The organism is Bacillus paralicheniformis (genome assembly GCF_001042485.2).
Lineage (GTDB): Bacteria > Bacillota > Bacilli > Bacillales > Bacillaceae > Bacillus > Bacillus paralicheniformis.
On sequence record NZ_LBMN02000035.1, the window covers coordinates 288226 to 403568 of the forward strand.

107 protein-coding genes and 6 pseudogenes (2 of these 113 only partly in view) are annotated in these 115343 nt (G+C 43.8%); 46 read left to right on the top strand and 67 right to left on the bottom strand.

Going from position 1 to position 115343, the window contains the following annotated elements:
• From ACH97_RS18290 to ACH97_RS18320, 8 genes are all read left to right on the top strand, one after another.
• Positions 1-94, top strand: partial view of a ring-cleaving dioxygenase gene (locus ACH97_RS18290; protein ID WP_020451584.1) — the 3' end only. Its footprint begins 845 nt before the window's first position; the window shows 94 of its 939 coding nt (coding positions 846-939); the start codon falls outside the window, past its left edge; its stop codon occupies positions 92-94.
• Positions 95-115: 21 nt separating this feature from the next.
• The gene (locus tag ACH97_RS18295; RefSeq protein ID WP_020451585.1) at positions 116-724 is read left to right on the top strand and encodes a flavin reductase family protein; all 609 of its coding nucleotides are present in this window, start codon (positions 116-118) and stop codon (positions 722-724) included.
• Positions 725-925: 201 nt separating this feature from the next.
• On the top strand, positions 926-1540 hold the full coding sequence (gene wrbA, locus ACH97_RS18300; RefSeq protein WP_020451586.1) for an NAD(P)H:quinone oxidoreductase: 615 nt from the start codon (positions 926-928) through the stop codon (positions 1538-1540).
• A 310-nt stretch (positions 1541-1850) separates the two neighbouring features.
• Positions 1851-1991, top strand: a complete 141-nt coding sequence (locus ACH97_RS23850; protein ID WP_023857597.1) for a hypothetical protein — start codon at positions 1851-1853, stop codon at positions 1989-1991.
• Positions 1984-2817 (top strand): prohibitin family protein, encoded by an 834-nt coding sequence (locus tag ACH97_RS18305; protein WP_020451587.1) that lies wholly within the window; start codon positions 1984-1986, stop codon positions 2815-2817. The genes ACH97_RS23850 and ACH97_RS18305 overlap by 8 nt, the downstream gene beginning before the upstream one ends.
• An 88-nt stretch (positions 2818-2905) precedes the next feature.
• The gene (locus ACH97_RS18310; RefSeq protein ID WP_041817207.1) at positions 2906-3667 is read left to right on the top strand and encodes a hypothetical protein; all 762 of its coding nucleotides are present in this window, start codon (positions 2906-2908) and stop codon (positions 3665-3667) included.
• A 59-nt stretch (positions 3668-3726) separates the two neighbouring features.
• Entirely contained in the window at positions 3727-4566 is an 840-nt protein-coding gene (locus tag ACH97_RS18315) for a thymidylate synthase (RefSeq protein WP_026579651.1), read from the top strand.
• Positions 4567-4859: 293 nt separating this feature from the next.
• The gene (locus tag ACH97_RS18320; protein ID WP_020451590.1) at positions 4860-5288 is read left to right on the top strand and encodes a NucA/NucB deoxyribonuclease domain-containing protein; all 429 of its coding nucleotides are present in this window, start codon (positions 4860-4862) and stop codon (positions 5286-5288) included.
• A 198-nt stretch (positions 5289-5486) separates the two neighbouring features.
• On the opposite strand, the gene lexA is transcribed toward ACH97_RS18320, so the two are convergent.
• Positions 5487-6110 carry a transcriptional repressor LexA gene (gene lexA / locus ACH97_RS18325; RefSeq protein ID WP_020451591.1) on the bottom strand — a complete coding sequence of 208 codons (624 nt, stop codon included), beginning with the start codon at positions 6108-6110 and terminating at the stop codon, positions 5487-5489.
• Between the two features lie 151 nt (positions 6111-6261).
• Between lexA and yneA the strand changes: the two genes are divergently transcribed.
• The 6 genes from yneA (at position 6262) to ACH97_RS18355 (ending at position 10600) form a co-directional block, all read left to right on the top strand.
• On the top strand, positions 6262-6573 hold the full coding sequence (yneA, locus tag ACH97_RS18330) for a cell division suppressor protein YneA (protein ID WP_020451592.1): 312 nt from the start codon (positions 6262-6264) through the stop codon (positions 6571-6573).
• Positions 6574-6591: 18 nt separating this feature from the next.
• Positions 6592-7239, top strand: coding sequence for a YneB family resolvase-like protein (locus tag ACH97_RS18335; protein ID WP_020451593.1), 648 nt, complete (start codon positions 6592-6594; stop codon positions 7237-7239).
• A gap of 65 nt (positions 7240-7304) precedes the next feature.
• Positions 7305-7538 carry a DUF896 domain-containing protein gene (locus tag ACH97_RS18340; protein ID WP_020451594.1) on the top strand — a complete coding sequence of 78 codons (234 nt, stop codon included), beginning with the start codon at positions 7305-7307 and terminating at the stop codon, positions 7536-7538.
• A 163-nt stretch (positions 7539-7701) separates the two neighbouring features.
• Complete coding sequence (gene tkt, locus ACH97_RS18345) at positions 7702-9705, top strand: transketolase (protein WP_048350288.1); 2004 nt, start codon at positions 7702-7704, stop codon at positions 9703-9705.
• Between the two features lie 154 nt (positions 9706-9859).
• Positions 9860-10297, top strand: a complete 438-nt coding sequence (gene sirA / locus ACH97_RS18350; RefSeq protein ID WP_020451596.1) for a sporulation inhibitor of replication protein SirA — start codon at positions 9860-9862, stop codon at positions 10295-10297.
• Between the two features lie 84 nt (positions 10298-10381).
• Positions 10382-10600, top strand: a complete 219-nt coding sequence (locus tag ACH97_RS18355) for a YneF family protein (RefSeq protein ID WP_003182236.1) — start codon at positions 10382-10384, stop codon at positions 10598-10600.
• An 80-nt stretch (positions 10601-10680) separates the two neighbouring features.
• On the opposite strand, the gene ACH97_RS18360 is transcribed toward ACH97_RS18355, so the two are convergent.
• Positions 10681-10842, bottom strand: a complete 162-nt coding sequence (locus ACH97_RS18360; protein WP_020451597.1) for an aspartyl-phosphate phosphatase Spo0E family protein — start codon at positions 10840-10842, stop codon at positions 10681-10683.
• Between the two features lie 242 nt (positions 10843-11084).
• Here ACH97_RS18360 and ACH97_RS18365 point away from each other — a divergent pair, with 242 nt between their 5' ends.
• From ACH97_RS18365 to ACH97_RS18375, 3 genes are all read left to right on the top strand, one after another.
• Positions 11085-11792 (top strand): cytochrome c biogenesis protein CcdA, encoded by a 708-nt coding sequence (locus ACH97_RS18365; protein WP_020451598.1) that lies wholly within the window; start codon positions 11085-11087, stop codon positions 11790-11792.
• Between the two features lie 83 nt (positions 11793-11875).
• Complete coding sequence (locus tag ACH97_RS18370; RefSeq protein ID WP_020451599.1) at positions 11876-12247, top strand: response regulator; 372 nt, start codon at positions 11876-11878, stop codon at positions 12245-12247.
• Positions 12248-12320: 73 nt separating this feature from the next.
• A complete protein-coding gene (locus ACH97_RS18375) occupies positions 12321-12815 on the top strand; it encodes a CcdC family protein (protein ID WP_020451600.1) in 495 nt (164 codons plus the stop codon).
• Positions 12816-12850: 35 nt separating this feature from the next.
• On the opposite strand, the gene ACH97_RS18380 is transcribed toward ACH97_RS18375, so the two are convergent.
• The 4 genes from ACH97_RS18380 to sspO form a co-directional block, all read right to left on the bottom strand.
• Entirely contained in the window at positions 12851-13279 is a 429-nt protein-coding gene (locus tag ACH97_RS18380; RefSeq protein WP_020451601.1) for a DUF2621 family protein, read from the bottom strand.
• A gap of 206 nt (positions 13280-13485) precedes the next feature.
• Positions 13486-13893, bottom strand: a complete 408-nt coding sequence (locus ACH97_RS18385; RefSeq protein ID WP_020451602.1) for an Hsp20/alpha crystallin family protein — start codon at positions 13891-13893, stop codon at positions 13486-13488.
• A gap of 135 nt (positions 13894-14028) precedes the next feature.
• Entirely contained in the window at positions 14029-14175 is a 147-nt protein-coding gene (locus tag ACH97_RS18390; RefSeq protein ID WP_003182250.1) for a small acid-soluble spore protein P, read from the bottom strand.
• Positions 14176-14216: 41 nt separating this feature from the next.
• Positions 14217-14363 (bottom strand): small acid-soluble spore protein O, encoded by a 147-nt coding sequence (sspO, locus tag ACH97_RS18395; RefSeq protein ID WP_020451603.1) that lies wholly within the window; start codon positions 14361-14363, stop codon positions 14217-14219.
• Positions 14364-14597: 234 nt separating this feature from the next.
• On the opposite strand from sspO, the gene acnA reads away from it, so the two are divergent.
• The 7 genes from acnA to ACH97_RS18425 all read left to right on the top strand — a co-directional run bounded on the left by acnA (position 14598) and on the right by ACH97_RS18425 (position 19394).
• The gene (gene acnA, locus ACH97_RS18400) at positions 14598-17324 is read left to right on the top strand and encodes an aconitate hydratase AcnA (protein ID WP_020451604.1); all 2727 of its coding nucleotides are present in this window, start codon (positions 14598-14600) and stop codon (positions 17322-17324) included.
• Between the two features lie 69 nt (positions 17325-17393).
• Positions 17394-17900, top strand: coding sequence for a redoxin domain-containing protein (locus ACH97_RS18405; protein ID WP_020451605.1), 507 nt, complete (start codon positions 17394-17396; stop codon positions 17898-17900).
• A 71-nt stretch (positions 17901-17971) separates the two neighbouring features.
• On the top strand, positions 17972-18097 hold the full coding sequence (locus tag ACH97_RS23155; RefSeq protein WP_023857590.1) for an FbpB family small basic protein: 126 nt from the start codon (positions 17972-17974) through the stop codon (positions 18095-18097).
• 68 nt (positions 18098-18165) lie between these two features.
• Complete coding sequence (locus ACH97_RS18410; RefSeq protein ID WP_003182261.1) at positions 18166-18309, top strand: acid-soluble spore protein N; 144 nt, start codon at positions 18166-18168, stop codon at positions 18307-18309.
• A 25-nt stretch (positions 18310-18334) separates the two neighbouring features.
• Positions 18335-18571 (top strand): small acid-soluble spore protein Tlp, encoded by a 237-nt coding sequence (gene tlp / locus ACH97_RS18415; protein WP_023857589.1) that lies wholly within the window; start codon positions 18335-18337, stop codon positions 18569-18571.
• 104 nt (positions 18572-18675) lie between these two features.
• On the top strand, positions 18676-19092 hold the full coding sequence (locus ACH97_RS18420) for a YbgC/FadM family acyl-CoA thioesterase (RefSeq protein ID WP_020451607.1): 417 nt from the start codon (positions 18676-18678) through the stop codon (positions 19090-19092).
• The gene (locus ACH97_RS18425; protein WP_020451608.1) at positions 19092-19394 is read left to right on the top strand and encodes a hypothetical protein; all 303 of its coding nucleotides are present in this window, start codon (positions 19092-19094) and stop codon (positions 19392-19394) included. The genes ACH97_RS18420 and ACH97_RS18425 overlap by 1 nt, the downstream gene beginning before the upstream one ends.
• A 224-nt stretch (positions 19395-19618) precedes the next feature.
• Here the strand turns inward: ACH97_RS18425 and ACH97_RS18430 are convergent, their stop codons facing one another.
• From ACH97_RS18430 to plsY, 4 genes are all read right to left on the bottom strand, one after another.
• Positions 19619-19981: a YxeA family protein gene (locus ACH97_RS18430; RefSeq protein WP_020451609.1), complete on the bottom strand. Its 363-nt coding sequence runs from the start codon at positions 19979-19981 to the stop codon at positions 19619-19621.
• Positions 19982-20407: 426 nt separating this feature from the next.
• Positions 20408-21439 carry a YdcF family protein gene (locus tag ACH97_RS18435; protein ID WP_020451610.1) on the bottom strand — a complete coding sequence of 344 codons (1032 nt, stop codon included), beginning with the start codon at positions 21437-21439 and terminating at the stop codon, positions 20408-20410.
• Between the two features lie 267 nt (positions 21440-21706).
• Positions 21707-21994, bottom strand: coding sequence for a HesB/YadR/YfhF family protein (locus tag ACH97_RS18440; protein ID WP_020451611.1), 288 nt, complete (start codon positions 21992-21994; stop codon positions 21707-21709).
• 102 nt (positions 21995-22096) lie between these two features.
• Positions 22097-22690 (bottom strand): glycerol-3-phosphate 1-O-acyltransferase PlsY, encoded by a 594-nt coding sequence (gene plsY / locus ACH97_RS18445; RefSeq protein WP_023857586.1) that lies wholly within the window; start codon positions 22688-22690, stop codon positions 22097-22099.
• Positions 22691-22868: 178 nt separating this feature from the next.
• Here plsY and ACH97_RS18450 point away from each other — a divergent pair, with 178 nt between their 5' ends.
• The 3 genes from ACH97_RS18450 to parC all read left to right on the top strand — a co-directional run bounded on the left by ACH97_RS18450 (position 22869) and on the right by parC (position 28001).
• Complete coding sequence (locus tag ACH97_RS18450; RefSeq protein ID WP_020451613.1) at positions 22869-23282, top strand: CoA-binding protein; 414 nt, start codon at positions 22869-22871, stop codon at positions 23280-23282.
• Between the two features lie 323 nt (positions 23283-23605).
• Entirely contained in the window at positions 23606-25573 is a 1968-nt protein-coding gene (gene parE / locus ACH97_RS18455; RefSeq protein WP_020451614.1) for a DNA topoisomerase IV subunit B, read from the top strand.
• 4 nt (positions 25574-25577) lie between these two features.
• Complete coding sequence (parC, locus tag ACH97_RS18460) at positions 25578-28001, top strand: DNA topoisomerase IV subunit A (RefSeq protein ID WP_020451615.1); 2424 nt, start codon at positions 25578-25580, stop codon at positions 27999-28001.
• Between the two features lie 313 nt (positions 28002-28314).
• Here parC and ACH97_RS18465 read toward each other — a convergent pair whose 3' ends face one another.
• Positions 28315-29406: a GntR family transcriptional regulator gene (locus ACH97_RS18465; protein WP_020451616.1), complete on the bottom strand. Its 1092-nt coding sequence runs from the start codon at positions 29404-29406 to the stop codon at positions 28315-28317.
• A gap of 351 nt (positions 29407-29757) precedes the next feature.
• Here ACH97_RS18465 and ACH97_RS18470 point away from each other — a divergent pair, with 351 nt between their 5' ends.
• The 4 genes from ACH97_RS18470 to ACH97_RS18485 all read left to right on the top strand — a co-directional run bounded on the left by ACH97_RS18470 (position 29758) and on the right by ACH97_RS18485 (position 35241).
• A complete protein-coding gene (locus tag ACH97_RS18470; protein ID WP_020451617.1) occupies positions 29758-31365 on the top strand; it encodes a xylulokinase in 1608 nt (535 codons plus the stop codon).
• A 24-nt stretch (positions 31366-31389) separates the two neighbouring features.
• Positions 31390-32085 (top strand): L-ribulose-5-phosphate 4-epimerase, encoded by a 696-nt coding sequence (locus ACH97_RS18475; RefSeq protein WP_020451618.1) that lies wholly within the window; start codon positions 31390-31392, stop codon positions 32083-32085.
• A gap of 43 nt (positions 32086-32128) precedes the next feature.
• Positions 32129-33553, top strand: coding sequence for an L-arabinose isomerase (gene araA / locus ACH97_RS18480; protein ID WP_020451619.1), 1425 nt, complete (start codon positions 32129-32131; stop codon positions 33551-33553).
• A 281-nt stretch (positions 33554-33834) separates the two neighbouring features.
• A complete protein-coding gene (locus ACH97_RS18485; protein WP_020451620.1) occupies positions 33835-35241 on the top strand; it encodes a sugar porter family MFS transporter in 1407 nt (468 codons plus the stop codon).
• Positions 35242-35467: 226 nt separating this feature from the next.
• Here the strand turns inward: ACH97_RS18485 and ACH97_RS18490 are convergent, their stop codons facing one another.
• The 3 genes from ACH97_RS18490 to ACH97_RS18495 all read right to left on the bottom strand — a co-directional run bounded on the left by ACH97_RS18490 (position 35468) and on the right by ACH97_RS18495 (position 37059).
• Positions 35468-36250: a (S)-acetoin forming diacetyl reductase gene (locus tag ACH97_RS18490; protein ID WP_020451621.1), complete on the bottom strand. Its 783-nt coding sequence runs from the start codon at positions 36248-36250 to the stop codon at positions 35468-35470.
• Positions 36251-36559: 309 nt separating this feature from the next.
• Positions 36560-36685 (bottom strand): hypothetical protein, encoded by a 126-nt coding sequence (locus ACH97_RS24285; RefSeq protein ID WP_020451622.1) that lies wholly within the window; start codon positions 36683-36685, stop codon positions 36560-36562.
• Positions 36686-36714: 29 nt separating this feature from the next.
• On the bottom strand, positions 36715-37059 hold the full coding sequence (locus ACH97_RS18495) for a hypothetical protein (protein WP_020451623.1): 345 nt from the start codon (positions 37057-37059) through the stop codon (positions 36715-36717).
• 327 nt (positions 37060-37386) lie between these two features.
• Here ACH97_RS18495 and ACH97_RS18500 point away from each other — a divergent pair, with 327 nt between their 5' ends.
• Positions 37387-38799, top strand: coding sequence for an alanine/glycine:cation symporter family protein (locus ACH97_RS18500; protein ID WP_020451625.1), 1413 nt, complete (start codon positions 37387-37389; stop codon positions 38797-38799).
• A gap of 45 nt (positions 38800-38844) precedes the next feature.
• Here ACH97_RS18500 and ACH97_RS18505 read toward each other — a convergent pair whose 3' ends face one another.
• From ACH97_RS18505 to ACH97_RS18545, 9 genes are all read right to left on the bottom strand, one after another.
• Positions 38845-39189 (bottom strand): hypothetical protein, encoded by a 345-nt coding sequence (locus tag ACH97_RS18505; protein ID WP_020451626.1) that lies wholly within the window; start codon positions 39187-39189, stop codon positions 38845-38847.
• A gap of 112 nt (positions 39190-39301) precedes the next feature.
• Positions 39302-39988, bottom strand: a complete 687-nt coding sequence (gene narI / locus ACH97_RS18510) for a respiratory nitrate reductase subunit gamma (protein WP_020451627.1) — start codon at positions 39986-39988, stop codon at positions 39302-39304.
• On the bottom strand, positions 39985-40527 hold the full coding sequence (gene narJ / locus ACH97_RS18515) for a nitrate reductase molybdenum cofactor assembly chaperone (protein ID WP_020451628.1): 543 nt from the start codon (positions 40525-40527) through the stop codon (positions 39985-39987). Before narJ ends, narI begins: the two co-directional genes overlap by 4 nt.
• A 17-nt stretch (positions 40528-40544) precedes the next feature.
• Positions 40545-42014, bottom strand: coding sequence for a nitrate reductase subunit beta (gene narH, locus ACH97_RS18520; RefSeq protein WP_020451629.1), 1470 nt, complete (start codon positions 42012-42014; stop codon positions 40545-40547).
• Positions 42004-45690 carry a nitrate reductase subunit alpha gene (locus ACH97_RS18525; RefSeq protein WP_020451630.1) on the bottom strand — a complete coding sequence of 1229 codons (3687 nt, stop codon included), beginning with the start codon at positions 45688-45690 and terminating at the stop codon, positions 42004-42006. The genes narH and ACH97_RS18525 overlap by 11 nt, the downstream gene beginning before the upstream one ends.
• A 173-nt stretch (positions 45691-45863) precedes the next feature.
• Positions 45864-47105 carry a DUF438 domain-containing protein gene (locus ACH97_RS18530; protein WP_020451631.1) on the bottom strand — a complete coding sequence of 414 codons (1242 nt, stop codon included), beginning with the start codon at positions 47103-47105 and terminating at the stop codon, positions 45864-45866.
• On the bottom strand, positions 47102-47326 hold the full coding sequence (locus ACH97_RS18535; protein ID WP_229030011.1) for a DUF1858 domain-containing protein: 225 nt from the start codon (positions 47324-47326) through the stop codon (positions 47102-47104). Before ACH97_RS18535 ends, ACH97_RS18530 begins: the two co-directional genes overlap by 4 nt.
• Before the next feature lie 106 nt (positions 47327-47432).
• Complete coding sequence (locus ACH97_RS18540; protein WP_020451633.1) at positions 47433-48536, bottom strand: TIGR04053 family radical SAM/SPASM domain-containing protein; 1104 nt, start codon at positions 48534-48536, stop codon at positions 47433-47435.
• 112 nt (positions 48537-48648) lie between these two features.
• Entirely contained in the window at positions 48649-49116 is a 468-nt protein-coding gene (locus ACH97_RS18545) for a cyclic nucleotide-binding domain-containing protein (protein ID WP_020451634.1), read from the bottom strand.
• A 149-nt stretch (positions 49117-49265) separates the two neighbouring features.
• On the opposite strand from ACH97_RS18545, the gene ACH97_RS18550 reads away from it, so the two are divergent.
• The gene (locus tag ACH97_RS18550) at positions 49266-49988 is read left to right on the top strand and encodes a YwiC-like family protein (protein WP_020451635.1); all 723 of its coding nucleotides are present in this window, start codon (positions 49266-49268) and stop codon (positions 49986-49988) included.
• 45 nt (positions 49989-50033) lie between these two features.
• On the opposite strand, the gene ACH97_RS18555 is transcribed toward ACH97_RS18550, so the two are convergent.
• A complete protein-coding gene (locus ACH97_RS18555) occupies positions 50034-50747 on the bottom strand; it encodes a Crp/Fnr family transcriptional regulator (protein WP_020451636.1) in 714 nt (237 codons plus the stop codon).
• 146 nt (positions 50748-50893) lie between these two features.
• Positions 50894-52078: a nitrate/nitrite transporter gene (locus ACH97_RS18560; protein ID WP_020451637.1), complete on the bottom strand. Its 1185-nt coding sequence runs from the start codon at positions 52076-52078 to the stop codon at positions 50894-50896.
• A gap of 220 nt (positions 52079-52298) precedes the next feature.
• Between ACH97_RS18560 and ACH97_RS18565 the strand changes: the two genes are divergently transcribed.
• The 3 genes and pseudogenes from ACH97_RS18565 (at position 52299) to ACH97_RS18575 (ending at position 55759) form a co-directional block, all read left to right on the top strand.
• Entirely contained in the window at positions 52299-52538 is a 240-nt protein-coding gene (locus tag ACH97_RS18565; RefSeq protein WP_020451638.1) for a DUF2164 domain-containing protein, read from the top strand.
• A gap of 43 nt (positions 52539-52581) precedes the next feature.
• On the top strand, positions 52582-53256 hold the full coding sequence (locus ACH97_RS18570; RefSeq protein WP_020451639.1) for a Crp/Fnr family transcriptional regulator: 675 nt from the start codon (positions 52582-52584) through the stop codon (positions 53254-53256).
• A gap of 148 nt (positions 53257-53404) precedes the next feature.
• Positions 53405-55759 (top strand): annotated as a pseudogene (locus tag ACH97_RS18575) (nitric-oxide reductase large subunit).
• A 44-nt stretch (positions 55760-55803) separates the two neighbouring features.
• Here ACH97_RS18575 and ric read toward each other — a convergent pair.
• The gene (ric, locus tag ACH97_RS18580; protein WP_020451641.1) at positions 55804-56517 is read right to left on the bottom strand and encodes an iron-sulfur cluster repair di-iron protein; all 714 of its coding nucleotides are present in this window, start codon (positions 56515-56517) and stop codon (positions 55804-55806) included.
• A gap of 165 nt (positions 56518-56682) precedes the next feature.
• Between ric and ACH97_RS18585 the strand changes: the two genes are divergently transcribed.
• From ACH97_RS18585 to ACH97_RS18600, 4 genes and pseudogenes are all read left to right on the top strand, one after another.
• Positions 56683-57054, top strand: a complete 372-nt coding sequence (locus tag ACH97_RS18585) for a DUF1360 domain-containing protein (protein ID WP_020451642.1) — start codon at positions 56683-56685, stop codon at positions 57052-57054.
• A 425-nt stretch (positions 57055-57479) separates the two neighbouring features.
• Complete coding sequence (locus ACH97_RS18590) at positions 57480-59027, top strand: cellulase family glycosylhydrolase (RefSeq protein ID WP_041817446.1); 1548 nt, start codon at positions 57480-57482, stop codon at positions 59025-59027.
• 98 nt (positions 59028-59125) lie between these two features.
• Positions 59126-59383, top strand: a complete 258-nt coding sequence (locus tag ACH97_RS18595) for a YnfE family protein (RefSeq protein ID WP_020451644.1) — start codon at positions 59126-59128, stop codon at positions 59381-59383.
• Between the two features lie 26 nt (positions 59384-59409).
• Positions 59410-59921, top strand: a pseudogene (locus ACH97_RS18600) (GNAT family N-acetyltransferase).
• A gap of 601 nt (positions 59922-60522) precedes the next feature.
• Here ACH97_RS18600 and ACH97_RS18605 read toward each other — a convergent pair.
• The 8 genes from ACH97_RS18605 to azlC all read right to left on the bottom strand — a co-directional run bounded on the left by ACH97_RS18605 (position 60523) and on the right by azlC (position 68713).
• Entirely contained in the window at positions 60523-61659 is a 1137-nt protein-coding gene (locus tag ACH97_RS18605) for an alpha/beta hydrolase (protein WP_023857560.1), read from the bottom strand.
• Between the two features lie 357 nt (positions 61660-62016).
• The gene (locus ACH97_RS18610) at positions 62017-62574 is read right to left on the bottom strand and encodes a TetR/AcrR family transcriptional regulator (RefSeq protein ID WP_023857559.1); all 558 of its coding nucleotides are present in this window, start codon (positions 62572-62574) and stop codon (positions 62017-62019) included.
• A gap of 21 nt (positions 62575-62595) precedes the next feature.
• Positions 62596-63774 (bottom strand): MFS transporter, encoded by a 1179-nt coding sequence (locus tag ACH97_RS18615; RefSeq protein WP_023857558.1) that lies wholly within the window; start codon positions 63772-63774, stop codon positions 62596-62598.
• Between the two features lie 278 nt (positions 63775-64052).
• Positions 64053-65459: a right-handed parallel beta-helix repeat-containing protein gene (locus ACH97_RS18620; RefSeq protein WP_023857557.1), complete on the bottom strand. Its 1407-nt coding sequence runs from the start codon at positions 65457-65459 to the stop codon at positions 64053-64055.
• A gap of 137 nt (positions 65460-65596) precedes the next feature.
• A complete protein-coding gene (gene brnQ, locus ACH97_RS18625; RefSeq protein WP_023857556.1) occupies positions 65597-66913 on the bottom strand; it encodes a branched-chain amino acid transport system II carrier protein in 1317 nt (438 codons plus the stop codon).
• 223 nt (positions 66914-67136) lie between these two features.
• The gene (locus ACH97_RS18630; RefSeq protein WP_230459171.1) at positions 67137-67595 is read right to left on the bottom strand and encodes a PaaI family thioesterase; all 459 of its coding nucleotides are present in this window, start codon (positions 67593-67595) and stop codon (positions 67137-67139) included.
• Positions 67596-67622: 27 nt separating this feature from the next.
• Positions 67623-67958: a branched-chain amino acid transporter permease gene (locus ACH97_RS18635; RefSeq protein WP_023857554.1), complete on the bottom strand. Its 336-nt coding sequence runs from the start codon at positions 67956-67958 to the stop codon at positions 67623-67625.
• Positions 67955-68713, bottom strand: coding sequence for an azaleucine resistance protein AzlC (azlC, locus tag ACH97_RS18640; protein ID WP_043054325.1), 759 nt, complete (start codon positions 68711-68713; stop codon positions 67955-67957). Before azlC ends, ACH97_RS18635 begins: the two co-directional genes overlap by 4 nt.
• Positions 68714-68904: 191 nt before the next feature.
• Between azlC and ACH97_RS18645 the strand changes: the two genes are divergently transcribed.
• Positions 68905-70293, top strand: coding sequence for an aminotransferase-like domain-containing protein (locus tag ACH97_RS18645; protein WP_023857552.1), 1389 nt, complete (start codon positions 68905-68907; stop codon positions 70291-70293).
• A 239-nt stretch (positions 70294-70532) separates the two neighbouring features.
• Here the strand turns inward: ACH97_RS18645 and ACH97_RS18650 are convergent.
• From ACH97_RS18650 to ACH97_RS18665, 4 genes and pseudogenes are all read right to left on the bottom strand, one after another.
• Positions 70533-71372 (bottom strand): annotated as a pseudogene (locus ACH97_RS18650) (NAD(P)-dependent alcohol dehydrogenase).
• A gap of 213 nt (positions 71373-71585) precedes the next feature.
• Entirely contained in the window at positions 71586-72686 is a 1101-nt protein-coding gene (locus ACH97_RS18655) for an MBL fold metallo-hydrolase (RefSeq protein ID WP_031305195.1), read from the bottom strand.
• Between the two features lie 210 nt (positions 72687-72896).
• Positions 72897-74163 (bottom strand): annotated as a pseudogene (locus tag ACH97_RS18660) (ATP-grasp domain-containing protein).
• Between the two features lie 14 nt (positions 74164-74177).
• Entirely contained in the window at positions 74178-75422 is a 1245-nt protein-coding gene (locus ACH97_RS18665) for an MFS transporter (protein ID WP_023857547.1), read from the bottom strand.
• 362 nt (positions 75423-75784) lie between these two features.
• Between ACH97_RS18665 and ACH97_RS24535 the strand changes: the two are divergent.
• Positions 75785-76000 (top strand): annotated as a pseudogene (locus tag ACH97_RS24535) (Tn3 family transposase); the annotation flags it as partial.
• 101 nt (positions 76001-76101) lie between these two features.
• Here ACH97_RS24535 and ACH97_RS18670 read toward each other — a convergent pair.
• The 7 genes from ACH97_RS18670 to ACH97_RS18700 form a co-directional block, all read right to left on the bottom strand.
• Positions 76102-77163 (bottom strand): enoyl-CoA hydratase/isomerase family protein, encoded by a 1062-nt coding sequence (locus ACH97_RS18670; protein WP_023857546.1) that lies wholly within the window; start codon positions 77161-77163, stop codon positions 76102-76104.
• A 15-nt stretch (positions 77164-77178) separates the two neighbouring features.
• Positions 77179-77964 (bottom strand): enoyl-CoA hydratase-related protein, encoded by a 786-nt coding sequence (locus ACH97_RS18675; RefSeq protein WP_023857545.1) that lies wholly within the window; start codon positions 77962-77964, stop codon positions 77179-77181.
• Positions 77965-78044: 80 nt separating this feature from the next.
• Positions 78045-79499, bottom strand: coding sequence for a CoA-acylating methylmalonate-semialdehyde dehydrogenase (locus tag ACH97_RS18680; RefSeq protein ID WP_048350223.1), 1455 nt, complete (start codon positions 79497-79499; stop codon positions 78045-78047).
• An 18-nt stretch (positions 79500-79517) separates the two neighbouring features.
• Entirely contained in the window at positions 79518-80405 is an 888-nt protein-coding gene (locus tag ACH97_RS18685; RefSeq protein ID WP_023857543.1) for an NAD(P)-dependent oxidoreductase, read from the bottom strand.
• 15 nt (positions 80406-80420) lie between these two features.
• Positions 80421-82136 carry an acyl-CoA dehydrogenase family protein gene (locus ACH97_RS18690; RefSeq protein WP_023857542.1) on the bottom strand — a complete coding sequence of 572 codons (1716 nt, stop codon included), beginning with the start codon at positions 82134-82136 and terminating at the stop codon, positions 80421-80423.
• Positions 82137-82596: 460 nt separating this feature from the next.
• A complete protein-coding gene (gene manA, locus ACH97_RS18695; protein ID WP_023857541.1) occupies positions 82597-83553 on the bottom strand; it encodes a mannose-6-phosphate isomerase, class I in 957 nt (318 codons plus the stop codon).
• An 18-nt stretch (positions 83554-83571) separates the two neighbouring features.
• Complete coding sequence (locus ACH97_RS18700) at positions 83572-85515, bottom strand: PTS fructose transporter subunit IIABC (RefSeq protein ID WP_023857540.1); 1944 nt, start codon at positions 85513-85515, stop codon at positions 83572-83574.
• Between the two features lie 253 nt (positions 85516-85768).
• On the opposite strand from ACH97_RS18700, the pseudogene ACH97_RS23520 reads away from it, so the two are divergent.
• Positions 85769-85897 (top strand): annotated as a pseudogene (locus tag ACH97_RS23520) (tyrosine-type recombinase/integrase); the annotation flags it as partial.
• Between the two features lie 176 nt (positions 85898-86073).
• Positions 86074-86388: a YfzA family protein gene (locus ACH97_RS18705; protein ID WP_039072747.1), complete on the top strand. Its 315-nt coding sequence runs from the start codon at positions 86074-86076 to the stop codon at positions 86386-86388.
• A gap of 189 nt (positions 86389-86577) precedes the next feature.
• On the opposite strand, the gene ACH97_RS23525 is transcribed toward ACH97_RS18705, so the two are convergent.
• The 11 genes from ACH97_RS23525 to ACH97_RS18755 all read right to left on the bottom strand — a co-directional run bounded on the left by ACH97_RS23525 (position 86578) and on the right by ACH97_RS18755 (position 99463).
• Positions 86578-86754 carry a hypothetical protein gene (locus ACH97_RS23525; protein ID WP_039072748.1) on the bottom strand — a complete coding sequence of 59 codons (177 nt, stop codon included), beginning with the start codon at positions 86752-86754 and terminating at the stop codon, positions 86578-86580.
• Positions 86755-87522: 768 nt separating this feature from the next.
• Positions 87523-89466, bottom strand: coding sequence for a mannose transport/utilization transcriptional regulator ManR (manR, locus tag ACH97_RS18710; RefSeq protein WP_039072749.1), 1944 nt, complete (start codon positions 89464-89466; stop codon positions 87523-87525).
• Between the two features lie 272 nt (positions 89467-89738).
• Complete coding sequence (locus ACH97_RS18715) at positions 89739-90395, bottom strand: ABC-2 transporter permease (RefSeq protein WP_023857535.1); 657 nt, start codon at positions 90393-90395, stop codon at positions 89739-89741.
• Positions 90379-91257 (bottom strand): ABC transporter ATP-binding protein, encoded by an 879-nt coding sequence (locus tag ACH97_RS18720; protein ID WP_035338678.1) that lies wholly within the window; start codon positions 91255-91257, stop codon positions 90379-90381. Before ACH97_RS18720 ends, ACH97_RS18715 begins: the two co-directional genes overlap by 17 nt.
• A gap of 2 nt (positions 91258-91259) precedes the next feature.
• Positions 91260-91634 carry a GntR family transcriptional regulator gene (locus tag ACH97_RS18725; protein WP_020451666.1) on the bottom strand — a complete coding sequence of 125 codons (375 nt, stop codon included), beginning with the start codon at positions 91632-91634 and terminating at the stop codon, positions 91260-91262.
• A gap of 288 nt (positions 91635-91922) precedes the next feature.
• Positions 91923-92795, bottom strand: a complete 873-nt coding sequence (locus ACH97_RS18730) for an SDR family oxidoreductase (RefSeq protein ID WP_373926113.1) — start codon at positions 92793-92795, stop codon at positions 91923-91925.
• Positions 92796-92811: 16 nt separating this feature from the next.
• The gene (uxuA, locus tag ACH97_RS18735; RefSeq protein ID WP_035338683.1) at positions 92812-93882 is read right to left on the bottom strand and encodes a mannonate dehydratase; all 1071 of its coding nucleotides are present in this window, start codon (positions 93880-93882) and stop codon (positions 92812-92814) included.
• Positions 93883-94126: 244 nt separating this feature from the next.
• The gene (locus ACH97_RS18740) at positions 94127-96535 is read right to left on the bottom strand and encodes a glycoside hydrolase family 31 protein (RefSeq protein WP_048350225.1); all 2409 of its coding nucleotides are present in this window, start codon (positions 96533-96535) and stop codon (positions 94127-94129) included.
• Positions 96536-96554: 19 nt separating this feature from the next.
• Positions 96555-97850: a TRAP transporter large permease gene (locus tag ACH97_RS18745; RefSeq protein WP_048350226.1), complete on the bottom strand. Its 1296-nt coding sequence runs from the start codon at positions 97848-97850 to the stop codon at positions 96555-96557.
• A gap of 38 nt (positions 97851-97888) precedes the next feature.
• Positions 97889-98404 carry a TRAP transporter small permease gene (locus tag ACH97_RS18750; RefSeq protein WP_023857529.1) on the bottom strand — a complete coding sequence of 172 codons (516 nt, stop codon included), beginning with the start codon at positions 98402-98404 and terminating at the stop codon, positions 97889-97891.
• Positions 98405-98458: 54 nt separating this feature from the next.
• Positions 98459-99463, bottom strand: coding sequence for a TRAP transporter substrate-binding protein (locus ACH97_RS18755; RefSeq protein ID WP_025810020.1), 1005 nt, complete (start codon positions 99461-99463; stop codon positions 98459-98461).
• A gap of 466 nt (positions 99464-99929) precedes the next feature.
• Here ACH97_RS18755 and ACH97_RS18760 point away from each other — a divergent pair, with 466 nt between their 5' ends.
• Positions 99930-100940, top strand: coding sequence for a LacI family DNA-binding transcriptional regulator (locus tag ACH97_RS18760; RefSeq protein WP_050820881.1), 1011 nt, complete (start codon positions 99930-99932; stop codon positions 100938-100940).
• A 255-nt stretch (positions 100941-101195) separates the two neighbouring features.
• On the opposite strand, the gene arsC is transcribed toward ACH97_RS18760, so the two are convergent.
• From arsC to ACH97_RS18780, 4 genes are all read right to left on the bottom strand, one after another.
• On the bottom strand, positions 101196-101615 hold the full coding sequence (gene arsC / locus ACH97_RS18765) for an arsenate reductase (thioredoxin) (protein ID WP_020451674.1): 420 nt from the start codon (positions 101613-101615) through the stop codon (positions 101196-101198).
• Positions 101616-101637: 22 nt separating this feature from the next.
• Entirely contained in the window at positions 101638-102933 is a 1296-nt protein-coding gene (locus ACH97_RS18770; protein ID WP_041817211.1) for an arsenical efflux pump membrane protein ArsB, read from the bottom strand.
• A 122-nt stretch (positions 102934-103055) separates the two neighbouring features.
• Positions 103056-103403: an ArsR/SmtB family transcription factor gene (locus ACH97_RS18775; RefSeq protein ID WP_020451676.1), complete on the bottom strand. Its 348-nt coding sequence runs from the start codon at positions 103401-103403 to the stop codon at positions 103056-103058.
• Between the two features lie 207 nt (positions 103404-103610).
• Positions 103611-104204 (bottom strand): YdeI/OmpD-associated family protein, encoded by a 594-nt coding sequence (locus tag ACH97_RS18780; RefSeq protein ID WP_020451677.1) that lies wholly within the window; start codon positions 104202-104204, stop codon positions 103611-103613.
• A gap of 123 nt (positions 104205-104327) precedes the next feature.
• Between ACH97_RS18780 and ACH97_RS18785 the strand changes: the two genes are divergently transcribed.
• The gene (locus tag ACH97_RS18785; protein ID WP_020451678.1) at positions 104328-105053 is read left to right on the top strand and encodes an endonuclease/exonuclease/phosphatase family protein; all 726 of its coding nucleotides are present in this window, start codon (positions 104328-104330) and stop codon (positions 105051-105053) included.
• A 284-nt stretch (positions 105054-105337) separates the two neighbouring features.
• On the opposite strand, the gene ACH97_RS18790 is transcribed toward ACH97_RS18785, so the two are convergent.
• The 7 genes from ACH97_RS18790 to dacB all read right to left on the bottom strand — a co-directional run.
• Positions 105338-106195: a RhaT/GlcU family sugar-proton symporter gene (locus ACH97_RS18790; protein WP_020451679.1), complete on the bottom strand. Its 858-nt coding sequence runs from the start codon at positions 106193-106195 to the stop codon at positions 105338-105340.
• Positions 106196-106335: 140 nt separating this feature from the next.
• On the bottom strand, positions 106336-107529 hold the full coding sequence (locus ACH97_RS18795) for a glycoside hydrolase family 10-like protein (protein ID WP_373370882.1): 1194 nt from the start codon (positions 107527-107529) through the stop codon (positions 106336-106338).
• Positions 107530-107620: 91 nt separating this feature from the next.
• The gene (locus tag ACH97_RS18800) at positions 107621-108823 is read right to left on the bottom strand and encodes a DHH family phosphoesterase (protein WP_020451681.1); all 1203 of its coding nucleotides are present in this window, start codon (positions 108821-108823) and stop codon (positions 107621-107623) included.
• Positions 108824-108978: 155 nt separating this feature from the next.
• On the bottom strand, positions 108979-109737 hold the full coding sequence (gene pflA, locus ACH97_RS18805) for a pyruvate formate-lyase-activating protein (protein ID WP_020451682.1): 759 nt from the start codon (positions 109735-109737) through the stop codon (positions 108979-108981).
• Positions 109738-109797: 60 nt separating this feature from the next.
• Entirely contained in the window at positions 109798-112023 is a 2226-nt protein-coding gene (pflB, locus tag ACH97_RS18810; protein WP_020451683.1) for a formate C-acetyltransferase, read from the bottom strand.
• Between the two features lie 275 nt (positions 112024-112298).
• Entirely contained in the window at positions 112299-113798 is a 1500-nt protein-coding gene (locus tag ACH97_RS18815; protein ID WP_020451684.1) for a glycosyltransferase family 4 protein, read from the bottom strand.
• 136 nt (positions 113799-113934) lie between these two features.
• Positions 113935-115343: the 3' portion of a D-alanyl-D-alanine carboxypeptidase/D-alanyl-D-alanine endopeptidase gene (dacB, locus tag ACH97_RS18820; RefSeq protein ID WP_041817214.1), read on the bottom strand. The gene runs 64 nt beyond the window's last position; 1409 of the gene's 1473 nt are visible here — the last part of the coding sequence; its start codon lies off the right edge, out of view — the gene reads right to left on this strand; its stop codon occupies positions 113935-113937.

A 115343-nucleotide genomic window follows, 5' to 3' on the forward strand; every position in this document is an offset into this window, starting at 1 on the left:
GGGAGAACAGTTAATGCTGCCGGCCCAGTATGAACACTACAGAGAGCAGTTAGAAAGAAGATTAATTCCTGTAACAGTGAAGGCGCTGGATTAATTTTTGTAAGGAAGTGATTCGATGCTGTCCATTGATCCCAATACAAAAACAGAAAGAGAGAACTACAAGTTTTTAATCGGGAGTATTATACCGAGACCTGTTGCATTTGTTACAAGTTTATCAGAGGAGGGTGTCTTAAACGGAGCTCCTTTTAGCTACTTTAATATTGTATCTTCAAATCCTCCGATGATCTCCCTTTCTATTCAACGTTTTGAAGGGAGCCAAAAGGATACAGCGAGAAACATTTTGAACAGCAAAGAATTTGTGGTCCATATCGTTGATGAACAAAACGTTGAAAAAATGAATTTAACGGCCGCCAGCCTACCACCAAGTCAAAGTGAAGTTCAGTTAGCGGAGTTAACCCCCGTTGAAAGTATGAAAGTCTCGGTGCCGGGCGTGATAGAAGCAAAAGTGCGTATGGAATGTGTTCTGGAGTATTCATTAGAGTTGGGAGATAAGCACTCTGACGGATGCGATTTTATGATAGGCAGAGTCGTTCAATATCATATCGAAAGCGGCATCTATGAAAATGGAAAAATCGATCCAAGAGGCCTCGGCGCTATCAGTCGTTTAGCCGGGCATGATTACGCAAAGATTGGCGAAATCTTCACCAGAAAAAGACCGAAGTAATATAACCATCCATAATATCTCCAAATTGAGATTTATTAAATTGAAATGTTTTAAGTTTATTCTAGCAAGGAATAATAATGGCAGCGAAACACTTCAAGGGGGTGGTTCTTAAAAGGTTTGCCGAAAAGAAAACAAAAAAGCAGGTGTGAAAACATGGGATTTTTAGACAAACTATTTAGAAAATCAAAGGAGCTGGATCATATGTCAAATGTAAAATTAGCTGTAGTTTTTTATAGTATGGGCGGAACAAACTATCAATTAGCCAAATGGGCTGCAGAAGGTGCAGAAGAAGCAGGTGCTGAAGTCAGAGTTTTAAAAGTACAAGAATTGGCTCCGCAATCAGCCATTGAGGGAAATGAAGTGTGGAAATCCACTGTTGATGCAACAAAGGACATTCCAGTCGTATCCTCAGAAGATATAGAGTGGGCAGATGCTATTATATTCAGTACACCAACACGCTTTGGCAATATGGCATCCCAAATGAAACAGTTTCTTGATACACAAGGCGGACTTTGGGCAAACGGAAAGACAGTAAATAAGGTTGTAAGCGCAATGTCCTCCGCTCAAAATCCACATGGTGGTCAAGAAGCAACAATTTTGTCCTTATATACTTCAATGATGCACTGGGGAGCTATTATTGCTTCTCCGGGATACACTGATCCTGTCCTCTTCGGGGCTGGCGGAAATCCATATGGAACGAGTGTTACAGTCGATCAAAACGGGAAGATGATTGAAGACGTGGAAGCTGCAGTGAAACATCAAGCTAAACGCACAGTGACAGTAGCTGAATGGGTTAAAAAGGGCAATCAACAATAATTGAAATTTAATATTTTTAAAAGAGCCAATCATTTGGCTCTTTTTTTAGTATGTGCCCAGCTGATAGTTGGTTCGGCATGCCGCTTCGTCTTCATTTGACTGCGACCACGCCATGATATACGCGGCATAAAGAGTAAGATATCCGACATATCCTTTAACGATGCCATTGATTTCGCAATTGCAATGATAAAATTTTTTCTATTACATTTTAAAAAAATGAAACTTTAAGTTCATATGAACGTAAACATAAGTGAAATGATTTTATTTAGTCATACGATCAATCAACAAATGCAAAAGGGGTGAAACAAAAGTGAAAGTCATGATTGGTTCGATCATATTGCTATCCATTATAGGGTTTGGCGTATGGCTTATGTTAAGCCCGCTTTTTAAAAAAGTCGGAAGCGGGGCGAGCAAAATAAAGAAAACGCTGGAGGATGACAAAGATGAATGAAAAACAACCAAAGAAGAATAAAAACAAAACGCTGCTCGGCGGAATCATTGTCGCTGTTGCTTTAATTATCGGAGGATTCACGGCTTCCTTGTTCATCGAGAAAATTCCGAACGGATATGTCGGCGTCGTTTATTCTCCGAATGGCGGGGTGAAATCGGAAACGCTTGATCAAGGCTGGCATTTAGTCGGACTGTTTGACAAAGTCACAAGATATCCGGTGCGGATGCAGACTGTAAACAATCAGGATATTCAAGTGGCTACTTCTGATGGCAAAAACATCTCAATGGACATCGCCTACAACTATGTCGTTCAGCCTGATAAAGTCGTAGAATTGTTTAATAAATTCGGAGCGGTCGATATTGAATCAATCGAAAACAGCTACTTGAAAACAAGGCTGTGGGACGCTGCAAGAAAGTCGATTTCCAAATACTCCGTCATTGATACATACGGACAAAAATCATCTGATGCCGCCGCAGAAATCCAAAAAACATTTGCAGATGATATGAAGGGGCTCGGCTTTGTCATTGACGATTTAACACTCGGTGTGCCAAAGCCTGATAAAGCGACCCAGGAAGCGATTGACGCGCGCGTGAAGTCTTCGCAGGAACTGGAAAGAACGCAGACAGAGCTGAAGATCGCCGAAGCGGAAGCGAAAAAGAAAAAGATCGAAGCCCAAGGTATTGCCGAGTATAATGAAATTATTAAAAAATCGATGTCAGATGAAATGATCAAGTATCAATGGATCCAAAAATGGGACGGAAAAATGCCTAAAGCGACAGGATCGAATTCCCTGATCCAGATTCCGACCGATGAAAAAGGAAAATAAAATGAAAAAATCCCTTGCTAAGGGATTTTTTTCGTCTCGGTCGCCCGTATATAATAGTGTTAACAATCGCTTCTGGACAGGGGGGAAGATGATGTTTGCTCCGGATGCCATTCTCCGTACGTGGAGAAGATTCGACGCTTTTCCGATGGAAACGCTGACAAAGGCATGGTTTTATCATCAGGGAGGGGATCAGAAACAGCGGAACGTCTCAATGATGAAGGAACACCACCAAGAGTACGGCATTGCCGGCAATTGCTTTGACCTTTCGATTTGGCTGCTGGACGAGTTTACAAAAGACGGAGTGGAAGCTTTTCCGATCGGCCGTTCGTTCAAAACAGAACGCGCGCATGCCGCAGTCATCGCGCTTGATGAAAGAGGACGGCGCTTTTTATGTGATCTGGGAGATCAATGGCTGCAGCCGATTCTGATCGACTGCGAATGTGAAGATTATACCAGTGAAAAGCTGGACGGTTTTTTCCCGGCAGCACAAATTCAAGTCAAGCCGACAACCGGCGGAGTTAAGGTCCTTTACCATCGGCCGAACGGAAAGGTGTCAACTCAAGTCTACTCTACAGACCCTGTTGACATGTCCGTTTTTTGGGAGGCGGCTGAATGCTCGCAAGCGGCATTGAAGCCTTCGCCATTACTGGAATGCAGAATTCAGTTTCAACATGAAATCGCGCTTTGGGAATTCAGCGGCTGGGACATATATCTTAGCACGAGCAAAGGATTATACAGAGAAGCGAAGCCGGACACAATTGAAGGCTGGACTGAGAAAATCCATGATGTCACCGGATACGATAAAAATGTTATCAAGAAAGCGTTGGAGATTTATCAAACCCGCGCATGATCTTAAATCTTGAAAAAAACTCATTTTATACATATCATGTGGAAAGAGGAGAGGATAAGATGAGCCATTATGACCAGCAATACAATGCAATCATTCAAAAAATTATTGAATCAGGGATCTCCGATGAAGAATATCAGGTCCGGACGAAGTGGGATTCAGACGGAACGCCGGCTCATACGCTGAGCATCATGAGCGAAAAAATGCGGTTTGACAATTCGGAAGTGCCGATTTTGACGACGAAGAAGGTGGCGTGGAAAACGGCCATCAAAGAGCTGCTTTGGATCTGGCAGCTGAAATCCAATGATGTTCAAGTTTTGAACGATATGGGGGTTCATATTTGGGATCAATGGCGGCTTGAAGACGGCACAATCGGAGCAGCCTACGGCTATCAATTAGCGAAGAAAAACAGAACGGTTAACGGGCAGAAAGCCGATCAAGTGGATTATTTGCTCCATCAGTTAAAGCATAATCCGTCTTCACGCAGGCATTTGACCATGCTGTGGAATCCCGATGACTTGGACGGCATGGCCTTGACGCCCTGCGTCTATGAGACGCAATGGTATGTGAAAGAAGGAAAGCTCTCTTTGGAAGTAAGAGCGAGAAGCAATGACATGGCGCTTGGCAACCCGTTCAATGTGTTCCAATATAACGTCTTGCAGCGCATGATCGCCCAAGTCCTCGGTTATGAGCTGGGCGAATACATCTTCAATATCGGCGACTGTCACATCTATACCCGTCACATCGATAATTTAAACATTCAGATGAAACGCGAGCAATATGAAGCGCCGAAGCTGTGGATCAACCCGGACATCAAAAACTTTTATGACTTTACAATCGATGATTTTAAATTAATTGACTATAAGCACGGCGACAAGCTGACATTTGAAGTTGCCGTATAAACAGGCGGATTTTCCGCCTGTTTTTTTGTTGTGTGAATGAATCATTTTTAAAAAATACAACGATGAAAAAATTTGCATATCCGGCAGCCGCATGTTTCCTTACGGCAGCCGTGTATACGTTTAGAGCGGACGCAAAAAGTACATGCAGTTTTTCACGGGTATGACCCGAGCATTTAACTTACGTTTATTTACACAATCTAAACGTCTTTTTCACAAAGAGCCCGAAAAGCAAAAACAATTCTCTCTTAATCTGTTAGTGACACCAGCATATACAAGAGGAGGTTGTTTTTGTCATGATCAAAAAATGGGCGGTTCATCTGCTGTTTTCCGCATTGGTGCTGCTTGGGCTTTCGGGAGGGGCTGCATATTCTCCTCAGCATGCCGAAGGCGCTGCAAGGTATGATGACGTATTGTATTTTCCGGCATCGCGCTATCCTGAAACAGGTGCTCATATAAGCGATGCGATCAAAGCGGGCCATTCAGATGTCTGCACAATTGAAAGATCTGGAGCGGATAAGCGCCGTCAGGAATCATTAAAGGGGATTCCGACTAAGCCGGGCTTTGACCGTGACGAATGGCCGATGGCCATGTGTGAAGAAGGGGGAAAAGGAGCGTCGGTCAGATATGTCAGCTCATCGGATAACCGCGGAGCCGGCTCCTGGGTCGGGAACAGGCTGAGCGATTACGCTGACGGGACGAGAATTTTGTTTATCGTTCGATAAAAGGGAGACAACGATAAATGTTTCCTCAAGGAAACATTTTTGTTGACAGGAAAACTTGTTTGGGGGATAATGGTAATGTAAGCATATGATCAATCCCTCTGTTTCAGGCTCGCATCCTTCATTTCCGTATGGATGTGAGCCTGTTTTTTCGTGCGAAAAAAAACCGCCGACCGGCGGTTTTGCTGATGAGTCCGTTTTTTAATGAACCGTGCGGAATACGCCAATGACTTTTCCGAGAATCGTCACATTCTGGAGGATGATCGGTTCCATCGTCGGGTTTTCCGGCTGAAGGCGGATATGGGTTTCTTCCTTGAAAAACCGCTTAACAGTCGCTTCGTCGTCTTCGGTCATCGCAACGACGATATCTCCGTTGTTTGCGGTGTTCTGCTGTTTGACTATCACATAATCCTGATCAAGAATTCCGGCATCGATCATGCTTTCGCCCATGATCTCCAGCATAAAGACATGCTCATCCGGCGGCGCCAGGCGGTCTGGAAGCGGAAAGTATTCCTCAATGTTTTCGACTGCGGTAATCGGCGTACCGGCCGTCACCTTTCCGATGACCGGGACATTGACAACCTGGTTTTTTGGAATGTGAATTTCTTCCTCTGTATCGAGAATTTCGATCGCTCTCGGCTTCGTCGGATCCCTTCTGATCAATCCCTTCGTTTCAAGCCTTGCCAAGTGGCCGTGTACCGTTGAACTTGACGCCAGGCCGACCGCTTCTCCGATCTCCCTGACGGAAGGCGGATAGCCTTTGCGTTTCACTTCTTCTTTAATGAAACGCAAAATATCAAGTTGTCTTTTTGATAGCTTCGTCATTTTTTGCACCTCAAAACGTCGATTTTAGCTAGATTATAGCATGTTTTTCCTTTGAGTACAAACATAGGTTCGAAAAAAACGATTGACAGAAACATTTGTTCGTATGTATACTGAAATCATAAAACCGAACAAACATTCTGGGGTGATGGATATGAAAAGAGAATCATTGATTTTTGTCAGTCTGTTTACTGCTGTGATCAGCTGCTGTATTCTGTTTGTGTCTTTTGCCGGTAAAATCGAAGAAAGAAAGCAATATGTTAAAATAGAAGTGCAGGAAGGCGATACATTGTGGGAGCTGGCCGACCGGATCAAAGGCGGAAAACCCGCTGACAAACAAAAATTCATCGAATGGGTCGCCGATAAAAACAATCTGCCGACCTCCGTTATTAAACCGGGCGATGTTTTGGTCCTGCCGGTAGCCAAACAGCACTCCGATCAATATCAGCTTGCAGTTGTAGAATAAATGATTGAGGGGATTTCCATGAATGCGATTATTTACACCAGGGTAAGCACTGCGAAGGAGCAGCAGGAAACCTCATTAAAACGGCAGGCTGAAGAGCTCCAGTCGCTTGCCGCCGAGCACGGGATGAACGTCGTGAACGTCATTTCCGAACAGGCGAGCGGATATGAGATGGACCGCGACGGCGTCTTCGATCTGCTCGAGGAAATCAAAACATCAGACATTGACGCAGTTTTAATACAGGATGATACGCGACTTGGAAGAGGGAATGCCAAAATTGCCCTTCTTCACTGTTTATATAAAGAAGGCGTTCAAATCTACACGCTGGCTCACCGGGGAAAACTTGAGCTTTCCGAAGCGGATTCGATGGTTTTGGAGATTGTCGGCATTGTCGAAGAATACCAGCGGAAAATACATAACCTGAAAATTAAGCGGGGAATGAAGAAGGCGGTCGAAAACGGCTACCGCCCGGAGAGGAATCTGAAACACCGCAATGAAGGCGGCGGGAGAGAGCGGATCGAAGCGCCTCTTTCAGAAATCGTCAGGCTCAGGGAGAACAAGCTGACGTTTGCGGAGATTGCAGCCGTGTTGAGAGGGTTCGGATACAGCATTTCAAAAGCAACCGTTCACCGCCGCTACCAGGAGTATAAGGACGGCCTTGCAGACTAATCTGTTGTCAAACGAAAGCGGATTTAGTAGTATGATGGATATATACCGAATCAAAGGAGTATCTTATGATTTCTAATGAAAAAATAGCCAGAATTAACGAGCTTGCCAAAAAAGCAAAGAGCGGATCTTTAACAGACGAAGAAAAAGCAGAACAGCAGAAGCTTCGCCAGGAATATCTTCAAGGCGTCCGCGCGTCTATGAAAAACACGTTGAAAACTGTGACGATTGTTGATCCTGAAGGTAATGATGTGACGCCTGAAAAGCTCAAACAGGAAAAAAGAAACCGCCGATTGCATTAATTTGGGGAATACGCCGATATCGTATTCCCTTTTTGTATATACTACAATTTAAAATGAAGGCAAAGATTCGTCATTTTTCACTGCTTTTGAGCTGAAATGGTTGTGAAAACCGATGGGTAGATTTATGATAAGAAAGTAGAGTCCATACAGGAAGGGGATCATAATGAAAACGATTGAATTAAAATCTGTCGCAACAATACGAACACTCTCCATAGACGCGATTGAAAAAGCTAAATCCGGTCACCCCGGCATGCCGATGGGGACTGCTCCGATGGCTTATGCGCTTTGGACAAAAATGATGAATGTCAGCCCTGAAAATCCGAATTGGTTTAACAGGGACCGTTTTGTGCTGTCCGCCGGACACGGATCAATGCTTCTGTACAGCATGCTTCACTTAAGCGGGTATGACGTTTCAATTGAAGACCTCAAGAATTTCCGCCAATGGGGAAGCAAAACGCCTGGACATCCGGAATTCGGACATACTCCTGGTGTAGATGCGACGACAGGCCCGCTTGGCCAAGGAATCGGAATGGCTGTCGGAATGGCGCTTGCTGAACGTCACCTTGCGGAAACTTACAACCGTGACGACTATCGCGTCGTTGATCATTATACATACAGCATTTGCGGTGACGGAGACTTGATGGAGGGAATTTCATCGGAAGCGGCTTCGCTTGCGGGACATTTGAAACTCGGCCGTCTCATCGTGCTTTATGATTCAAATGATATTTCGCTTGACGGTGAATTAAACCGCTCATTCTCTGAAAATGTGAAGCAGCGTTTTGAAGCGATGAATTGGGAAGTGCTTTATGTTGAAGACGGCAATAATATTGCCGAGATTACGGCGGCCGTCGAGAAAGCGAAACAAAATGAAAAGCAGCCTACATTAATTGAAGTGAAAACAACGATCGGTTTCGGCTCTCCAAACCGCGCGGGAACATCCGGCGTTCACGGTGCTCCGCTTGGCTCAGAAGAGGCGAAATTAACGAAGGAAGCGTATGAGTGGACATACGAAGAAGATTTTCATGTCCCTTCTGAAGTGTACGAACACTTTAACGAAACAGTGAAAGAAGCGGGCAAGAAAAAAGAGGCGGAATGGAACGAGCTGTTCTCCGCATACAAGAAAGCCCACCCGGAACTTGCCGAAGAGCTTGAACTTGCGATGAAGGGCGAGCTTCCTGAAGGTTGGGATCAGAAAGTACCTGCGTATGAGAAAGGAAGCAGCCTTGCTTCGCGTGCATCCTCTGGGGAAGTATTAAACGGAATCGCACAACAAGTGCCGTTCTTCTTTGGCGGATCCGCTGACTTGGCCGACTCCAACAAAACGACAATCAAAAACGGCGGAGATTTTTCAGCGAGAGATTACGCCGGCAGAAATATTTGGTTCGGTGTACGTGAATTTGCGATGGGAGCAGCTTTGAACGGAATGGCTCTCCACGGTGGCCTTCGCGTATTCGGCGGAACGTTCTTCGTTTTCTCCGACTATCTGAGACCTGCGATCCGTCTTGCGGCATTAATGGGGCTTCCTGTCACATATGTGTTTACACATGACAGCATTGCCGTCGGAGAAGACGGACCGACTCATGAGCCGATTGAACAGCTGGCATCACTTCGTGCGCTGCCGAACTTGTCCGTCATCAGACCTGCAGACGGAAATGAAACAGCAGCAGCCTGGAAACTGGCGCTTCAATCAAAAAATCAGCCGACTGCGCTTGTGTTGACACGTCAAAACTTGCCGACAATCGATCAGTCTCCTGAAGCAGCTTATGAAGGCGTTGAAAAAGGTGGATATGTCGTTTCGAAAAGCCAAAACGAAAAACCGCAAGCGATCTTGCTTGCGAGCGGATCTGAAGTTGGCCTTGCGCTTGACGCACAAAGCGAGCTGAAAAAAGAAGGCATTGACGTATCCGTTGTCAGCGTTCCGTCTTGGGATCGTTTCGACAAGCAGCCGGCCGAATATAAAAACGCTGTTCTTCCAACTGATGTGACAAAGCGTCTCGCAATTGAAATGGGATCACCGCTCGGATGGGAGAGATATACCGGCACTGACGGGGACATTCTCGGAATCGACCATTTCGGTGCTTCAGCTCCCGGCGAAACGATCATGAAAGAATACGGTTTTACGCCTGCGAATGTAGTTGACCGGGTGAAAAAACTGTTAAATCGCTAATCGGGCATATGAAAGAGAATGATCTGCGGATCATTCTCTTTTTTTCATTTCGACAAAATTAGTCGCTTCTTTTATCATCATCAGACAATTATTTCTAACCCCCTTTTGTATAATAGAAAGCATATATTCTTCGATACAGGGGGATGAGACAGTGATGGAACGCCATTATTATACGTATTTGATAGAAGAGGAATTTGCCAGCCATTATTTTGGAAGAGAGTCTGTCATGTTCAAGCTGTTTTACGATTATCATTGGACGAGCCCCGATCAAAAGTCTCCATTAGCCGCCAAGCAGATCGAGTTCATTACAAAACCGATTCCCGCAGCCCATATACACAAAAGAATGAAAATGAACCTCTGCCGGGAAGACTATACACAAGTTGACTATGTATACAGATTGATTGTTCCAAAAGGAAGCGCTTCTTTTATTATCAAAGACCGACATATTGAGATTTTGGCGAAGGGTCCATTCGATGCCGAAACGGTATTCTTTGAGGTTTTGCGGAAAGTAAGTCCGTGTTTCCTTGCGATGGATTTTAATATGAAACGTTACGGCTGGCTGAACCCTGTGAAAGAAAGAAATTTTGTATAAAAAAAAGAATTTGGACTGTAAATGTTGTATAATAGCGTTTGGTTTAGTACACTTTATACGAGACAACATGAAGGAGGAAATTAAATGGATTTATGGGTTGTCATCCTAGTGGGCGTTTTAGCTTTGCTCGCAGGTGTTGCACTCGGATTTTTTATTGCTCGTAAATATATGATGAACTATTTGAAAAAAAATCCGCCAATTAATGAACAAATGCTGCGCATGATGATGATGCAGATGGGTATGAAACCATCCCAGAAGAAAATTAATCAAATGATGAAAGCCATGGAAAATCAAACGAAATAATACGAATGCGATTATGACATAGAAGGAACATGGTTATAAAATAAAAAACCCGCTTCCGGGTTTTTTATTTTGATCTATGATTATTGTGTATGTCCGAGAGATAGTTTTTGGTATTCCAAAAGAAGGATATCCAGCTGCTGGCTGTGCTGAATGGTGATATGTGAAGTCATGCCGTTTGTCATGACGATTTTTAGCAGCTCTTTTCTTTTTTCCTCAATTTCATGAAGCAGATTTTCTTTCATCACAGGAATTTATCCTTTCTTCTGTAAAAATCATCTTTTTGTTGCCTACTAAATGTTATTATATCCATATATAGGTTCCTTTTCAATTCTGAAGGTGATAAGGGTAAATTGTCAAAATTGATTATATAAAGAAATTCGTGAAATCAACATCCTTTTTTGTGATATGTTAGGAAATTGAAATGTAATTGTCATATCAAATGATTTTCTTTCATAGTATTCCAAAAAATAGAAGGGAGAAAGAGATGGCTGATATCAACTATATTCTCGCTTTCGGTGCAGGGTTTCTATCGTTTATTTCGCCATGCTGCCTGCCGCTGTATCCCGCTTTTTTATCATATATTACAGGTGTCAGCATGAGTGAAATCCATTCTGACAGACTTATGTTTCAAAAAAGGAGCCTGATACATACGATCTTTTTCCTGATTGGCTTTTCGATGATCTTTGTGGCTCTCGGCTACAGCACATCGCTTGTCGGGTCCTTTTTTAAGGATTATCATCAGCTCATCAGGCAGCTTGGCGCGGTATTCATCATCTTTTTTGGATTTGTCACACTGGGGGTTTTTAAGCCTGAATTTTTAATGAAAGAAAGGCGCCTCCATTTTAAAAACAGGCCCGGCGGCCTGCTCGGTTCTGTCGGAATCGGAATGGCATTTGCCGCCGGCTGGACGCCCTGCACCGGTCCGATTCTTGCAGCGGTCATCACACTCGCCGGAACGAACCCGATGTCGGCCGTACCTTATATGGTGCTTTATGCGCTCGGATTCAGCCTGCCGTTTCTGCTCCTGTCTTTTTTCATGACAAAGATGAAATGGCTTCGGAAGCATCAGCTCATCATCATGAAGATCGGCGGAATTGCAATGATTGCAGTCGGAATCCTGCTGTTCTTTGACTGGATGACGAAAATCATTATCGTACTGTCAGGCCTGTTCGGCGATTTCAGAGGCTTTTAGATACCTGGCTAAGGACCGCCTTGGTTTTTTGTTATAATAGGACTTATTCACAGCAAAATTGAATAATGATGTTGGAGGGGAGTATGACAAGGGTTTTAATTGTTGATGATGCAAAATTTATGAGAGATAAAATCAGAGAAATACTTGAAACAGAAGACTTGCAAGTCGCGGGTGAAGCCGGGAACGGGGAAGAAGCTGTTTTGCTTTATCAAGAGCTGCAGCCGGACTTGGTTATCATGGATATTACAATGCCTGTGAAAAACGGGATTGAAGCTTTAAAGGACATGATCCAGCTGAACCCGAAGGTGAAAGTGATCATGTGTACGGCCATGCGGCAAAAGCGAATCGTTGTTGAAGCGATCGAAGCCGGAGCCAAGGACTTTATCGTCAAGCCTTTCGAGGAGACGAAAGTCGTCGAAGCGATTCGCCACGTGCTCGGAAATCCTTGCAGCTGAAAAACCTGAACATGGTTTTTTTCTTCGTTTTGGAGTATAGTAACAAGTAGAGAAATTAGCTTTAGAAAAAGGGATGATATGTATGATGATCGTCGTTTCATCTATACTTGCCGTCGTGATGGCCGTCATTGTCATGGCTGTCAGAATCAAGTCATCTGAAAAACCGGCTACGGCCAAAAAAATTATACTGCCTCCGATTTTTATGAGCACCGGTGCTCTCATGTTTTTATTTCCGATGTTCCACGTGACCGGTGCCGAATTTTTGGAAGCTCTCACAGTGGGCATGATCTTTTCTATTTTCTTAATTAAAACCTCAAAATTTGAAATCCGCGATGATAAAATCTATATTAAACGCTCCAAATCGTTTGTGTTTATTTTAATTGCGCTGCTCGTCATCCGGATCGCGATGAAGAGCATATTAAGCACAACGATCGATTACGGCGCACTGAGCGGAATGTTTTGGATTCTGGCTTTCGGGATGATCGTTCCTTGGCGGATTGCCATGTTTTTATCGTTCAGAAAGCTTTCAAGCCAGATTGAAGCGTCAAATCACATACAGGTCAATTAAAACAAAACCTTTCCTTCTTTCAGGAAAGGTTTTGTTTATTTAAAAAGCTCTTGATAGGAAGAGTGATCAATGTTCTTTTCTTTTAAACGCTTTACGAGGAACTTATGGTCTTTTTTCGGTGTGGCCATAATATAGCCTCTGACGATTAAATCCCGGTCGATTGCACCTGCTTTTTCCTTTAATGCGAGTTCTCCGATCTTTCCGGCGATTTTCGCTTTTGCTACATCGCGAAACAGTTCGGGTACGGGAGAAACTAATTCTTCAAGCAGTTCTTTTTCTTCTTCATTCCACAAATGCCTTGTCTGTTCAATATAATAATCCTGCCAGTCCAGCTCAGATTTCCCATCTTCTTTAGGCAGCCTTTTTAAAAATTTGCGAAACATGAAAAAACCGCCGATTGACAAGAGGACGATCATGATGACGATCCAAGCGAGCATCAGCCATAAAAACCATCCTTCCAGCATCTCTCATCACTCCTTTGTCTATAACCTATTTTACATGAAGGCGTTTTAGAAGAACATAGAAAAAATAATATAAAATGGGACACCGGCCTGATCAAAAGAGGTGCTAGAACATAATCTATTGTATAGCAATTCCCTAATCGGCCATAGAGAATTGCTAGCGGATATTTGACGAACGAACGGAAAAAAAACCCGGATGGCAAAGTGTTTTACGCGCTGTCCGGGTTCTGCTTGTTGTGCATGTATGATATAAAAGGAATATGAAATGAAAGCGAAACTTCATCTTGGCTTGCTTCCTTATTGATTTTAACTGCAAGAATGCTGTTCTCGCATTCCGCTTCGATCTGTTTGTCATTCAAAAAGAAAGGAAGCATCAGCGATTTTTCGTAATGCTGTTCATCGGTTTTAACCGCAAGCTTGAAATCGTAGCCGGAAAACGTCATGTCAAGGTGCCGGGCATTCAAGCGGCTTAAATCTGCTTCGATTATATATTCAGTGCTCGTTTCATAAAGGTCGATCGGAAAAGTCTCATCATAGAGGAGAAAAGGGTCGTCAACAAACTGTTTCATCCATTCTTTATCAAAATCTGCGGAATCGAAACGTTTTGTATTTGTCATTTGATCATTCCTCCATACCTAGCCTTACCGTTAGATTATGCACAGCTGTGAATTCATGTGAAGGAGGCGATTCGAAGGGGGTTGCATCGCCAGAGAGGTAAGTAAAAAACCGCGCCGTGAAAGACGCGGAAAATGTTACATATCGTGACTGGAATTATGTTTTTGTCTCGTATGGTTCCGGTTTTTAACTTTTTTGCTTCCGCTCAAAGGCTCTGGCTGCCCAGGCTGAGCTCCTTTCGGTGCGTTTTTGCGCATATCTTTGCCGTCGTTTTTATTTGTCAATGTCTTAACCTCCTAAGCCATTCATGAAGGATTTTTAGGATTTATTGATTGGTCTTCCGTTTTTTGTTGTTTTGGCGTTCCGCCTCAGTGAGAATATGCTGGTCATCTTCAATATATCCCGCGCCGTTTCCTTGGCGTTTAGCATTGTTCATTCCATTGATGACATGATTTGCTTTTCGTTTGGCCAATTTCGATCACCTCAGACTGTAGTATAGCCTTAGCGGGTGTATTGTATAAAAAAATGTATTTCCAGTAAAATAAACTTTTTTCCTTATATAAGGCATTCTTATTGAATTTAATAAAAACATTGATATTTACTTATGTTTAAAATTGTTTTAAGATTAAATTGTGAGAAAATTGTGGTGAAATATGCCGATTTTTCTGGCGTATGATCTTGATCTTTAAAGGGGGATTTTGGAGAAATGGCGAATCAGCAACAAGTCGCAAAAAAAGACGCTTTTCAATCAAGAAAAACGTTTACAGTACAAGGCAAAACGTACAGCTATTATTCTTTAAAAGCATTAGAGGATCAAGGAATCGGAAACGTATCAAAACTTCCTTATTCCATTAAAGTTTTGCTCGAATCCGTTCTTCGTCAAGTAGACGGGAGAGTCATTACAAAGGAACACGTTGAAAACTTGGCAAAATGGGGCACTGCCGAATTAAAGGATATTGACGTTCCTTTCAAACCATCCCGCGTTATTTTGCAGGACTTTACCGGCGTTCCAGCCGTTGTAGACCTTGCTTCATTAAGAAAAGCGATGGCTTCAGTCGGCGGAGATCCGGATAAAATCAATCCTGAAATACCGGTAGACCTTGTCATCGACCACTCCGTACAAGTTGACAAAGCGGGTACGGAAGATGCATTGACAATTAATATGGACCTTGAATTCCAACGAAATGCAGAGCGTTACAAATTTTTAAGCTGGGCTAAGAAAGCGTTTAATAACTATCAGGCTGTTCCCCCTGCTACAGGTATTGTTCACCAGGTGAACCTTGAGTATTTGGCAAACGTTGTCCATGCTGTGGAAGAAGACGGCGAGATTGTCGCTTATCCTGACACGCTTGTCGGTACTGACTCCCATACAACGATGATCAACGGAATCGGCGTTCTCGGCTGGGGCGTCGGCGGAATTGAAGCTGAAGCGGGCATGCTCGGCCAGCCTTCATATTTCCCTGTACCTGAAGTAATCGGAGCGAAGCTTGTCGGAAAGCTGCCGAACGGCACGACGGCGACGGACTTGGCGCTTAAAGTAACACAGGTGCTGCGTGAAAAAGGCGTGGTCGGAAAGTTCGTCGAATTCTTCGGACCGGGTGTTGCAGAACTTCCGCTTGCAGACCGTGCGACAATCGCAAATATGGCTCCTGAATACGGCGCGACTTGCGGTTTCTTCCCTGTTGATGAGGAAGCATTGGAATACATGCGTTTAACAGGCCGTGATGAAGAACATATCAATGTGGTGAAAGAATATTGCCGTCAAAACGGATTGTTCTACACGCCTGATCAGGAAGATCCCGTATTTACCGATATCGTTGAAATTGACTTGTCAAAAGTTGAAGCGAATCTTTCAGGTCCGAAGCGTCCTCAGGATCTCATTCCGCTGACTGACATGAAAGAGACATTCCACAAGCATTTGGCAAGCCCTGCAGGGAACCAGGGATTCGGTTTAAACGCGAGTGAGGCTGACAAAGAAATCAAATTTAAGCTTGAAAACGGCGAAGAAGCCGTCATGAAAACGGGTGCGATTGCGATTGCGGCGATCACCAGCTGCACAAATACATCAAACCCTTATGTCTTAATCGGTGCGGGCCTTGTCGCTAAAAAAGCGGTTGAACTGGGATTGAAAGTACCGAACTATGTGAAAACATCCCTGGCTCCGGGTTCAAAAGTCGTAACAGGCTACTTAGTCAATTCAGGCCTGCTTCCATATATGCGCGAGCTTGGATTTAACATCGTCGGATACGGCTGTACGACATGTATCGGGAACTCCGGACCGCTTGCGCCTGAAATCGAAAAAGCGGTTGCCGAAAACGACCTGCTGATTACGTCTGTCCTTTCCGGAAACCGTAACTTTGAAGGCCGGATTCATCCGCTTGTCAAAGGAAACTACCTGGCGTCTCCGCCGCTTGTCGTAGCCTATGCATTGGCGGGCACGGTAGATATTGACCTGAAAAACGAACCGATCGGCGTCGGAAAAGACGGTCAAAACGTATACTTCAACGATATTTGGCCGACGATGGACGAAATCAACTCCGTCGTGAAGCAAACCGTTACTCCTGAGTTGTTCAGAAAAGAATATGAGCGCGTGTTTGATGACAATGAACGCTGGAATGCGATTGAAACAACGGATGAAGCCCTGTATAAATGGGATGAAGAATCCACTTACATTCAAAACCCGCCGTTCTTTGAAAACATGTCAGTTGAGCCTGGTACGGTTGAACCGCTTAAAGGCTTGCGCATTGTCGGTAAATTCGGAGATTCTGTCACGACAGACCATATTTCTCCTGCGGGAGCGATCGGCAAAGACACGCCAGCCGGAAAATATCTGCAGGAAAAAGGCGTTTCTCCTAGAGACTTCAATTCATATGGTTCAAGACGCGGAAACCATGAAGTCATGATGAGGGGAACATTCGCCAACATCAGAATCAAAAACCAGATCGCTCCGGGTACAGAAGGCGGTTATACAACGTATTGGCCGACCGGAGAAGTAATGTCCATCTACGATGCCTGCATGAAGTATAAAGAAGACGGCACAGGTCTGGTCGTCATTGCCGGAAAAGACTACGGAATGGGTTCTTCCCGCGACTGGGCGGCAAAAGGAACAAATCTGCTCGGCATCAAAACCGTCATTGCAGAAAGCTTTGAAAGAATTCACAGAAGCAACCTTGTGCTGATGGGCGTTCTTCCGCTTCAATTTAAAGAGGGAGAAAACGCTGAAACGCTCGGTTTGACCGGGAAAGAAACGATTGAAGTTGACGTGAGTGAGACGGTTCGCCCGCGGGATCTCGTTCGAGTCAAAGCGATTGCCGAAGACGGCACAGTCAAGTCGTTTGAAGCTGTTGTACGCTTTGACAGCGAAGTAGAAATCGATTATTACCGTCACGGCGGAATCCTGCAAATGGTGCTCCGCAATAAAATGAAACAGTAATTGAATGAGGAGAGAAAGCCTTTAGCTTTCTCTTCTTTTTTCAGCGTGATCCTGAATTGGAGGATGCCGATGATGAAAAAATTGCTGGCTGCCGCGTTTCTTTTCGTTTTGGCCGGTCTTGCGGTATGGAACTTCACAGGGCAAAAGGAAGCCGAAATCGGCATTGCGAAAGGAGACAAGGCGCCTGATTTTACGCTTCCGTCTTTAAAGGATGGAAACGATGTATCTTTATCAGACTTTAAAGGAAAAAAAGTGCTGTTAAATTTTTGGGCCACCTGGTGTAAACCGTGTGAAATAGAAATGCCTGCAATGGAAGAACTCCAAAACGAAAATCAGGACATTGCCGTTTTGGCCGTCAACTTTACCTCTTCCGAGAAAAACGAAGAGTCGGTCAAAACGTTTGCCGAAAGGCACGGTTTACATTTCCCTATCGTCTTAGATCGCACGGGCATCAATGCGAAATACGAGATTTTTTCGTATCCGACAACATTTATTATTGATGAAAACGGAATGATTCAAGATATCGTCCTTGGGACGATGTCGAAAAAGAATATGGAAGAAAAGCTGGGATTATAAAAAATCCCGGCTTTTTTGCTTATATCGCCCAAAAAATGGTGAAAATGAAAACAAGCTGGAGGTGATTCAACATGAAAAAAACGAAAAGGCGGACATTTGAAGAACTTGTCTTGGAAAACAAAAAGGAGCTCATGACCAACCAGGAGTTTCTTGATCGGCTGGAAGATAAGCTTGAAGAGAAATTTAAGCTGAAGTGACTTTTTAAAAATCGATTCATGTTTACGCTCCTTTTTGAGAATCCTAATGCTGAAAAGGAGGGATAGACATGCCGAGGGAACATGACAAACAGTCTAAATTTGCCCCGAGCCATCTTGGGACAAAACCGGTAGAATATAAGCGCAACAAAGGAAAAAAGATGCATGATAAATCAGGAGAAACGCCGATCATTATGCAGACAAAAGGCGAGTAAAGAAGAAAAGGAGGCAGAGACCCGCATGACACACCAAAAACATCATCCGGATGACAGATCAGACAACGTGGAGAAGCTTCAAGACATGGTGCAGAACACAATCGAAAATATCGAGGAGTCTGAGGAGCAGCTGTCTTTTGCCAACCAGGCGGAACAGGAGCAGATCCGCGAAAAAAATCAACGCCGAAATGAGAGCATTGAGGCGATGCGCAATGAAATCCATGACGAGGCGGAAGACCGCGAAAACGGATATCATCAATAAACCAGGGCGACCTGGTTTTTTTGCATGAAGCCGTCTGTCGTGTTTTTGCCCATTCTATATGCTAAGATTGGATTATATATATTGTGAAAAGGGAGTAGAGGAATTTGTACGTCTCAAAAAAAGAAATAGAAGTCCGCTATGCCGAAACAGACCAAATGGGGGTCGTCTATCACGCCAATTATTTGATTTGGATGGAGGTTGGACGGACGGCTTTAATTAAAGAACTCGGCTTCTCTTACGCCGAAATGGAGAAAGACGGCATCCTGTCGCCTGTCGTGGATATCAATGTCCGCTACGTCAAACCTCTTCGCTACGGTGAAACCGCGACGGTACATACATGGATTGAAGAATATAATGGCTTTAAAACGGTATATGGGTATGAAATCTTCAATTCCGCTGGTGAAACCGCTGTGAAGGCCACATCGTCCCATATTTGCGTTGACGGGGACAGCTTCAAACCGGTTCAGTTCCGTAAGCTTTATCCAAAGTGGCATGAAGCTTATGAAGAGGCCAAAAAGTAATGGCATTCGGTATTAAAAGAAACGAGCTGAACGAATGGAAGCGCGCCGTTTTAAACGGCGAAGTTGCGTTCCTCACGCATTACTGGCTCGATGACAGGTATCCGGATGTCAATACCGTGACAAAAGCCGGATGCGGCAACATTGATAAGCTTGCAGAGTGGGGCAAACAGTACGGACTGAAAAAAGAGTGGATCCATAAAAGAAGCAAATTTCCTCACTTTGATTTATTGGGAGAGAAGCAGATCGAGATTTTAAAACAAGAAAAGCTCTCAAGCCATATCAAGCGTTTCAGGCTCGAATAATCCGGTGTTTTAGAGATACCCGGACACCCTTGAAACAAGCAAGCATTGTCCTTGCTTGTTTCATCCTGATGAGCAAACATTGAAGGAGAAAAAGTCGGAACGATATCTTTAGTTTCAATGATGTCGTACCTTAGTGTTTTTCATGCCTTGATAAGGCCGCAGTCATTTTATTTTTCGTGAAAAAGTCCCTAAAACAAGAAGTTTTAGGGAGCAGAGTAAGCGTCTCATTGACTTTGATTGTTTAATTTGTGCATGATGTCCTGATCTATTTGCTTCTCGCTTGCTTTTTCTTTGCTGGATATGATTTCCCTTCTGTCTTCCCAATGAATAATATAATACTGACCTTTCTGCATTTTTTCCTGAGAAGAGAGTTTTAGGTTTTTGGGTTTTCCATCTTTATCATAACCCGTAACATCATAGTTATAATTTATATATGTGTATCCATCACTTGTTTTTTCTTTAACGACTTTTGGATCTGTTGTAATTTTGACGTAATAATCTTCCGTTGAATAATATCCGGAATATAAAAAGTAGCCCCCGGCCAAAATCATCAGTCCTACCGTTAAAATCCCTAAAAACCATTTCATCTTTTATCACCTCGAACCCATCATATATAAAACCTCCAAACGAAACCATTGATTTATCTTACATATTCCTTTCACTGTTGTAAGCATTTAAAGTCCAAGCGCACCAAAAAAACAGCTACTTGAAGCAGGGAGAAGCATTGAGAAAAAAGAACCTGTTCACCATTAGATCTGATAAGGGTAAATTGAGGCTTTAGCATTTGAGAAAATCACTTTTCAGTTGTGGCTTGTTGCAGATAAAAGAAGGGGAGGTTTTTGCGAAATAGGGGGAAAATCGTTTTCCATTCTATCAATCGCTGTTATGCTGACTATTAAAAATATATTTGAAGCATCAGTGCAGTGAAATTATATTTTCCAAGCAAAAAGACACCTTTTTGGTGAAGATGTCCTTCGAAAATACCCATCATAATCAATTGAGACTGCCATTTTTTAATCAATGAAAAAATTAAATGCGGTCAAAAGGATAGAAATACCCAATATAGTTCCCACGACAATGCTATGCCGTTTACGATTCATCACCACAACAGCGATATATTCACGGATCATGGCGTTCGGCCAATAATAAAAAGCGGTCTTTGAACCGATGCCATCGCTTTTCAAGCCTGCTCGTTTTGCATATAGGCTGGCACGGAACAGATGGAAATTGTTTGTTGTGAAGATGCTGTTATATTTGCCGTCTGTTAATGAGTCCATCAGTTGTTTGGAGAAAAGCATATTTTGATATGTATTTACAGAACGGTCTTCTTTCAAAGTGTGCTCTCCAGGTATCCCTTTTTTTATAGCATATCTTTGCATAGCTTCGGCTTCAGAAAGATTTTCATCAGGTCCTTGCCCGCCGGAGAAAATGATTTTAGGCGGAGAAGCAACAGCTGTCTGTTTCAAATAAAAATCGACAGCCTTATTGATCCTGCTTGCTAAAAGCGGGGGTACTGTATCGTTAATTAATCCACTCCCGAGAACGATGATGTAATCCTGATTAAGCTTCGGTCTGTTAAATTGATATAGAAAATAAGCTGTTAAGAAATTTGTTAAATGAAAAAAGAAATAGATCGTAATAAGCGATGATTCCGCAAACAATGGCTGAACATTTGGCGATAAAAAACGAGCGGGGTCAATCACGGATAATAGGAAAAATATGATAATGCCTAACCCGGAAATTAAAGTCAAACAATTAGACAATCGCCGTCCTTCTCTTTTGATAAGAATTCTCGCATTCAGAAATAACCCGATCATTAAAGCAAATAGACCAAACGTTAGGATAAAGAAAAAGATCAGCAGCGGTACAATGACGAACAGTCTGAAAAAACCGATTCCGACAACGTATGCCAGATAGTAGGATAGAACAAGAAATGAACAAAAAAATAGATTGAATAAAAAACCGTTGATGATCCTTCTTCGGTCCGTTAAATAAAAGATCAGAAAAACAGCTAGCAAAATAAAGGTTTTCACACCGTAAACCATGTCAAACACCTCGATCTCAATGACTCTGTATAATATGGGAAAATCCTTGCCGGTTTATTTTAGACGAACTGCATTTTAGATATACAGAATCTATACTCACTCGGTTATTCGGGAGGTGTACGCAGCGTACGGTGTGCAGCTGCCGCACACTCAGGCGAGCCAGTCTATGTGTTGGAAGGCTTTTTTCGGTACTTTAATTAAGATGAAAAATAAAAAAACTTGCAGAAAAACAAGAGTTTCTCTGCAAGCTTTATAAAATGCTCTTTTTTACTGATATTCAAAAACAGGCTCTTCCGAAGATTCGTTATAGGTGACAAGCAGATCATGGCCGTCGAAATACCATACATCGCTTTCTTCAACGAAAAACGTAATGCCGTCTTTTTCCGCGCTCACACCGATTTGCTGCGGCTCATCTTTTGAAACCCCAAGGGAGAAGCCTTTTTGAACATTGCTGCAGCCTCCGTAACGGACAAAGAAGCGAACCTGATCTCCTTCTTTTAAATCAAGCTCGTCCTTATACCATTTAAGCGCCTCTTCATTAATTTTCAAATTCACGGGCAAGCACTCCTTCATCATTTGTTTCAAAGCATGCTGAATCTATTTATAGTATATAACGATTTTGTCCGATCATGAAAATATAATGTTTTTCGGATAGGCTCATTTTTTGCCGGACATCCACTTGATTTTGGGCTCGGTTTTATCCATAATGCGTTTAATGTTCGTCCTGTGTCTGTATACGACAAACGCCGTTAGAAAGGCGACGACTGCCACCAATAAAAGATCTTTCGTAAACAGGCTGTAAACCGTTGTATACAAGCCGGTTAAAATGGAAGAAAGCGATACATATTTTGTGATATACAAAAACAGAAAGAACACCGCAATCATTGTGAGAAACAGAAAAGGCTGATAGCAAAGCAATACGCCTCCGGAAGTAGCGACAGCTTTTCCGCCTTTAAATTTGGCGAACACAGGGAACATATGCCCGATGACTGCGGCTACACCGGCCAACAAAGGGTGTACGCCGATGTGGAGGATGGTGGGCAGAAAGGCGGCGAGCGTCCCTTTCAAAATATCCGCAGCCACCACGATGGAGCCGGCTTTCACCCCAAGTGTCCGGAATGCATTGGTGGCGCCAAGATTGCCGCTGCCGTGTTCCCTGATGTCGATTCCTTTGGCGGCCTTTCCGACAATTAAGCCGGACGGAATGCTGCCGAGTAGATAGGCTAAAACAAATAATAAAGCAATTAACATTTCATTTCTCCTTTTTAGATGATCCCTTCTCTTTATTTTAACATGAGAGGCGCTTTTCATGACGGCTTTTCTTTAGAAGTACCGTATATATCATACAAGATAATGCGCCCTAATCATATGAAAATTTTGATTATCGCCTTTGATTTCGTGTAAACTGAACGTAAAAGGAGTGATCGCCATGGAAAACCCTTCTAAACAGGAAATCAAAAGCATTCTTGAAAACAGTAAACGAATCGCGGTAGTCGGCCTGTCCGACAATCCTGAAAGAACATCGTACATGGTATCAAAAGCGATGCAGGACGCGGGATATGACATCATCCCTGTCAATCCGTCCATAGATGAGGCGCTGGGCGTCAAGGCTGTGGCATCATTAAAAGACATTGAAGGACATGTCGATATCGTCAATGTGTTCAGAAGATCCGAACATCTGCGCGATGTCGCAAAGGAATTCTTGGAGATAGACGCAGATGTGTTTTGGGCGCAGCAGGGGCTTGTCAACGAAGAAGCTTATCGGCTTCTGAGCGAAAAAGGCTATACGGTGATTATGGATTTGTGTATAAAAGTGGCACACGCGTTAACAAAATCGGCATAAAAAAGACAAAAATCCTTGTTTATTCAAGGGTTTTTGTCTTTTTTATGCGAGAATATGTTTGCGAATTGCTGTGAAAAACGGCTACAATAAGTCTTGGACAGTTTTTTTAAGAATGATTTTCCAATTGCTGGTGGAAAAGCCTTGTCCTCCAAGGGACGAATCGTGTAAAATGACGGCTGTGCAAAAAAACGGCTTTCATTTTAACATTTTCCCGACAATGCTTGAAGCGATTGGAAAAGAATCGGATAATACTTTGCTTTACATGACAGAGTGTGTATTATTCTTTATAAGCAATGTTTGATTTTTGAAAGGGGTTTATGCATTTGGTTAAGAAACAGCAATTTGACTATAATGATGATTCCATACAGGTGCTCGAAGGCCTTGAAGCGGTCAGAAAACGCCCCGGTATGTACATCGGTTCGACAGACAGCCGGGGCCTGCACCATCTCGTATATGAAATCGTCGATAATTCCGTCGATGAAGTCCTTGCGGGCCATGGGAATCATATTATAGTAAAGATACATAAAGATAACAGCATATCGGTGCAAGACAGAGGCCGGGGAATGCCAACAGGAATGCATAAGCTGGGCAAACCGACTCCCGAAATTATTTTGACAGTGCTGCATGCCGGAGGAAAGTTCGGCCAAGGCGGCTATAAAACGAGCGGGGGGCTGCACGGCGTCGGTGCATCCGTTGTAAACGCCCTGTCTGAGTGGCTGACAGTCACAATTGAGCGGGACGGAAATGTTTACAGGCAGCGTTTTGAAAACGGCGGCAAACCGGTGACATCCCTTGATAAAATCGGAACGACCAAAAAGACCGGCACCCTGATTCATTTCAAGCCTGATCCTACGATGTTCAGCACAACGACTTTTAACTTTGAAACGCTTTCAGAGCGTCTGAGAGAATCAGCCTTTTTGTTAAAAGGATTAAAAATCGAATTGATCGATGAACGCGATCAAACAAAAGAAACGTTTTTATACGAAAACGGAATCGAAGCTTTTGTCGCTTATTTAAATGAGGAGAAAGACGCGCTTTCTGAAGTGGTCTCATTTGAAGGGGAGCACAACGGCATCGAGGTGGACTTTGCGTTTCAATTTAATGACGGCTATTCCGAAAACATCCTGTCATTCGTCAATAATGTCAGAACAAAGGACGGAGGAACCCATGAGTCCGGTGCGAAAACGGCGATGACAAGAGCATTCAACGAATATGCGAGAAAGGTGGCCCTTTTAAAAGAAAAGGACAAAAACCTTGAAGGAACGGACATCCGGGAAGGCCTGTCAGCCATCGTTTCCGTCCGGATTCCAGAAGAGCTTCTTCAATTTGAAGGACAGACAAAAGGAAAGCTCGGCACGAGTGAAGCAAGATCAGCCGTTGATGCGATCGTCTCCGAGCAGCTCGCATATTTCCTTGAAGAAAACAGGGAAACGGCAACATTGCTCGTCAAAAAAGCGATTAAAGCCTCCCAGGCAAGAGAAGCTGCGAGAAAAGCAAGAGAAGAGGCAAGAAGCGGAAAGAAAAGAAAGAAATCCGAAGCGACGCTCTCCGGCAAGCTGACGCCTGCACAATCAAGGAATCCGTCCAAAAACGAATTGTATCTCGTGGAGGGTGACTCTGCCGGAGGATCAGCAAAGCAGGGAAGAGACCGGAAATTCCAGGCTGTCCTGCCGCTCCGCGGAAAGGTTATCAATACGGAAAAAGCGAAGCTGGCCGATATTTTTAAAAATGAAGAGATCAATACGATTATTCATGCGATCGGCGGAGGGGTCGGCGCTGATTTTGACATTGAGGACATCAATTACGACAAAGTCATCATCATGACAGATGCGGATACAGACGGCGCTCATATCCAAGTGCTGCTCCTGACTTTTTTCTACCGCTATATGAAGCCGCTGATCGAGCACGGAAAAGTGTTTATCGCGCTGCCGCCGCTCTATAAAGTCAGCAAAGGGTCTGGCAAAAAAGAAATCATTGAATATGCTTGGTCTGATGAAGAAATGGACGACGTCCTCAAAAAAGTCGGAAGAGGATATACGATTCAGCGCTATAAAGGTCTCGGCGAAATGAACGCTGACCAGCTTTGGGAAACGACAATGAACCCCGAATCAAGAACGCTTGTCAGGGTTAAAATCGATGACGCAGCCCGTGTGGAAAGGCGCGTGACGACATTGATGGGCGACAAAGTTGAGCCGAGAAGAAAATGGATTGAGAAAAATGTCGCTTTCGGACTTGATGAAGAAAGCAACATTTTAGAAAACGAGAATTTATCGGTCGCTGAGGAGGTTTAAATAAATGGCACAGCCAGAGATTTATCATGATTTACCATTGGAAGACGTGATCGGCGACCGTTTCGGCCGATACAGCAAATATATTATTCAGGATCGGGCGCTCCCTGACGCCAGGGACGGCCTGAAGCCTGTTCAAAGAAGAATCCTATACGCCATGCATGCGGAAGGGAACACGCACGATAAGAATTTCCGCAAGGCCGCAAAAACGGTCGGTAATGTAATCGGGAACTATCATCCTCATGGAGACAGTTCGGTCTACGAAGCGATGGTGCGGATGAGCCAGGACTGGAAGGTTCGCAACGTGCTGGTTGAAATGCACGGTAACAACGGAAGCATCGACGGTGATCCGCCGGCTGCGATGCGTTATACAGAAGCAAGGCTCGCAGCGATCGCTTCAGAGCTTTTGCGAGATATTGACAAAGAAACGGTCGAGTTTGTGCCAAACTTTGATGATACAAGCAAGGAGCCCGTCGTCCTTCCGGCGATGTTCCCGAACCTGCTTGTCAACGGATCGACAGGGATTTCCGCCGGGTATGCGACTGACATTCCGCCGCATCATCTCGGGGAAGTGATCGATGCCGTGATAAGGCGGATTGACTCGCCGAACTGCAGTGTGGATGACCTCATGGAGCTCGTAAAAGGACCGGACTTTCCGACCGGAGGAATCATTCAGGGTAAAGAAGGCATAAAAAAAGCCTATGAAACCGGAAAAGGTAAAATCATCATCAGGGGCAAAGCCGAGATCGAAACCATCAGAGGCGGCCGCCAGCAAATTGTCATTACTGAAATTCCGTTTGAAGTCAACAAAGCGAATTTAGTGAAAAAAATGGACGAATTCAGGATTGAACGGAAGGTCGAAGGGATTTCCGAAGTCCGTGACGAGACCGACCGGACAGGACTCAGAATCGTGATTGAGCTGAAAAAAGAAGCGGATGCACAAGGTATTTTAAATTTCTTGTACAAAAACTCGGATTTGCAGATTCCGTACAACTTTAACATGGTGGCTATTCATAACAGAAGACCGATGTTGATGAATCTCACATCAATTTTGGACGCTTATATCGGCCACCAAAAAGAAGTCATCACCAACCGTTCTCAGTATGAGCTGAAAAAAGCGAAGGAAAGGCATCATATCGTAGAAGGATTGATGAAAGCACTGTCCATTTTGGATGAAGTCATTGCGACGATCCGCTCCTCCAATGACAAGCGCGATGCCAAAAACAATCTGATCGAAAAGTTCGCATTTACAGAGCCGCAGGCTGAAGCGATCGTTTCATTGCAGCTGTACAGGCTGACAAACACAGATATTACGGCTCTCCAGGAAGAAGCAAAAGAACTCGACCAGAAGATCAAAGAGCTGGAAGAGATCCTTTCCAATGACAAGAAACTCTTGAAAGTGATCAAAGACAGCTTGAAAAAGGTGAAAAAAACCTATGCCGGTCAAAGGCGCTCTGTCATCGAGGAGAAAATTGAAGAAATCAAAATCAATCTTGAAGTGATGGTGGCGTCTGAAGACGTTTATGTGACCGTGACGAAAGACGGTTATATTAAACGAACGAGCCAGCGGTCTTTTGCTGCATCAAACGGCCAGGACTTCGGCATGAAAGATACCGACCGTCTGCTCTGTCAGCTGGAAATGAATACGACAGACGTACTGCTCTTATTTACAAATAAAGGAAGCTATGTGTATTGTCCGGTTCACCAGCTTCCTGATATCAGATGGAAAGACTTGGGTCAGCACATCACGAATATCATATCGATCGACAGCGATGAATCCATCGTCAAGGCGATCCCTGTCAGAGAGTTTACCGAATCTGAATACCTGCTGTTCTTTACGAAAAACGGAATGGCGAAAAGAACTCAGCTGATGCAGTATAAAGCACAGCGCTATTCAAAAGCATTGGTCGCTCTTAACTTAAAAGGCGACGATGAAGTGGTTGATGTTCATGTAACGGACGGAACGAAAGATTTGTTTATCGCGACACATTCCGGCTACGGTCTGTGGTTCTCAGAAGATGAGGTCAGCGTCGTCGGCGCAAGGGCGGCCGGTGTCAAAGGCGTCAATTTGAAAGACGGCGACTTTGTCGCCAGCGGGCAGGTTTTAGAAGAATCGGATGTGCTTGTGCTCGTGACCCAGCGCGGATCTATTAAGCGGATGAACCGCACCGAATTTGAAAAAACGTCACGGGCGAAACGAGGGGTTCTCATGCTGAGGGAATTGAAGAAAAAACCTCACCGCATCACCGGGCTGCTCGCATGCTCATATCATGCTCAAATCACGCTTCAAACCGAAAAAGGCATCACAGAGGAGATGCTTGTCAAAGATATCAAGCTTCATGACCGGTACAGCAACGGTTCTTTCATCATCGACGAAGATGAGGCAGGGGAAGTAACGGATGTATGGATCAGCAAACATGAACGGGAGTGAAATCGACCTGCGCCCAATTCTAGGGATATCACCACATGCCTATCAAGAATAGAGCCATTCTGCAAGACAACGAAGAATGCTGCAGAAAAAGAGCATGCCAGATAAACTTTACACAGGTTCATTTTTAAATGCTAGGCTACTTTCTTGTGATACAAGCTTTTTCCCGTATCGGTGAGATTTTCGCTTTCTTTTTGGAGTAAGCGTCAAATACATGAAAATTCTCTGCTGCTTAATTAATAACAGAGTAAAACAACCCAGTCCGCGTTCACGCCTTTAGTGCACATGGACTGGGTTTTCCTTGATCACACCAAGATTATTGTACATCTAACTCTTTTACGGTTTCACCTTCAATTAACACAGGCTGATAGTAGGTTTCGTTTGGTAAGTCTTTCTTTCCTTGCAATTTCTTGATGACCCAATCAGCTGCATCGTGTCCCATTTGTTCTTGAGGATGTGTCAATGTTGTTAGTTTGATATTCGCATTTTTGGCAATATACGAATTGTCCTGTCCAATAATTGACAATTTGTCCGGGACAGAAATATTAAGTTGTCTGCATACATTTGCTACTTCCAACCCTACTTCGTCGTTATAGCAAACAATTGCAGTCAACACGTCTCTCTTTTCATTTAGAAACTTCTTCAGGTTTGTGTATAGTTCCAGCTTCGTCTCTGTATTGTACGAAAGCACATGCTCTGGTTGAAATCGTAATTTGGCTTCACCAAGCGCTTTTATATACCCCTTCATTCGATACTTTCCTTGTAAATCATCCATTTTTGAAATGAGACCAATTTGTGTATGTCCTTTTGATATTAATTCTTTTGTTGCGAGATAGCTGGACTGCACATCATCGAGACAAAGAAAAGGAACATCTAATTCTTCATAATAAGCATTGATCATGATGAAAGGAATATCCTGTTCCTTAAACGATAAATAGTAAGCAATATTCGGATTGTATAGATTACTTTTCGTAGGTTCAACAATTAAACCATCGACGCCAAATGACAACATCATTTCCAAAGCTTTTTTTTCTTGTTCGACATCATTATTTGTACTAGCTAATAGTAACGAATAATTAGCCTCATTCAATCTCCCTTCAATTCCGCGAATAATTGAGGGGAAAATGTAATCTGAAATGTAGGTCGTAATTACACCGATTATTTTATTATTGGAATTCCCTCCAGGTTTTGATTGATACTGATTACTTACATAAGTGCCAGACCCTTTTTCACTTCTTAAAAACCCCTCGTTCGCCAGCTCTAAAATCGCCTTTCGAACAGTGTGCCGGCTGACTTTGTATTCTTCTTGTATGGCGGATTCAGTAGGAATTTGTTCTCCTACCCTGTAAACTCCTGAAAGGATTTTACTTTTTATATCATTAATGATGACCTTATACTTTGGTTTCATTTCACTCACTTCTTTCATAGTTGTTCGCATTCTAATTTTTTTAATTGAATGATTTGTGTGGACATATTTTATCATGGCTTTCAATGAATGAAAAGATTTCACCTTATTTTCGTGAAAATGAATAAGTAATTCTAATTTTTTTCTTTAAATTTCATGTTATACAAATACTTTTTATTATAAGCATGAAGAGAAAAAGAATATAAATATCGTTGTGATATTTATATGAACATATTATATTATCGATTGACAAATGTACGTACAAAAAATATACTAAGTCTGTAATTAAGTTAAGCGAAAAGGGGAATGCCTTCTTTCGAATAATATTGAAATCGCTATCAGAGGGGGGATAACGTGAAAGCGAATCAAGTAAACATCAAGCAGGCGATAACTGAGGGAGAAACATCGCTTGGAATTGAATTCGGATCCACACGTATTAAAGCAGTGTTGATTGATAGCAGTTTTGAAACAATCGCATCTGGAAGTTATGAGTGGGAAAACCGCTTGGAAGATGGATTTTGGACGTACAACTTAGTAGATATTATCACTGGGTTGCAAACAGCTTATAGTGAAATGAAGAATGATGTTGAACGAAATTATGGCATCACCATTCGCAAAATCGGTTCTATTGGTTTTTCTGCAATGATGCATGGATATATGGCTTTTGACAACACAGGGGAGCTGCTTGTTCCGTTTCGAACTTGGCGTAACTCAACAACCGGTGCTGCAGCAAAAGAATTAACTGATCAATTTCAATTCAATATCCCTGAACGGTGGAGTATTGCTCATTTATATCAAGCGATATTAAATGAAGAGAAACATTTGCCTCGCATTGATTATATCACCACTTTAGCTGGGTACATTCACTGGTTGCTGACTGGTAATAAAGCAATTGGCGTTGGAGATGCTTCGGGCATGTTCCCAATTGATGAATCAACGCAAAATTACAATGAATCGATGCTCAAGCAGTTTGATGAACTGATTTCGAACAAAGGCTATCCTTGGAGTATAAAGGATATTCTTCCTGAAGTTTATATTTCAGGCGAGCAAGCAGGCGAATTAACCGAAATTGGCGCGAAAATTCTGGATCAATCAAAAAATTTACAGCCAGGTATCCCGGTTTGTCCGCCGGAAGGCGATGCTGGAACAGGAATGGTTGCTACGAATAGTGTGAGGAAACGCACTGGAAACATCTCAGTAGGAACTTCAGTTTTTGCCATGATTGTATTAGAGAAAAAACTTTCGAAAGTATATCCAGAAATTGATTTGGTAACAACGCCAAACGGCAGTCCGGTTGGAATGGTTCATGCGAATAACTGCTCAAGCGATTTAAATGCTTGGCTAGGGTTGTTTCGTGAATTTTTTGAGGCAATGGGACAAAAGGTTGAAATGAATAAATTATTCGAAGTGGTGTTGAATAAAGCATTGGAGGCTGACTCAGACGGCGGTGGCTTACTAAGCTACGGTTATTTCTCTGGTGAAAATATTACAGGACTAGAAAAAGGCCGGCCGTTATTTGTCCGCTCACCAGAGAGTCGTTTCGATTTAGCAAACTTCATGCGGACACACCTTTTTGCAGCTTTTGCAGCTTTGAAAATCGGAATGGATATTTTGACCAAAGAGGAAAATATTGATATTGATAGCATTTTAGCTCACGGCGGTTTATTCAAAACCCCTCTTGTCGGACAAAAAATTGTTGCAGCTGCAATGAATACGCCAGTATCAGTTATGGCAACTGCCGGAGAGGGCGGTGCGTGGGGAATGGCTATTCTTGCTTCTTACATGATGAACAAAGATCAACAAGAAAGCTTAGAAGATTTCCTCGACAAAAAAGTCTTTGAAGAGGATGCCGGGCAAGAAATTTACCCTGATCAATTAGATGTTGAAGGATTTGAAGCATTTATCGAACGGTACAAAAAAGGTTTAATGATTGAGCAGGCCGCTGTGGATCATTTGATTTAATGAGTGGAAAGTGGAGGGGTTGACGTGCTAGAACAACTGAAAGAAGAAGTGTTACAAGCAAATTTGGACTTGCCTAAATACGGACTTGTGAAATACACATGGGGAAATGCAAGTGCCATTGACCGTGAAACTGGTTTATTCGTTATCAAACCTAGTGGTGTTGATTATGAAACAATGAAAGCTAGTGATATGGTGGTTGTTGATTTAGATGGCAATATTGTTGAAGGAGAGCTGAGACCTTCATCAGATACAGCGACTCACGCGGTACTTTATAAGCATTACCCTGAAATTGGAGGAATTGTACACACTCATTCAACTTGGGCGACAATCTGGGCTCAAGCAGGCCTTGATGTTCCGGCGATGGGGACCACTCATGCAGACACATTCTATGGTTCCGTGCCATGTGCCCGATACTTGACACAAGAGGAGGTTGATCGAGGTTACGAAGTAGAAACAGGTAATGTCATTATCGAAACATTTGAAGAGCGCGGGTTAGATATTTTAGCTGTTCCCGGTGTCTTACTTCATGGTCATGGTCCATTTACTTGGGGCAAAGATGTAAAATCAGCAGTATTGAATAGTGTGGTGTTGGATGAAGTCGCGAAAATGAATTTATTTACCCGAGAATTAAATCATTTTGCAAAAGAATTACCACAACGTATTTTAGATAAACATTATTTACGAAAACACGGTAAAAATGCTTATTATGGTCAAAAGTAAAGTCAATTCTATCAAACTATTCATTTAAGAAAAGAGGGTTATGATGTTAACACAAGGAAAAAAAGAATTCTGGTTTGTCGTAGGTTCACAACATCTTTATGGGGAAGAAGCGCTTGAAGAAGTCAGAGCGCACGCGCAAGCCGTGACTGATGCATTAAATGAAAGCGCTGTATTGCCATACCCGCTTGTATTGCAAGATTTAGCTGTTAGTGCAGATAAAATCACAAGCATCATGAAAGAAGTGAACTATCGTGACGAAGTTGCCGGTGTTATCACTTGGATGCATACTTTTTCACCTGCAAAAATGTGGATTCGCGGAACAAAATTATTACAAAAACCGTTACTTCATTTAGCGACACAATTTAATGAAAGTATTCCGTGGACAACGATTGACATGGACTTTATGAACCTAAACCAATCTGCTCATGGGGACCGTGAATATGGTTTTATCAATGCCCGTTTGCAAAAACAAAATAAAGTTGTCGTAGGTTATTGGGAACGCCCTGAAGTGCAACAGCAAATTGCGGAATGGATGGACGTAGCGGTTGCTTATAACGAAAGCTTCAACATCAAGGTCGCCCGATTTGGTGACAACATGCGTAACGTTGCTGTTACTGAAGGGGATAAGGTTGAAGCACAAATTCAATTTGGCTGGACAGTTGATTACTTTGGCATTGGTGATCTTGTTCAATACGTGAATGCGGTTACAGATGAAGAAATTAATCGATTGTTTGCTGAATATGCAGACCTTTATGAATTTGATTATGGTACTTACAGTCAGGAAGATTGGGAGAAGAGCGTAAAAGTACAAGCAAGCTATGAAATCGCCATTAAACGTTTCCTGGATGATGGTGGTTATAATGCCTTCACAACTAACTTTGAAGATTTATATGGGATGAAACAACTTCCGGGTCTTGCCGTCCAACGTTTGATGGCCCAAGGATATGGCTTTGCTGGTGAAGGAGATTGGAAAACTGCAGCGCTCGATCGTTTACTCAAAGTGATGAGCCGTAACCAATCAACCGGCTTTATGGAAGATTACACATATGAATTAGCTGCCGGTCAAGAATCAATCCTTCAATCACATATGCTTGAAGTTGACCCATCTTTAGCAAGCAACAAACCGAAAATTATCGTATCTCCATTAGGTATTGGTGATCGTGAAGACCCGGCACGCTTAGTGTTCGACGGAAAAGCAGGAGATGGTGTGGTTGTTTCGATGGCAGACTTTGGTACGCATTACAAACTGTTGATTAACGAAGTTTCTGCATTTGAACCAACTGTTCCGGCACCAAACCTTCCGGTGGCACGGGTGCTTTGGGAAGTGAAGCCTAACTTTCAGGATGGAGTGAAAGCGTGGCTTGAAAACGGCGGCGGTCACCATACAGTTGTTTCATTGAATTTAACAACAGACCAAATGATCACTTATGCAAAGCTGGTTGACCTGGAATATGTAGTGATTAAGTAATGCCTCTAACCTCCGAGGAGGCTCTGCTTCCTTGGAGGTGAAAAATAGGGATATCAGATATCAAAATATTCATGATTTTGTAAGCGTTATCGTTATGTTCCGGAAAAATTGAAAGCGTTTAATAATAGGCGAATAAAACCATGAGGTTTAGTGAGAAATCTCACCAATATCCTAGCATGTATTTGCAGTTTGGAAACACTTTAATGATTTCTGAAAAAGCCATCGATAATTTTGGTGGCTGGATTACACAATATAATTTCAACCTTGAGGAGGGAACTTAAATGGTTAATGAAAAGAAAATCTCAAGTGGCTTCATTTATTTTTTCGGGGCTTTTGCCGGCATTCTTTTCGGTTATGATATCGGCGTTATGACGGGTGCTTTGCCTTTTCTGCAACACGATTGGAACCTTCAAGACAACGCCGGGGTTATTGGCTGGATTACTTCTTCGGTCATGTTAGGCGCTATTTTTGGAGGCGCCCTGGCCGGACAACTTTCTGATCGTTTGGGACGTCGCAAAATGATTTTAATTTCCGCTGTCATTTTTGTTGTTGGATCCATTTTGTCAGGAATAGCACCTCATAATGGGGTACTGTTTTTAATTGTTTCTCGGGTTTTATTAGGATTGGCCGTTGGTGCTGCCTCTGCATTGGTCCCGGCCTATATGTCGGAAATGGCGCCTGCACGTTTACGCGGACGGCTGTCAGGAATTAATCAAACCATGATTTGTTCTGGAATGTTGCTTTCTTACATTGTTGATTTTCTATTGAAAGATTTGCCGGAAACAATGGCGTGGCGGTTGATGCTTGGTTTGGCTGCCGTACCTGCTGTGATCTTATATGTTGGAATGTTAAAGTTACCTGAATCACCTCGTTTTTTAATCAAGAACAATAAACTTGATGAAGCACGCAAGGTGTTGAGCTATATTCGCTCTAACAAAGGAGAGATTGATTCTGAAATAGCACAAATACAAGAAACTGCCAGAGAGGAAACAAAGGCAAATCAAAAAGCATCATGGGCTACACTCTTAAGTAATAAATATCGTTTTTTATTAATTGCTGGTGTGGGTGTTGCCGCTTTTCAACAATTCCAGGGTGCTAACGCAATTTTTTATTACATTCCTTTGATTGTAGAAAAAGCAACAGGGAATGCGGCAAGTTCAGCGTTGATGTGGCCGATTATTCAAGGTGTTATTCTCGTGCTAGGTTCATTGCTATTCATCATGATCGCTGATAAATTTAATCGCCGTACTTTATTAACAGTAGGCGGAACCGTTATGGGGCTGTCCTTTATTTTGCCGGCAATATTGAATATATTAATTCCTAATGCAAATCCGATGATGATGGTTGTCTTTTTAAGTATCTATGTAGCACTTTATTCATTCACGTGGGCTCCTTTAACTTGGGTCATCGTTGGAGAAATTTTCCCTCTGGTCATTCGCGGGCGCGCGTCTGGAATAGCTTCATCATTTAACTGGATCGGCTCTTTCTTGGTTGGATTGCTATTTCCTATTATGACCGCTTCGATGTCTCAAGAAGCTGTGTTTGCAATCTTCGGTGTTATTTGTTTACTTGGAGTTGTATTTATCCGGACACGCGTCCCTGAAACTCGAGGTCGCAGTTTAGAGGAAATCGAAAAAAATGGAGGAAATAAACAAATTGGCGGAAAAAGCGCGCAAATAAACCTATGAGGCTTGGAGTGGGGAATCGAAAGGAGCTATCTTGGGTGCCGCTTATCGCAGGGGAAATCTTCGCACTAGTTCATTTTGAAACAGGGGGTTTCAAAAGGGAAGACGCTCTTTGGTCCAAATTTTTAAACGGGGCGTGATTGGACGAACCGTGACATATCAGCTCTAGCTTGTTATTTCAATATGGAGGCGGAAAACTCCGCCCTCCATATTGAATATGATTTTAAAATTAATTAAATACCATTCCGCCATCAATGATAAGAGACTGGCCGGTCATATAATCTGAATCCGGCCCTGCAAGATAAGAAACGCATGCTGCTACATCTTCCGGCTCTGATAAGCGTTTTAATGCAATATTTTTAGCGAATTGTTCCATTCCCCATTCAAATGGCTTGCCTGCTTCATCAGCGGTTTGCTGTGCAATCCCCATCATCATAGGCGTTTTTACGATACCCGGACAAAAGGCGTTAACCGTAATGCCTAATTCAGCTAGATCTTTTGCCGCCGTTTGCGTAATCCCACGAACAGCGAACTTTGTTCCGCCGTAAACTGCCAAGCCCGGGTTACCGACTTGACCGGCTTGAGAAGAAGCATTAATGATTTTCCCGCCGTGTCCAAGTTCTTTAAAGGCTTTTACAGCTGCTTGAATTCCCCAATAAGTACCGCCGACGTTAACATCATAGATTTTCCGATAATCTTCATATGTAATGCTTTCAATAGGTGTGGTTGGTCCAAGACCTGCATTATTGATCACCACATCAAGACCGCCGAGGCGTTTAACCGTTTCATCGACTGCTTTAAAAACATCATCCCGATCAGCAACATCCACTTTAACTGCAATTGCCTTACCGTTATGCTGGTTAATGTCCTCAGCAACTTGTGTTGCAGTTTCTACATTATAATCGGCAACTGCAACAGCGAACCCATCCTCCGCCAAGCGTTTGCAGATTGCTTCGCCAATTCCTTGGCCTCCGCCAGTAACAAAAGCAATTTTTCCAGATACTTTACTCATATGAACATCTTCTTTCTATAAGTAATTGGTATTTAATTGGTACAGAAACATTATATCTTATATTTGTAGATTTGAAATAAAATCCCGGCAGTTGTTGAAAAAATGTTTAAAATTTTTCGAAAAAATTTAATTGTTTTTGAAGAAGATGGAAAAGCTTTATTTAAGTATAATAGGATTGTTCCGCTTTTACTGCAATCACAAGACGAAGGAAGACCAAATGAAAAGGCATGAATCCGTGCAGTGCCGGACTCATGCCAATCAAACTGTTTCATGAATTTTATTGTCTAGCTTTTTCAAATCGCTTCAAATTCAGCTGTCCTGGCGATTGAAAAGGTCGGTAATCGCGTGCATGAATTCAATTCCTTGAAAAACAAACAAATTGATTGCTGCTAATGAAAATAGTCCAATAATCACCGTTCTTATGATAAATAACATGTTAAAACCTCCCGTTTTTTTTCGTATGGTTATGGTTTTAAAACATGCGCTTTATCGAAATAAGAAGAGTGATAGAACACCGCGAGCATAAATGCCTTCAGATGCTCTTTCCGCCTGTTCATCATGAACGCCTGGCCGGAAGCCGCAGCTAAGATGAAGAGAAGGATAGATTCAGCTCCGAAGCCGAGTGAATTCCACAATGATTTCGCCTTTTCTTCACCATATTTGCCGGCTGTCAGTTCATGGAGTTCGTCTCCTGAAACAGCGGCTTTTTGCGTATGGTGATTTGCCGGCATCTGGGGCATTGAGAACGAATGAAGGCTCGCAATGACTAAAAAGAATATGGACAGTTGCAGAAACAATGTCTTTTTCATTTGATCTCATCCCCTTAGTATCTCATCATCTTAGCATATTTTATGTTATAAGAAAAGATGATTATTTTGTGACAGTTGGCAAATATTTATTGACAATATGAGATTTTTCGCAACGTATTTGGAATGAAAGCGCATTTTTATATATGAATAAAGATAATACTCTGCTATAATGAGCATTGGGACTAAAGTAATCATGATGTTAACAGCCTTTATGTTTAAAAAACAGAAAATTCTATCTAGTTTTTCTTGTGTCATTATTATGATATAATCCTATCATGTTAGAAAACTTAACATCAAAACAAAATTCGTTTGTTTCAGGAGGGTGCTATGGAAGAAATTTTAAGCGAAATCATCAATGTCCCGAGCCGTTTTATTTGGACTTATTTAGTCTATATATTAATAGGAATAGGCCTGTTCTTTACTTTTAAATTGAAATTCGTTCAATTCCGCTATTTCTTCGAGATGTTTCGTATCGTCGGACAAAAGGAGGAGAAAGGAAAAGGCGTCTCGTCTTTGCAGGCTTTCTTTATTTCCGCCGCTTCGCGTGTCGGCACGGGTAACCTGACCGGTGTCGCGCTTGCTGTTGCAACAGGAGGACCTGGAGCGGTCTTTTGGATGTGGGTTGTCGCGCTTGTCGGTATGGCTTCCAGCTTTGTGGAGAGTACGCTGGCTCAAGTGTACAAGGTCAAAGACGGCGATCATTTCAGAGGGGGCCCAGCTTATTATATGGAAAAAGCGCTGGGCGCCAGATGGATGGGCATTATCTTTGCCGTTTTGATTACGATTACATTCGGATTGATCTTTAATGCGGTGCAAGCCAATACGATCGTCGGTTCGATGGAAGGGGCTTTCAACCTTGATAAAACAACGGTCGGAATTGTTTTGGCGGTATTGACCGGATTTATCATTTTCGGCGGTTTGAAACGCGTTGTGACAGTTTCGCAGTTGATCGTTCCGGTTATGGCGGTCATTTATCTTGGACTTGCTTTATTTGTCGTGCTGACGAATATTTCTCAAATACCGGCCGTTTTCGCGATGATTGTGAAAGATGCTTTCGGGATCGAGCAGATTGCAGGGGGTACGCTCGGCAGCATCATTATTATCGGTGCGAAGCGCGGCTTGTTTTCAAACGAAGCCGGAATGGGAAGCGCGCCGAACGCAGCGGCGACTGCCAATGTCTCTCACCCGGCGAAGCAAGGTTTTATCCAAACGCTTGGCGTATTCTTTGATACGATGGTTATCTGCAGTGCGACAGCCTTTATGATTCTGCTGTTCAATCTGACGCCGGGCAAAGAGCTTGACGGCATTCAAATTACACAAGCAGCCATGCAGCATCATGTCGGAAGCTGGGCGCCTGCGTTTGTCGCAGTGGCGATTTTCCTGTTCGCTTTCAGCTCAATCGTCGGAAACTACTATTATGGTGAGACGAATATTGAATTTATTAAAAAGAGCAAGACGACGCTTGCCGTTTACCGTACAGCTGTTGTCGCAATGGTCATCTTCGGATCTGTATCCGGTTTTCAGCTTGTGTGGGACATGGCGGATTTATTTATGGGATTAATGGCGATCATTAACCTGATTGCGATTCTGCTTCTTTCCGGAATTGCCGCGAAAGTGCTGAAAGACTATACTGATCAGCGTAAAACAGGGAAGAACCCTGTCTTTAAGGCAAGCTCGATTCCAGGTCTGAAAAACACAGAGGCTTGGGAAGACGAGAAGGAAACATTGCAATCGAAATAAACAATATGAAAAAAGGCGTCCTTGGGGCGCCTTTTTCTTGTTTTTTTACTGACAGCTGAATGAGGTAATCTCGTTCAAGTCAATACCGAAGTAAACCCAGCGGAATTGACGCGGTCTCCAGCGGTAGCCCGCAATCGAATAACGTCCGACGAAAACCGGGTAGAACCAAAAGCGGCTGCCGTTTCTTAAGCGGATGAATGTATATTTGAACAGGCATCTTCTGATTCCGCCGGGATCAACGGCAAATACCGAAGGGCCGGTGTCTTGCGGAAATTGGCTCGGCGGCGGGGGGAGAAACTGCTGTTGCTGCTGTCCTCCAACTCCTGGAGGCGGCCCCGGTGGAAATTGCTGGCGATACGGATCATATAGTGAAGGATCGTATGGATACAATAAAAACGCTCCTTTCTGATGGTTTGCTTTATCGTATGATTGATAGGGAATAAGGGTAGCTTGCCTATAGAGAAAAAAATCCCTAAAGCCGTTTTGGCTTTAGGGAAAATGTTTAAATGCTTTTGCGGGGCGCCCGTTTTCGGTAAACAACATAGCTTCTTGTCAAATATTTTAGCGGCATGCTGAATACGTGGACGAGCCGAGTAAACGGCCAGACGATGAAAATGACGTAGCCCATCATAATATGAAGCTTAAACCAGAGGGGCACGCTCGCCATAAGTCCGGCATCAGGCTTGAATAAGAAAATGTTGCGAAACCACGGGCTGATTGTTGTCCGATAGTCGAATCCTTTTGAATCGATGTTCAAGAAGGTTGCCGCAAGCCCAGTCGTCATGACGAATAACAAAGCGACCAGCGTGATGAAATCACCGGCAGAGCTCGTTTTTCGAATTCGTTTGTCCGTGAATCTGCGGTAGGTCAATATGATAAGTCCTGACAGCGCGGCGATGCCCGCTGGCAGTCCGAAACCGATCGCGATTTTATGGTACATATGCTCTGATACGCCGAGCGCTTGATAAAGGCTTTCCGGAATTAAAATTCCCATCACATGCCCGCCGATGACAAAAAAGATTCCCCAGTGAAAAAGGCTGCTGCCAAGCGCCAATTTTTTCTTTTCGAGCATTTCGCTTGATTTGGCCGTCCAGCCAAACTGATCATGTTGATAGCGGTATATATGCCCTCCGATAAAAATGGTGATGACGATATAGGGGAGGATGACCCACAGTATTTGTTCGATCATGGCTGTACATTCCTTTCAACACCAATTTCCTCTAAAATCATCATTAATCCGTCTAATAACGGCGTATAGATGCTTTCATTCTCTGAAAGCTGCAATCTTAATTCTTCCAGGTTCGCTGCGTATTTTTGGAATACAGCCGCAGCTTTTTCATGATCGGCGACTGCAGCAAATTCAAGCATGAGCGGCAGATAATCCGGCAGCTCTTTGTCTGTCGGCTGAAAACCGGACTGCTGATACAGATCTTTCAGCTGCAGCAATTCAATTCCGCGCTCCCTTTGTTCACCGGAGTTGAAATAGGTGACATAAAGGTTCGTTTTTTTGCCGAAATCAAACGTATATACGTACGTTTCGATCAATTCCTCAGACGAATAGGAAGCCGCGCTTTCCAAAAAGGCAAGCAGATGCCCTTTCAGCGCTTCATGTTCGATTTCGCCGATGATCTGCTGCCATTCGGAACGTTCTTTTCTCCACTCTTCATCAGGGTAGGAGAGGAGGTGAGAAAGAGCGGCAAAAACGGTTTGTTTGTCTGTTCCATTCATGAAGCTTCCCTCCAGTGTTATATGTTTTGGCAAGAGCCGGGTCCTCCGGCAAACGATAATCCGCAGCTTCCTTGTTCCATGTACAGATCCGCGACTTCTTCGCGATGGGTTTGCGGAATGACAAAGCGGTCATCGTATTTGGCGATCGCAAGCAGACGGTACATATCTTCAATCTGCTCTTCAGTCAATCCGGTATCTTGAATCAGAGCTGAATCGATCTGTTTGTTTGTTTGAGTCGCTCGCATGTACATACGCATCACAGACATTTTCTTTAATGTCGTTCTTATATGGTGTGTATCACCGGCAGTCAGCAAATTGGCCAAATATTCGATCGGAATCCGCATTTCATCAATGGCAGGGAAGATATCTTCAGCTGATTGGGCCGTTCCTTTTCCTTCAAACATATTCATAATCGGACTGAGCGGCGGAATATACCATACCATCGGCAATGTCCGGTATTCAGGATGCAGCGGCAGAGCGATTTTCCAATCGATGATCATTTTGTAGATCGGAGATTTTTGCGCTGCTTCGATCCACTCCAGCGGAATGCCTTGAGCTTTTGCTTCTTCTGCGACAGCGGGATCATTCGGATCAAGGAAAATTTCCAGCTGGGAGTGATATAGATCTTTTTCATTTTCGGCTGAAGCCGCTTCTTCGACTTTATCTGCATCATAAAGCATGACTCCGAGATAGCGGATTCGGCCGACACATGTCTCAGAGCAGATTGTCGGCAGTCCTGCTTCAAGACGAGGGAAGCACAATGTGCATTTTTCCGCCTTGTTCGTCTGCCAGTTGAAATACACTTTTTTATAAGGGCATGATGATACACAGTGTCTCCATGAGCGGCACGCATTTTGATCGACGAGAACGATCCCGTCTTCTTCGCGTTTGTACATCGCTCCCGACGGACAGGAGGAGACGCAGGAAGGATTGATGCAGTGTTCGCATATCCTTGGCAGATACATCATAAAGACGTCTTCAAATTCAGTCTTGATCGATTCTTCCATTTTTTTGACGTTTGGATCTTGAAGGCCTGTAATGTGGCCGCCGGCAAGATCGTCTTCCCAGTTCGGACCCCATTCAAGGTTCATGAAGTCTCCCGTAATGGAAGACTTCGGCCTTGCAACAGGCTGGTGTTTTTTCTCCGGACTGTTTGTCAGCGTTTCATAATCATAGTTCCAAGGTTCATAGTAGTCATCGATCGTCGGCTGGTACGGGTTGTAGAATAAATTCATGAGCCGCGTTGTTTTGGCGCCTGATTTGAGCTGAAGTTTGCCTTTTTTCAGCTCCCAGCCGCCTCTGTATTTATCCTGGTCCTCCCATTGTTTAGGGTAGCCGATGCCCGGTTTTGTTTCGACGTTGTTGAAGTACATATATTCTGCACCGGAACGGTTTGTCCATGTGTTTTTGCATGTGACGCTGCATGTATGGCAGCCGATGCATTTATCAAGGTTCATTACCATTCCGATTTGAGCTTTAATCTTCAAGCCAATCGACCTCCTTCAATTTTCTGATCACGACATTGAGGTCGCGCTGATTTCCTGTCGGCCCGTAGTAGTTGAATCCGTAGCTGAGCTGGCCGTAGCCTCCGATCATCTGCGTCGGCTTGACATGGATGCGGGTCGGACTGTTATGGGTTCCACCGCGGTTATTCGTCAGCTTTGTTCCCGGTACATTGATATGCCGGTCTTGGGCATGGTGCATAAAGGCCATTCCTTTTGGAATCCGGTGTGATGTCACGGCCCGTGCGACGACGACTCCGTTTCGGTTGAAGCATTCGATCCAGTCGTTGTCCTGAATGTCGGTTTCTTCCGCATCGTCTTTATTCATCCAGACTGTCGGCCCGCCTCTGAAAAGGGTAAGCATCGGCAGGGAATCAAAATACATGCTGTGAACCGACCATTTATTATGCGGCGTTAAATAGTTTAAAACGATTTCTTTTCCTTCCTGATCCGGACGCTTGTTCAAGAAAGGGCGGTGGATCAGGATCGGCTTGAATGTCGCCATGTTCTCGCCGAATTCCGTCATCATTTCATGATCAAGGTAAAAAGACTGTCTGCCGGTCAGCGTTCTCCACGGAATCAGTTTTTCAACGTTCGTTGTAAACGGAGAATAGCGCCGTCCGCCTTTTTCAGAACCGCTGAAAGCAGGGGAGGTGATCACCGTTTTCGGCTGAGCCGAAATTTGCTCAAATGTAAAGCATTCCTCTTCCCGTTCTTCAGCTAAGTCTTTCAACTCAAGATTCGTTATTTTTTCAAGCGATTCCCACGCTTTAACGGCTACTTTCCCGTTTGAAGTGGAAGAGAGGGTCAATACCGCTTCCGCAGCCTGTCTTGCATCACTGATGTCAGGACAGCCTTTGGCGATCGTGTCGTCTTTTACGACGCCGAGCGTTTTTTTGAGGGAATCATATTCCGCTTCAACAGACCAGTTCATACCTTTCGTACCAAACGGCTGTTTGACAACATTCGGCCCAAGCGATGTCATCTTATTGAAAATCTGCTTGTAATCCCGTTCCACAACATGAATTTGCGGCATTGTTTTGCCGGGAACGGCAGGGCAGTCGCCTTTGCTCCAATCTTTGATTTTCCCGAGCGGCTGCGCCATTTCCTGTGGAGTGTCATGGAGAAGAGGAGTCGCAACAGCCTCTTTTACAGGTTCCATGTCCATTTCTTCAGCCAGATTGGAAACCGCTTTTGCCAATGCTTTGAAAATATCCCAATCAGACTTTGCTTCCCACGGCGCGCTGATTGCCGGGTTAAACGGGTGGATGAACGGATGCATATCCGTGCTGCTGAGATCGTGTTTTTCGTACCATGTGGCCGCAGGGAGCACGATGTCTGAATAAAGGGCTGTTCCCGCCATCCGGAAATCGAGATTGACCAGTAAGTCGAGTTTGCCTTCAGGCGCTTTGTCACGCCATGTGATTTCTTCGGGACGGATGCTGTCCTGATCATCGTTCATCAGTCCGTTAGTCGTGCCGAGCAAGTGCTTCAGAAAATATTCATGACCTTTGCCGGAGCTCGAGATTAAGTTGGCTCTCCAGACAAATAGATTTCTCGGGAAGTTCTTTTCATTGTCAGGATCTTCAATCGAAAACTTGAGATTTTTCTCCTCAAGCTGTCTGGCGATATAGCTTCCGACTTGCTGAGCGTTCTCAGCGCCTGCTTTTTCTGCTTCTTTATACAGATCGATACCGTTTTTCTCAAACGTCGGATACGATGGAAGCCATCCGAGTCTTGCCGCCAGCACATTGTAATCGGCGTGGTGCTTGTAGCGCGATGTTTTTGCGATAGGGGAAGCAAGCCCACTGATTTCCTGATCTTCATAGCGCCACTGATCGGTAGCGAAGTAGAAAAATGATGTTCCGTTTTGCAGTTTGGCAGGGCCTCCCCAGTCTTTTGCCGTCGCGATCGTCTGCCATCCTTCGGCCGGCCGGAGTTTTTCCTGGCCGACATAGTGGGCCCAGCCGCCTCCGTTAACCCCTTGAGCTCCGACGAGAAGCACAAGGTTCAGCACAGCTCTGTAAATGGTGTCTGAATTGAACCAATGGTTAATCCCGGCGCCGACAATGATCATTGAACGGCCCTCTGTGTCAATCGCATTTTGCGCGAATTCCCTTGCGATTTTGATCACCATTTCACTTTTAATGCCGGTAATCGGCTCTTGCCAAGCCGGTGTAAACGGTTCAGGATCATCAAATGATGCCGGCGTCTGCCCGTCAATTCCGCGGTTGACGCCATAGTTGGCGAGCGTCAGGTCGAAAACGGTAGAAACAAAAACTTCCTCTCCGTCCAGAATCATTTTTTTGATCGGAAGCGGTCTTTCAAGCACTTTATTGCCGTCATGTGAGAAGTAAGGAATGTTGACCGTGCCGATCATATCTTCGTGTCCAAGCATGGAAAGCCGAGGTGTGATCGGTTTTTCTGAATCCTCATCAACCATGCGCAGATTCCATTTTCCTTGGCCGTCCCAGCGGGAGCCCATCGTGCCCTGCGGAATCGCAAATCCATCTGTGTCTTCATCCCAAACGGCAGGCTTCCACTCATCATGTTCTGTCGCACGCCCGATATCTTTAGCATGGAGGAAGCGGCCTGCTGTGAACGTTCCGTTTTCCTCTTTCAAAGTCACCAAAAACGGGAAATCGGTATATTGTTTTGCATAATCAATAAAACGCTCCGTTTTCTGGTTGACATAAAAGTCTTGGAGAATGACGTGGCCCATCGCCATGGCCAGTGCGCCGTCCGTGCCTTGTCTGATGCTCAGCCAATCATCGGAAAACTTTGAGGACTCGGCAAAGTCCGGGCTGATCGAAATCACTTTTGCCCCTTTATAGCGGGCTTCGGCTAAAAAGTGAGCGTCAGGCGTTCTGGTAAGCGGCACATTAGAACCCCATGTCATGATGTAGCCTGAATTGTACCAGTCGCTGCTTTCCGGAACGTCGGTTTGATCTCCCCAAATTTGCGGTGAAGCAGGAGGGAGGTCGGCATACCAGTCATAGAAGCTCAGCATCGGCCCGCCGATCAGGGACATAAAGCGTGACCCTGCTGCGTGGCTGAGCATCGACATGGCTGGAATCGGCGAGAAGCCGACATTTCGGTCAGGACCGTATTTGGCAATGGTGTACAGAAGGGAAGCCGAAATCAGCTTCAGGACTTCGCTCCATTCGGCGCGGACAAATCCGCCTTTTCCGCGCGCCTGTTTATAGGCCTTTGCTTTTTCAGGGTTTTCGATAATTGATTTCCATGCTTCCAGCGGATTTTTGCTGCTGTTTAGCGCCTCGCGCCACATCTGGATCAGCACACCGCGTACATACGGATATTTCACGCGGAGCGGGCTGTATATATACCAGGAAAAGCTCGCTCCTCTCGGACAGCCGCGCGGTTCAAAGTCCGGCATATCAGGGCCAGTCGAAGGGTAATCGAGTCGCTGCCCTTCCCATGTGACGATTCCGTTTTTGACGTAGATATTCCAGCTGCAGGAGCCTGTACAGTTCACCCCGTGGGTAGAGCGAACCACTTTATCATGCTGCCATCTATTTCTGTATACATCTTCCCAATTCCGGTCTTCATAAGTGGTTTGGCTGTGTTGATTGGAATGGCGTTCAATAGGAGAGAAATAATTTAATCTCCTGAAAATGGGACTCTGTTTCTTTTTTTTCATTGCTGGTTCACTCCTTCTGAGTCAGTGATGCTACCCTCACTATATATGGAGGAGGCGCTGGACCTTGTTAAATTTGTCACATGGTTTCGGGTTTTCACAAATTTGTCACATTTTCAGGAGGGGGAGAGGGAGGACAAAAAAACAGCCTGCATGGAAGCGGGCTGTCGAATGGGTCAATCGCTCGTGTTCAAAATTCTCTTTTCCCCGGTAATCTCTTGAATCGGGGCGATGTTCTGGGTGAATTCCAAAGTTCCGATATAGCGGCCGTTTTCATCGCGTACGGCAAAATAGCGGATGAACACGTATTTGTCTTTAAATTTGATCCAAAAGTCTTCAACGTCTTTTTTGCCTGATTTAAAGTCGTCAAGAAGTTTGTTGACGATGTGGACGCTTGCCGGCGGATGGCAGTTTTGGACGGTCCGGCCGATTACGGCTTTTGTCCTTGCGAAAATCCGTTCCTTTCCGTGTGAAAAATAGCGGACCACATCGTTTTCATCGATGAAGGTGATATCGACCGGAAGATGGTTCATCATGTGCTCAAGCTGGGCCACGGACAGAATACCCGTAGGGAGCCTGACATATCCGTCAGCCGCTTCTTCTGTTGTTTTGAGCTGATGGCGTTCAGGCTTCCACACCGTTTCCGGAGCAGTCAGGCAATATCCGATCTCGTCGCTTTCAGCCGCGATTTTCAGCCATTCGTCTTCTGTCAGCGTTCTGAGCGCCATCGGCAAGAGGATATTTTCTTCTTTATAAATCATTTCCGTGCCTTCTTGAATGATAAACGTTAGCTCGCGGATGACTTCATCTTTTTTGTCCGGCGTATACTCTTCCAACAAACGCTTCACTTCTTTGATGCTCTTGCGGATAAAATCATCGACAGCCCACATCACTTGGCTGGGCCCAGTAATTCCGTACTTTTCTAAATAGGGGAAGAGAAGATTTTCTTTTCTGCTGTAATGTTTGTCGACATCGGCGAGCAAGTTCAAGTCTGTGAGCAGCTTGAGAATGTTGTCGCGGTGATCTTCTTTTTCAAAACGTTCCAAATGAAGCTGCATTTTAAAGTTCAAAAGGAGGTCGATTTCTTTATTTTCTTTCATAAAAGTATGAACGGGATGGCCTGGCTGCTTATCGGCGTCAGCGCGGTGAATGTCTTCAATCGATCCTTTAAACACAGCGGCGTGAACGGAACAAAGCTCTTGAATTTCTTCGGGGGTAATGCCTTCTTCCTTCATTAACGCCTGTTCCAGCTGAGCGATTTCTTCAGCATTGACTGAACCGAACGTCTTTTCAAACCGTTTTTTGACGTCGGCAAGCGGTTTTCCTTTATGAAGGTCGATGATGATTTCTTTCAGAAGCTGCTTTTTTTCCTCTGGCAGACCTTGCTGCGTTTCCCGGTTGTTAATCATTTCGCTCATCGTTTTTCTCCTTTCCAAACGGGGTCAAATCCGTGCGCTTTCAATATGTCTAAGACATGCGGCCATTCGATTTGCATCATTCGCGCGCCTTTCGGAATCGTCACGATACGCCCGGCTGTTTCCAGCATGCCGGGCTTCGTTATGTTTTTAAACCCGGCTTCCTTCATCACGGCTTTTAGTTCAGGATGCAATGTGCAAAGTTCGTATACGGAATCGTTCAAATCAATTTTTTTATGCAGAGGGATCACATCCTTTGATAGTGATGATCATTCTCATCTATACCGTAATACAAGTATGCTGAAAAAAATGTGACGTACATCACATTTTTCAGCGCAAAGCCTTCGGAATATAAATACAGCTCGGGTCGCTTTCCAGATAATCGCCTGTCAGAGCATAGGCACGTGAGCGCGAACCGCCGCACACATGGCGGAATTCACAGACGCCGCATTTTCCTTTAAATCCGTCCGGATTTCGCAAATTCTTAAAGATCGGTGATTCGCGATAAATCTCAGCCAGCGGCTGTTCGCGGATGTTTCCGGCTTTAAACGGCAGGAGTCCGCTTGGATATACATCGCCGATATGGGAGATAAACATAAAGCCGTTGCCATCGTTCACACCTTTCGGAGCCCGGCCCAATCCGCCGATCGCATCCATTTTCCCTTTCTGCAATGCGTGTTCATAGCGGATTTTCATGTTGGGGTCTTTCGCTTCCCGCATTTTTTGTTGAATAACGACCCGTCGGTAGTGCTGGGCTGCTGTCGTTTTGATGTCAAAAGGCGCTTCTTTTGCCAAACGGCTGAGCCAAAGAAAGACTTTTTCATGGTCCACCGGCGAAATCATATCTTCCCGCTTCGCGCGGCCTGTCGGGACGAGAAAAAATACACTCCATAATACACAGTTCAATTCTTCGATCAGCTTTGCCATTTCATCCAGGTAATCGATGTTATAAGCGGATATAACGGTATTAATCTGCAGAGGCAGATGGCATTCATGAATGTAGCGTATGGCCTTCATGGTCAGGTCAAAGGAACCGTCCGTTCCTCGAAAATGATCATGAATCTCTCGGGTTGGCCCGTCCAAGCTGAACGCCCATCGGGATAAGCCGATTTCTTTTGCTGATTGAATCGCTTCTCTTGTAACATTCGGCGTGGCACTCGGGGTCATAGAGACGCGAACCCCTTTTTGGACGGCATACTCAATAATGGCGAATACGTCGTCTCTCATTAAAGGGTCACCCCCTGTCAGCACGAGGAGGGGATTGTCCATCGCATGAATTTGATCGATTAAATCTTTTCCTTCTTTCAGGGTGAGCTCCCGCGGATCGCGTTTATTTTGAGCCGATGCCCGGCAATGAAGGCACTTGAGCTCGCACGCTCTTGTCAGCTCCCAAATGACGATAAACGGAGACTTGTCGAAATCGCAATGTATCATCTTTCATCTGTCCTTTCGTTTGCATTCATGTGTATCGTAGCGGAAATGAAAAAGAAAAAAAGTTAAGTAGATCACATTTAGAAAAGGAAGGGAAAGAAGGGGGAGGCCCTTCTCACGCGTCGTCTTCTGCAGAGGAGTTGAGGTAACGCAAAAAAAGCTGGTAGGAAAAATACAAATTCTGCTGAAGCAGCATGAGAAAGTTCGTCTGTAATTGGCGGTTATAAGTCATCATTTTTTTGAAAGTATGAAATGGAATTTCAAGTACGGCGGTTTCTGCGGCAGTGTTGACTGAAATAAACGGAGATACGAAAGGTTCGCCTTTTTGATCAATAGGGAAAACATCGCCTTTTTCCCACTCGGCGATCGTTCGGGATTCTTCTGGAAGTCTTCTGTCAGAAAAATGAACTTCCCCTTTTAAAACAAAATAGACGGATTGCGAATGAAGGAACGATCGCGAATGCTGAGATGGCTGGATATCGATCACCTTCCCGTTTTTCAGCAGCCTTTTGATGATCGGAAGGGGTACCCCGAGAAACATAGGAAGATTTTTCAGAAACAATAAGTAGTCAAACCGGTCCATGGTATATCCTCCTTCTATATATTAGCATTTAGTATAAAGCGCCGGGCTGGAGGGCGCAGTGATTTATTTCACACGCCTGTATGCAAAATGTCACTGTGTAAAAAAGACGAAACTTTTATAATGTAATAGAAAAGAAGGGAGGATGCGTGATGAAAGTGTTCATACCGAAGCAGCACGGCGCCTGGGCGATGCTTGTCATCCCGTTTGTTCTCGGCATGTTCGCCGGGGGCGCGGATGTAAAGCATATTCCGCTGTTCTGCGGATGGCTGTTTCTATATCTAGCGGCATTTCCGGCTACGATGATGGTGAAGAAGAAAAATATCGTTTACTATCAAAAATGGGTTCTCATCTACGGCATTCCGGCCATCGTTTTCCTGCTTATTTCGGTCTGGCTGGAGCCGCGGCTCGTTTTTCTCGGGCTGCCGCTGTTTCCGCTCTTTCTCATCAATCTTTATTATGCGAAAAGAAACAACGACAGGGCGCTTTTAAATGATATTGCGGCAATCCTTGTTTTCAGCGCGGGCGGGCTTGCGAGCTTCTGGATGGGAGCGGGGAAGCTTGATGGTGAAGCATTGTTTGTTTTTATCCAGTCCGCTTTGTTTTTCACAGGGAGCGCCTTTTATGTCAAGTCGATGATCCGCGAAAAGAAAAACAATCGGTTTAAACTTTATTCATGGGGATACCACGTATTCCTGCCGTTCATCTCGCTGGCCGCGGGGGCAGGATGGGCCGTGCTTGGTGTAGTGCCGAGCAGTTTCAGAGCGTGGTTTTTACATGGAAAGAAACTGTCGATTAAGACAATCGGAATCTCAGAGCTGGTGAATGCCTGTTTCTTTATGGCCGTGTTGATCGTTTTTCTGCTGCAAACGTAAAAAACAAGGACACTGTGCTTCATGTCCTTGTTTGTTTTCGTTTTTTCAGTCGATATTGCAGATGTCGAGCGGGCAGTTTTCACAGTCGATTTCGCGTTTTAAATAGTTGAGTTGATGAATGACGATTTTTCCTGAGTCCTCAATTGAAATGACACCGTTCTTCCGGAGGTCGCTCAGCATGCGGTTGATGCTCTCCCTTGCGGCGGCACAGAATTTCGCCAGATCCTGGTTCGTCAGCACAATATTGATGAGAATCCCGTCGCTTCTTGTGATGCCGTAGCTGTTTGCGAGACGGATCAAGGTGGAGTAGAGCGCGCCTTTTTTACCATTCAGCAAAAGGTCGCGGATTTTCGATTGAATCTTTCGCAAATGCGTGCTCATCCATTTCATAAACTCAAACGTCAGTGCACCGTTTTGTATGAGTTCTTTTTCAAGCTTATCTTTATTGATGACCAACACTTCGCCATCAGAGAGGATCTTTGCGCTCAGCATATATTTCGCATCTTCTGTAAAAAGCGTAAGCTCCCCGACAATATCATTTTTTTTGCACATTCTGAGTGTCAGTTCTTTGCCATCGGACGTCAATTTGCCGATTTGGACAAGTCCCGACTGAATAAGATACAGTTCCTCCGCATCCATCCCTTCTTGAAAAAGGAATGTGTCCTGCCTGATTTTTCGTCGTGTACTGATTGATTCCAGCAAGTGATGCAGATCGTCTGAGAGCAAATCTGTGTCTGATTTTCTAACAGAAATATTCATTGAGCGTCACCCCTTTAGCAGTTCTTATTTTAACGTTAAATAAGGCTGAGTGACCTTTTAAATATAAACAATATTGTGAACTTATGAATAAAGTCCCAAAAAAGAGCCTGAGCACATCAGCTCAAGGCTCCTTTTGCAGGAAAGGTTTATAAATGGTTCGTCTTCGTTTTGGTCGATGTTTTGCTCACTTCCTGAAAATACATCCAGACCACGATCACAAAGCTGGCAAGGGCTGCTTCTGACAGCGCCATGAATCCGATCGCATAATGGCCGGTTGCCTGAAAAACGCTTGACAGGATGAGTGGCGGGAAGAATCCTCCCAAGCCGCCCATCGCTGATACAATCCCATTGACGATGCCGGCCTGATTTGAAAAATAAAGCGGCACGAGCTTAAAGATGATCCCGTTTCCAAGACCGGCGCATACGGCAACGGTTAATACCCCAAATCCGTAAAGTCCGAGGCTGGGCGAAAAGGCCAATAAAATCCCTGACAAGGTACAGCCGGCAAATACATACATCAACAGCTTCAGCGGGTTGAATTTGTCCGCGAGCCAGCCGCCGACAGGCCTCAGAAAAGTGGCGACAGCGATAAATCCGGCGGTTCTAAGCCCTGAATCAACGGGATCAAGCCCGAAATGATTAACAAGAAAGTTCGGAAGATAAATCGTAAACGCGACGAAAGATCCGAATGTAATGAAGTAAAACAAGCTTAAAAACCATAATGTCTGATTTCGGTAGACTGCCTTCATTTGCTCTGTTACAGAAACCGTCACTTTTGTTTCTTTTCGATCTCCAAGGATAAAGTTCAATAAAGCGAATACGGCGACTAACACGATGTACATCCGCACCGTATTTTCCCACCCGGCTGTCTTTGCTACGACAGGAGCGGCAAACGTGGTAATCGCTGTACCGACGTTCCCGGCGCCGTAGATCCCATTGACAAACCCGTGTTTTTCTTTAGGGTAGTATTTCGGCAGTGATGTGACCCCGATGGAAAAGACCGCTCCGCCGATGCCGAGGAAGAATCCGCCAAGGATCAAGTCGAACAGCGAATCGGCTGTGCTGATCCAAAAAATCGGGAACAGAAGCAGCACAAAGCTGATCATGAACGTGATTCTCGCACCAAATCTGTTTGTGTAGTATCCCAGCGGAATCCTCAGAAGCGAGCCGAGTATGACCGGAATGGCCGTGACAAGGGATATCTCGCTGTCTGTCAGGGCGATGTCCTGCTTAATGTGGGGCATTAAAGAGGAAATCAACACCCAAACCATAAATCCTGCGACTAAACTAAATGACTGCAGCGGTAATTGTATTTTTTGACGATTTACCATTGCGTTTTTGCTCCTTTCAAAGGGAAAAATGAATAAATCAATCAGCATGTTTATCTTACAAAAAGTCTTTTAAAAACATTGTGAATTACGTCACACGGTCATTCGTTTGATTCGTGTTTAATATCGGTAAGTGAGGGATAGTAAACGGATGTAAAAAATAAATGGTTCATTTGCGGACTTTTTCGTTTATCATGAAAATAAAAAAAGGAGTGCCGCTTTTATGTTTATAAAGCTTACGCAAGAAGAAAAACAAGCGATTATCGAGGAAATCAAACGCTTTTATGTTGAAGAAAGGGGAGAAGAGGTTGGAGACATCGCGGCGATTCAAATGTTTGAATTCGTAAAGGAAAAGCTGGGCCCTTACTTTTATAATCAGGCGCTGAAGGACAGCCGCAGAGTCGTGGAAGAGAAGGCAGCGGCGATTGAAGAAGAGCTCTTTGCGCTGGAGCGCCGCCTGTGACAACGCGCTCTCCTTTAGCAAAACCGAAGGGATTGAAAGACCAATGGAGTTTCTGAAGCAATTTATGATTTTCAGCGGGCTGAATGATGAAGAGTTCAAACAAATCGAGCAAATCGCGGTCAAGCGCACCTATCAGCCGAGAATGTTTGTTTTTATGGAAGGGGAAGAGAGGGAAGCGGTATTCTTCATTAAATCCGGTCTTGTTAAAGCCTTTAAAATCGATGAAGACGGCAATGAGCAAGTGATTTCGATTCTGCAAAGCGGGGATATGTTCCCCCATGTCGGCTTTTTTGACCGCTCCCCATACCCGGCAACAGCCGAAGCCGTTCAGGAAACCGAGTTGATCGTAATCCGCATCGCTGATTTTAATGAACTTTTGATGAAATATCCGGAAATGACAATAAAAGTGATGCAAATCATGGGGAAAAAGATTCTCGATTTGCAAGAGCGGATCCAAGGTTTTATTTCAAAAGATGTCCAGCACCGCTTGACGCATGTATTAATGAAGCTCGCTGCAGAACACGGCATTCCTCAAGAAAAAGGGGTCTACATCAGCCTGCCCATTACCAATCAGGATTTTGCGAACATGGTCGGAACGTCAAGGGAAACGATTAACCGTACATTAAATGAAATGAAAAAGAAAAATCTGCTGACAGCTGACAGGAGCGGAATTTTCATACATGATACAGACTGGCTGAACGGCTGCAATGAAGGATAAGATGAAGGCTTTCCATTGAACAACAGATGGAAAGCCTGTTTTTATTTTGTTCACAAATCCGCCATTATTTAAGTGATCTGGTTCACAACCGGTGTGCTACATATCCAGTATCTTAGGACATGCAAAATCAAAAAAGGAGTGAACCGCAATGGAAGTTCAAAGAAAGACGGTGCCCGTTAAAAAAGCATCGAAAAACGGTTTTTTGAAATCTGTTCTCGTCTTTACTTTAATCGTTAGTTTTTCGGTGCTGCTTTTGGGAGGCTATTGGATCTTCAAAGGACTTGCACCAAGACCAGTTGAAGTGTCCGGGCCAAACGGAGAGGTGCTCATGACCAAATCGTCCATTTCAGGCGGTCAGGCCGTATTTCAAAAATACGCGCTGATGGATTATGGCACGATTTTGGGGCACGGATCTTACATGGGGCCTGATTACACGGCCGAAGCCCTGAAAATCTATACGGAAGGGATGCAGGATTTTAAGGCGGAGGCACGATACGGCAAGCGCTTTAAACAACTTTCAGATGAAAAGCAGTCCACCATCCGGAATCAAGTCATCCGCGAAATGAGAAAAAACCGTTATAATCGCGCGTCAGATACATTGAAGCTGACAGATGCGCAGGTTTATGGATTGCAGCAAGTGCGTGATCATTACCGCAATGTCTTTACAAAAGGAGACGGCTGGGGGCTTGAGCCCGGTTTAATTAAAGAAAGCCACATGCCTAAACGCGACAGAGCGTGGGTTGACAGCGAAGACCAAATCACGCAGATCTCCGATTTTATCTTCTGGACGGCATGGCTTTCCAGTACATTAAGGCCTGGCGACGACATTACGTACACGAACAACTGGCCGTATGATGAAGATGCCGGAAACACGATGTAATTTGCCGCCGTTTGGTGGAGCGGCGCAAGCGTCACCATCCTGATTTTATTTGTCGGCATTATTCTATTCGTGTTTTACCGTTACAAGCTTGGAATGAAAGAGGCTTATCAGGAAGGGGCGTTTCCGGTATTTGATCTGGATAAACAGCCGCTTACGGCGTCACAGGTTAAAACCGGAAAATATTTCGCCGTTGTGTCGCTGCTGTTTTTTGTTCAGGCCATGTTCGGAGCTTTGCTTGCCCACTATTATATTGAGCCGGACAGCTTTTTTGGGATCGATTGGATCAGGGATATGTTGCCATTCAGCATATCTAAGGGATTTCACCTCCAGCTGGCGATCTTCTGGATTGCGACTTCATGGCTCGGTATGGGCATTTATGCAGCGCCGCTTGTCGGAGGCCGCGAGCCGAAAAGGCAGGGGCTGCTTGTCGATATTCTGTTTTGGGCGCTGATCGTCCTTGTCGGCGGAAGCATGGCTGGCGAATGGCTCGGAGCGAAAGGCCTTTTAGGAAACAACTGGTTCTTATTCGGCCACCAAGGAATGGAATATATTGAACTCGGCCGCTTCTGGCAGGTCATTCTCGCACTCGGCATGCTGATATGGCTGTTTATCGTTTTCAGAGGCATTAAGAGCGGCCTCAAGCGGGAATCTGATAAAGGCGGTTTGATTCATCTGCTGTTTTATTCTTCGATCGCCATTCCGCTGTTTTACGGTGCAGCCTTTTTCTTTAATCCCGGCACAAATATTACAATGTCGGATTTTTGGCGGTGGTGGATTATCCATCTTTGGGTGGAAGGGATTTTTGAAGTCTTTGCCGTCGTGGTCATCGGCTTTTTGCTCGTGCAAATGAACCTGGTTACGAAAAAATCGACCGTCAGAACGCTTTATTTTCAACTGACGATCCTGCTGGGGAGCGGTGTCATCGGGATCGGACATCATTACTATTACAACGGTTCTTCCGAAGTTTGGATCGGCCTCGGTTCCGTCTTCTCATGCCTGGAAGTGATTCCTCTTACCCTGCTTGTATTGGAAGCTTATGAACAATACAAGATGATGAAAGACGGAGGCCATCATTTCCCGTATAAAGCAACGTTCTGGTTCTTGATTTCAACGGCGATCTGGAATCTGGTCGGTGCAGGGGTATTGGGCTTTTTGATCAATCTGCCTGCTGTCAGCTATTTTGAGCACGGCCAGTTCCTGACACCTGCCCACGGGCACGGGGCGATGATGGGCGTGTACGGCATGTTTGCCATTGCTGTCTGGCTGTATACGCTACGCAATATCGCCAAAAAAGAAGCGTGGAATGATAAATGGCTGAAAATAGCCTGCTGGTCGCTGAACATCGGCTTGTTCGGAATGGTGTTTATCAATTTGTTGCCGGTCGGTTTTCTTCAATTGAAAAAAGCGTTTGAAGACGGGTACTGGAGCTCAAGGGCGCCTGAGTTTTTACAGCAGGATACGGTGCAAACGCTGCTGACTTGGAGGGCTGTGCCGGATACGATCTTTTTAGCCGGAATCGTGATTTTGGTCATATTCAGCATCAGAGCATTATTCCATCTCCGCAAACCGACGCATCAGGAAGGAGAAGCGCTTCCAGTTAAAGACATTGCTTCAGATGAATAGATAAACAAAAAGACAGAGGAAGTGAAATCCTCTGTCTTTTTATTTTATTGATTGGCTTCCGCTTCAAGCCGCGGGAACAAAATATTGTTTTCCAGGTGAATGTGCTGAAAAAGATCTGTTTCCAATTCATCAAGCTTTAAGTAAGTCAGTGTATATGTTGTGCATGCCCCTTCAGGAAGGGTATAGTCATTGGTCACTTTTCTCAGTTCCTTCAAGATGCTGCCTGCGGCTTCATGCTCTTGTTCAAGGACGTCGATCGCCTGAACCGCTTCTGCCAGGCTGTCCATTGATCGCGTCTCTTCATAGGCCGTCACTTTCGGGAAAATGAGTTCCTCTTCCTGAAAGAGATGGTGTTCCAGTTCAGTTTTCAGCTGATGGAACAATTGATGGACCTGGGCGAGTTCCGGATGATGGATGCCGTGAACCCGGTAGACTTTTGTGACAAAGCCTGATAGTTCAGGAAGCACCTCATACAGGTAAGCATGGTGCGTATGAATCACATGGTCGATCAGCTGTGAATACGGGGCTTCACTCCAGTTCGTCTCTTTTGCGTTCAATGCCTTTGTCTCTTGATATAATGTATTGATTTTTGCTAAGATCTCTTTTTCATTTAAATCCTGTTCTTTTATCGCCTCACCGATCGGGCGGTTGCCCCCGCAGCAAAAGTCGATGCGATATTCTTTCAGCAGCCGGCTGGCTCTTGGAAAACGCGTAACAATATCACCTGTTTTTGTGTTTTGATCAAATACTGCTTCCATTTGTAAAACCTCCTGAAGTGTTTTTTATGCTATGGGTTAAATGTAACGGGTTCACCGATGGAAAATCGTGATCTACATCACATTCGGGAAAAATGACAAAAAAAGCAATAAGTCAGAAGAAATCGGGAAATAGCTATAGATAACTTTTCATGTTGGAGGCCTGCAATGGAGCATTTATCCTGGCTTACATTTACGATGCTGATTCTCGCCAGTTACCGGCTAACTCATTTGATTGTTTTTGACAAGATTACGGAGTTTATCCGGAAACCGTTCATGAAGAAAAAGCAGACGGTTGATGAACAAGGGCATGTAGAAACGAAAAAAGTGCCGAAATCAAACTTCGGCTATTTGCTGAATTGCTATTGGTGCGCAGGGATATGGTGCGCTTTGATCATTGCTGTCGGGTATCTGATTGTCCCAAAAACGATATTCCCGTTAATTTTAATTTTATCGGTCGCAGGTGGACAGGCGATTCTTGAAACGTTTGTCGGTGTCGCAACAAAACTTGTCAGCTTTTTCTCTGATTTAAAGAAATAAACCATTCCAAGCGGATGGTTTTATTTTTTTGACAATAAAGTGACACAAACAGCAGAGAGAACATGTCCGCTTTGTGAACTTTTTACAGCAATTTTTTCCCGGTTGCCGCATTTTAGGCAGAGGGAAGACATTATTTTGAAGAAGAATCAGGTTTTAAAATTTCGAATTGAGAGAAAAAGGAAGCACAAAGTCCCCGGTCATACTTTTTTAGCTTTTCATCATTAGCATTCAGACCTCCCATTTCATACGAAAAGAGGAAATAGATAGATTTTCAAAACGAAAAAAACGTGAAATATGGTTGATAGACAATCAATGAATAGTTTTTTTACAATCAGTAACGTGCTACAAGCCAAGAAAGGGGTGAAAATGTCTGCCAGAAAGTGTTTTTGGAAAATAACATCATTGGAGGAAAAAGAATGTCATACATGAAACGTTCCATTTCTGTCTTCATCGCCTGCTTCATGGTAGCAACACTCGGCATCAGCGGTATCATCGCACCTAAAGCGTCTGCCGCTTCTCAAACACCCGTTGCTGTAAACGGACAGCTCACCTTGAAAGGTACGCAGCTCGTCAATCAAAAAGGAAAAGCGGTTCAGCTGAAAGGAATCAGTTCACACGGGCTGCAGTGGTATGGCGATTATGTCAACAAAGACTCGTTAAAATGGCTGAGAGACGACTGGGGCATCAATGTCTTCCGCGCGGCTATGTATACGGGTGAAGGCGGCTATATTGACAATCCGTCGGTTAAAAACAAAGTGAAGGAAGCCGTCGAAGCGGCAAAAGAACTCGGAATCTATGTGATCATCGACTGGCACATACTGAGCGACGGCAATCCAAACCAAAACAAAGCGAAAGCAAAAGAGTTTTTCAACGAAATGTCAAGGCTTTACGGCAAGACGCCAAACGTCATTTTTGAAATTGCCAACGAGCCGAACGGCGATGTCAACTGGAACCGTGACATTAAACCTTACGCTGAAGACATTTTGTCCGTGATCCGCAAAAATTCTCCGAAAAATATTGTGATCGTTGGGACAGGCACTTGGAGCCAAGATGTCAACGATGCGGCGGACAATCAGCTGAAAGACGGCAATGTCATGTACGCGCTTCATTTTTATGCGGGTACGCACGGTCAGTCTTTGCGAGATAAAGCAGACTATGCACTCAGCAAAGGAGCGCCGATTTTCGTCACAGAATGGGGAACGAGCGATGCTTCCGGAAACGGCGGTGTCTACCTCGACCAATCCAGGGAGTGGCTGAAATATTTAGACAGCAAAAAAATCAGCTGGGTAAACTGGAGCTTGTGCGACAAACAAGAGTCGTCAGCTGCTTTAAACTCCGGCGCCTCTAAAAAGGGAGGATGGTCTCAATCCGACTTATCCTCATCAGGTAAATTCGTCAGAGAAAACATCCGCAGCGGATCAAACGGTTCGTCAGGAGACTCTGGATCGGATTCGAAAGGGTCAGATCAAAAAGACCAGAAAAAGGATCAGGATAAACCAGGTCAAGACAGCGGCGCTGCAGCCAACACGATAGCAGTACAATACAGAGCGGGGGACAACAATGTAAACGGCAACCAAATCCGCCCTCAGCTCAACATTAAAAACAACAGCAAAAAAACCGTGTCTTTAAATCGAATCACTGTCCGCTATTGGTATAAAACGAATCACAAAGGACAAAATTTTGACTGCGACTATGCCCAAATCGGCTGCAGCAAAATCACGCACAAATTCGTCCAATTAAAAAAAGCGGTAAACGGAGCAGACACGTATCTTGAAGTAGGATTTAAAAACGGTACATTAGCGCCGGGTGCAAGTACAGGCGAAATCCAGATCCGTCTTCACAATGACAACTGGAGCAATTATGCCCAAAGCGGCGACTATTCATTTTCTTCAGGTTCAAACACGTTTAAAAATACGAAAAAAATCACGTTGTATGAGAATGGAAAACTGATTTGGGGCGCTGAACCTAAATAACGGCACTTTAACGGACACCGAATTTGGTGTCCGTTTTCGTATATATTATAATGGAAGGAATGAGGAATATTTTTGTAAACATGAAAGGAGATGGATGTATGAATGAAACATTGCAGCAATACATGATGCTTGTCAAGGAAAACTACGACACGATCAATGGACCTGATTACGCAGGCAAAGAGGAAGACATTGAAAAGCGAAAAAAACAAATCGCGCTTTACGCCAAAACGCTCCAGCAAGGTTTTTCAACAGATGACGACTATGATGAATTCGCAGATGCCGTGATTAAATGCGCATACGGAGATCTGACAATGGAAGAATTAGAAACGGTTTATCGGGAATTAACGTCTTCATAATCAATAAAATAAGGGGGAGAAGAACCATGAAAGATACGATCATGAAGACAGACCGGATGATTTTGCGAAAAATGAGGCGTGATGACGCGGAAAACCTGCTCGAAATCTTTTCTGACCCGACAGCCATGGAATATTATCCATCGACAAAGAATGAAAAACAGACATTGCAATGGATCGACTGGACGCTTGAAAACTATGAAAAACACGGAACCGGACCGGCCTGTGGGTTGCCGAACATAAACAAACAGGCGAATTTCTAGGTCAATGCGGTATCGTGCCACAGGAAGTCGAAGGATCGGACGAAATGGAAATCGGCTATTTGTTTAAACGGAGCGTCTGGAAAAACGGCTATGCAACCGAAGCGGCATCAGCATGCAAACAGTATGGATTTGAGGCATTTCACCTGAAAAAAATCGTATCTTTACCTGATGCGAAAAATCTGCCGTCCAGAAAAGTTGCCGAACGAATCGGCATGACTTTAGAAAAAACGATACATAAATGGGGAAAAGAAATTGCCGTATATTCAGTTTATCGATAAAATTTTTTATTCTGTCTCACTAACTTGAGTATACTTTGAGATTGAGACAGAATTTCTTTTCAATCCTTAACTTCCGAGAATATATATTATGTAAACTAGAAAGAAATGAAGGTCAGGATTATGCAATGTTCCTCCATCAGCTGTACGACACAAAACCCTTGGTTGCATTAGCCCTTGAACTACTTTCACTAAACAGTTCTTTGACATAAAATGCAGCCATAATTTCCATTCCTATAACCCATTCTTCGCAAACTCCTTTAACTTACATTGTAATTTTGGCTGGTTCTCTCAACTTTACTTTACTGATTTGAAATGTTCACAACATTATATGTAATAGTTCATTGACTTCAACAACAGCATTCACATGTAATGTATTAACTTCATTCCATACATTAAGCATGCAGTTTGCATATTCATTTAGTTTTAATTGGACGCGATTCTCCCAAATCAACACTCATCTCAGTATCTAGACAAAAGCTTGTATCACTTAAAAACAATGCCTGAAATATGAGAGAGCCGATAACCGCGTAATAGGGTTATCGGCTCTGTGTCTGTACGGCTAGCTCTTTGACATGCGTTTATCAGCAACCTCTCGGCTATGTCACTTGTTGCTGGTCTTCTTGATCAAGTCCACGCCATCGTATGCCAGACTTTCCACACTTGCAGCCTTCTGCAGTATGTAATGATCAAAAAAGTTCTTCGTATAGTTTGTAACAAGATTTCGCATCTCCATAGCATCCCGTTCGCCTCTGAGTTCCTCATTAACACTGGTAAACACGATGTCGCAGTAATCTAAATGCGCAACACGATCAACAGAGAAATAATAGGTTTCCATGCTGTTGTTAGCGCCAATGATCGCATTCATATTATAGTTAGGTTCAGAAAACAGTAGCAAAAAGGGTTTCTTCAGGTCGCTGTCGCGAAGGCCGAACGCACCGCTATCCAAGCCAATCCCGCAGGCGAACCGGTCGTCGTCCCGGCAAACAATCGCCGTCGTAGGCCCTCCATAAGAATGTCCGACTATGCCCATGCCGATGTCAAGCAACAATCTGCCCTTAAAGATGGAATTCAGTTCTCCAGAGTCCAGTTTGTAAAGATAATCGGCTACATACCTTACATCTTCTGCCTGTAATTCACTATACTTTGTTAACTTGGCAAGTATCGGCAGTGTAAGCACGTTACGGCACATCTCAATGGCAGTTTCATCGTCAGGCCGCATCTCCATCTTACCAGCCAACGCCAGCATCTCCGGATCTTCAGAAAACGCCATAATGGCATCCGAAAAATCCTTTGATACATTAAACAGGCGCCCATCTTTACGCTTATACATCGTGCTATTCTGATGGCCGATGCTTACCACAACATATCCCATGCTTGCCAAGTCTGTACAGATCACTGTACCCCATTCTGGAGAACCGCCCCCGCCGCATACATAGAATAACACCGGATAGCGCTTTTCCTTCCCGGAGAGAGCAAGGTCGTCGTAACACTGGGTCTTGATATCTATAGAGTAAGCATCCTTCAACGCAGTGAGAAGTGGCTGCTCATCAAGCATTTCGTAGACCTCAGGAAACATGTACGTTGATGCAGTCTTGCCTTCGCTACTGTCGGACGGATAGTACACAAACGCCGTCAGTTCTCTTTTTGAGTGGTCTGATGCCGTGTAATCAAAATCCATCTGGGTTCGACCGACAGTATAGCCGCCAATTGGTTCTGGAAATGCGTCATAAGTTTTCATTTTCTTGTTCCCCCTTAATTAATAAAAGTCAGCAAAGTACTTGCTGAAGATTCAAAGAAAAGCCACAATTTTATATAGACACTTCTTAATGGAGGTAACTTAAAATTAATTTGTTATTATAAAAATGGGGGACGGTAATAGACTAAAGTTAGTGAAATAAGAGCTTCTACAAATGAAATCGAAATGATAATCTTATGATTCACAGGTGATTTTCTAGATATTAACTTTTGACCGATATAGTTTAGGAAATAAAACACAAGAAAGAAGCATACGATTCCAAAAATAACTCCAGACAAGCGGCCTCCCCCCTTCTGCCTTTCAACCATGGATTCCAGCTCTAAATTAAATCAGATGCACCTACAACAGTCCGCGCCAAAAAATATCAAATGATATCTCTAAAGACCGTTCAAATGATTGTTTGTTTTCGTATACCAGTTGAATGTTAAGCCCGTCATAAAGCGTAATAAAGCCTATCGCACATTTCTCCGGCGGACAGTTCACATCCGATTCCTTAAAAACATTCGCTACCTGTTCTTTTAAAGTATGCAGATATAAAAGGTATTGGGCTGAAATAAAATCGCTTACTTCAGCAGGCGCCTTAAAGGACATTGCCTGCAAAAAAGCTACATTTGGCAATGCATGAAAACGGACTTGGGTTTCTTTTAAAAAGTCATATATTTGACTCTTTGCAGGTATATGTTTTCTTGAATCGAAGAATTCGTTGATAAATGAAATTTCCTCTTCCACAATCTCAGGGTATATTTCTATCAGCAGCTCTTTTTTTGACGAAAAATGATAAGCGAGAGATTGTTTTCTGATTCCCAATTCTTTTGCAATATGCGACATTTTGACTCCCTCATATCCCAATTCATTAAATTGGCGAACCGCTGTACGCTTTATATTCTCTCTGGTCAATATACCGTCCTCCCCTATTTTTCAGGCTGTTTTTCTCTTCATGCAGATATATAAAATATATAATAAAAGAAACAGAAGGTACATGAAAATGGCGGTAATATAGATCTCCCGATAGGAATAAACCGTCGCCACCAAACCTAATAATAAGGACCCTCCGCCAATCCCCATATCGAAAAAATTAAAGAACGTTCCCATTGCATCCTCATGTTCATGCTCTTCCACAAGATTGATACACCATGTTTGGACGGCGGGAAATATTGAGCCGAAACCAAACCCATAGCATATAGCCGCTGTAAAAAACATTGTATTTGTTTGTGCGAAATATAATATTGACAGCCCTGCTATGGAAAACAGCGAGGCGGGAATAAGGATGGCGGCAGCTCCGCATCGGTCAAATACCCTGCCGGAAATAAGCCGTATAAAAAAACTGGCTCCTGCAATCAAAAAGAAAAACATCCCGACACTTTGAAACCCCTTTTCAATCGCATAGAGCGAAAAGAAAGACATAATTCCAGATGCAGCAATACCAACGAATAAAATAAGAATTGACGGAAGCAGCACACGTTTTTCTAATACTTTTAACTTTGCAGTGCCCTTTCCGCCAGTATCCTTTGTTTCCGGCTGTCTGCGCACGAAAACAGCCATTAGCGCCGCCAGCAAAAGAACGGACATCCCGCCTAAAAAAAGTCTTTGAAAATTATAAAGCTCCAGAGTCGCGATACCGATCATCGGTCCAACGGAAACAGCAATTGTCTCACCTACTCCAAAATATCCAATGCCTTCACCCCTGCGCTCTTTAGGAATAATTTCAGCTGCGATTGTTGCAAAATAGGTCGTCGCTAATCCAAACCCGGCGCCATGTATTAAGCGAATCAGTAATAAAGCGGTGACATCAGACGCCAGGTAATAGGCGCCTGTTGAGAAAGCGCTGATCACAAGTCCTAAAATGAGCAAATATTTTTTATTGAACCGTAAAGCCAATGCCCCTGCAAAAGGACGAACAGCAATTGCAGAGATCATAAAAATACCCGTGACATAGCCGACTTGTTTTGCCCCTCCTCCAATAGCCGTCACAAACAAAGGCAATGTCGGCAATAACATTTCAAATACCATAAACAAGAAAGCATTTGCAAGCGTCACAAAAACAAATGACAATGACCATATTTTTGCAGTATTTATTTTTTCTACATTCAATTCCATTTGGCTACCTCTCACTCACTGATTTTATTTTTCTTCTTAAGCATTCACTTTAACTGACCACAGTCAGTTTGTAAATATAATTTTATAAAATTTAAGCTATTAATAAGCAGAATTTAAAAAATAAAACTTGATTAAACTGACTGTTGACAGATAGAAGTTGAGTCGCAAAGGGTATCTTCCAATAAATAAAAAAGCTACTCTCAAAGAGTAGCTTTTGTGGTGCGTGCAGGCATTAAACTTCCATACGCTTCATAAATTAAGCCTGTTTTCCTATGAAATTATTTAACGACCGGCCAAGCCGGTGAAGCCGGATCTAATGTAAAGTCATAAGACGTCTCGTCGCGATACATCGGATCGGCATAAATCGAGTCTTGATCTTGATTTGTTGCATTTTGATACGACGAAAACGAGTTGTATTCATTCTGTTTCCAAATCCACAGACCGTCTTTGCCGGCTTCCTTGTGGTACACGTTATGATTCACTTTATTTCCTTCATTTTTCGTAAAGTCGTTTGCGATAAATATTCGCGAATCGCTTGCTGTGATGATGTTCTTTTCAATTTTGTTGCTTTTTGTGTCATACTGGAGCAAAAGTTGTCCGCCGTCCAGCCCCTTTGTATCATTGCGGTAAACAATATTGTGCGCAATAACAGAATGGCTGGTGCCTCCCCGCTTTTGGTCGTATCCGCCGATAGAAATGCCCGTGTACGCATTCTCATACACTTTGTTGTCGGTTATTTGAATATCATCAGCATATTTCCCTTTATGTTCAGACGTTGCTTCTATCCCGATATCGTTGCCGTAGACCGTGTTTTTCTTAATGTCAATGCTTTGTCCTCCGTCAACATAAATTCCGCCCGCAGAGTAATCATCCCCATAGGCGGGATTTCCGTAAGTGGAGTTATTGTAAACCGTGTTGTTTTCTACGATACCGTTGCGCACAAAATCGTTTTGAGCGGCCGTTCCTTCATAACCGATCAGATCAATTCCAATGTTGTTGTTGTCGCGAACCATATTGCCTCTCACCGTGAAACCGTCAATGTTTCCGTTCAGCACAACCGCTTCACTCGCTCCGAGTGTCAGCTTTTCAACCGTATTGTCCTCGATCTTAATGTCTTTCATGCTGCCGGAGCCATAGACGGCAATCCCGTGGGCATTGCCGTCATCCGCTGTTGTTTTTATATCCCGGACGTGATTGTTTTTAATGGTAATATGACTGCTGGAGCCTGAAACATAAATTCCCATGGCGGTTGCTTCTTCCGATGAAACGGAAAGGTCTTGAATCGTAAGGCCGCTGATTGTGATGTACTGTTGATTGTGAATCTGAATGAGCGGTGTTTCATATTCAGCGTCCTGAATAGATTTTCCGCTGATGACGACTTTTTCATTCTCATAGTTTTGAAATGTGATAGGCTTTTCAGCTGACCCGCTCTCCTTCACATCAAGCGTTTCATGATACGTGCCTTCCCGAATCATAACAGTTGTGCCAGGGACAGCTTTTTTTGCTGCATGTCCCAGAGTTCGAAACGGCTTTTCTTTCGTTCCTTCATTTTGATCATTTCCATCGGGGGAAACATACAAGCTGTTAGCCGGTTCTGCTTCTTTTGCTCCGGTCTTATCGTAAGCAAAAGCGATGATAACAGAAACTAAAATACACGCTGATAAAATAAAATACCATTTTCTCATACTCAGCTCTCTTTTCTTTTCAAAATGGATAAACTAACACCATTATAGAATATCCATTTATGGAAAACCATCGCAAACATTTGAAAGAAAAAGGCAACCCTTTGATCACAGGGTTGCCTCCATGTTTATGAGTTTATTCAGCACTTCCGCAGCCTATGAATAATATAGCCGCCTATTCCTCCTAGAATCGCCGGAAGCACCCATCCTAATCCGATGTCATACATCGGGAGAAACTGATTGAAAACTTGATTAATAGCTGCAATTTTGAGTCCGGCAGCATTCAGGCCGTCAAACAGGCTGATGATAAAGGTCATTATCAGACTGCCTTGATACACTTCCCTCTTCCCTTTAAATAAGGGATGTAAAAATGTTAAGAATATTAAAGAAATCGCAATGGGATACAAAGTTGTTAAAACCGGCATTGAAACGTTAATCAGCTGTGTTAATCCTATATTTGCTACAAGGGTGCTGAACATTGATAAGATGACAGCAATTTTTTTGTAGGAGATGTTTGGAAACAAGCCGTGGAAAAACGAAGAGCATGCTGTGATGAGTCCCACACTTGTTGTCAGACATGCCACTGTGATCATTAAGCCCAAAAAAACGGAACCATATGGTCCGAAATAATAGGATGAAACCTTCGCTAAAACCTCGGCTCCATTTTCTAATAGACCCAGTTTTTCAACGCTGGAAGCCCCCATGTATGAAAGCGCTGAATAGATCAGAGCCAGGAGCGCTGCTGCAATCGCCGTCGATTTTGCACAAACGATCATGAGCTGTTTTTTGGAGACCGCTCCCTTCTCTTTCATGGCGTTCACAATGATGATTCCAAATACAAAAGCGACAAGGGCATCAAGTGTAAAGTAACCTTCTTTGAACCCTTTAAAAAACACGTGTGATGCATATCCTGCAGACGGAGCTTGAAAGCTTCCGATTGGATGAATAATTGCCGTAACGACGAGTAATCCGATAAATGTTAATTTAATAGGAGTTAAAAATTTTCCGATAACATCAATAATTTTAGTTGGATTCAGAGACAGCAAGCAGGCCACCGTGAAAAATAATACGGTAAATATGATTAAGGCGACAGGGCTTGCATCATGAGATAAAAAAGGTTTAACCCCTATTTCAAACGATACATTACCGGATCTGGGAATCGCGAAAAAAGGGCCGATTGCTAAATAGAGAACCGTCGTAAATACAATTCCGAACAATGGATGCACACGACTGGCCAGAGACTGCAAATCATTTTTTCCTGAAAAAACGAATGCGGTAATGGCGAGTAATGGCAATCCGACTCCGGTCACTAAGAATCCTGCATTGGCTGTCCATACATTCTCTCCGGCCATCTGACCAAGCATAGGCGGGAAAATGAGATTTCCTGCACCGAAAAATAATGCAAACAACATTAGTCCTATGATTAGGATAAATGAAAAAGGAATTTTTTTTGCCATCATGAGTCCTCCGATTCGGGTTAAGCTATTAGTGTGTTTGTAGTAGTCAGCAGTGTAGCACGATAAAAATTTCATAAATGAATGTCCTGAATTATCAGTAAATATTAAATAAAAGTACTATCCTACTATAGTAGCTGTTGCTTGTATTGTCAAAGGTTTAGTTTGTAATGATAGAACCGGACGCTCTTTCTTGCTGAAATACAAGATCAAGTAACTTGAAATCTTAAACATGTTCATCAAGTTCAATAAAGTAGTGATTTTTACGATAAGATACGGCATCCATTGTAGCTATCAGATTTTCTCCATGCAAGATGTCGATTCGGTAGAAGCCTGTGCGGAAGTTTCGTTTTTCCTCTTTCGCACGGGCAGTTATCTTGTCTCCTGGTTTAGCTGATTCAATAAACTGGATTGTTGTGGTGAGTCCTAAAGATGTTTTTCCGTATGCATTACATGCCGCTGAAAAAGCGTGATCGGCTAAGGCATAAATGACGGCTCCGTGAACTGTCCCGTAAGCATTTACCATATGGCTTTGTACTTCAAGAACGGCCTCTGCAAGACCTGCCCGAAACTTTGTTAACTCAATTCCCAGCGATCGGGCATACGGATCGTTCTTTACTTGCCTATGGATTTGGTCATAGTGTTTTTCGTGAATGTTCACTTCATCGATTTTTCTCTTCATCATCGTCTCCTCCTTTGGTCATGAGGTTGTTCAATTAAAAACCCATTGCACCAGTATCATATAGATAATCGTTCCTCCGGCAATAGAAAGGAGCATATTTTTCTTCCAAAAATGAAGCAGCGCAACTGCCGCTGCCCCGATCAGTTCGGGGATTCCGCGGCTGCCGGAAAGCAGGCTCACATCCTTAAAACAATAAACGATCAAAAGTCCGATTACCGCTGAAGGAAGCACTTTTCCAAGGTATTGAACATATGTCGGCGTAGGTTTGTCCGATGGAAAAATCATAAAAGGAAGAAACCTTGTCAGCATTGTGCCTAACACGATCATGGCAATCGTGATCATTTGCTGTGTAAAACTCATCGTCATACAGTAACCTCAGCTTTCTCTAATGGTTTTCTAAGGACAGTAAGTACCCCGAGAATGGCCAGCATAGCTGGGATAATGAAGTGATTTCCGCCAAAGATGATCAGACTGACTGCAGAAAGTCCGAGTCCTGCAAGCGCGCTGTGGTGCTTTTTCTCTTTCATCCATTGTTCTATGAAAATTACCACAAAAAGAGCAGTCATCACAAAATCGAGCCCTTCTGTGTTGAACCGGACAAAAGATCCGAAAACGCCGCCGATCGCCGCTCCTATCACCCAATAGAAATGATTGAACAGCGTCACGAAGAACATAAACCAGCCCTTGTCTATATCCTTTGGAACATTTACGGTACAATTGATAGAAAAAGATTCGTCGCACAGTCCATAAATCAGATAAAACTTTTTTCTGCCTGTTCCCCTATACTTATCCAACATAGAAATGCCATAAAACAAATGGCGTGCGTTCACCATGAGGGTTAGAAATAGGGCATTCGTCGGATTAAAGGCGGCAAGAAGTAAATTGGCCGCAACAAACTCCATTGATCCTGCAAAAATAGCGAAGCTCATTATGATAGGGTAAATTGCATTGAACCCTAAGGAATTCATATAAATTCCATAGGCGATCCCCAAAAAAACAAAGCCTGCAAGAATAGGTACGGTATATGGAAAAGCCGCTCGACATGCACTCCATATATGATCTCTTTTTGTCACATGGTTCACATCCTCTGTTACCAGCTTTATTCCATACAAATTTAACATACGAAATCCATACAATAAACAAGATAATTGTATGGATTACAATTATTTAGTTTAAAAAAAGCCCCATTTTCAGGGACTTTTACAGATCGGGCCTCCTTTAATTGTCCCCTCTTTAAAACTTCCCGTTCTGCATTTGAATTCCAAACTATTGATGATATTATTGTATGGAATTTAAATGTAGGAGGAGCAAAATGCCAGTCAATTCGTTTGACAACTATCCAATGTCTTGGAAACCTGATAAGAAAGCATTGAAGCGTCCTTATTATTATTCGATTGCGACATTGCTTGAAGAGGATATCGTAAACGGTTTTTTGGCGCCTGGGACAAAGCTGCCTCCGCAACGGGAACTGGCAGATTTTCTTGATTTAAACTTTACCACGATTACACGCGCCTACAAACTATGTGAGTTCAAGGGGCTGATTTATGCTGTCACCGGAAGCGGTACCTTCGTCGCTCCTAATGCTGCCCGCTCTATCACCATTTCCGCAGATAAGGTGACAAACTGCATTGATCTCGGATTTGTAGCCTCTTTTGAGCAAACCAACGGAATGGTAGCGGAGGTTGTTCAAAAAGCTGCAGATAAAAGCTATTTGGAGAAGCTAATGGACTACAATGACCCGACTGGTATTCCGCATCAAAAAACGGCAGGGCTAAACTGGATGGAATCTTTCGGTATTCACGCAGACCAAGAACATATTGCGATTGTTTCCGGTGCTCAAAATGCGTTGGCCATTGCATTGACCTCGCTGTTTGACCCTGGTGACCGCATTGCAACTGACCTATACACGTATTCGAACTTTATTGAGCTGGCCAAAATGCTCCATATTCAATTGGTACCTGTTTCCGGTGACCAGTATGGAATGCTGCCGGATGAACTTGAAAAGCAGTGCTGCCAGACGAAAATTCACGGCATATTTCTGATGCCCTCATGCTGTAATCCGACAACCGTGATGATATCAGATGTTCGAAAGCATGAATTAGTGGAGGCCATCCGCAAGCATGATTTGCTGTTGATCGAGGATGATATTCATGCGTTTCTGACGGCAGGGATTGTATCAGATTATCAGCAGCCAATGTTTAGTTTGCTTCCAGATCAGAGCATATACATTTGCAGCACCTCAAAGTCGATATGCTCCGGGTTAAGAGTTGCCTATATGGTGTATGGGGATGCTTTACGGGAAAAGATATTGCAGGGCATTTTTAACATCAATGTCAAAACGTCATCTTTAGATGCGGAGGTCATTACTGAGCTGATTTTATCAGGTAAGGCTCATGAAATCGTTGCTCAAAAGAAAAAGCTTGCACAGTCGGCCAATGATCTTTATGCGGCATATTTTCCTGTAACTGAGCCTGGTGAACATCCTCTTAGTTTATACCGATGGCTTCCGATTGAAGAGCATGCTGACTCATCACAATTGGAGACGGATTTGAGGAAGCGTGGGATTCGGGTTTTTCATTCCGACCGTTTTCTCAGCGGGCAGACGACGCGCGAAAAATATTTGCGCATTGCGCTTTCTTCTACAAATTCATTAGATGAGCTGAAATTAGGGTTGGATATATTAAAACAGTATCTCGGATAAGTTGATTAATTACGGCCTTGCCAACATGTATGCATGAAGATAGCTCTTCCCTATGAAGATAATTTACAATTCTGTTACATCATGTAAAATGGTAATTTGAAAAGAAATCTTACATTTGGGAGGTTGTGAAATGCCATATAGAATGAAGCTGTATGTCCATCCGCTCCGCTTAAATTGCCGGATCAGGCGAAAAAAGGCCAGTCAAATAAAATGACTGGCCTCTCTGTATTACATATGATTTACAAAGTGGAGATATCAATCACGAATCGATAACGCACATCGCTGCGAAGTACGCGCTCATACGCTTCATCTTGCGGAGCGATGCCGTGTTCAGCAGCGAAATCAAGCATCTCTTGTGTCTCGCGAATGCCGCCGACTAGCGAACCTGGAATGCTGCGGCGGCCCATAATTAAGGAAAACACACTGTATTGATCCGGTTCTGCCGGCGCGCCGACGTTAACAAGTGTTCCATCTACGCGAAGAAGCGATAAATAGCATCAACGTCCAGATTGGCGGACACCGTGTTTAAAATGAGGTCAAAACGGCCCGGCCAGTTCAATAAATACAGTAGGATCACTAGTTGCAACATAATGGTCTGCGCCAAAACGCAAGGCTTCTTCTTGTTTATTCAAAGAGCGGCTCAGGACCGTTACTTCTGCCCCCATGGCATGCGCGAATTGGATGGCGACATGGCCGAGTCCCCCCATTCCAACAACGGCAATTTTCTTGCCGGGACCTGCGTTCCAATGCTTCAAAGGAGAGTACGTGGTAATGCCCGCGCATAAGAGCGGGCTGGCAGCATCCAAGTTCAGACTGTCCGGAATGCGGACAACGAAATCTTCTTTGACCACGATGTACTGGCTGTAACCGCCGTATGTCGGATGACCATCGTAGTCTAAACAGTTATACGTTTGGATCACGCCTTTCGTACAAAATTGCTCCTCTCCGCTCCGACAGTATTCACATTCGCCACAGGAGTCGACGAAGCAGCCGACCCCGACGCGGTCACCGACAGCAAATTTTTTAACGTCTGGTCCTACTGCTTTGACAATGCCGGCGATTTCATGTCCCGGAACCATTGGAAAGATTCCGCCTCCCCATTCATCATAACTCTCCTTGCTTTTTTCGATTAAGGCTGCGAATAAGCTGCATCTACAGAATAATCGTTAAAGTCCACTTTAACGCAAGGGTTTTTGTGAAATTTCCTGATAAAAGCCGTCTCCAGCCTGCGCTGGAAACGGCTTTTTTTAGAGTTGCAAAGGGTGTGACTTGTATACGGATAAACGGCCTGTTTACATATCCCACCAAAAGGACTCGGGAAGCGAGTATTGGCCGTTTAACAGGATTGTTTCACCAATCGCGGGAGCAACCATGTTGGCGCCTTTTTTCTCAGCTTCTTTCAAAGCACGTTCAATCGGCTCTTTCCAGCCATGATAGGCGAGGGTGAACGCGCCCCAGTGAATCAACATCATGTTCTTTCCTTTTACATCTTTGTGGGCCTGTACAGATTGTTCGGGTGTCATATGAATCCCGGACCAGCGTCTGTCATATTGACCGCCCTCCATTAAGGTGATATCAAAAGGGCCGTATTTTTTGCCGATTTCCTTAAAATGTTCATCATATCCCCCGTCACCGCTCGTATAAAAACGCGTATGCTTTCCGAGGATAACCCAGCCGCCCCACAGGGTCGTGTTTCGATTCAACAATCCTCTACCCGAAAAGTGTTTGGACGGTGTCAAGGATATCGTCAAACCTTGAAACTCCGTTTCATCCCACCAATTGAGCTCTGTGATTTTTTCTTTCTCAACTCCCCACCGTATCAAGTGTGCGCTGACTCCGTGGGGAACGAAGAAATGACCGGCCTTTTCCTTCAGCTTTAAGATGGATGGATAATCTAAGTGATCATAATGATCATGTGTGATCAAGACGGCGTCAATCGGCGGCATATCATCGACCATATGCAGGATGTCTTCGCTGTAGCGTCTGCTTCCGATAAATGATACGGGTGAAGCGATTGAACCCAGCATAGGATCTACGAGTATTTTTTTGCGGTCGATGCTCAGTAAAAAAGCGGAATGTCCAAACCATGTTAAGCTGTCTTCGTTATCTTTAACTGTGCTCCAATCGATCTTAGAAACAGGGATTTGACCGGAAGGGTTGCGTTCCTTGCCGCCGGAAACAGCGTCTCTCATCATCGAGAAAACGCCGGAGATTCCACCCATATCCATCTTTTCCGGAGTCTGATTGACAAATTTGCCATCTGCATAATTGTCAAAGTTTTGATACAGCTTTTTTTGTTCTGTGCTTGGATTTCCCCCAAACACGGGGTGTAAATTGATGAATAACAAAACAGCCGCGCAAAATACGATGATAAAAATGAATAAAAACATCATGATTTTTTTCATTGTTCCTTCCTTTTTAGGATGATATCTTGCTGCTTCCTATTCTACCGATTATACTTGCATCATCGCCAGTGTAACGCTGTACTGTTTGAGATAATACCATCGTAGCTGAATACCGTGCATAACTAAACAGCGAATAAAAATTTAAAGAACCCTTCGAATTTGAAGAGTTCTTTTTTGAGGCACCTTGACATAGACAAGTCATGTGCCACATTTCTTTTTAAATGAAGGTTTCCATTCTGACAAGTCCTGATAAACAAATGTTATATTGTCACATATTTCATAAGCAACTTCATACATATGTTCTATATCCTTAGCTGTAAATAATATACTTCCTTTGCGCCCTGTACTGTCAACAATAGGTGATATGGTGTCACCCTCTTTTACAAATAGATCAATTAATACGACCTCGGAAATGTTAGCTAGCTCATTGTATTTGATTTCTTTTATGCAACCTGGTTTTGGAATCAAGCTTAAAGACATAGCTTGACATTTTGAAGGTGCACATCTAAATTCATCTATAGTCTTGGTAGCTAACGCATCATAATAGTATCCAAATTGAGATATGCCGGTTGTTAGTTCCACCATTTTCCATATGTTTCCGCCACCTATCCTAACTTGAGACTCTATGATTATTGGCTTTTTTTGTTTGTCTAACTTTACCTCTGTATGAGTAATGCCGTCTTCCAGTTGTATGTCCTCCAAAAATAGCATTACTTTCTCCATAATTAATTTTTTTTTGGGATTCATCTATAGGTGCCGGCATAATAGTATAGTTTATTATAAACGTATCTTCTTTAAATATTTCAGCTGATATAGCTAGTATAGAGTGTTTTTTGTTATAAGAAACGGTTTCGACCGTATAAACTACGTCACCTTCAACGTACTCTTCCACTAAAACAGGTAGTTGAATACCATTATCTTTAATAAATACCTCTACGTTATCTCCCGTGTCTAGCTTAGACACTCCTATACCACCTGCACCAATCGGAGGCTTTATTATAATGCTGCCTTTTTTGTTCAAAAATTCATCAATGTCTTTTATGTTATTGCAAACTGTCGAATCTATCGAAAAGTCTTTGCCTGCTAGAATTTCACGCATCATGTCCTTATTGCGGGTTATCATATTAGCATTGTAAGAAGGTCCTTTAACATTAAAAATCTTTGCAATTATGCAAGCCGTATCTAAGGCTGCTTCGTTGAAAGATACTACCACCTCAAATGGTTTCTCTTTGTACAATTCTTCAGCATAGTATACAGACAAGGGTATATTTGTTGTGTCTATTTCTTTTTTATAGAAACACTTTTCTAAAATAGTTCCATCAAAGTATATGTGTTTAGTGTAAGACCCTATATACGAAACAGTATACCCCCTATCTAAAGCATCTTGTATAGGTTTTGTCCATCCCCCTATAAATAAAATGTGTGGTGTATTTTCTATGTCGATTCCTTTTGATATCTTATACATCATAATCATCTCCTCTATAATGAACTCGTATATTCAATTTCGGTTCCTTTTGATACGCCTCGCCTTAACAACATCATTAAACACAATGTTGTTCCGAAGCCCCCTATAAATAACGTAGTTTGAAGCCCGAATATAGAAACTAAAAATGCACTAGCAAAACTTCCTAATGCCCAAGCTCCCCAATTAAGCGTACGCTGTACAGCATTTACTCTGCCTAGCATGTGACTTGGTGAAGCAAGTTGTCGTATGGTTGCAGAGTAAGGGCCAAATACACCTTCTCCCATGCCATGTATGATACTTGCAGCTACTATACCGTAAACGGTTCCCAAATATCCCATTATCGGTATAAAGGCCAGACCGATAACTGATACAGTAGCGCTATAAATAAGCATTTTTGTATTATTAATTTGTTGACTTTTTTTCATGAGTAATGTATTGCCTATTAAAAATCCCACCGCTGCTGAACCTACAACAAAGCCTATTTCAAGTTCAGATAGACCCATTACCTTATAAAGGAATATTACTAAAATACTATTTAGTATGTATTTAAAAAAACCGTAAACAGCGCCACAGCTTACAATTGGTTCTAATACAGGGTGTTTTTTAAAATATATCAAACCTTCATATATGTCTTTGTATACGGATTTTATATTTGCGTTTTTTAAAGAGCCCTCTGTATGCGGTTTAAACTTTGAAATAAATAATACAAACACAAAACAAACAAAATACGTTACTGCGTCAACAGTGAAAGAGCCTGTTAATCCAACTAGAGTAATAACGATTCCTGCTAGCATAGGACCAATTACTATAGAGAGAGACTCTGAAAGAGCTAGTAGTGCATTTCCTTTTTTTAAGTTGTCTTTATCTGTTAATATTTCAGGCAAGAAAGAGGGAATTGCAATGTTGTAAAACGTAGTAAATACTCCATTCAAAAACATGAGAAACACCAATAAAGGGAACGTTATTATATTTGTTACAGTCAGTATGAATACTGCTAAAAATAAAACGCCTTGACATATACTACAAATTAGCAAAATATTTTTTCTGTGAAGGATGTCTATCAAAGCACCAGCTACTAATCCGAAAATTAGGTAGGGTATGAATATAATCCCACGAAGCATGGCAGCATTTGCCTCACTTGTTTGTAGCACCTCTAATGCAAAAAGAGGCAAAGCTACTATTGTAAACTGGGTACCTAACAAACTTACAGACTGTCCTAGCCAAAGCTTGTAAAAATTAAAATGTATTTTATTTTTCATAATAACCCCCTATTAATTCATATTATTCGAAACCTTTATACGCCAGTTCCCTTATTCAGCATTGTTTTGGGCGTCTCAATTGTTATTAACCTCCATCCATAGTATATCTCCTATGATGACCCTCGTACGCGTTTGCGAATGTAAAAGCAAGATATCAAAATTGTAGTTTTTGTTTTGATGTTCAACTACAGGTGTAATTATATTGAAACAAATGACCTCAGTTTTTTAAAAAGCTGAGGTACTCTCCAATGATCCTAATGAATGTACAGCATCAATAATCAACGAATTTATAAAACCATATCATTGAACAGGAAACATTTATCGTTGAGATTAGTGTGGATTATGAGAATCACGTGGAGGAATTGAAAAATACAATTCTAATTTTGGATTACATATCAAATGAATCCTTACGTCGTCGTATCAGTGAAAAAAGGTGAGACCATGAATGGCCTTGCGAGCGCCTTATTTTTGGGAAACGAGGGGAATTGGGATGGGAACATGTTAATTTTCTTGGAGTATACACCTTTGATATGAAGAATATAGCAAGCTTAGGTTCACTCAGCCCTCTTAATCAATGAATTAAAGCCGATGGTACCTTAGCATATTGTTGGTGGCCCCCAGATAGAAACCGTGGGAGGTTTACAAAAAAAGAGCTGACGTTAATCGTCAGCTCCCGCTTTTAAAATCGGACAGATTCAGAAGGTTGGAAAAACCGGTCCACTGCTTCATCGGTTACATCTGAAACGTGCCGATACTTGTAGTTCGGCGATTGATCACGGTCGATCAGGACGGACCGGACGCCTTCGAAGAAATCGTCGTGCTTCAAAAAGTTCTTCGCCAGCACCAGATCTGTTGCAAAGCATTCTTCCAATGTTTTTTGACGTCCGTCCGCCAGCTGTTTCAATGTGATTTTCAATGAAAATGGCGCTTTGGAAAGCATCGTTTTTTTCACATTCGAGCTAAAAGTGCTTCCTTCGCTTTCGAGCGATTGAAGGATCTCTTCGAGCTTATCATACTTAAAATGCCGGTCAATCGCTTGCTGATCACGGGCGAGCGTGCTTTCTTGGGAGGGCTTCGTTTTCGATTCGCCGATCAGCTGATTGAGCTTTTCTTCAACGTTTACAAGGCGCCAATCTGTTTGTTCCACTGTTTGGATCAATCGTTCTAAAGCGCCGCTCTCCATGTAGGCGTCTGCCCCATTGATATACAGCACGTCTGCCGCATGGATGACAGATGCCGTTAATCCAAGATATCTTCCTATGTGTCCCGGAGCTCTGTTTAAAAAATAGGCTGCCCCGACATCCGGAAAGAAACCGATATTCATTTCAGGCATCGCCCATTTTGTCCTCTCCGTGACAATCCGGTGGCTGGCCCCGTATGTCAGGCCGACGCCTCCCCCCATGACGATCCCATCCAAGCAGGCGATGATCGGTTTCGGAAATCGATGGACTACCATATCGACTTCGTACTCTGTTTCAAAAAAGCACTCGGCTTCTTGCAGGGCCTGTTTTGACGAACGTGCTTCATAGAGTGCCTTAATATCCCCTCCGGCACACAGTCCTTTTGGTCCTGCACCTTTGATGACCACAACAGAAACGTTTTGATCTGTCTCCCACTCGTTTAACTTTTCACCAATCAGACGGACCATGTCGTATGTGAGGGAGTTGAGCGCTTTCGGACGATTCAAAACAATCGCTGCGGCGCCGTTTTGATTAACGGAAAACAGCACATCATCGGACATCTGGATCCACTCCTTTTATGAATGATGAAAGTTTGGTTTGCGCTTTTCGACAAATGCGTGAATTCCTTCTTTGGCGTCTGAAGTGACAAACAGCTCGGCGAATCTGTTTCGCTCTCTCTCCAGTGCCTGTTCCATGCTTTCAGAGGCGCCCTGTACGACACATTCGACGGCGCGCCTCACGCTGGTCATGCTTTTTCCTTCGATAAAAGACGACGCGACCCCTTCTGCCGTCTTCATCAGTTCCTCCCCCTTTACCGCCATCTGCGCAATTTTCAGCTCTACCGCTTCTTGAGCTGAAAGCGTTCGGCCCGTCAGGATGAGATCGAGTGCTGTCGCTGTATCCGTTATGTTGCGAAGCCGCTGTGTACCTCCAAACGCGGGAATCAAGCCGAGCTTTAATTCGGGAAGGCCGAGTGTTGCATCGTCTGATACGATTCTGAAGTGGCAGCTCATTGCGAGTTCCAGGCCTCCGCCAAGAGCCGGTCCGTTTATCGCCGCAATGACGGGCTTATTGGAAGCTTCGATTTCATCACAGAGCGCCTGGCCCCCTTTTGCGAGTGCCAGCCCTAGTTTTTGGTTCCCGAGTTTTGAAACAAATTCTTTTATATCCGCTCCCGCCACAAAAAATCGTCCTTTTCCTGTGACGATGATCGCTTTTGTCTCCTCGTCGCGGGCCAATTCCCGAAAAAGAGAGCGCAATTCGGCGATACAGGAAGAAGAGAGTGTATTTGCCGGCGGATTGTTCAACGTGACGGTCGTGATGCTATGTTCTGTTTTAAGTGTGGCATATTTCAAGTTCAATATTGATCCCTCCCTGTTGAAATAGAAAAGGCCCCTCTGAAAAAATCTGTTGCGCATGAGAGGGAGCCTTATGTTAAGAATTAGAACCAGCGTTCGGTGACGACCTTTTTGCGCGTGTAAAACTGGACGCCATCTTTTCCGTTTGTCCCAAGGTCTCCATAGAAAGAGGCCTTGTTCCCTGCAAAGGAGAAGAATGCCATCGGAGCTGGTACGTTGACATTGACGCCGATCATTCCGGCATCGATTTTGTCGCGGAACTGCTGGGCGCTTTTCCCGCTCGACGTGTAAATGACAGCGCCGTTGGCAAACTTGGATTGATTGGCGAGCTCGATCCCCTCATTAAGGTCTTGCACGCGGACGACGCTCAAGACCGGCGCAAAGATTTCGTCCTGCCAGATTTTCATCTCCGGTGTTACATGATCGAAAATCGTGGCTCCCACAAAATATCCTTCCTGAACATCCGGATTGCGTCCGTCCACGGCGAGTGCGGCTCCCTCTTTTATACCGCTGTCGATATAGTCAAGAACGCGTTCTTTATGAACTTCGCGGATCAGCGGGCCGACAAAGTGATCCTCTGATCTGCCATCCCCTGTCTTCAGCTTCCGTGTTTCAGACACGAGCATTTCCATGAAGTCATCGGCGATGTCATCAACGACCGCCGCGACGGAGCAGGCCATACAGCGTTCTCCGCTGCTTCCGAATGCCGCCCCGATGATGCCTTGAACCGATTTTTCAAGATGACAATCCGGCATCACAATCGCATGGTTTTTTGCGCCGGCCAGAGCCTGAACGCGCTTCCCGTTGGCTGTGCCCGTTTGATACACATATTTTGCGACCGGTTCTGAACCGACGAAGGAGACGGCTTTAATATCATCGTTCTCCAATATTCCGTTTACAACATCCTTTCCTCCATGAACGAGGTTCAGCACACCTTTCGGAAACCCGGCTTCATAAAACAGCTCGACAAGCTTTCCGGCAAGAATAGGAGTGCGTTCCGAAGGTTTCAGGACGAACGTGTTTCCGCAAGCAATGGCGAGCGGAAACATCCACAGAGGAACCATCATTGGAAAGTTAAACGGCGTAATACCGGCGACGACCCCCAAAGGATAGCGCCAAATCGATCCGTCGATGCCCCCTGCTATCGCGGGCAGGGATTCTCCCATCATTAAAGTAGGTGTGGCTGTTGCAAGCTCAACAACTTCGATTCCGCGCTGCACTTCGCCTCGGGCGTCTTTTAACGTTTTGCCGTTTTCCGTCGTAATGATGTCTGCCAATTGTTCTTTTTGCTCTTGAAGAAGCTGCAAATATTTGTATAAAAGTCTCGCCCGATTGGGGACAGGCACAAGTGACCAGGTCTGATAAGCGTGTTTGGCAACCTGCACGGCATGATCTACATCCGCTCTCACAGATAGGGGCGCATAAGCGATGACGTTTCCGTTTGCAGGATTGACGACTTCTTCAGCTTTCGTACCTGAGGAATTCACCCACTCCCCGTCGATATGGTTCATAATTTTCTTGGCATTCGTTGTGATCATGTGCGTTCTCACCTCTCCTTACCGATAAGTTGTCTTCTGTTCGCTAATTTTTTTGTATAAAACAGACATATCTTTTTCGCCATATCCGTTCTGATCGGCTTCTTCATAGATGCCGAAGAGAATCTTGCTTACCGGCAGTTCAACCTCGTTCTTCTCAGCCAAATCCAGTGCAAAGCCAAGGTCTTTCAGCAGCAGCTTCAAAGAAAAGCCAGGTTCATAGTTTTCATTCGCTATGAAACTTTTATAGTTGCGCTCATAGATTCGGCTCTGCCCATAGCTGACGTTCAGCATCTCAAACAATTTTTCGAGATCGAGATTGCTGTTTTTGGCAAGATGCAAGGCTTCACTGACGCCGGCTGTATAAAAACCGATTAAGAGGTTGTTGATCAGCTTCGTATTCGTTCCGCTGTCGATGTTTTCGTTCACATGAAAAATATTCTCGCCCAATACGTTGAAAATAGGCAATGCTTTATCAAAAACAGACTTCGGCCCCCCGACCATAAAGGTAAGCGTCCGGTTGACCGCTCCGATTACACCGCCGCTGACCGGCGCCGCAAGAAAATCAATTCCTTTGCTTTTCGCTTCCTCTGCAATCCGGATATTCAGTTCAGGAGCGACCGTGCTTGTATCAATCAGAAGGACGCCTGGTTCAGCCAGGTGGACGAGCCCCTTTTTTCCCAGAAAAACCTCCTCTGCAGCTTTTGATGAAGGAAGGCTTGTGAGGATGGCGTCACACTCTTTTACCATCTTTTCAACTGAAATCCCGATCGTTCCCCCTGCATGATGCAAGGCCAATTCAGCTTCTTTGTTAAGATCCGTTCCATACACCGCAAAGTTCTCCTGAAGCAAATTTTTCGACATGGGCAGACCCATGTTGCCCAAACCGATAAACCCGATTTTTTTCAAACGGTTTCCCTCCGATCACACCGTATATTTTTCATGAGCGGCTATTTTCTCTGCGATTTCGCGTTTTTGAGCAAACAGATTGCTGAAAAGGGGCAAAGTAAGGCTGTGAGCCTCTTCCATTGCGAGCTTTCTTTCGGCTTCATCAGATTCTATGCCTGATAAGGCGGTTACCGCCATCTCTTCAATTTTGCGGAAGCCTTCTTCACAAATAACGTTCGTCATCATTTCTTTCAACCGTGCTTTTTCGCTTCCGTATCTTTTGGTTGCCTTTTCGTTCCGGAGGGCGGCGGATTCCATCACATAGAGTTCTTTTTGCATGTCGGCGAGAATCCGCGCGTATTCCTGCTCCTCTTGAATGTTCACGCGGGAGCGTTTAAGCGCTTTTAATGTTTTGCCGAAAAGCCTGTTGGACAGCTGAATAAACCGCCGGTTTCGGTTTTCCCCGCTGCTTAATTGAGCTTCCGGCTCTGAGATGCCGTTTTGCTTCACTTCTTTCATCATCAGTTTGGCGATCGTCAAACGGTTAATCTCGTTTGTCCCTTCGAAAATCCGGCTGATCCTCGCGTCCCGGTACAAACGTTCGACTTCGTACTCCTGCATGTATCCGTAGCCGCCATGAATCTGTACCGCCTCGTCTGCATTTCGGTCGAGTATTTCGGAGCAGTGAACTTTATTGATCGCGCATTCGGATGCATAGTTTGTGAGTTTTCTCAGTCTGTCGTCTAATGGCTCAGCCGAATTTAAAACATGGTCCAGGCAGTCTGCCGTTCTGTAAGCAGCGCTTTCGGCGCCGAAAATCGAAATTGCCATGTCGGCAATCTTTTCTTGAATCATTGAAAAACCGATGATCGGCTTGTTAAATTGTTTGCGCTGTTTGGCGTAGCTAACGGCAAGGTTCAATGCTTGCTTTGCCATTCCAATGTTCGAAAACGCGAGCTTTAAGCGGGCCATGTTTAAAATGTTCAAAGCGACGTGATGACCTTTCCCGACATGACCCAAAACATTGTCGTTTGGCACCTCGACTTCTTCGAGGATTAAGGTTGCCGTCGAAGACCCTTTGATTCCCATCTTCTTCTCTTCAGGTCCGATGGAAACGCCTTTAAACGAACGTTCGACGATAAATGCTGTCATGCCTTCCGCCGTTTTTGCAAAGACAACATATACATCAGCTACTTGCGCGTTCGTAATCCACTGTTTTTCCCCGTTTAAAACCCAGGCTGTTCCTTCGCCATTCAAGACGGCCGTCGTTTTTGCGTTTAAAGCATCTGAGCCTGCGCCCGGCTCTGTCAGAGCATATGCTCCGATCCATTCGCCCGATGCCAGTTTCGGAAGGTATTTTCGTTTTTGTTCTTCTGTTCCATAATAAATATACGGCAATGTCCCGACGCCCGCATGAATATTAAAGGAGACGCTGAACGATCCGCCGGCTCCCATTTTCTCTGCTACTAACCCGGAAAGCTTCTTGCTGAGTGAAAGGCCGCCGTATTCCTCAGGAACTTCGATACTGAGCAATCCGAGCTCTCCCGCTTTTTGAAACAATTTTTTCACGCTTTCGTGATCCTGCTGATCGATCGATTCAAGAAGGGGCATGACTTCATTTTTGACAAATGATTCTGTCGTTTTTGAAATCAGTTGATCTTCCTCTGTGAAATCTTCCGGCGTAAATCCTTCAGCAGCCGATTCGTGTTGAGAAATCAAGGGTTCATTCCATCGAATTTTTGCTTTCCCCATTGCTTTCCTCCTCGCTTCCGCTAAAAAGAGTGATAAACTGAGATAAAAAGACGATGAATCCGCTTACATTTTACCTGATACGAATCATCGTCTCCTTTTCTCATCCAGATAAGGACCAACCAATTATGAAGGGCACGGTTGTTTCGGTCATTTAGCAGGCTTTTCTTCTGCCTGTCGCCGGAACACAGCCCCGCTTTTTTGTTTCATGAAGCAACTGTTCCGCGAAAAGCTCCGGGCAGTGCAGCTGATGTGTAAGTTATGAAGCTTTTAATATCAGCTTATCAAATAATTGGAAGATTTCCAAATGTTTTTTTGGTTTACTCTATTTTACTTGTGAAAGCTTGGGAATATGCATTGTCCGCCTTGTGGCGAACGCGTTTTGGCAAGCCGGCATGCTTTTTTGAAAAAATAAAACAGACCATCGTTTTGATGGTCTGTTTAGAAAGTGACCGTTGATGGCTTATTCATTTGACAGGCTTGAGACGATACATTCTGCACGGCCGGCGATTGTAAATTCTCCAAAGCCCGCAGGCAGCAGCATGTGATCTCCTTTTTTAAAAGAAAAGTCGTTGCCGCAAGACGCATTGATCTGCCCTTCCCCTTCTATGACGCTGACAAGAAGAAACGGTTTATCCTGTTTGAACCAGGCTGATCCTTTTACATCCCATTTTGCTACTGAGAAATAAGGACACTCAATCAGTGCGGCAGTCTTGACATTACCCGATGTTTCATATTGAACATCTTCGCGGCCAGGCGAAGACGGGACGTCGATCACTTCTATGCTTTTTTGCAAATGGAGCTCGCGCAGGTTTCCTTCAGCATCTTTTCTGTCATAATCATATAGTCTGTAGGTTGTGTCTGAATTCTGCTGCGTCTCCAAAATCAAAATACCTTTTCCGATCGCATGGACGGTTCCGCTCGGCACATAGAAGAAATCTCCCGGCTTCACTTTGACGCGGCGCAAGAGCTCGTTCCATTTCCCGTGTTCGATCATTGAGACCAGTTCTTCCCGCGTTTTGGCATGGTGGCCGTAAATGATCTCCGCATCTTCGTTGCAATCCATGATATACCAGCATTCCGTTTTTCCAAGCTCCCCGTCTTCGTGCAGTTTTGCATATTCATCGTTTGGATGCACTTGTACGGATAGGTCTTGGTCGGCGTCCAAAATTTTTGTCAGAAGAGGAAAGCGGTCTCCCTTTATATGTCCGAATAAATGGCGATGTTCATTCCATAATTCGCTGAGTGTGAGCCCTTTATACATGCCGTTTTTCACGACGCTTTGCCCATTTTGATGGGCGGCGAAAGCCCAGCACTCCCCCGTTTGTTCGGATGGAATCTCGTAGCCGAAAGAGGCTAAAGCTGTGCCGCCCCAAATTCTTTCTTTAAAAACAGGCTCGAAAAATAATGGTTCAGTCATGACGGGCATCCTCCTTTTTTAGATGATTTCATCCAGAAGTTTGTATGCTTCTACTTTTGTTTGAGCAGAGAGAAGCTTGTCCCTGTAGGTGTCATCCATCAGTTTTCGGGAGAGCATTTGCAGAAGCTTCAGATGCTCGTTTCCCCCGCTTTCTTTCGGGACGGCGATCATAAAGATCAGTTTGGCGTCAGTTCCGTCAAGACTCTTCCAGTCGACGCCCGAACGTTTGATGCCGAATGCTACACTCGGCTTCTTGACGGCGTCAGACTTCCCGTGCGGGATCGCGATGTTCATGCCGATTGCCGTTGTCCCCTCTAATTCGCGGTTCATGATCGCTTGTTTAAATTCGCTTTCCGAATGCAGTGCACCTTTACGGGACAATTTTTGAATCATTTCATCGATAATGTCGTCTCTCGTATCCCCTGATAAATGAGGTTCGATCAAATCTGTATCAATGATGTCTGTGAGCTTTTTAATTTCCGGTATTTCGGATTTTTTGCTTTCCGCTTTTATTTCGATGTTCGGCTGCGGAATGTCATGAACTGCAGCAGTCTCACTTGCCCCTGCAGGAGCGGCTGCGACCTCTTTTTTGAGTACATTGACCAAAAGAGCGGTGACCAGGGATCCGGCAATAACGGCGATGAAGAACATCAACACATGATCGACAGCGCCAAGCACTGCTACAATCGGTCCGCCGTGGGCGACTCTGTCCCCTACATTACCGATCATGGCGATCACAGAACCAGTCATTGAACCCGCCATAATACTTGGTATGACGCGAAGCGGATCCTGTGCAGCAAACGGTATGGCACCTTCAGTAATACCGAATAACCCCATTGTAAATGCTGCTTTTCCCATTTCTCTTTCTTGCGCCTGAAATTTTCTTTTTCCTAAAAACGTTGCGATGCCAAGCCCGATCGGAGGAATACAAATGGCGACGGCGATCGGACCCATAATTTCATAGTTTCCTTCACCGATCATGGCCGAACCAAACAGGAATGCCACTTTATTGACGGGGCCGCCCATATCAAACGAAATCATCGCCCCTAAAATTAATGCCAAAAGAATCGAACTTGAGCCCTGCATACCAGCCAGCCAAACCGTCAAAGATTCAAAGATTTGCGCGACAGGCGCGCCGATCAGCAATACGAATGCCAAGCCGACAATAAGCGAGGAAACCACCGGTATGATGATGATCGGCATGATCGGCTGAATGGCTTTTGGCACTTTTAATTTTTTGATGGCCAGCGCCGCATATCCGGCTAAAAAGCCCGCGATAATGCCGCCGAGGAACCCCGCACCGCTTCCGCTGCCGTAAAAGCTTCCTGTCGCTGCGATGTATCCGCCGATCATCCCTGGCACAAGCCCCGGTTTATCGGCGATGCTGTAGGCAATATAACCGGCTAAAATCGGGATCATGAATGAGAATGAGGCAGCCCCGATTTGCTCAATCGTTTTCCAAAAAGATTCATCAGGAATCACTAACCCTTTCGGCGTTTTTTCACCTCCAAGCGTCAGTGCGACCGCAATCAATAATCCGCCGACGACGATGAAAGGAACCATAAATGATACACCGTTCATTAAATGCCGGTAAATCGGATTTTGTTTTTTCTCAGTTTGAGCTGAGGCTTCCGTTTTCGCAGCCGGCCGATAGACAGGTATATCGCCGCTGATCGCTTTTTGTATTAATTCTTCCGGTTTTCGGATGCCTTCCTGAACACCGACAGCCAGAAGTTTTTTCCCGATAAAACGGTCTTTGTTGACCGAGCGGTCTGCGGCTATGATAATCGCGTCTGCCTCGCGGATTTCCTGCTCGGTCAGCTCATTTTCCACCCCGATGCCGCCTTGTGTTTCGACTTTCATTTGAACGCCCATTCGATCGGCCGCTTTTTGCAAATTTTCCGCAGCCATATACGTGTGGGCAATTCCGTTTGGACATGATGTAATCGCTAACAGTTTCATGCGAATCCTCCTTCTGAAACTAAAGTAGTGAGCAGCTCTTGTCATTACTTTATAATAAAAACGTGTGTGTAAAAGCGTTGTTTTTTACCGCATGTTCCGGAAAAACCGGCTTTTTTAAAAAAACCGGACTGCAATAAGGGGCGACTTGTAACACTTGGGACTGATTGTGAAAATGTGCCGTATTGCAACAATTGGGGACTGAAATTTTTCGAAGAGGTGTAAAGTGAGGACATTCCTTTTTAATGAAGGATATCTCGAAATCAAGAAAATCAAGGTTGAACTTGTCAGCAAATCCCTTGCTGAACACGAAGATGTTTCCACTACAATGAAAAACTATGATCTTCGCGATTTTAAAGTAGAAAAGAATCAAATATTTATGTAAAATCACTCTTTTATTCAAAAACCAAGATCCCTTTCTTGAGGGGTTTTGCTTTTGAGTGAAATGTAAAAAAGAAAGTATTTCCTCCTATCATGTCGAGAGGATTAAATATTGAAACTTATTCTTTAATTTTCCGTATATCAATATAAAATGGCATCTAATGCGGGGAGGAATATTCGTTGGCTGAAAAGCAAAAAAGGGTTCCATTTTTTAAAAAATATTGGGTTTCTCAAATTGGTGTATTTTTATTGTCACAGATAATTTTTATTACATTTGAAACAACAGGATGGATACCTAATTATAGAGAGATTGATGGAACACTATTTGGGAGAATTACGGAATCGTCAATTTTTAAAGAATGGTTTACTTTTTATGAAACACCACAATTAAATTTACTTACTGTCTTTTTTGGCGTCTTCTTTCTTGTGCCAGGAATAATAAGTGCATTAAAAAACGTATTTTCGCCTAGACACTATAGTAATAACTCTAAATAACCGTGATTAAAAATAAATATGGTTGATTAAAATGAATAAATTTGAGAGGGGTTTTGCTTTTGAGTGAAATTGAAAATCACTTTGTCTCTAAACAGAGGCAAAGCGATTTCGGCAACATTAGCTATTGGGTAAATCTATACGTGCAGGCGTGCTAGTCCTTGTTCACTAATATCCTCCTCGTGTTACACCTTACGAATTAGAATTACTAAATAATTGCTTAACTTTATAAGCAATTACAGCGAGGTATAAAATTGCAATAAACACTAATACTCCAGTGCCAAAATCAGTTTTTGATACTAAATAAAGACTGATCAGACAGAAAATAATGTACATCACAATATCAAAAACATTTTTCTTGTTGTACATCAAGTTCCCCCCATTAAGCAATTGATTCTAGGTGCATATTTGATGCAACCCTGGAATAATAAATTTTTATATTATTGGAAAATAAATAACTTTATAGTAATTATCGGCTTTAAAATTTCTCATTATGCCTAACTCTAACACGTTGCCTTTTCGTTTTACATAAAAAGTCCAAAATTTGAGTAAATTTTCCCGATGTAATGGTTTGTGTTTTTTATAAAGATCAGAACTATTCATTCATTTTGAAAAACATTCAATTCATATGCTCATTTCTCTTTTAAAATACTTATCTCATAGTTAAAATTCTTAAATTGTAGGAACGTTATTGATACTCTCTTCATAAAGAGGTAACTATACGGATGCGGAAATGAGAGGCAGCCCCATTGTAACTGGAAAAGATGCTGGAAAGTTTCTCAAGAAGTACTACGTAAGAACAGAAAAGTTGAAGCCCGGAGAGCCCAAATAAAACAGTTAAATCAAAAAACATCCGCAGCAATTTAACAAAAAACATAGAATCGCATTGAAGATGTTAAGCGAAAATGAAGTTCTTCCCTCTAACTAAAAACAAAGTTGATACTTTAATAAAGCCTTTCTCCAAAGAATATATTTTAATTACACATTGAAAAATCTAATTTTATGGACAACATAACCCTTTGTTGTTGGGCTTGCAATAAAAAAAGAATAGGATAAAGCAGAACTGCTCACCTATCCCATTCTGTTGTCTGTATATCGATCTTTTCTTGAATGTTGATGAAGGTCAGAACCCCGCCTTTAATAATCCAAATAAGATAAAAATTTCATCACATTTGTTTCTTTCGTCAGCTTTTGGATGAAAGCCGGCTGCTCGCTTAAGCTGGACAGCTCTTGAAACAATTGTTTTGTCATGTTTTGATCCTCGTGTTTGACAGCCAGCATAAAGACGAGCGATACTTTTTCAGAGCCCCAGTCAAGCGGCTCTTTTAATGTGGCGATCGCAATGGCTGATTGTTTAATCAATTTGGCGTTCGCGTGAGGAATGGCGATGCCCGCTCCGATGTTTGTCGCCGACATTTTTTCTCTCATGACTGCCTGTACAGCATATTCTTTTTCTACATAGCCTTTCTCGTATAAAGCCATCGCCAGCTGTTCAATCAGCTTGTAGCGGTGTTCTGATTCTTGCTGCAGGAAGACGAGGAAAGGAGTCGTGTCATTCAGCACTTTAAACGTTTTTTGTATTTGCCGGGACGATTCACCGAGCTGATCCATAAAAGCGCTGAGCTTTTTCTCATCGGCCGACTCGAGCAGCGGAGATACAACGATATGGGGAATTGATAAATCCTCCAGGCTGACCGTTGATATGACAAGATCGATATCTTCATGTCGTGCAGTATAGTCCGCCAAATCAGCTTTTGCGATGCAGTCCATCACGGCAATTTGGTAGAATTTCCGTTCAATTTTTGTCCGCAGCAGTTGTGACATCCCGATGCCCATATGACAGACAATGATCGCTTTTTTATGCTTGTCTTTTCCATAGCTGAAGCGCTCGATCGCCGCTTGGAAATGCAATGTCAGATAGGCGGCTTCTTCCTCGGGAATTGAAAGTGAAAACGTTTGGTTGATGTCTTCAAGAACATCAATGACAATATGAAACAGATATGGGTACATTTTTTTGATATCGTTGAGCATCGGATTTGATACGGAAAGGTCATAGCTCAGCCGGTTTAAAACGGTATTAAGGTGAATTTTCAATCCGTTAATCAAAACCCGGTCCTCGCGGAAATCCATCATTTTCAACTCTGAGACACGCCGGATTAAATATTCGACAACCTTTGGAAGCAAAGGGTTTTCCAGTCCGTTCTCCCCTTCTTTCCCAAATGGATAACGAACTTTGCCGCCTAATATATGCAATGTTAAATAGACGGCCTCTTCTTCAGGAAAGCGGATCGCAAAAACAGCTTCCAGCCGTTTTAAACAAGCAAACGTCCACTGAAATTCTTTTTTCTTTTTGACTGCATCTATTTCTTCCGGAGAAATGGTAATCGGCTGTTTCATTTTGATGCGGCGAATCATCAGCAGTGTATGCAACAGTAAATTTTCGAACGTTTCATCAGTGAAATATAAAGAATGTCGCTTTTGCAATGATCTGATTTCGCTTTTAACAAATTCCACTTCATGGCTTAAAAATTGGCTTTTAATAAATCGGCTTGTAAACTCCGGGTTATCAATCAACTCCGAGATGCGCGCCAGCGCTTTTCTCTTATTTTTTTCACTTCCTTCGATCTTTAAACCGAGGCGCTGCTTGGACACAAGAGTGAGGCCAAACCGCTGGAGCCAAACTTCGATTTGATTCAAATCCCTTTTAATGGAAGACTTATTCAAGAAGTGCTCGGCAGCCATTTCTTTTGCAGAAACCGGCTTTGGATTCATTAATAACTGATAAGCGATTTGCAGCATCCTTTCTTCATCGGATTGCTGCTGTGCGGCGTGATGTTCGGTATATAACTGCCGGCTTAAACGGACCCTTTCATGATCTTCAATATTCAAATAAACGCCCAGTCCCGGTTTGCGAATCAATTGAGCATCAGAGTGCTGATTGAGATAATCTTCAATCGTTTTTAGATCATTTCTGATCGTTTTTTCAGAACACTTTACCCTGTCTGCGAAATCTTGTACGACTAAATAGTCTTCAGGTTCAGATAACAACAGATTCAGAATGTCTTTTTGCCTTGTATTCATATCTCTCTCACCTGTTTTTCTATCCTTCCCTAAAAAGAAATGATAGTATAAGTATACTACAAACGTAACCGTTTACATTATACAGTGAAATAAAAGGGTCAAAAGTTTCGTTTTTTACCGAAACTTCCGGAAAAAATGCTTTTATCAACACGGAAATTTTTCTTTTATAGGAATTTTTTATAATAGATGATAGTGGGAGGAAAGTAAAACAGCCGTACGGTTCTAAGCAACGAAAAAAGGATCAGCGAAAGCTCCTCCCGCTGATCCTTAAACTAAAATTCTCTTTTATTATAAAAGCTGAGCGATATCGCATATGAAACAGAAATCATCACGAGCAGTACGCCAACTAAAAGGATGAATGTGCCCGCATTTGACATTTCACTCAGAAAAGCCGTTAATTTTTGGCTTAGTGCAAGGTTTTCCCCCGCATTTATAAATTTAAAAAAGGCCGTCCCTCCAAATATAATGACGAAAAATATGATGATATTGGCCATTTTGGACTTCAAATAGCCATACTTAAAAATCAGAGGAAATGAGATCGAGCTAAATAATGTGACAGCCACAACAGCACCCATGACGCCTGAAAGTGTCAATGGGAAATCAAGCGGCAAGTGCAGCATATGTCCGATTGCATTGATCAAAGAATAGAAGAGAATGGCATAAGCCGCATAGACATAAACCGATACATATTTTGATAAGACGATGATGTTTCTTTTAATGGGCAAGCTGATCAGGATTTTATCACTGTTGTTTTTGTCTTCTAAGGAGCTTGCGCCTAATGCCAGCTGATATGTGACAGCCAAAACCGCCACTGTATATCCGACGAGCTCAAGCTGTGACAATGTAAAAGTAAAAAATATCATCAATAACAGCGATAGTTTCATTGCTCTTTTCTGCATTAAAATATCCTTTTTAATAAGATGATACATGTTGATCACTCCTGCCGGTTGAAAATACCAAAATATCCTCCAAAGTCGGTTTTTCGATCATGACCGAATCCCCGAAATGCTGAACGACTCCCCGCTTATCTTTGGAGAGCGCTTCGAAGCCATAGCTGTTTTTCTTAATGCCGATTAAGGCGTCTTCGTTTCCTTTATGCAGCGTATCGAGGTCTCCTTTTACAATGCAGTACTCCTCCAACAGCTCATCCTTTGTTTTGCTCAGCACGAGCCGGCCGTTATGAATGAAAGTGATATAGTCCGCTACTTTTTCTAAATCAGAGGTAATATGCGTCGAAAAGAAAATCGACTTGTTTTCATCCTGCAGCAATGTTTGCAGCACGTCGAGGAGCTCCGATCTGACAAGAGGATCGAGTCCTGATGTCGGTTCATCCATGATCAATAATTCGGCATGATGGGAAAGCGCGACCGCCAGTGAGAATTTCATCTTCATTCCTTTTGACAAGTTTTTGATCTGCCTGTTTAAAGGGAGCTGGAAGTCTTTTGCGTACCGCTGAAAAACAGCCTCATCCCACTTTTTGTAAAACGGTCTGATGATTCCTTTCATTTCGTTCGGTGTCAGTTCTTCGTAAAAATGATTTTCATCGTATACAAAGCCGATCCTCTGCTTGATTTCGATATTGTGCTTTTCATTGTCGAGACCGAAAATGCTGATGTCTCCTTCGTCTTTTTTGATCAGGTTCATGATCAGCTTGATGGTCGTGCTTTTTCCGGCTCCGTTCGGGCCGATAAAGCCCATAATATATCCTTTTTCAAGCGAGAAGTTGATGTTTTTTAAAGAGAAATCTTGATAATGTTTTGATACATTTTTTAATTCCAGTATGCTGGTCATTTTTACCACTCCTCATAAACCAGTTTGAGCATCTCTTGAAGTTCCTCGTATGTAAAGCCGATTTGTTTCGCTTCAGTGACGGCTTCTGCTATGTGTTCTTCGATCAATTTGACTTTTGTTTCTCGAAGCACGTCTTTGTTGATCGCTGCGACATACGAGCCCTTTCCCGCGACTGTGACGATAAACCCTTCTCTCTCCAGTTCGTCATAGGCTCTTTTTGTTGTAATTACGCTGATTTTAAGCTCTTTGGCCAGGTTTCTGATCGATGGGAGCGCCTCTGACTCCGAGAGTTCTCCCTTGACGATTTGATCTTTTAATTGGTTGACGATCTGCAAATAAATCGGTTCATCCGATGAATTTGAAATGATGATATTCAATGCATGACATCCCTCTATTCGTTATAACTGTATATATACAATATAAACAGTTATAGTACTGTTGTCAAACCATCACAAAACAATGCATATTATTTTCGATGGTTTTGTATTACGTAGCAGCAGAAAACCTCCTGTTTCCTGCATGGCAGATCATACAAAAATGTTGTTTATCTTCTTGCCTGTAAAAAGGAAAAATTGAATTAATAAATCCCAATTTCTCAATGTGGCACAGAGAAATTGGGATTTTTTCAGTGTTGAAAATCAGCTTTTTGGAGCAAATCCTCTTAGTTATACTCCAGAATAGGCGGAGAATCCTCCATCGACCGGTATGATGGTTCCAGTGACAAATCGCGAGGCTTTATCGCTTACCAACCATAATAACGTTCCGATTAGATCTTCCGGAACCCCAAATCTATCCAACGGCGTCTGGTTGATAATTTTTTGTGCTCGCTCCGTATATGTTCCGTCTTCATTGAGCAATAGGCTCCTATTTTGGGCGGTAAGAAAAAAGCCTGGGGCAATGGCATTGACACGAATTCCGACTTTTGACATATGCACAGCAAGCCATTGGGTAAAGTTACTGACGGCCGCTTTTGCACCGCTGTAGGCGGGAATTTTCGTCAGCGGCGTATAGGCGTTCATGGATGAGATGTTAACGATCACATTTCCGTCGTGATCAGCCATGTCTTTTGCAAATACTTGAGTGGTTAACAGTGTGCCAAGAAAGTTTACATCAAATACAGACCTTACACCCTCTATTTCTAAATCAAAAAACGTAGTCAATTCTTTAGTATTCAAGTCCTTTTTATAAAAATATTCTTTATCTGTTGTTCCCTTTGGATGGTTGCCGCCTGCACCGTTAATTAGGATATTGCATCTGCCGAATGTTCTGTTAATGAGTTGTTTCGCTTGTTCAAGGCTTTGTTTATCAAGGACGTTTGCTGTAACGGCAAGTGCTTCGCCTCCGTTTTCTTGGATCTCTTTCGCTACTCTGTCTGCCGATTCAGCTCTTCGGCTGACTACTGCTACTTTTGCACCGCATTGAGCTATTGCTTTAGCGAAACAGCTGCATAAAATGCCGCCTCCACCTGTCACTACAGCCACCTTATCTTTCAAGTTGACATGAAAAGGAATCTGCACATTCATCCCTCGTCTCTGCATTTTAGTTAGTGCTTGTTCATTTATTGCATTCAAAGGCTATCCGCTTCTTTTCTTTCGTCAATGTTTCCCACATTCCATTTAAATACACTGCACCCAGCGCACGGTCATATAAACCATAACCCGGTTTACCGGCCTCTCCCCAAATCATTCTTCCATGATCCGGTCTGGCTGGTCCGGCAAAATCTATATCTCTTAATGCTCTTACGATTTCATACATATCTAAAGAACCGTCTTCTGAACGGTGGGAGGATTCTTGAAATGACTTTTCTCCAATGATCTTAATGTTTCTCAGGTGCACAAAGTTGACTTTTCCTTTTTTTCCGAAATAACGAATCAATTCCGGAATATCATTTGTTGAATTCACACCCAGTGACCCGCTGCATAAACACAAACCGTTAAAGGAGCTGTCATAGAGATTAATCAATCGCTCCAAATTCTCTTTGTTCGTTATGATTCGAGGCAGTCCAAAGATAGGCCATGGCGGATCATCCGGGTGAATCGCCATTTTGACTTGTTCATTTTCTGCCGCCGGTATAACCGCTTTAATAAAATACGAAAGATTTTCCCATAAATCCTCTTCCGTAATGTGCTGATATTGTTGAAAAAGATTCTTTAGCTGTCCATCTTCATAGCTTGTGTCCCAACCGGGAAGTTTTAGTTCACCATGTAATGGATTCATTTGTCTAACTTTTTCTTCTTCATAAATTAATGCTGTAGAACCGTCTTCTAGTGCATAGTCTAAAGAAGAACGAGTCCAGTCAAATACAGGCATGAAATTGTAACAAACGATTTTAACTCCCGCTTTTGCCAAGTTGCGTATCGTCGTTTTATAGTTTTCAATATATTGATCTCTTGTCGGAAGACCTAATTTAATATCTTCATGGACAGGTACACTTTCAATGACACTTAACGATAGACCATGATTTTCAATTTTTTCTTTTAACTCTACAATTTTCTCATAAGGCCATGCTTCCCCTACAGGAATATCATAAATGGCCGAAACAATTCCAGTAACGCCGGGAATTTGGCGAATATACTCTAATGTGACCGGGTCGCTGTCTCCATACCATCGAAACGTCATTTGCATGGTTCTCCCATCCTCTTCCCTCTTATTATTTAACATTCGATATCATCATTTCGCATGACAATAACAATATATTGGAGCGGTTTTTTTCAAAAGAATTTGCCGATTAGTATCCGCTTACATAAATTTTCATGATCATGATTCATGTGTCGTGCTAGATGACAAAATTCAGCTGGCCGGGATGTAACCGCGGACAAAGATTCTTGCTCGATTAATGGAAACATCATCATCATGTGGCCTTAATCTTTTAATCATACGGCAAACTGTAAGAAAACGCTCCGTTATTGCTTTCCAGCTCTGTGCCATTTACGATCAGTTTTCTCTTTTCTCCATTTGGTACGTGAAAAGTGAGTTGATCATACGATAACTCGTATGTTCCTTCCTTTTGTATTGAAAGATTGATCCCGTCTTCTGTTGTCTCCATATCGACATGTATAAAGGCAAATGTACGAGTATATTCATTTGTTAACCCATCATCTTCATACAAACGATAAGTCGATTTTCCTTTTCCTTTGAATGGGAATAACAAAAATCCTCTTTCATCTTGGTTCTTTGTTTGGAATGTCACTTCCGCATCATTTACCGGAACGATCGCTCCCGCTTTCGCTAATAGCGGAGTATAATGTAATGGTGCCGGCAGAACGACTGTCTTCCCTCCTTCATACCATGTTCCCGTATGGAAATCATACCAGCCTTTTCCATGGTTCGGTAAATATACCTCCCGCTCCGTCATTCCTTTTTCGACGACAGATGCAACCAGCAAAGATTCACCAAGTATAAATTCATCGTTCTCTTCAAATGTTTTCTCATCATGTTCAAAATCATAAAATGTCGGTCGAATGATCGGCTGATAATGTTCGTGCGCATCATATAGCGCGGTGTAAATGTAAGGGATGATCTTATGTCTAAACTTAATGAGTTCACGGATTTCATCGATTGTTTCAGGAAACATCCATGGTTCATTAACTGTCCCGTCATCGTTCCACGAATGAATGGTAAATCTCGGATGCATGATGCCGTTTTGAATCCATCTTACGAATAGCTCCGGTTCAGGGGCCGGTCCTGAAAATCCGCCGACATCATGGCCGAAATTGTAAATGCCTGATAAACTTAGACCGATGCCTGTTTTAATGTTAAATTTTAATGTTTTCCAGCTTGTTCGGTTGTCACCGGTCCAAGTTTGTGCATAACGGTGCATGCCGGGACATCCGGATCTTGAGATCAGGTACGGGCGTAATTCCGGGTTGTATTCTAGCTGAGCTTCGAAAGACGCTTTCATCATCAAAAGCGGATGAAGCGCGCGGATCAGTTCAAACTCCACTTCTTTGCCGAAGCCGTGACACTTGGCGTTTTGACTCCATATTTCAAACTCGTTATTATCGTTCCAAGTTGAATCAATTCCGTATTCCAACAGCTTTTCTGTTATTTGAGCCTTCCACCAGTCGAACGTTTGGCGCTTCGTGAAGTCTAAATAAGCTCCGATATCATCCCAAAATTGGGCCATTTCCGGTTTTTGTGTTTCTCCGTTTACAATGAACATGTCTTTTTCTTGTAGTTCATCAAAGTACGGATGATCCTTTAGCAAACACGGTTTAATGTTGGCGCATAAACGGACGTCCTTCTCATGGAAGTGTTGCACCATCTCTTTTGGAGCAGGGATTTTGCTCTCATCCCAGTTAAAGACATAACGTTTGTCACCGATAGATGTGTATCCTGACGATAATTGAAACGAATCGCATAACATATCATGTTCTTCACAAAGACGAACGAAGTTTTTTAATTGTTCCTGTGCATTTGGCGCATCGGTATAGCTCATCGTAGAGCCTGAATAGCCCAGGCTCCATTTTGGCGGCAAGATCGTTTTGCCTGTCAGCCAAGAGAATGTTTCGACTACATCTTTTATTTTCGGACCGGCTATGAAGTAGTAGTCTAAATCCCCCTTTTCAGCCTGATAATAGCGGTACAGTCCATGATAGTTATCAAGCTCTGAACCCATATCAAAAATGGAAGCTGATAGATTATCATAGAACATTCCATAGGAGATGCCTGTTTTCTTATGACGTGTAATATAGAATGGGATATGTTTGTATAGCGGATCTGACCACTCTGCGTCGTACCCCATCGCATCGATATTTAACATCCGGTAGCGTTTCCCGTGTTTATCGACGTTTCCCGTTTTCTCGCCAAATCCAAAATATTGTTCCTGGACATCGCGTTGTAAATAATGGTATACGTCCTTTCCAAAAGCCCCTTCAAAATTATACCCTTGTGTTTGCCGATCGTTTGCAACATTGATCCATTCAGAACCATTGTGATAAAACCAGCTGATTCTAAAGCCGTTCAATTGAACATGAAGCTTGACCTTACCGGTTTTCACGATAAAAACATCTTTGACTTGCTGGAATTCGTATTGAGGCAATGTAAATCCGCTCATGTCTAAACGATGGCGTCCCTCCCATGGCACATCGATCTGTCCAGGCGCGACACTCCACGTTTTTTCAAGCGTTAACGCTTCTCCCTCAGTCAGTAAAATCCGAATTACATCTTCTTCAAGAATGAATATTTTCGCATGTGCATGACCGTCATTTAAATGAAAATGCAGCACATTTTTCTCTTCTTTCATAAATGTAAACATGTAGGTTTCTTTAATTGACATTAAATAGACGCCTCCTGTCTTAAAGTCCAAATAATTGAGGCAGCATTAAGCTGATTTGTGGAATGTAGGTAACAATTAAAAGGACGATCATGATCGCAGCATAAAATGGCAGAATCGGTTTAACCACTCGGTCAATATCAACTTTACCTATGCTGCAGCCCACAAACAGAGCACTTCCCACAGGAGGAGTGATATTGCCGATACAAAGGTTAAATACAATCATAATTCCAAAATGCACGGGATCCATGCCAAAGCTTTGAACAATTGGCAGAAAGATTGGAGTGAAAATTAATACAGCCGGAGTGATGTCCATAAATGTACCGATTATTAATAAGATGATATTCATCAACAGCAAGATCAAAATTGGGTTATCTGTAATCCCTAGAATTCCATTGCTGATTGCCGTCGGTATGCCTGTAAACGCCATGACCAATGAGAGCATCGTTGATGTCCCAACCAAAAACATAATAACGGCTGTGATTTCTACCGTTTCCAGCAGCATTTGGGGGAGCTGTTTCCATTTCAATGTCCTATAAAAGTGCGATAACAATAAGGAATAAGCCACCGCTATTGCCGCTCCTTCAGTTGCTGTAAAAACACCGGCGATAATACCCCCGATTACGATTACAATGAGCAACAGGCTTGGAATCGCATCGAGCAGCACTTTAAAACCTTGACTAATCGTAATTTTTGGCGCAACAGGGTACTTTTTCTTTTTTGCAATCATACAGGCGACAACCATCGTAGCCAGCCCCCACAAGATTCCGGGCAAATAGCCCGCCATAAATAAAGCGGCTACAGATGTTCCGCCGCTGACTAATGAGAAAATGATCAAAAGACCGCTAGGCGGAATAAGCAAACCAGTTGGTGCAGAAGCAATATTTACTGCGGCAGAGTAAGTCCGGTCATATCCTTCTTTTTCTTGCAGCGGCGACATGACCCCGCCGATTGCCGCCGCCGCAGCTACAGACGAACCGGAAATGGAACCGAATAACATGTTTCCGACAACATTTGTATGGGCCAGAGAACCGGGCAGCCTGCCGCTGATCAATTTTGCGAAGTTAATGAGCCGCATTGCAATACCGCCATTATTCATAATAATGCCTGATAAAATGAAGAACGGTACCGCTAATAAAGCAAAGCTGTCGATTCCAGTGACCATTTTTTGCGCCGAAGTGAAAATGGCAACATCAAAAGGAAAAATGGTAAGCATTGTTACAATGGATGCCGCCGCAATACTTACAGAAATCGGAACGCCGAGAAACAACAATATGAAGAATACTGCCGATAAAATGAGACCTGCTGCTATGGCCATATCATTTCACCTCTTTTTTAGTTTTCAAAAAGCCTCAGTCACATCTTTGCTGCTTTTTTTACATCATCACCTGACTTTTGTTTTGAATTGAATTCATGTAAAGATTCATATAAACCGGCCAAGTTGTATCCAATGATGAGTATGCCTGCAACAGGAAGTGATAGATAAACAAATCCCACCGGTATCCCTAATGCTGCTGAAGATTGCTCCATTGTGGTGATCACTGCTTTCGAACCTCCTAAGACCAACACAATCAGAGCAAAAGCAATCAAAAGAATCTGAATGAAAGTATGAACGAAAACAGCTGCTTTTATTGGAAGTTTTCGAACGATAAATTCAATCGCCAAGTGCTTTTTTTTCCAAAATGCATAGGCACCGCCCAACATAGAGATCCATATCAGTGAATAGCGTAAAAATTCTTCTGAAAACGTACTGGGAGAATTTAGTACATATCGCGTAAATACTTGCCATATCGCAACCAAAACCATGATGGCCATTAGTGTGCAAGTCAAACATTCAATCGCTTTATTCACTGCTTTTTTTAAAGCTAGCATATACATCCCCCCTTATCGAAACATATTCGAGTCCCTCATTCATCCAGAGTCATTTTACTTTTTTAGCTTTCGCACAATTTTCCTATAGTATTTTCCGATCAATTCTTTTTTGGCAAACTCATCATGAAGCGGGCTTACCGCTTCCCGGAATGGAGTCTTGTCTGGTTTGTGGAACTTCACTCCCATTTCCTTTGCCTTCTTAACCGCATTTTCAGTTTCTTCAGCCCAAACGATTTTGTGATACTCAGTAGATTCTTTCGCCGCTTCGATCACCGCATGCTGCTGCTCTTCGCTTAATTGATCCTTTTTGTCCAAATTCATGATTAAAATATCCGGAACGATCGCATGTTCTGAGTATGAATATTCTTTTGCCACTTCCCCGTGATTGCTGCTTGTTAAAGCCATTTCGTTGTTTTCGGTGCCATCGATTACACTTGACTGCAATGCTGTATACACTTCTCCATAAGCCATTGGAGTAGGTGCTCCACCCATGAGTTCCACCATTCGAATCGCTGTAGCACTCGGCTGCACCCGAATTTTTAAACCTTTAAGGTCATTTGGGTGCATAATCGGTTTGTTCTTTGTGTAAAAGTTCCGTGAACCGGCATCATAGTAGGTTAATCCAATAAAACCTATGTTTTTCGTTGTATCATACATTTCTTTTGCAATATCACTGTCCATGGCTTCATAGAAATGATGTTTGCTGTCAAATAAATAAGGCAGGCTGAAGATGGAGTAGACCTCTGAAAAACTTTCTAAAGCGCTCGCACTTACTTTAGCCAGATCGACAGCCCCGGTTTGTGTCAATTCAATCACTTCACGCTCTGAACCGAGCTGAGCATTTGGATACAATTGTACTTTAACGGTGCCATTGGTTTTCTTTTCTACGTCTTTTGAAAATTTGAGTAAAGACTTGTGGATGGGGTGCTCCTCATTATGGTTGTGAGCAAGCCGTAACGTTACGGTTTTATCGGCGCCTATTACATCGCTGCTTTTACATCCCGTAAGCATCCCAAAGATTAAAGCGCATACAAAAAACACGGATAGCATTTTTCTCATGAACTACCCTCCTTGAATCTCATGACCGTTGCTTTCTAAGCAATGATTGATTGCGATTCATGATTTCTTTCATCGTCATATTTTTTTGATAGCGTTTACAATTTCGCTCAAATAGTGAACGAATAAGTAAAATTTTTGCATTGTATGTTTCGGTTTATCCCCTGAATACCGTTTCCGATGATGTTCAGTAACAATTTGTGTAATATTTTAGTGGTGCAAGACATTAGATGATCGTCTTTCTCACACTTCCCCTCCTTTACGATAAGTTTAACAACGTTGTTAAAAATAAACGTTGCTTCATCATCCGAAAAACTCCTTTAACAACGTTGTTATTTTATTTGGAAGATGTATATGATTGTTATTTTATGATGTATCATTTATAATAACAACGTTGTTATTTATTATCATAAAATTATTTTCGAAAATTTGCAATATTATATTTTTAAGGATTTTTTGGAGGTCCAAAATGACTGTAACAATTAAAGACATCGCCCACGCTTCCGGAGTAAGCTATTCAACAGTCTCAAAGGCTTTAAGAAACAGCCCTCTTGTAAAACCGGATACAAAGAAAAAGGTCTTGCAAGTTGCCGAACAATTAGGGTATACTCCGAATTTTGCAGCGAGAAGCTTGGCATCTAAAAAAAGTCAAACGATCGGTCTTGTCTGGCCTACAATTGAAAGAATCGCTTTATCGGCACTTGTTACAAAAATAAATGAAGTGGTCGAAAAGAACAGCTATTCAATGATTTTATCCGTTAACAGAGCTAAAGAGGCAGTGGAATTGTTCAAGAGTTTTCGCGTGGATGGGATCATGATTTTTGAAGAAGGCGGCGAAACTCAGCTCAGTGATGATACTGGATTAACAATTCCTATCTTATCTTACGGAGTGTCAGGTGAACATACACATCCTATTATCGATGTCAATCATAAAAAAGCAATTTACAAAGCCGTTGCGTATCTGTATCAACTTGGCCACAAAAACATTAGCTACGTCGGAGACCTTTCCCCTGCCGATAAGCGTCAGATTGAAAAAAGCAAAGGGTTTGAAGAGGTTATGATGGAAGCCGGTTTAAAGTTAAGTCGAAACAGTATTTTAAATACTAATGGGTTAAGCTGGTATAACGGTTACACCGCTGCGAAAAAACTGTTACAACAAACCTCAAAACCTACAGCTATTATTAGCGGAAGCTACGATATCAGTGTAGGGATTTTACGAGCCGTAAAGGAACAACAGCTCAGCATACCCGAAGACCTATCTTTAATTTCTTATGATAATATTCCTCAAATGGCAAGCCTTGAAACCCCGCTGACGAGCGTAGGGGTTCCAATCGATCAATTGGCTCACAAAATGGTCGATTCTCTGCTGTCTCTTATTCGTGAGCCGGGCTCAATACCATTAACTCAAAAAATGGACCCTGAATTAAATGTCAGAATGTCATGCACTTCTCCAGCAGTTTTAGGTAAAGAAAACAATTAACATTTAAAACGAGTCTTTCAGGTCATCTTTTCTTATTAAAGTGAAAAATCCCCGGCCTGGGGATTTTTTAGTGTTTGCCGGGAATCCCTTGGTACTCATTCAGCCTCTGGCAATGGATCTTACAGAATTTCTCGGTAAATTGATTTTTGAATTTTTACATGAACGGCCGCATGCCTTTTGGTACGTTCTTTCTTTATCAAAAATAGATGTTTCTAAAAAATACAAAGCTCAGGTAACAATACCTGAGCTTTGTATTTATTCGCCTGTCTCCGCAAAACGCTTGACCCGCTCTCCAATTTCATCGCGTACACGCTGAAAGAATGCCCATTTTTCTTCTTCTGTCCCTTCTGCTTTGGCGGGATCGTCAAAACCCCAATGCTCGCGCTGGACGTGCGGCGGTGTCATCGGGCATTTATCAGCCGCGTCCCCGCACAGCGTAATGACGAGGTCTGCGTTGTGTAAGATATCGGGATCAATGATATCGGACGTCTGCTCAGAAATATCGATGCCTGCTTCTCGCATGGCTTTGACCGCGTTCGGGTTTAAACCGTGCGCTTCAATCCCTGCACTGTAGACGTTCCACTCGTCTCCGAGGTGTTTCTTCGCCCAGCCCTCAGCCATTTGGCTGCGGCAAGAGTTGCCTGTGCACAAAAAATAGATGGTCTTTTTTGACATTTGTCGTCGTCTCCTATCATGTTTAATGGATGATCAACAGCCACACATAAAGTCCGGCAAGCGTGATGAACAGGGTTGGAATGGTCAAAATGACACCTGTTTTAAAATAGGTTCCCCAAGAAATCTTTACGCCTTTCAGTGAAAGGACGTGAAGCCACAATAGCGTCGCCAAGGAGCCGATCGGCGTGATTTTCGGACCGAGATCAGAGCCGATGACATTGGCGTAAATCAGCGCTTCTCTGAGAATCCCGTGTGTGTCGGTATTGTGAATCGCAAGCGCATCAATCATCACCGTCGGCATATTATTCATGAATGAAGACAGGGTGGCTGCAATAAAGCCCATTCCGATTGTTCCGGCAAACAGCCCTTGATCACTGACGGTCTGGATGACCTGTGAGAGAATATCTGTTAAGCCGGCATTTCTTAAACCATATACCACGACATACATCCCTAGTGAAAAGAAAACAATCGCCCAAGGCGCTCCCTTCAGCACTTTCTTCGTTTGTACCGCGGGGCTGTTTTTCGCTGTAATTAAGAAAATGACGGCGATCACACCTGCGATGATTGAGACGGGGATTGAAAACAGTTCGCTCATAAAGTAACCGGCCAACAGAACGGCTAATATGAGCCATGATAAGCGGAATATTTTCCTGTCTTTAATCGCTTCCGCCGGCTGTTTTACATTTGTCATGTCATAATGCCGCGGAATGCTTTTTTTGAAAAACAAAAAAAGCACGATGATGCTTGCAATAAGCGAAAACAGGTTTGGAACAATCATTCTTGTCGCATATTCGATAAATCCGATGTTGAAAAAGTCTGCTGAGACAATATTGACAAGGTTGCTGACAACAAGCGGCAGCGATGTTGTATCCGCGATAAATCCGCTTGCGATAATAAAAGGAAAAACGAGCTTTTCTTGAAAATGTAACGCGCGTACCATGGCAAGCACAATCGGCGTCAAAATTAAAGCAGCTCCGTCATTGGCAAACAGCGCGGCTACTATGGCTCCCAGCAGGGAGACATAGACGAACATCCGAATGCCGTTTCCTTTCGCTGCCTTGGCCATGTGCAGGGCGGCCCACTCGAAAAATCCGATTTCATCAAGAATCAGGGAGATGATGATGATCGCGACAAAAGCCAAAGTCGCATTCCATACGATTCCCGTCACATCTAATACATCCTGAAAATTGACGACCCCGGCAATTAAAGCCAGCACCGCACCTCCGCAGGCCGACCAGCCGATGGATAGATTTTTCGGCTGCCAAATGACAAGCGTGAGGGTCAGCAGAAAAATCAAAATGGCTAAGACTGTCGTCATCGCGTGTACGCCTCCTTCATAGGTTTCCTCTCCGGACACATCTTATAATAAAATCGTTATATAAGTCAATGCTTATATAAAAAGTGAAATGAAAAAGAGGGAACCGTCCTCCCTCTGCTTTTTTATTGGCACGAAACGGGTCTTTCTTTTCTTTTAACGGTTTGAAGAACCTCATCGTGTTCATCGATCTGATTGAGAATGGCAAGGACCAATTCGCGTTCCGGAAAGTTGTCATGAAGCGAATAAAAGCGCCATTGCTCCCTTCTTTCTTCCTTGATCATATTTGCACTTTTCAGCTTTCGTAAATGCTGGCTGATGGCGGGCTGGCTTGTTTCAAACATATCGACAAGCTGGCAGACGCAATAAGGTTTCTCCTGAAGCAGTTTCAGGATCAAGAGCCGGGTCGAATCGTTCAATATCTTCATGCAGCTCACCGTGCTTTTCGAATCAAGCTTCGTTTGTACGGTCATGACATTCCCTCCAATCTCAGGCGCTTTGCAGCCGGTATATTGCCTCTATTATATAAATGTCTTTTTATATAATCAAGCGGTGATCATCAAGGTATGGATCTCGTGCCATTCGAAAAATTGAGCGGCCCTTCACTAATCAATTCACCGCTTCTTCGGCCATATGGTTATGATTCGCCTCTCTCATGAAAACGGTAGTTGCGAAATAGACTAGTCATTCAATCCCTTTCCATCAAGAATTTGCTTTGTATATTTTTCAATCCTCGATTCTCGGGTTTTGGATTGTTTTGGTTTAGAAAAATAAAGAATATATGCTCTTTGCCGTCCCGGCGTCAATTCTTCAAACGCCGTTTTTAAAGCTGGGATTTCAGCGAATTTTTTTTGAAGCTCTTCTGGAATCGTATATTCCGCAGCCTTTTTAAACTCTACTTCAAGACCGGCTTTTTCCACTTCAATCGCTTCATTGATGTAAGCTTTCAAGATGGTTTCCATTTCAGCTATTTCTTGTACATTGGTGAATCGAATCTGCCGCGCGGCTTGTACATTCTCCGTCTGCTGGATAAGAATCCCGTTGGGGTCCTTTAACAAGGCGCCTTTATGAAACAAGAGCGCACAATATTCTTTAAATCCATGGATTAATACGATGTTTTTATTCTCGAACGTATAGCAAGGATGCTTCCACTTGAAATCTTCGTTCAGCTCACAGTCAAGAACGATTTGACGCAGCTTCTCAAACTCTCCCTTCCACTTCTCGGCTTTGCTTAAAAATTCATCAACCTTTGGATTCGTTCTGCTATTTGTCATCAAGGAACACTCCTCTTTATATCATAATGTCATTTTAACCTAATCTCGCTCCGCCGACAGCAGAAATATTTTAATCGTTCCGGAGGTACAATATGCTTAGCTTAAAGAAGAGGCGGGTTGATTATGAAATTTGGCATCATGACATTTAATATTCATCATGGAAAAGGAAGGGACCGTCGCGTTGATTTAGAGAGAACAGCCGGTGTGATCGCCGAGAGCGGCTGCGACATCGTCGGCCTTAATGAAGTAGATCAGCATTTCTCCAATAGAAGCGATTACGAAGACCAAATCGGCTCGTTAGCAGAACAATTGAACATGCACTATGCGTACTGCCCCTCCCTTTCATTGAGTTCCGGTGATTCTTCAGTGAACAGGCAATACGGGAACGCTCTCTTAACGCGTTTTCCGATTGTGAAAGAACGGCATCATTCATTCAACTTTGTCAAAGGGCTGATCGAAGGAAGGTCTCTTCTTGAGGCTGATGTCCGGATCGGTGATCGGCTCCTTCGCGTTTTTGTTACGCATTTGAGCCTGAATCCGTGGCTTCACGGCAAGCAGACGGATTTTTTAATCGAGAGGGTTCAAGAGAGTGATCTGCCTGTGATCGTCATGGGAGACTTTAATATGAAACCTCATTCACGGGGGTGGAAAAAGGTCGCGGAAAAACTGGCCGACCTGTGGGATGAAAGACAATACGGACAGGGGTTCACCCACCCTTCGCACCGCCCGAGACGACGCTTGGACTACATCTTCCTCAGCCGGTCTTTTCATGTGTCAGCGGCTGAAGTTGTCGCCGTTGATCCGAACGCTTCCGACCACCTGCCGCTTAAGGGCATTGTCACATATTAAAGGACGGCTTGAGAAGCCGTCCTTCAGCGTGTCGACAAACCCTCGCATTCGTTGTCAGGCCTGTGCGTCGGTGCTCACGAATAGGAGAAGGATCGGCGGCTAACCGCCCAGGCGTCCTGCCTGAACGCCGCCGTCATCACATCCTGTGAAAGTCAGCTTCCGATGCTCGGTCTTCCTAGACTGCAAGGGTTTTCAATCACGCTGAAAGGATGACAAAATCCCAAAACTAAATATCGTTTTGGGATTTTGTCAAAAAGCTTAAGGACGGCTTTAGAAGCCGTCCTTTAAGCTTTTGCAATGCCCAGCAAAACGCCGGCTGCGACGATTAATATAATGCCGATGGCGATACCGATCAGCTGCCGCTTCGTTTTCTTTTCGCCGAGCAAAATAATGCCGCCGAGCGTTGAGATGACGATTCCCATCTGCGATAGCGAAAAACTGGTCGCTACGCCGACCCGCGGCTGGGAAATGAATAAAAACATGTTTCCGGCTGCCCAGATTAAACCCGGAATGATATTTTTGATGACGTAAAAATTAAACGGCTTATGCCTGAATGTCAAGATCAAGCCACCGGCTACCATGCCGATAGCCTGAGGAAAAAGAGCCGCCCAGCCACTGACATCGAAAAGCCGTACGACGACGACATACACGAGATAGCCGAATGTGGAAATCAGCAAAATCACGATTCCCTTTTTCATGTCGCCGGTTTTTTCCTCCGATTTTTGGCTGCGGTCTTCCAGCGATGTCAGCACGATTCCCACGATGATGAAAATCAGCGCCAGAATCCCGAGAACAATCGAGATTGTCGTCGCCCACTCGCGAAAAACAAGCACGCCGAACAAAGAAGTGGATACAAGCTGAAGTCCTGTTGAGATCGGCATCGTTTTAGACACGCCGATCAACTTGATGCTTTTCAGCTGATTGGTCTGACCGAGCGCCCAAAATAGTCCGGAGACGACGCCGACGGCAAATATACGGGGGGATAATTCAGGCTGGACGACGAAGTAGATTCCGATTGAAAAAATTAAAGCGCCGAATGTCGTACCGAGCACCTGGCTGTACGGTCCGCCCCCAAGCTTTACATTAAAGAGCACAATGCTTCCCCAGAAAATCGCTGGTAAAATCGCTAAGAAAATGTCCATTTGATGTAAACCTTTCTTTCCTTGTTTTTATCTATTAAGGTGCTCTATTCATGCGATTTTTAACACAAAAAATCCATTTTGAACATTGTCAAAATGGATTGGTACTGTTACCGGCGGCCGTATCACTAAAATATCAGTTTTCACTGTTTGCTGTTTACGCTGTCAAGCCAAGGCATACCGGGAATAGCTGCCGGTTTTTTGTACAAGTCCTGGATCAGCCTGTCTTTTATGCCGAGCGGGTTCCGGTTTAAATCTTTCAGGCTGAAATGGATGCTTCCCATCACCATTGAGTCGCGGTTTAAGGCGATCTGTCGCGGATATTCTTCAGGGTCTGACCAGGCAGGATCTGAGTTTTGATTGATTTTATAGGCTGCTTGTCCGATGTATAAATGAACGGGGCGTTGGCTGACTTCATTTTTCCACCAGTCTACTAAAATGTCGTAGGAAGCCGGGGCAAAGCCGATGCTCCAGTAGATTTGCGGGGCGATGTAATCGATGTATCCCTGCCTGATCCATTCCCTCGTGTCAGCATAAAGGTCGTCATAGTTTGTCATTCCGGCGGCTGTATTCGATCCCGTCGGATCATCTGCTATATTGCGCCATACACCAAAGGGGCTGATTCCAAATTTGACCGATGCTCTTTCTTTTTTGACGGCGGCGTTGATCTGTTTGACAAGCTGGTTGACGTTGTCCCTCCGCCAATCTTCAATATTTGAAAAACGGTCCTTTCCATATTGTTCATACGTGCTCAAGTCGGGAAATTCGACGCCCGCAATTTTATACGGATAAAAATAGTCATCCATATGAACGGCGTCGACTTGGTAATTCTTGACGACCTCTGTTATGCCTTGGACAATGAATTCCTGTGCCTCAGGAATGCCGGGATTGTAATACAGCTGTCTGCCGTAGGCAACGACCCAATCGGGGTGCATTCTAGCCGGGTGATCCTGTGAGAGCCTGTTCAAATCCGTATGATTCATCGTGATCCGATAAGGGTTGAACCATGCATGAAATTCAAGCTTTCTCCGGTGGGTTTCTTCGAGCAAAAATGACAGCGGATCGTAGCCGGGGTCTTTTCCTTGAACGCCTGTTAAGTATTCCGACCACGGCCCGTATGCGGAAGGGTAAAACGCATCCGCCGCCGGCTTAATTTGAACGACAACTGCGTTCATCCCCATGGCTGTCACAGCATCCAAAAGCTTCACATATTCTGTTTTTTGCTCTTCGATTGTCAGCCCTTTTTTCGAAGGCCAGTCAATGTTTGTGACGGTGGCGATCCACACGGCCCGAAATTCTTTTGTTTCGCAGCTTGTGTTCTTTTCTTTCATGAACATCTCCCCTTTTGGAAAAATCGGAACTTTCTGTTATTATATGCCGGCTGTTCTTTTTTGTATATGAAAAAACAGGCCAAGACTGTCGAAGTCTTTAGCCTGTCGTTTGGATTGCCTGTTTCACCTGCTGCATCAAATATTGGACAAATGCTTCATCCCTTGCGAGCCATGCAGCATAATTTCTTTTAATAAACCGTTCTGCCTCTTCGAATGAAGTAAATGTCTCATGCTGAGTCACGCCGTTTAATTGAATGTTCCAGCCGTGTTCTCCAGGAAAGAGAAAAAACTGGTCTTCGTCCCTGTTGATATAAAGGCTGCCGTTGTCCGACTCTTTTACATTATAGACGTTTTTAAAGGCATCCGCTCTCAAGGGCTCCAGCGGAAACGGTTCAGTCACATACAGCTTGAATGCTTCATCTGTCAGCGGGCACCCCGCTGCCTTGGCATGGCCGCCTCCGCCGAACGTGCCGGCGATTTCTGATACATCTGTTTCATCATGGATGGTGCGAAGGCTCACTTTTTTGCCGCCCATATTTAAGATGGCGATATAGTCAAGGTGCGGATACGTTTTTCCGAGTTCGTTCCCTACTTCGGAATGATAGGATTCCGCATGCACGATGCCGACGCAGTGTGCATTGATGAAGGTCTGAACGATTTCCCGCCGTTTCCTGCGGATATACCGTTCAATTTTTTCTTCTTCCATATCCAAGATTTTTTCTTCGAATTCATCAAATGAAAACGCGTCGCTTTCTGTAAGGCGCCGGACCATTTTTTCCTCAAATTCGTCAATGGAGACCATAAAAAACAGGTCATTCAGGCGCTTTGCTTCGAGCGCGTCCGTCTGTTCCCATTCCCATGTATCATAGAGGCGTACGAGTTCGACGAACTGATCCATCGCTTTTGTCTCTTGAATATAGCCGTTGTCTATTAAGTATTCATAAAAAAGAGAAGTCGCTGAAGCGAGCCTGCCGTCCTCATATTGAACTTTTACCATGCCCCAAGAGCGTTCATTCAAATGAAGCGCAGTTTTGTGGTGGTCGATGAGTTTGACCTTTCCGCCCGCTTCAGCATATTGGTCCAGCCTTTCTTCATTTTCTTGATGAACAGACAAGTCCGTAATAAACAGGCCTTCATGCTGTTTTTCTTTTCCTTTTGTCCGTTCCAAAAAACGTCCGACTTGCATATCAAGTCCGGTGACCGAATTGTAGCGGACCTCGACCCGTTCGCCAAAGGCCACCTTTGCGAGAATTCCGCAGCCGACTCCGTCCAAGTCGTTGTGAGAATACAAATGATACATGCTTCCCGCCCACCTTGCTGTTTTATTGTCGGCCTGCCGCAGCAGGCGCATCTTTCTCATCTTACTATTGTAAAAAAAGGGATTTTTTATACGGTTGTGCGGTAAGACAAAAAGGACAGCTTTTTGTTGGAAAAAGTCTGTCCGGTTAAAAGGGTTTATGTTTCTTGCAGCATGGCTCCCCCTTGCAAGTGGGCGGTGAGTAGTCTGTATGCGTTTTCGGCCCTGGCGGCACTTGGCGGTTCAACCCCTTTTAATGGATAATCCAGGCCAAGCGCTTCCCACTTGTAGACGCCGAGTTTGTGATAAGGAAGAACCTCCACCTTCTGAACGTTCCCCAGCGTGCAGATAAACGTGCCGAGGGCTGCTAAATCGTCATCGATATCAGAGATCCCCGGAACCAGTACATGGCGGATCCAGACGGGGACTTGATGATCAGCGAGAAACCGGGCAAAATCCAATATGTGGTCATTCGGCATTCCTGTCAGGTTGATATGTTTTTTCCTGTTGATATGCTTGAGATCAAGCAAAACAAGGTCTGTATACTGGATCAGCTCTTTGATCTGCTCTTGAAATGCCGGCGCCGCCGAATAGCATCCGCCGGACGAATCGAGCGCCGTGTGTATGCCATGGCTTTTACAGGCTTTGAACAGCTCGATTAAAAATGGCAGTTGTAAAAGCGGCTCGCCTCCGCTAACGGTGATGCCTCCGCCTGATGATTGAATAAACGGGAGATATTGCTGGACATCCTGAACGATTTCGGAAACCGTCATTTGTTTTCCGGTTCCGATTTCCCATGTATCAGCATTATGGCAAAATTGACAGCGCATCAGGCAGCCTTGTGTGAAGACGACATATCTGATGCCCGGACCGTCAACGGTGCCGAATGTTTCGATCGAATGAATATTTCCATCCATGATGAAGATCACCTCTTTTTATGGGGCGGAGCGCCTCGGCCGCGCTCCGCTTTATGCTCGTTACATCGATTCATGGAAGGTACGGCTGATAACGTCTAGCTGCTGTTCTTTCGTCAGCTTAATAAAGTTGACCGCATAGCCTGAGACGCGAATCGTTAACTGCGGATATTCCTCCGGATGTTCCATGGCGTCGAGCAATGTTTCTCTGTTAAATACGTTTACATTTAAGTGATGCCCTGTTTTTGCGGCGTAACCGTCAAGGATGCTTGATAAATTGACGGCGCGGCTCTCTTCGTCTTTGCCAAGCGCTTTCGGGACGATCGAAAAGGTGTTGGATATGCCGTCGAGCGCATAGCTGTAAGGCAGCTTTGCCACTGAAGACAGCGATGCAAGCGTTCCTTTAGTATCGCGGCCGTGCATCGGATTCGCGCCTGGAGCAAACGGTTCTCCCGCCCGGCGTCCATCCGGCGTATTTCCGGTTTTCTTGCCGTAAACGACGTTTGACGTGATCGTTAAAATTGACATGGTATGAACAGACTGGCGATATGTCTGGTGCTTGCGCAGTTTTTTCATAAAGCGCTTGACAATGTCAACGGCGATCGCGTCGACGCGGTCATCATTATTTCCGTACTTAGGAAAGTCGCCTTCTGTTTCAAAATCGACGGCAATGCCGTTTTCATCGCGGACAACATTGACTTTGGCATATTTGATAGCGCTTAACGAATCGGCCACAACGCTCAAGCCGGCGATCCCGGTGGCCATCGTCCGCAAAATGTCCGTGTCGTGTAGCGCCATTTCAATTCTTTCATAGCAATATTTATCATGCATGTAGTGAATGACATTGAGCGTATTGATGTACAAGCCTGCAAGCCATTCCATCGTCTGATCGAATTTATGCATGACCTCGTCATAGTCCAGCACATCGGAAGCAACCGGAGGCATTTCCGGACCGACTTGCATTTTATGCTTTTCGTCTTTTCCGCCATTAATCGCATATAAAAGCGCTTTCGCCAAGTTGGCGCGTGCTCCGAAGAACTGCATTTGTTTGCCGATTGCCATTGCCGATACACAGCAGGCGATGCCGTAGTCATCCCCGTATTCAGGACGCATGATATCGTCATTTTCGTATTGAATCGAGCTCGTTTTAATCGACATTTTGGCACAGTAGTTTTTAAACTTTTGCGGCAGCCTGACAGACCAAAGGACGGTTAAATTTGGTTCCGGCGCCGGACCTAAATTGTCAAGCGTATGCAGGAAACGGAACGAGTTTTTCGTGACGAGTGCGCGTCCGTCGTGCGCTATTCCGCCGATTGATTCTGTCACCCACGTCGGATCGCCGCTGAACAGCTCATTGTAGTCAGGTGTGCGTGCAAATTTGACCAAGCGCAGCTTCATGACAAAATGGTCGACAAGCTCTTGGGCCTCCTGTTCTGTTAATGCGCCCGTTTTCAAATCTCTTTCGATGTATATATCAAGGAACGTGGACACGCGGCCAAGGCTCATTGCTGCTCCATTTTGCTCTTTAATGGCAGCCAAATAGGCAAAATACAGCCATTGAAATGCTTCTCTTGCATTCGCCGCAGGCTCGGAAATGTCAAAGCCATAACTTGCTGCAAGTGCTTTAAGTTCATTCAATGCCCGGATTTGTTCTGACAATTCTTCACGCAGGCGGATGTTTTCTTCAGACATCACGCGAGAGGTGCCGGCCGCATCTTTTTTCTTTTCATCGATCAGGAAGTCCACGCCGTAAAGCGCCACTCTCCGGTAATCGCCGATGATGCGCCCGCGCCCGTAAGCATCAGGCAGTCCGGTAATGATTCCGACCTTTCGGGCGAGTTTCATTTCGTCCGTATACGCGTCAAACACGCCTTGGTTATGGGTTTTGCGGTAATCGGTAAAGATTCTTTCCACTTCTTCATTCAATTCAAAACCATAGGATTCACATGCTTGTTTCGCCATGCGAATGCCGCCGAAAGGCTGAAGCGACCGTTTAAACGGCTCATCGGTTTGAACGCCGACGACTTTTTCCAAGTCTTTGTCCAAATAGCCGGGACCGTGCGAGGTAATCGTTGAGACGATCTCTGTATCCATATCGAGGACGCCTCCGTTTTCACGCTCTTTTTTTGTCAAGTCCATTACATGATCCCATAATGCCGATGTAGCTTCCGTCGGAGGTTCGAGAAACGATTCGTCACCTTGATATGGCTCAAAGTTCGAGAGAATAAAATCGCGGACATTGACTTCTTTTTGCCAAACGTTTGTGGTGAAACCTTTCCATTGTTCCATTTAAATCCCCCTCTTTTCAAGTTGAAATGATATAACAGTTGTTGCATTTATATCTTATGTTTAATATAACAGTTTTGAATGTGATAAAAATCACATATTTTGTGAAATAGTTAACAAATTTAAGAAAGTTCTTTGAACATCGCGTTTTTCCTAATATAGGATGTTGTTTGAAGCAATTTTCTTATTTGAATCTGTATTATAATAAAGTCAAATAAAACGAAAACTGTTATATAAAAAACCGGCTAAACAGCCGGCTTGCGCAGAAGTATTTATCATCAGTCGAGGGATACGAACTGATTGCCGAATGCTTCGATAGTGCTTTTCAAGACATAGCTGCCTCGGGGGAGCTGGTGAAATTCATAGCACCCTTTCGAATCGACCGCTTTTGTCTGCAGTAAAACGCCTGACAAATCATAAACATGAATGTAATGGTCCTCTTTTTTAAGTTGGCTTTTGAGATGTTCCGGGATTTCCCCGGCAATCGTGTACTCCGCTTCTGACGTTTTCTTTTCACCGATTTGTTCGAGGATTTCCAGGTCAAGCCCCTGCTCTTTTCGATGATTTTTGCAGGACCGCACTGCTCTTTTTTGTGTCTCGAATGTTTGATACAGGTTTTCGATCGACCTCATGTGAAAGCTGATATCCCAATGTTTCATAGCTTTTTGATACGCTTGGCGCCCCAATTTTTGCCGAGTTTTGTCATCGTCGAGCAACAGGCGCAGCTTTTCAGTAAGCGCTTCGCTGTCTGCCGGGGGAACAAGCAATCCGTTCGCACCGTCATCAATGATTTCTTTTACCCCGCCTACGTTTGCCGCCAGCACAGGTTTTGCGGAGAACTGCCCTTCCAGGATGACGAGCGGAAATGTATCGTGAAGCGACGGCAAAACAATGACATCACTAATATTCATTAAGTCGGGTATATCTTTTCGCTTTCCGAGAAAAGAGACCGCCGACGCGATACCGAGCTTTTCGGACAGGCTTTGCAGAGTTTCGAGCTCCGGACCCTCGCCTGCGAGAAGGCAGTGAAAATCATCCCTTTCGCACCGCAGTTTATAAAGCGCTTCGATCAAATAGCGGTGTCCTTTCACCGGAACGAGCCGCGCCGGACAGAGAATGATCTTTTTTCCTTGATGCGGGAGGCTTTTGCGGAAATTATTTTTCTTTTCGATAAAGGGTGTTTTTACAATTCCATACGGGATGACTCGGATGTTCGAAGGCGTCACACCAATTTGAATCAGCTCGTGTTTCAGCCATTCGCACGGAACGGCCACAACGTCTCCGGACATTGCGCCCAAACATTCTTCGATTTTCATGTATTGCTGTTCCTGGCCGCTTTTCTCGTTATATTCCCCGGTAATCTTTGCTTCATGATATTTAAAGTTATGGAGGGACACGATTAAAGGCGTGTGCTGAGGTTTGGAACGGGCCAGTGCTCTTGCCGTCATAAAATCGTGGCAGTGGATCAAATCATACTTCTTAAGATCAAACTGTTTAACAGCTTGTTCCAAACTGTAGCGCTCCATTTCACGCCAATATATCCACAGGGGATATTTTTCGGTATAAGCTGTTTGAAGACGGTGAATCAGCTCATATTTTAACCGGTGTTTATCGGCCGGCTGCTGATCGGCGACCTGAATGTTGAGCCATCGGGTATCGTGCGACATTAAATCGACAGAATGCCCTTCTCCTTCCAAGCTTTTACTAAGGATATCAATATAGGTAGACGGGCCGTTTGTATGTGGAGAGTAACGATAATAAGCCAGCAAAATGTTCATATATTTCCCCCTGCCTGCTGTTAAACTTATTGAAATGAAATCTCTTAGCATTATATGGCCTCAGCTGAAAAAAGTACGAAGTGAATGGAAAGCCTTTTCAATAAAGAAAACCCATTGCCTTAAGCAATGGGAGCTGTCATGAAGAAGCTAATATTTGAACGATTTTATCTTCAATATCCTTTCCTTTTTCATCATCCACGAGCTGATTGAGAAGAATGGAGAAAATCAATGTCTCGCCGCTTGCAGTATCGATATAGCCCGATAAGGTACTGACGGTTGAAAGAGAGCCTGTTTTCGCTCTGACTTTGCCTTTAAGAGCCGGGTCTTTCAGCCGGTTTCTTAATGTGCCGCCGACCATTCTGTCGCTTTCCCCCGCAACCGGGAGTGAACGGGCAAACGACGGAAACCATTTCTCTTCTTGAACGGAATACAATAGCTTTGTGATCTGGTCGGCAGAAATCAAATTGATATGCGAGATGCCTGAGCCGTCTCTGAGAACGATCTTCTCTGTGTCCATTCCAAATCCCTGCAGTTCTTTATTCAACACTTCCAGACCTTGATCCCAGCTTCCTTCACGGCTCGCGGCTTTTCCCATTTCCTTGATCAGTGTTTCGCCATGGCCGTTGTTGCTGAGCTTCATAAAGGGGATCATCAGCTCTGAAAGCGGCATGGATTGATGTGCGGTGATGCGGCGCGCTTTTTTTGGCGCTTTGCCGGTTTTAGTCTCTCCCAGGATTCGAATGCCTTGTTGCTGTAAAGCCTGTTTAAATAAATCGAGTGCATATTCTGACGACTCCCAAACCGCAACCCATTGTCTGACCCTTGAAGCGCCTTGTGGAATCGTCCCTTTGATTTGGATGGTATTTCCGCCGTGTTCCCTTTTAATCGTGATATCTTTTTTTCCGTCTGCAGCAACGGTCTTGGCACCGTTTTCGATTTTGACATGATTAGTTTGCGGAGTAAGCGATACAACGGGTTTTTTCCCGGTTTTGCCGTCAGGATTCACGTCGATGATGACTGTTCCGGCATCATAGTCTTCGTTTGGCGAAGCTGTTAGAGCTGAGATCTGCGCTCCGTAGTATGCGTCTTCATCGCTCCAGGAAAGGTCTGGAGAGTAGCGGACCTCATCATACCAGGAATCATCGCCGACCAAGTCTCCCCGGATGACAGTGATCCCTTGTTTTCGGAGTGCCTTGGCCATTTGCTGAAAATCGGCTTTCAAAAGCGTCGGATCGCCTTTTCCTTTTAGATAAAGGCTGCCTTTGAGTGTGCTCGCAGATCGTGCGCCGTCTGTCATCACCTCTGTGGGAAAGGTATAGTCCTCACCCAGGACGGAAAAGGCAGCTGCTGCCGTTAAAAGCTTCAGATTGGACGCCGGTCTCATCCGTGTATCGCTCATATGGCCGTATATCATTTTCCCGCTTTCCGCGGACCTGACGCTGATGCCTGCGAGCGCTCCTTTTAAATCAGGCTCGGTCTTTAACAGCTGATCGATTTGCTCTTTGAGCCCGGCGCCTTTTTCCCCGGCGGCCAAGCCGTCTATGC

Coding starts and splice junctions, on each gene's coding strand:
- ACH97_RS18360 (WP_020451597.1), bottom strand. CDS start 10,842: ATGAAAGAAAATCTGCTTCATGAAATTGAGGAAAAAAGAAAAGAGCTG.
- ACH97_RS18715 (WP_023857535.1), bottom strand. CDS start 90,395: ATGTATCATCTTATTAAAAAGGATATTTTAATGCAGAAAAGAGCAATG.
- ACH97_RS18550 (WP_020451635.1), top strand. CDS start 49,266: ATGAAAGTGTTCATACCGAAGCAGCACGGCGCCTGGGCGATGCTTGTC.
- uxuA (WP_035338683.1), bottom strand. CDS start 93,882: ATGCAAATGACGTTTCGATGGTATGGAGACAGCGACCCGGTCACATTA.
- ACH97_RS18485 (WP_020451620.1), top strand. CDS start 33,835: ATGGTTAATGAAAAGAAAATCTCAAGTGGCTTCATTTATTTTTTCGGG.
- wrbA (WP_020451586.1), top strand. CDS start 926: ATGTCAAATGTAAAATTAGCTGTAGTTTTTTATAGTATGGGCGGAACA.
- ACH97_RS18405 (WP_020451605.1), top strand. CDS start 17,394: ATGATGAAAAAATTGCTGGCTGCCGCGTTTCTTTTCGTTTTGGCCGGT.
- pflB (WP_020451683.1), bottom strand. CDS start 112,023: ATGGAACAATGGAAAGGTTTCACCACAAACGTTTGGCAAAAAGAAGTC.
- ACH97_RS18540 (WP_020451633.1), bottom strand. CDS start 48,536: ATGATACATTGCGATTTCGACAAGTCTCCGTTTATCGTCATTTGGGAG.
- ACH97_RS18340 (WP_020451594.1), top strand. CDS start 7,305: ATGATTTCTAATGAAAAAATAGCCAGAATTAACGAGCTTGCCAAAAAA.
- ACH97_RS18595 (WP_020451644.1), top strand. CDS start 59,126: ATGAATGAAACATTGCAGCAATACATGATGCTTGTCAAGGAAAACTAC.
- ACH97_RS18775 (WP_020451676.1), bottom strand. CDS start 103,403: ATGACCGTACAAACGAAGCTTGATTCGAAAAGCACGGTGAGCTGCATG.
- ACH97_RS18700 (WP_023857540.1), bottom strand. CDS start 85,515: ATGAAACTGTTAGCGATTACATCATGTCCAAACGGAATTGCCCACACG.
- tlp (WP_023857589.1), top strand. CDS start 18,335: ATGACACACCAAAAACATCATCCGGATGACAGATCAGACAACGTGGAG.
- ACH97_RS18425 (WP_020451608.1), top strand. CDS start 19,092: ATGGCATTCGGTATTAAAAGAAACGAGCTGAACGAATGGAAGCGCGCC.
- ACH97_RS18780 (WP_020451677.1), bottom strand. CDS start 104,204: ATGACAAATAGCAGAACGAATCCAAAGGTTGATGAATTTTTAAGCAAA.
- ACH97_RS18365 (WP_020451598.1), top strand. CDS start 11,085: ATGGCTGATATCAACTATATTCTCGCTTTCGGTGCAGGGTTTCTATCG.
- manA (WP_023857541.1), bottom strand. CDS start 83,553: ATGACTGAACCATTATTTTTCGAGCCTGTTTTTAAAGAAAGAATTTGG.
- ACH97_RS18545 (WP_020451634.1), bottom strand. CDS start 49,116: ATGGACCGGTTTGACTACTTATTGTTTCTGAAAAATCTTCCTATGTTT.
- ACH97_RS18740 (WP_048350225.1), bottom strand. CDS start 96,535: ATGTCAATTAAAGAAACCTACATGTTTACATTTATGAAAGAAGAGAAA.
- ACH97_RS18305 (WP_020451587.1), top strand. CDS start 1,984: ATGAATGAAAAACAACCAAAGAAGAATAAAAACAAAACGCTGCTCGGC.
- ACH97_RS18590 (WP_041817446.1), top strand. CDS start 57,480: ATGAAACGTTCCATTTCTGTCTTCATCGCCTGCTTCATGGTAGCAACA.
- ACH97_RS18375 (WP_020451600.1), top strand. CDS start 12,321: ATGATATGTATGATGATCGTCGTTTCATCTATACTTGCCGTCGTGATG.
- ACH97_RS18435 (WP_020451610.1), bottom strand. CDS start 21,439: ATGGTTTACGGTGTGAAAACCTTTATTTTGCTAGCTGTTTTTCTGATC.
- ACH97_RS18525 (WP_020451630.1), bottom strand. CDS start 45,690: ATGAAAAAAAAGAAACAGAGTCCCATTTTCAGGAGATTAAATTATTTC.
- ACH97_RS18680 (WP_048350223.1), bottom strand. CDS start 79,499: ATGATCACAACGAATGCCAAGAAAATTATGAACCATATCGACGGGGAG.
- ACH97_RS18320 (WP_020451590.1), top strand. CDS start 4,860: ATGATCAAAAAATGGGCGGTTCATCTGCTGTTTTCCGCATTGGTGCTG.
- ACH97_RS18565 (WP_020451638.1), top strand. CDS start 52,299: ATGTTTATAAAGCTTACGCAAGAAGAAAAACAAGCGATTATCGAGGAA.
- ACH97_RS18795 (WP_373370882.1), bottom strand. CDS start 107,529: ATGTTCATGAAAGAAAAGAACACAAGCTGCGAAACAAAAGAATTTCGG.
- sirA (WP_020451596.1), top strand. CDS start 9,860: ATGGAACGCCATTATTATACGTATTTGATAGAAGAGGAATTTGCCAGC.
- ACH97_RS24285 (WP_020451622.1), bottom strand. CDS start 36,685: ATGTTATTTATCATAAGAACGGTGATTATTGGACTATTTTCATTAGCA.
- araA (WP_020451619.1), top strand. CDS start 32,129: ATGTTAACACAAGGAAAAAAAGAATTCTGGTTTGTCGTAGGTTCACAA.
- ACH97_RS18630 (WP_230459171.1), bottom strand. CDS start 67,595: ATGATGAAGAGAAAAATCGATGAAGTGAACATTCACGAAAAACACTAT.
- ACH97_RS18310 (WP_041817207.1), top strand. CDS start 2,906: ATGATGTTTGCTCCGGATGCCATTCTCCGTACGTGGAGAAGATTCGAC.
- ric (WP_020451641.1), bottom strand. CDS start 56,517: ATGGAAGCAGTATTTGATCAAAACACAAAAACAGGTGATATTGTTACG.
- ACH97_RS18385 (WP_020451602.1), bottom strand. CDS start 13,893: ATGACAAATACAAAACGTTTCGATTCCGCAGATTTTGATAAAGAATGG.
- ACH97_RS18620 (WP_023857557.1), bottom strand. CDS start 65,459: ATGAGAAAATGGTATTTTATTTTATCAGCGTGTATTTTAGTTTCTGTT.
- ACH97_RS18585 (WP_020451642.1), top strand. CDS start 56,683: ATGGAGCATTTATCCTGGCTTACATTTACGATGCTGATTCTCGCCAGT.
- ACH97_RS18555 (WP_020451636.1), bottom strand. CDS start 50,747: ATGAATATTTCTGTTAGAAAATCAGACACAGATTTGCTCTCAGACGAT.
- ACH97_RS18335 (WP_020451593.1), top strand. CDS start 6,592: ATGAATGCGATTATTTACACCAGGGTAAGCACTGCGAAGGAGCAGCAG.
- ACH97_RS18370 (WP_020451599.1), top strand. CDS start 11,876: ATGACAAGGGTTTTAATTGTTGATGATGCAAAATTTATGAGAGATAAA.
- ACH97_RS18315 (WP_026579651.1), top strand. CDS start 3,727: ATGAGCCATTATGACCAGCAATACAATGCAATCATTCAAAAAATTATT.
- narJ (WP_020451628.1), bottom strand. CDS start 40,527: ATGAATGGAACAGACAAACAAACCGTTTTTGCCGCTCTTTCTCACCTC.
- ACH97_RS18490 (WP_020451621.1), bottom strand. CDS start 36,250: ATGAGTAAAGTATCTGGAAAAATTGCTTTTGTTACTGGCGGAGGCCAA.
- lexA (WP_020451591.1), bottom strand. CDS start 6,110: ATGACGAAGCTATCAAAAAGACAACTTGATATTTTGCGTTTCATTAAA.
- ACH97_RS18410 (WP_003182261.1), top strand. CDS start 18,166: ATGCCGAGGGAACATGACAAACAGTCTAAATTTGCCCCGAGCCATCTT.
- ACH97_RS18770 (WP_041817211.1), bottom strand. CDS start 102,933: ATGACGACAGTCTTAGCCATTTTGATTTTTCTGCTGACCCTCACGCTT.
- ACH97_RS18645 (WP_023857552.1), top strand. CDS start 68,905: ATGCCAGTCAATTCGTTTGACAACTATCCAATGTCTTGGAAACCTGAT.
- parC (WP_020451615.1), top strand. CDS start 25,578: ATGGCACAGCCAGAGATTTATCATGATTTACCATTGGAAGACGTGATC.
- ACH97_RS18570 (WP_020451639.1), top strand. CDS start 52,582: ATGGAGTTTCTGAAGCAATTTATGATTTTCAGCGGGCTGAATGATGAA.
- narI (WP_020451627.1), bottom strand. CDS start 39,988: ATGATCGAACAAATACTGTGGGTCATCCTCCCCTATATCGTCATCACC.
- ACH97_RS18450 (WP_020451613.1), top strand. CDS start 22,869: ATGGAAAACCCTTCTAAACAGGAAATCAAAAGCATTCTTGAAAACAGT.
- brnQ (WP_023857556.1), bottom strand. CDS start 66,913: ATGGCAAAAAAAATTCCTTTTTCATTTATCCTAATCATAGGACTAATG.
- ACH97_RS18655 (WP_031305195.1), bottom strand. CDS start 72,686: ATGATGTTTTTATTCATTTTTATCATCGTATTTTGCGCGGCTGTTTTG.
- ACH97_RS18815 (WP_020451684.1), bottom strand. CDS start 113,798: ATGAACATTTTGCTGGCTTATTATCGTTACTCTCCACATACAAACGGC.
- pflA (WP_020451682.1), bottom strand. CDS start 109,737: ATGGATGGAAATATTCATTCGATCGAAACATTCGGCACCGTTGACGGT.
- azlC (WP_043054325.1), bottom strand. CDS start 68,713: ATGTTAAATTTGTATGGAATAAAGCTGGTAACAGAGGATGTGAACCAT.
- ACH97_RS18755 (WP_025810020.1), bottom strand. CDS start 99,463: ATGAGAAAAATGCTATCCGTGTTTTTTGTATGCGCTTTAATCTTTGGG.
- yneA (WP_020451592.1), top strand. CDS start 6,262: ATGAAAAGAGAATCATTGATTTTTGTCAGTCTGTTTACTGCTGTGATC.
- ACH97_RS18760 (WP_050820881.1), top strand. CDS start 99,930: ATGACTGTAACAATTAAAGACATCGCCCACGCTTCCGGAGTAAGCTAT.
- ACH97_RS18720 (WP_035338678.1), bottom strand. CDS start 91,257: ATGACCAGCATACTGGAATTAAAAAATGTATCAAAACATTATCAAGAT.
- arsC (WP_020451674.1), bottom strand. CDS start 101,615: ATGTCAAAAAAGACCATCTATTTTTTGTGCACAGGCAACTCTTGCCGC.
- ACH97_RS18690 (WP_023857542.1), bottom strand. CDS start 82,136: ATGGGGAAAGCAAAAATTCGATGGAATGAACCCTTGATTTCTCAACAC.
- ACH97_RS18615 (WP_023857558.1), bottom strand. CDS start 63,774: ATGGAATTGAATGTAGAAAAAATAAATACTGCAAAAATATGGTCATTG.
- ACH97_RS18745 (WP_048350226.1), bottom strand. CDS start 97,850: ATGGCCATAGCAGCAGGTCTCATTTTATCGGCAGTATTCTTCATATTG.
- ACH97_RS18355 (WP_003182236.1), top strand. CDS start 10,382: ATGGATTTATGGGTTGTCATCCTAGTGGGCGTTTTAGCTTTGCTCGCA.
- ACH97_RS18500 (WP_020451625.1), top strand. CDS start 37,387: ATGGAAGAAATTTTAAGCGAAATCATCAATGTCCCGAGCCGTTTTATT.
- ACH97_RS18495 (WP_020451623.1), bottom strand. CDS start 37,059: ATGAAAAAGACATTGTTTCTGCAACTGTCCATATTCTTTTTAGTCATT.
- ACH97_RS23525 (WP_039072748.1), bottom strand. CDS start 86,754: ATGTACAACAAGAAAAATGTTTTTGATATTGTGATGTACATTATTTTC.
- ACH97_RS18295 (WP_020451585.1), top strand. CDS start 116: ATGCTGTCCATTGATCCCAATACAAAAACAGAAAGAGAGAACTACAAG.
- ACH97_RS18790 (WP_020451679.1), bottom strand. CDS start 106,195: ATGGACATTTTCTTAGCGATTTTACCAGCGATTTTCTGGGGAAGCATT.
- manR (WP_039072749.1), bottom strand. CDS start 89,466: ATGAATACAAGGCAAAAAGACATTCTGAATCTGTTGTTATCTGAACCT.
- ACH97_RS18530 (WP_020451631.1), bottom strand. CDS start 47,105: ATGAGCGAAATGATTAACAACCGGGAAACGCAGCAAGGTCTGCCAGAG.
- ACH97_RS18670 (WP_023857546.1), bottom strand. CDS start 77,163: ATGTCCGATGATGTGCTGTTTTCCGTTAATCAAAACGGCGCCGCAGCG.
- ACH97_RS18635 (WP_023857554.1), bottom strand. CDS start 67,958: ATGACGATGAGTTTTACACAGCAAATGATCACGATTGCCATGATCGTG.
- acnA (WP_020451604.1), top strand. CDS start 14,598: ATGGCGAATCAGCAACAAGTCGCAAAAAAAGACGCTTTTCAATCAAGA.
- ACH97_RS23155 (WP_023857590.1), top strand. CDS start 17,972: ATGAAAAAAACGAAAAGGCGGACATTTGAAGAACTTGTCTTGGAAAAC.
- ACH97_RS18750 (WP_023857529.1), bottom strand. CDS start 98,404: ATGCTAGCTTTAAAAAAAGCAGTGAATAAAGCGATTGAATGTTTGACT.
- ACH97_RS18785 (WP_020451678.1), top strand. CDS start 104,328: ATGAAATTTGGCATCATGACATTTAATATTCATCATGGAAAAGGAAGG.
- ACH97_RS18665 (WP_023857547.1), bottom strand. CDS start 75,422: ATGAAAAATAAAATACATTTTAATTTTTACAAGCTTTGGCTAGGACAG.
- tkt (WP_048350288.1), top strand. CDS start 7,702: ATGAAAACGATTGAATTAAAATCTGTCGCAACAATACGAACACTCTCC.
- ACH97_RS18605 (WP_023857560.1), bottom strand. CDS start 61,659: ATGAAAACTTATGACGCATTTCCAGAACCAATTGGCGGCTATACTGTC.
- ACH97_RS18730 (WP_373926113.1), bottom strand. CDS start 92,795: ATGCAGAGACGAGGGATGAATGTGCAGATTCCTTTTCATGTCAACTTG.
- ACH97_RS18560 (WP_020451637.1), bottom strand. CDS start 52,078: ATGGTAAATCGTCAAAAAATACAATTACCGCTGCAGTCATTTAGTTTA.
- ACH97_RS18430 (WP_020451609.1), bottom strand. CDS start 19,981: ATGAAATGGTTTTTAGGGATTTTAACGGTAGGACTGATGATTTTGGCC.
- plsY (WP_023857586.1), bottom strand. CDS start 22,690: ATGTTAATTGCTTTATTATTTGTTTTAGCCTATCTACTCGGCAGCATT.
- ACH97_RS18465 (WP_020451616.1), bottom strand. CDS start 29,406: ATGAAACCAAAGTATAAGGTCATCATTAATGATATAAAAAGTAAAATC.
- ACH97_RS18380 (WP_020451601.1), bottom strand. CDS start 13,279: ATGCTGGAAGGATGGTTTTTATGGCTGATGCTCGCTTGGATCGTCATC.
- ACH97_RS18800 (WP_020451681.1), bottom strand. CDS start 108,823: ATGTATCATTTGTATTCTCACAACGACTTGGACGGAGTCGGCTGCGGA.